The organism is Nonomuraea sp. B208 (assembly GCF_057536035.1).
Window position 1 is genome coordinate 733,310 of sequence record NZ_BAAJOU010000027.1, and the last position, 111,003, is coordinate 844,312.

Genomic DNA, 111,003 nt, shown 5'->3' on the forward strand with positions numbered 1-111,003 from the left:
GCCTGCACCGGCAGGTCAGACAGCGGTGCCGAGGTCGAGGTAGTCGAGGTTGGGCAGTCCGGCGGTCGTGGTCGGGTCCAGCCGGATCGTGTTGGTGCCGGCGTTCAGGGAGACGTTCGCGGGCTTGGTGACCCACGTCGACCAGGCGCCGGTGGACTCGAACGACAACGTGGCCACCGTGGAACCGTTGACCACCAGGTTGGCGGTCCTGGCGGCGCTGCCGCCGTTGGCGAACCGGATGCCGAGCGCGGTCGTGCCCGCTGCCGAGGCGTTCACCGTGAACTGGGCGTAGGCGCCGGTCGCGTTGTCGGCGTTGCAGAAGCCGCTCCCGAAGAAGCCGGCCCAGTTCGCGTCGATCGTGCCCTGGCACACCGCCGGCGCGGTCTCCGCCTCGTGACGCCGGCCCGTCGGCGGCGTGCCCCCGGACGTCCTGACGAGTCCGAGGCCGTCGACAGTAAGGGTTCCGCCGCTGGTCCGGACGGTGACGGTGGCGGGGCCGGAGGCCAGCGGGATACCGGCGAGTTCGCGGCGGGTCCAGCCACTTGACGATGGGATGTCGAGAGTGCGCGTGGCGCCACCGGCGTCGGTGACCGACACTTGGGCGCCGCTGACCGAGCCGGCGGTCTTGGCGTACGCGGACAGCGTGTAGGTGCCGGCCGGCACGGTGATCTGTTGCCGCACGCCAGCCGATCCAGAGCCAAGCTGCAGCGCGAAGCGGCTGCCGTTCGCGCCGGGGCTGATGTTGGTGACGCTCCCGCCGGTGTTGGTCCACCCGGTCAGGGTCGAGACGGTGACGCGGTCCGCCTGAAAATCGGGGTTGAGGATGTAGTTGTTGTTCTGTCCGACCCGCCACTCGCCGGTCGTGGCGTTGAACTGCCACTGGCTGACCGAGTGGAACTGGGGCCGGGCACCGGTCCTGGTCACCGGCATCCACTGGTTGTAGCCGATGCCGTTCCAGGCGAAGTCCGCCCAGCGGTCGCCGGCGAAGATGACCGTGTTCTGCTTGGTTCCCTTGACGGTCACGAAGAAGCCCGTCTGGGTCACGTGGCTGTAGTCCATCTCGGTGCCGGCGAGGGTGTACTCACCGGTGTAGGCGCCCTGGATGTTGCCGGAGGTCGACTCGATGACATGGGTGACCGAGGTGTTCCAGCCGTGCAGGTCCGAAGCGGCGTGGTAGTACTTGCCGTCGAGCTTGAACATGGCGTTGCCTTCACGCCCGGAGGAGTTGGAGCCGATCTGCACCGCGGGCTCGATCCGCAGCGAGTCGGACTCGCGCAGTTTCGCGACGAAGGCACGGGAACGCCCTGACCGGTTCGAGAAGATCAGGTAGTCCTTGCCGTCGTCGTCGGTGAAGACGGTCTGGTCTCCGGTGCCGGTCGTGGGCGAGTTGACGACCTGGTTCTGGTAGTAGGCGTAGTCGAAGGTGTCGGTCGGGGAGTCGCCCTGCAGGAACAGCACCCCGTTGCCGTCCCCGCCGAGCGACGGCAGATACACCTGGGTGACGAGCACGTACTTGCCGGTGTTCTCGTTGTACGACACGCCGAGCCGGCCCACCCAGCCCGCCTGGCCGAGGGTGGCTCCGCCGGCCAGGCTGGTGGCGCGCGTGGCGACGCGGTTCTCGAACTTCCAGTTCACCAGGTCCTTCGAGGAGTACACGGGGATCGAGACGAACGAGACGTCACCGTCGTACTTCCTGGTCGGGTTGGCCCGGTAGAGCTCCGCACCCGAGTAGTGCACGCCGTACCAGTAGTAGGTGTCGCCGAACTTGAAGACGCCTCCGCCCTGCGAATAGATGGGGTTGCCGCTCGTGTCGTTCCAGAAGACATCGTTGGTGATGGTCTGGAACGTCCCCTCCTCGGCGGCGACCAGGTTCCCTGCGGCGGTCACCAGCGCCGTCTTCGCGGCGGCCACCTCCGGCGCGGTCGCCGCCGCGTCGGCGGCGACGCCGTCCGCCTTGGCCAGCGCCTCGGCGAAGGGCGCCCAGGAGGCGCCCGTGTACTTGTCGGCGGCGCGGGTCTTGTAGTCGGCGACCAGCTTCTTCAGTCCACGGACCATGACCAGGCCGTCGGCCTTGCCCGCGGCGTGAGCCGCCCAGGAGCCGGCGGTGTAGTCAGCGGCGGAGTAGTGAGCGTCGGGAGCGGGTTCGGCCGCCGCCGGGGTCACACCGGCGGCCGCCGCCGACATGACCAGCCATGCCGCGGCGACGAGCCCGGTTCTGCGTAAGGTACCGATCATGGTGCTGCCTTTCACGCGTTGACGTCGAGGTGGTCGAGGTTGGGCAGTCCGGCCGCCGTGGTCGGCTCCAGCCGGATCGTGTTGGTGCCGGCGTTCAGGGAGACGTTCGCGGGCTTGGTGACCCACGTCGACCAGGCGCCGGTGGACTCGAACGACAACGTGGCCACCGTGGAACCGTTGACCACCAGGTTGGCGGTCCTGGCGGCGCTGCCGCCGTTGGCGAACCGGATGCCGAGCGCGGTCGTGCCCGCTGCCGGCGCGTTGACCGTGAACTGGGCGTAGGCGCCGGTCGCGTTGTCGGCGTTGCAGAAGCCGCTCCCGAAGAAGCCGGCCCAGTTCGCGTCGATCGTGCCCTGGCACACCGCCGGCGCGGTCTCCGCCTCGTAACGCCGGCCCGTCGGCGGCGTGTCCCCGGGCCGCTCGAAAGCGCCGAGGTCAGGAGCCCGCCCGGCGTACGGCAGGCCGACGTCGACGCCCTTGTCGATCAGGGTGCTGTTCGCGGCGAGCCGGAGGTGCGGCAGCGCGGGCAGGCTGCCGTCGGCCTGGCGGGGCGCGTCCCATCCGGCGGTCGACACGCTCTGGAACTGGGCGTCCGACAGGGTGAGGCCGAGATCCCAGGAGTTGTACGCGGAGCTGGTGCCGGCCATGTTCGACGTCAGCGTCCCGGTGTAGGCGAGGTTGTTGCGCAGGTTGCCCCGGCCGACCGCGGCGCCGCTCGCGTCGATGCCCAGCATGTTGAAGTCGGGGCGATTGCCGTAACCGGTGTTGTTGAAGTAGTCGTTGGCCACCGGATGGTGGTTGGAATAGAAGCCGGCCGCCTTGTTGAGGAAGGCCACCGAGAAGCGGACGGTGTGCTTCACCGCGCCGGCGTCGTATTCGCCGCCGAACCCGCCCATCTTGAAGCCGACGCCGTTTCCGGAAGGCGTCGTGGTCCCCGACAGGTAGCCGTTGCGCCAGGACCACGAGTTCTCGATGGTCACGGGCGAGTAGGTGGAGATGAGGTCGTAGCCGTCATCGGCGTTCCACCACGAACGGCAGCCGCGGAACACGTTCGCGGGGCGGCCGGCCGGCGTGTAGTGGGCGCCGAAACCGTCGGCGTTCTCGCCGGGCCCGTCCGAGCTGTTCGGGTCGTAGTTGTCGTGCGCGTCGGAGTTGAGGACCAGGTTGCCGCCCCCGCCGCTGATGAACAGGCCGGTCCCCATGTGATGATGCGTGTCGATCTGCTCGAAGACGTTGTCGCTGCCGGAGACCCAGATGCCCCAGGACTCGGCGTTCAGGTTGTTGTTCTGCGGCACGCCTCTGGCTTCCAGCCCTTTCAGGTGGATGTGGTTGCCGGTGACGCTGAGTCCCTTGATCCGGCAGTCGTCCGTCATGCGGGAGAAGTCGAAGACCGGTTTCTCCCCCCGGGTAGGCCCAGTAGCGGATCGGGTTGCCTGGGCTGCCGCTCTTGTTGAGAGTGATCGCGTCGACTCTGGCGGTCCGGCTTGAGCAGGTGCTGTTCGCCCTGGTGTAGGTGTAGGTGCCGCCTCGGAGGTAGACGGTGTCTCCGGGCTGGGCGGCGGCCTGCGCGCGAGCGATCGAGGCGAACGGCGCGGCCTGGGTGCCCGCGGCGCCGTCGTTGCCGTTGGGGGCGACGTAGTAGACGGCGCCGGCGGCCGCGTGGGCGGTCGTCGCGACGAGCGCGGTGGGGCACACCACGACGGCCGCGACCAGGGCGGCGTGTGCCGCCGTCCTCCAGGGTTTCATCATGGGACTCCCGCTACGTACTGAGTGATGGCGTCGATGGCGCGCCTGACGACGAATGAATCGATTCACTGGGAGCGCGCGCGAAAGCACTAAGACAGGCGGCAGGGAGGGGGTCGCGCTGTGCGTAAGCGTGACGATCGGGCGGGCTTCGCGAAGGATGCGGAAGCCGGCTTTCGGATCTAGCGAAATCCCAGTTCAGGGAGGGTTCCAGCGTCTTCGGCCGAGCAGGGGCGGCCGACAAGGCGAACGCTGGGCGCCGCGATCGTGAAGGGTAATCGGGCGGCATTCATCGAGGAGCTCCTGGGGGGTCGGGAGGTTAAATCGATATAACGACTGCGAGAGTAAGAGTGTGAACATCGGGCCGTCAAGGCCCGAGTTTCCGTCCGCCGGCCCGACCTCGGAACATCGAGGAACCTTCAGGGCGACGAGCCGGTCACGCCTGAAACTTTCACGCCGACCTGCGCGCGGCGCTGTTCGTGGCACGCAGATAGTAGTACTTTTCTCCTGAGTCGTAGTACTGATCTTGTTGACATCAGTCATGCCTGGCGGCATTCTGCTCGTCAGGTCCCGCATCACTCAGCGGAGCCTGCACCGCGAGCTCGGGCAGCCCATCCAGCGGCGGCAAGGCCCGTCACCCTGACCGTCATGTTCACGAGCGACGAGCTGACGAAGGAGCACATCGCCGACTTCGAGTCCAACAACCCCGGAATCGCCATCAACTTCCCCGAGTACGACGGCACGCGGCTCAACGCGATGCTCACCTCGAATGAGCCACCGGACTTCGTGCGCGGCGCGGCGGCCGGCAGCGCGAGCGGCAACGCGCAGGAGCCGGCCACCGCGCTGGACCCGTACCTGGACAGGCCCAGCGGTACTTCAATCCGCGGCGTGGTCGGCTCGGGCCTGAAGGGCTAGGTCCCAGGTGTCACCTCGATGGTGACGGTGGCCGGCGGCAGCCCGTCGGCCCGTACGGTGACCGTGACCCGCCCGTCCACCCCCGTGGGCCGCAGCACCGCCAGCGCGTGGCCCTCGTACGTCGTGCAGGAGTTCGCCTGGAACGGCTCCTCCGTGGACGGCCGCGCCGTGCCCAGCGCCTGGAGGGTCGCCGGGCCGTCGAGGGTGACGGTCACCGTGCGGTCGCTGACGGGGTTGACCGTGCCGTGCTCGTCGACGAGCCGGATGTCGAGGTGGGCCAGGTCCTGCGCGTCCGTGCTGAGGCCCGGCCGGTCGGGGGTGACGAGCAGCCGCGCGGGCGCGCCCGCGGTGACCAGGCGGCAGCGGCCGGTCTCGGTCTCGTCCTGGTAGGCGACGGCCTCCAGCGTGCCCGGCTCGTACGGCACCTCGGCCGCCGCCAGGAACGCCTTGTCCACACCGACCGGCGCCTTCGCCACCGTGACGCCGTCGAGCAGCAGCTCGATCTCGTCGGCGTCCGCGTACACCTCGACGGTGACGGGCGTGCCGGCCGGGACGTCCCAGGTCCAGCTCGCGACGGAGTCGCTCCAGGCCCAGCCCTTGGGCCGGAAGGGGTGCTCGCGGTGCTCGGGGCGCTGCACGGCCAGGTAGGGGTCGCGGCGCAGACCGTAGACCGTCTCGCGGTAGTAGGAGACCGGGCGGCGGCGGCCGGTGATGTCCAGGTCGCCGGTGGAGGCGGTGAGCCACGGGTACGGAGCGCCGAAAGCGACCGGATCGTCCGGGTACGTCGGCCGGCCGATCCCGCTCTCGCCCAGATAGTCCCAGCCCGTCCAGGTGAAGTCGCCGATGACGTGGCCGTGCTCGGTGACGAGCTTCCAGTACTGGTCGATCTGCGTGGGGAAGGTCTCCGTGCCGACCATGACCCGGTTGGGGTGGGTCTCGTGGTCGGCGAGATAGCGGGAGTCGCCGTAGTTGAGCCCGACGACATCCAGTACGGCGGCCGATTCGGCGATGCGCTCGCCGACCTCCGGCAGCGCCGCGAGCGCGCCCATGCCGTCCAGCAGATCGTTGAACCCACCGTTTTCGGCGGGCGCCGCCTGGGCCATGAGCGCCGGGATCAGGTCCATGATCGCGAGCATGCCGTTGAGCGCGTTGGTGACCAGGCGGGTCGGGTCCTGGGCGCGGATGCGCTCGGCGAGCAGGCGTCCCCAGCGGGCGCCGTGCGGGGTGCCGATCTCCAGGATCTCGTTGCCGATGGAGTAGAAGATCACGCTCGGGTGGTTGAAGTCCTTGGCGACCAGGGCGTCCACGTCCCGCTCCCACCACTGCGGGAAGCGGCGCGCGTAGTCGTCGTCGGTCTTCGACACCGTCCACATGTCGAACGTCTCGTCCATGACCAGCATGCCGAGCCGGTCGCAGGCCGCCAGCATGGCCGTGCTGAGCGGGTTGTGCGCGGAGCGGATGGCGTTGAACCCGGCGTCCTTGAGCAGCTGGACGCGCCGCTCCTCGGCGCGGGCGATGGCGGCCGCGCCGAGCGGGCCGTTGTCGTGGTGCACGCACGCACCGCGCAGCTTGACGGTCTCGCCGTTGATCCGCAGGCCGTGAACCGGGTCCACCGTCACGCTGCGGACGCCGAACGTCGTGCTCGCCTCGTCCACCTGCCCGCCCGCGTCCGTCAGCCGGACGGTCGCCGTGTACAGGTTGGGCGCGTCCACGCTCCACAGCGCGGGCCGGTGAAGGTAGGCACGCTGCCGCACCGTCGCCCGCTCCCCGGCCAGCACGGTCAGCGGGACGCGGTCTTCGGCCACGACCGCGCCGCCGCCGTCGCGCACCTGCAGCAGGACGTCGACGGTACGGGTGCCGGTGCCCTCGTTGATCACCTCGGTGGCGACCGCGGCGACGGCCAGGTCGTCGTCGATCTGCGGGGTGGTCACACGCAGCCCGGCCGGGGTGACGTGCAGCAGGTCACCGATCAGCAGGTGCACCGGGCGGTGGATGCCGCCGCCGCTGTACCAGCGCGAGTCCTTGTGCGCCTGCGCCTCGACGCGGACGGTGTTGGTCGCGCCGTAGCGCAGGTACGGGTCGGCCGCGACGTGGAACGTGGCATAGCCGTTGGCCCACTGACCCGCGAAGACGTCGTTGACGTAGACCATCGCGTCCCGGTACACGCCTTCGAACTCGAACGTCACCCGCTTGCCCGCCCACTCGGCCGGCACCTCGAAGTCCTTGTCGTAGCGCCAGGCTCCGGGCCGGTGGTAGCCGGTGTGCGAGCCGTCCGAGCCCTCGGCGGAGCGGCCAGCGGCGAGCATGGCGTCGTGCGGCAGCGTGACCTCTGTCGTCGCGGCGGCCGGCATGAACTGCTCGAAAAGGGACGTCCGGCCGCTGACGCGCCAGCCGTCGTTGAAGGGTTCGCGGATCACAGGCTTGCTCCTTCGGCAAATTCACGCGTGTGAATCACGCGCGTGAACGCGAGCGTAGGGTGTGGCCCGCCGCTCCGTCTACCATCGGATCCGAGCACGCCCCGCAGACCGACCACCCCGGAAGAGACGACAGGAGTGCCCGTGCCGATGAGGGTCAGCAGCGAGGACGTCGCGCAGCGGGCGGGAGTGTCCCGCTCGACGGTCAGCTACATCCTCAACGGACACGGCGACCGGTTCAGCGAGGCCACCCGCGACGCCGTCGAACGCGCCGTCGCCGAGCTCGGCTACCGCCCCCACTCGGCGGGCCGCGCGCTCGCCCGCGGACAGAGCGACCTCGTGCTCCTCGTGCTCCCCATCGCCCCGAACAGCCAGTTCAGCCAGGTCGCCGACCAGCTCACCGAGGCGCTGGCCGAGCACGGCCTGTCGCTGCTCATGTGCTCGTCCACCGCTTCTCCGCGCTCCTTCGCCGCGATGATCGACGCCGCCCGCCCCCGGGTGGTCATCGCGCTGTCCGAGCTGCCCGAGGCCAAGCGCACCGTCCTGCGCGCGGCCGGCGTCCGCACCCTCGACATCGCCCACGCGATCTCCCAGCGCGGCGGGCTGAGCTGGCGAGCCGGACGACTCCAGGCCGACCATCTCATGCAGCGCGGCTACCGGCGCCTCGCCTACGCCCGCCTCGCGGAGGCCCGCGACGACGTGCTGCTACGCGCCCGCGAACAGGGCGTACGCGAGGCATGCGAAGCCGCCGGCCTGGACGAGCCCCAGGTCATCACCGTGGCTCTCCGCGCCGACGCCGACCTGGACGCCATCGCAGCCCTCCCCAACGGCACCGGCCTGGCCTGCTACAACGACGACACCGCCGCGGCGGCGCTGGCCGCCGCCCGCGTCATCGGCCGGGCCGTGCCGCGGGAGCTGGGCGTGGTCGGCGTGGACGACACCCCGGTGGCCACGCAGACCAGCCCCCGCCTGACCACCATCAGCTTCGGCCCGCCCACCTCCTGGGACCACCTGACCCAGCTCCTCCTCGACCCGTCCCCGCCCGCGGACACCAGCCTCGGCGACCTCGGCGAATGCCACCTCGTCCAGGGCGACTCGACCTGAAGATCCGCCTGCCCGGTCGAGCATGGGGGAAGGGCAGTACGCTTCATTACCGGTCACCGTCGGAAAGGACAAAAGGGATGCCGCATGCGGCGAGGCCCACGGTCACGCTGCACGACGTGGCCGCGGCCGCCGGAGTGTCGATCTCCACGGCGTCGCGGGTCCTGAGCGGCAGTGCGCGGAAGGTCGCCCCCGACTACGAGGCCCGCGTCCTGGCCGCCGCGGCGGCCCTGCGCTACACGGTGGACGCCTCCGCCCGGGCGATGCGCCGGGCCAGCGACTCGATCGCGCTCGTGGCCGACGACCTCACGACGCCGTCCATGGGCATGGTGGTCTCCGCCATGGAGCGTGAGGCGCGCTCGGCCGGGGCGTTCGTCACCGTGTCGGCCACGATGGGCGTCGCGGAGCGGCAGGCCGAGACGGTCCGCGTGCTGCGCTCGTTGCGCCCGCGCGCGCTCGTGGTCACCTCCAACCGCTTCCTGGCGGCCGAGGCCGAGGTCCGGCTGTCGAGGGAGCTGCGGGCGTACGAGCGGGAGGGCGGGCGCGTCGTCATCGTCGGCGAGACGGACATGGAATTCGACTCGATCGGCTTCGACAATTTCCGGGTCGGGCAGATCATGGGCGCCTTTGTCGCGGAAATCGGGCACCGCCGGGTGGCGATTTTCGCCGGTGTCAGGAATCTGCGCAACCTGGCCGACCGCACCGCCGGATTCGTGGCGGGACTGCGCGCCGGAGGCGTCGAAGAACGCGATATCCGGCTCGTTCCGTGCGAGGTCAGCCGCCGTGGCGGCGTCGATGCCGCGCGCCGGCTGGCCGATTCGGGAATGGCCGGCGTGGGGGCGGTTCTCGCCGTCAACGACATCGTCGCCATCGGCGCGCTCAGGGCATTTCACGCCGCCGGTGTGGGGGTGCCGGGCGACGTTTCCGTGACGGGGGTCGACGACATACCGCTCGCCTATGACGTGACACCGCGGCTGACGACGGTGGCGCTGCCGCTGGCGGAGGTCGGGGCGGAGGCGATCCGCGTCGTGCTGGGCGAGGGCGGCACGGGCCGCCGGATGAGCGTCGAAGGCCGCCTGATCGTCCGCGACAGCACCCGCCCCGCCACGGCACCGACGACCCCCGCCTGATCGCGCCGCGCCACCAGCCATCCCCGCCGCAGCGCCGCGCCACCAGCCACCCCCGCCTCCACCCGCCGCGGACCTCCGCCACTCCCCCGCGACCCCGCGTCCGCGCGTCGCCTCTCGCGCCCTTGACTCTCGGTAACCGCCACCGAAAAGCGTCCCGCAGCCCTGGAAACGCGCCCCGGCCAGGCCCGCGAGCCCCCGTCCCCCGTCTCGGCCGCGTCCGTGCTGGTCAGATCCCCGCCGCCCGGACCACACAGTTCGCCGGTTGCTCAAGCAACACTCTTGACGCTCACGTTACGTCCGTGCAAACTGCGGAATACGTTTTCCCAAGGCGGTCCCGATCCCGTCCTTGGTGACAGGAGGTCACGGATGATCGCGTCGAGGAGGCCCGCTTGAGCGCTCTCGGCGAGTTGCGGCGGATGCGCAAGGGCAGCGGCGGAACTCTCGGCGGCAAGAAGGAGAACAAGGCCGCCTTCGTGTTCCTGGCCCCCTGGTTCGCCGGTCTGCTGCTCATCACGGCGGGCCCGATCGCGGCCTCGTTCGCGCTCGGCTTCACCGACTACAACCTGATCCAGCCGCCGGAGTTCACCGGCCTGGACAACTTCACCCGCATGCTGAGCGACACCCGGCTGCACCACGCGCTCGGTGTGACACTGGTCTACGTCATCGTCTCCGTCCCGCTCCAGCTCGCCTGCGCCCTCGGCCTGGCGCTGCTGCTCGACCGGGGGCTGCGCGGCCTGGCCTTCTACCGCTCGGCGTTCTACCTGCCGTCCCTGCTCGGCTCCAGCGTGGCCATCGCGGTGCTGTGGAAGCAGATCTTCGGCGCCGAGGGCCTGGTCAACCAGGTGCTCGCGGTGGTCGGCATCGAGGGGCGGGGCTGGATCTCCGACCCCGACACGGCCCTGTCGACGCTGATCGTCCTGAACGTGTGGACGTTCGGCGCCCCGATGGTGATCTTCCTGGCCGGTCTGCGGCAGATCCCGGCCATGTACTACGAGGCCGCCGCCACCGACGGCGCCGGCAGGTGGACGCAGTTCAGGAGGATCACGATCCCGCTGCTGTCACCGATCGTCTTCTTCAACCTGGTGCTGCAGATCATCCACGCCTTCCAGTCGTTCACCCAGGCGTTCGTGGTCTCGGGCGGCAGCGGCGGGCCGTCGGACTCGACCTTGTTCTACACGCTCTACCTGTACCAGCGCGGGTTCGGCAACTTCGACATGGGCTACGCCTCGGCGCTCGCCTGGCTGCTCCTGCTGATCATCGCCGGGTTCACCGCGGTCAACTTCTGGGCCGCCCGATTCTGGGTCGTTTACGATGACTAACCTTCGCAAGGCGGCCAAGCACGCCGCCCTCATCCTCCTGGCCCTGGTCATGCTCTACCCGGTGCTGTGGATGGTGGTCAGCTCCCTGCGGCCCAACAGCGAGATCTTCCGCCGCCCCGGCCTGATCCTCGACAGCCTGCAGGTCCAGAACTACGGCGAGGGCTGGAACGCCCTGGCCTCCCCCTTCGGCCACTACCTGCTCAACTCGGCCATCCTCGTGCTGGCCTGCATCGTCGGCAACCTGGTGTCCTGCTCGATGGCCGCGTACGCGTTCGCCCGGCTGGACTTCACCGGCAAGCGCCTGTGGTTCGCCGTCATGCTCGGCACGATCATGCTGCCGATCCACGTGATCATCGTGCCGCAGTACATCCTGTTCTCCCAGCTCGACTGGGTGAACACGTTCCTGCCCCTGGTGGTCCCGAAGTTCCTGGCCACGGACGCGTTCTTCGTCTTCCTCATGGTGCAGTTCATCCGCGGCCTGCCGCGCGAGCTGGACGAGGCGGCCAGGATCGACGGCTGCGGCCACGCCCGGATCTTCGTCCGCATCATCCTGCCCCTGATGCTGCCGGCGCTGGCCACCACGGTGATCTTCACCTTCATCTGGACCTGGAACGACTTCTTCAGCCAGCTCATCTACCTGACCGACCCGGAGATGTACACGGTCCCGGTCGCGCTGCGCTCGTTCGTGGACGCCACCGTGTCCACCTCGTGGGGATCCATGTTCGCCATGAGCGTGGTGTCCCTGGCCCCGGTCTTCCTCGCCTTCCTCGTCGGCCAGCGGTACCTCATCCGGGGCATCGCCACCACCGGCGGCAAGTGACCCCCCACCGAACAGGAACCACCATGAAGAGAATCGCCCTTGCCGCCGCGGCGGCACTCCTGCTCAGCGCCTGCGGCAGCGGCGGCGGCGGCAACGCGAGCCAGGAGCTGTCCAAGGACCCGGTGACCCTCCGCTTCACCTGGTGGGGCGCCGACGAACGGCACAAGCGCACCCAGCAGGTCATCGACGCCTTCCAGAAGAAGCACCCGAACATCACGGTCAAGGGCGAGTTCAAGGACTGGAACGGCTACTGGGAGAGCCTCGCGACGACCGTCGCCGCGAACGACGCCCCTGACGTCATCCAGATGGACGAGCTCTACCTCGCCTCGTACGCCGAGCGCGGCGCGCTGCTCGACCTCGGCACCGCCTCCCAGCACCTCAAGACCGCCGACTTCGACAAGAGCGCCCTGGACACGGGCGTGGTGGAGGGCAAGCAGTACGGGCTGCCCGTCGGCCTGAGCACGTACGCGATCGTCGCCAACACCACCCTGCTCGACCAGCTCAAGGTGAAGCTGCCCGACGACACCACCTGGACCTGGGACGACCTGAAGAAGACCGCCGAAGAGCTGTCCAAGGCCGGTGGCGGCAAGGTCACCGGCATGCAGTCCTTCGGCTTCGACGCGGGCAGCATGAACATCTGGGTCCGCCAGCAGGGGGCGGCGCTGTTCGACCAGGCGGGCAAGGTCGCCGTGCCGGAGAACGTGCTGGCCGGCTACTGGAGCTTCATCAAGGACCTGAGCAAGGGCGGCGCGGCCCCGTCGCCGTCGGTGACGATCGAGCGGGCCGGCGGCTCGCTCGACCAGTCGGGCACCGCCACCAACGCCTCGGCCTTCGCCACCTGGTGGAACACCCAGCTCACCTCGCTCACGGCGGCCAGCGGCCAGCAGTTGAAGCTGCTCAGGCTGCCCGGCGAGTCGCAGGCGTCCGCCCCGGGCGCGTACTTCAAGCCGTCGATGTTCTGGTCGGTCTCCTCACGCAGCAAGCATCCGGCGGAGGCGGCGCTGTTCGTGGACTTCCTGGCCAACAGCCAGGAGGCGGCCGACATCCTGCTGACCGACCGGGGCGTCCCGGCCAACACGAAGATCCGCGCCGCCATCGCCCCGAAGCTCAACGAGACGGACAAGGCGGCGGCCGAGTACCTCGACACCGTCAAGGTCGGCACGGCCCCCCGCGTGACCCCGAACGGCGCCAGCTCCATCGAGGCGATCATCAAGCGGCACACCGAGGAGGTCCTGTTCGACCGGGAGACGCCGGAACAGGCGGCCAAGGCGTTCATCGCCGAGCTCCAGGCCGAGATCGACGGCGCCTGACCTCCTCCACCAGCGAAGGAACACATGTCTGAACGCAACTACCGGGCCGCGATCATCGGCACCGGAGCGATCGCCCACGCCCACGCCCAGGCGATCCAGGAGACGAAGGGCCGCGTCAGCCTCGTGGCCGTGGCCGACGTGGACGCCGGGCGGGCGGCCGAGTTCGCCGCCACGTACGGCGGAGCCGCCCGCGCCTACGGAAGCGCGGAGGAGCTGCTGCGCGCGGAGGAGCTCGACCTCGCGCACCTGTGCACGCCGCCGCAGACGCACGCGCCGCTGGCCCACGCGTGCCTGGAGGCCGGGGTGACGGCGCTGATCGAGAAGCCGCCGACGCTGTCGCTGGCCGAGTTCGACGCGCTCGCCGAGGCCGAGCGGCGGACCGGGGCGCGCGTCGCGACCGTGCTGCAGCACCGCTTCGGCCCCGGAGCCGTACGGCTGCGCCGCCTGGCGGACGCGGGCGACCTCGGCCGCCCGTTGCTGGCCACCTGCGTCACGCAGTGGTACCGCGACGAGGCCTACTACGCGGTGCCGTGGCGCGGCACGTGGGAGTCCGAGGGCGGCGGCCCGACGATGGGCCACGGCATCCACCAGTTCGACCTGCTGCTGTCGGTGCTCGGCCCGTGGCGCGAGATCACGGCGATGGCCGCCCGGCAGGCCCGCGCGGTGGACACCGAGGACGTGTCGATGGCGCTGGTGACGTTCGAGAACGGCGCGCTCGCCACGGTCGTGAACTCGGTCGTCTCCCCCCGGCAGACCTCCGGGCTGCGCTTCGACTACGAGCACGCCACGGTCGAGGTCGAGCACCTGTACGGCTACACCGACGACGACTGGACCGTCACCCCCGCGCCGGGCCACGAGGACGTCCAGGCCCTGTGGGACAAGGACCGCTCGGAGGAGGCCAGCGGGCACGCGGGCTGGCTGGCCGCCGTCCTCGACGCGCTCGACCAGGACCGGCCGCCGCCCGTCGGCACCGCCGACACCCGCCGGACGATGGAGTTCATCGCCGCCCTGTACGCCTCCGCCTTCACCGGCGAGCGCGTCCGCAGCGGCCAGATCACCGCCGACAGCCCGTTCGCCCGGCGCATGGACGGCACGGGCGCCCCCTGGAGGAACGCATGACCCTGCACGCCGTCCACACGATCGGGCGGTCCGTCGCCGTCAGCGCGGGAGACGTGGAGCTGTTCACCTACGTCTACCGCCCGGACACGCCGGTGCTGGAGTCGCCCAAGCCGTACGTGCACCCGATCCGCACCCTCGGCGGCGCGCTCGTGTCGCTGTTCCGGCCGCACGACCACGTCTGGCACAAGGGCATCGCCTGGTCGCTGCCGCACGTGGGCGAGCACAACTTCTGGGGCGGGCCGACGTACGTCGAGGGCGAGTACGTCCAGCTCGCCAACAACGGCAGCGCCACCCACCGCGAGATGACCACGCTGGAGGCCGACGGCGACCGGTTCGTCATCGGGCACACCCTCGGCTGGACCTCCCAGGAGGGCGCGCCCGTCATCGAGGAGCGGCGCGCGCTGAGCGCCACGGTCGTGGACGCGTTCACCTGGGCGCTGGTCCTCGAGACGACGATGACCAACGTGTCGGGCGCCACGCTCGACTTCGGCTCGCCGACCACCAAGGGCCGCGAGAACGCCGGCTACGGCGGCCTGTTCTGGCGCGGCCCCCGCTCGTTCACCGACGGCGTCGTCCAGTCGCCGGACGGGGCGGGTGGCGACGAGCTGCGGGGCACACGAGCCGAGTGGTTCGGCTTCCGCGGCCGGCACGACGAGAGCGGCGACCACTCGACGATCGTCATCGTGGACGACCAGGCCAACCCGCGTCATCCGCCGCAGTGGTTCGCCCGCACCGAGGACTTCGCCTGCCTCAATCCGGCCCCGTTCTTCAGCGAGGAGCTGGCGCTGCCGGACGGCGAGAGCGTCTCCTTCCGGTACGCGGTCGTGATCGCCGACGGCGACCGGGGCGAGGAGGGCAGCGCGCTGCTGGCCGAGCAGGGCCGCAAGGCGCTGCGCTGACCCCGCCGGAAGGCGCCCCCGAACCGAGCTGACCTCCCGCCGGCGCGCCCGCGCCCACCCCCTGATGAGGAGCACGGCCATGCCCCCTGCCCGATCGATCCTGCTGCGCCTGCTGACGGCGGCCCTGACGGCCACCGCCCTGGCGCCCCCGGCCGCGGCGGCGGCCACGACCCACGCCGCCGCGGCCGGCACCACCTACTACGTCGACGCGACCGGCGGCGACGACACCGCCTCCGGGCTCGACGAGACGCACGCCTGGAAGTCGCTCGCCAAGGTCAACGCCACCACCTTCCAGCCCGGCGACCGCATCCTGCTGCGCGCCGGGCAGCGGTGGACCGGCCAGCAGCTCTGGCCCAAGGGCTCCGGCGCGAGCGGCGCCCCGATCACCGTCGACCGCTACGGCGAGGGCGCCAAGCCGCGCATCGACGCCGCGGGCCAGGTCGGCGACGCCGTACGGCTGTTCAACCAGGAGTTCTGGACCATCCGCAACCTGGAGGTCAGCAACGAGGTTCCGGCCACCGGCACGCCCGGCGAAAACCTGCGTGACCTGCGCGGCATCCACGTCTCCGGCGACAACGGCCAGACCCTCGACGGCTTCGTCATCGACGGCGTGGCCGTGCACGACGTCACCGGCCAGGTCAACTGGATCGGCGGCAGCGTGGCGAACAACGCGCCCGGCATCCGCTTCCAGACCGGCTGGGACGGCTCGAAGAAGACCGGCGGCATCGTCTTCGACACGACGGTGCCCGACATCGGCGCACCGCCGGACCGCGCGACCGTGCTCAACGACGTGCTGATCCAGAACTCCACGATCGCCGACACATCGTTCGCCGGCATCGTCTTCAAGCAGTACACCGGCGACGGCCGCAACGACGCCGGCGAGATCGTCGCCGAGCCCACCGGCTGGGGCACCCGGGAGAACCGGGACGACCCGAAGTTCACCCCGCACACGAACATCGTCATCAGGAACAACCACATCACCCAGGCCGGCACCGCGTACGGGTGCAACGGCATGTACCTGACCAACATCCGCGGCGCCCTCGTCGAGAGCAACGTCGTCTACCGCACCGGCACCTCCGGCATGGAGACGTACTACGCCGACGACGTGACGTTCCAGTTCAACGAGGTGTACGAGACCCAGCAGAAGGCCGGCGGCGCCGACTCCAACGGCATCGACCCGGACAAGGGCACCACCCGGCAGGTCGTCCAGTACAACTACCTGCACGGCAACGGCGACGGCGTGCTGCTGTGCCAGTTCGGCTTCGGCGACGCCGTGGTCAGGAACAACGTCATCGCGGGCAACACCCGCTACCAGATCTACCTGCACTCCGACCGGGCCGCCACCGCGAAGATCTACAACAACACCATCTACAACGACCGGTCGGGCTACCTCATCTACGGGTACGGCAGCTACCTGGAGGCCCGCTACGACATCACCGGCAACCTGCTCCACTCGACCAGGGCGGGCGCGGTGCTGACGACCAGCCCGACCATCTCCTACAGCCACAACCTCTACGGCGGCGCGGCGCTCACGGTGCCGCCCGGCGACCGGAACGCCGTGGTCACGGCCGACCCGCGCTTCGTCAAGGCCCCGCTCGACGGCCCCTACGGCACCCCGGAGACCGGTCCCGCCCTGGAGACCGCGTACGGCCTGCGCGTCGCCTCCGGCTCGTACGCGATCGACGCGAGCACGGAGATCGCCGGGAACGGCGGCCGTGACTACGCCGGGGCGACCCTCTACAACGGCGCCCCCGACATCGGCGCCTTCGAGTACACCACCCCCGACGGCGCCGCCGGCGAGGCCGTCACCGGCACCGTCCGCACCCCGGCGGGAGCCCCCGTCACGGGCGCGACCGTGACCGCCGCCGGGGCCACGTCCGTCACCGGCGCCGACGGCCGGTTCGCGATCGGGAACGTGCCCTTCGCCGACGGCGTCGAGGTCACCGCGACCAGGAACGGCTACGCCACCGCCACGGCCACGGTGAACGTCCGGCGGGGCAACGTGACCGTCGTCACCCTCACCATGGCCTCGACCAGCACGGTCGGCACGATCACCGGCCGCGTGCTGGACCAGGCCGCCGAGCCGCTGCCCGGCGCCGCCGTCACCGTACGCGACGGCGACCAGACGCTCGCCACCGCCACCAGCGGCCCCGACGGCGCCTTCACCGCTGCGAACGTGCCGATCGGCGAGGGCTACACGCTGCGCGCCACCGCCGACGGCTTCGTGACGAGGACCACGCCGGCCCCGAAGGTCGAGGCGGCCGCCACGGCCGCCGCCGGCTCGCTGCTCCTCGTCCGCCCCGCACCCACCTACGTGGCCGTCCATGACTTCGACCGGCTCCCCACCGGCCCGCTCACCAGCGGCGACGGCCTGACGGTCAGCGCCGCGGGGGGCAGCGCCGAGATCGTCGAGGTGGCGGGCGACCGGAGCGTCCGGCTCACCCGCACGACCAACAGCGGCGTCACCAGCCTCACCCGCGACGTCGCGCTCAAGGGCATCGTGACCGTCGAGACGAACGTCAGGAGCGAGCGTCCCTACTCCTCCGGCAACCACTGGTGGTCGGTCCCCTACATCAAGGACGCGCGCGGCCAGAACGCGGTCAGCCTCGCCTTCACCAAGGACACGATCGTCGCCTACGCCGGCGCGACCACGAAGACCGTGGGCGCGTACGAGCCGGGCCGCTGGTATCACGTCGCCGCCGTCATGGACACCGTCAACCAGCGCTTCGACCTGCTGATCGACGGCCGCAAGGTGCTCGAAGGGGCCGCCTTCAGAAACGCCGCGGACGCCGTCGCGAAGCTCGAGTACAGCGCCACCAGCACCAACTACGGCAGCATCGACCTCGACGACATCCGCGTCGCGCAGGGCGTCGGGCTGGCCCGCGACGACGCCGGCCTGCTCAGCTTGAGCACCGACCAGGGCACGCCCGCCGACGGGGTGCTGGAGGTGCCGGCCCGCGTGTCGAAGGTGACGGTGACCGCCGTGGCGCGCAGCCCGTTCGCCAGGTCGGTGGCCATCGACGGCGAGCGCGCGGACGGGGCCCGGGCCATCCGCGAGATCACGCTCGGCGACACGGGCGCCGAGGTCGCCGTCGTGGTCACCGCCGAGGACGGCACCGAGGGCTCCCACACCCTGCGGATCAGGCGCGGCCCGCTCGCCCAGGACACCACCCTGTCCGCCCTCGTCCCCGGCGCGGGCACGCTCGACCCCGCCTTCGATCCCGACGTCCGCGCGTACACGCTGACCGTCCCGCACGACCGGATCACGTTCACGCCCACCGCGCTCAACCCGAAGGCGGCCGTCACCGTCCAGGGCGGGCCCGTCGCGAGCGGCACCGCCTCACCGGCGATCCCGCTCCCGGTCGGCGACACCGAGGTCACCGTCAAGGTGGTCTCCGAGGACGGCACCGCGGACGCCACCTACCTCGTCAAGGTCACCCGCCCGGAGCCCGAGCCGCCCCAGGACGGCGCCGTCAAGCCCCCGGCCCGCGGCACGCTCTCGGCCACCGGCGCCGACCTGCGGCGCGGCGCCTACGACGTGACCATGAACCTCTGGTACGGCGTCAACGCCAGCGTCCTCGTCCTGTACGAGAACGGCAAGGAGATCGCCAGGCGTGACCTGACCCCGCGCACCCCCGCCGCCCAGCAGGCCACGGTCCCCGTCGGCGGCCGGGTGAACGGCACCTACGTCTACACCGGCGAGCTGATCAACCAGGCCGGCCGCACCGCCACCACCTCCGTCACGGTGAAGGTGACCGAGGCGAACCCGGGCACGCCGGTGCTCAGCAGCGACAACTGGGACCGCGACGGCGACTACACGATCCGGATGAACATGTGGTGGGGCACCAACGCCACCACGTACCGGCTCTACGAGGACGGCGTCCTGGTCGACACCCAGCGGCTCACCGCCGCGACCCCGGCCGCCCAGACCGCCGCGACCGTGCTCGAAGGCCGCCCGGCGGGCGAGCACACCTACGTCGCCGAGCTGGCGAACGCGGCCGGCGTGACCAGGAGCCGGCCGTTGACGGTGATGACAAAATGACCGCCATGACTGACGGGTCCGCAGCCCCCTTCTCCCCCCCGACTCTGCACGACGTCGCCAGAGAGGCGGGAGTGTCGGTCGCCACCGCCTCGCGCGCGCTCAACGGCAGCTCGCGCAACGTCAGGTCGGAGAACGTCTCCCGCGTCCGGGCGGCGGCGGCCAAGCTCAACTACGAGCCGCACCTGTCGGCGCAGGCCATCGCCAAGGGCTCGACCAGGACCGTCGCGCTGGTGGTGCGCGACGTGGCCGACCCCTACTTCTCCGCCATCGCCGCCGGGGTCGTCCAGGCGGCGGAGGCGGCCGGGCTGATCGTCACCATGGCGGTGGCCGACGGCTCGCCGGAGCGGGAGCTGGAGATTGTCAGGACGCTCCGGGGGCAGCGGCCCAGGGTGATCATCGTGACCGGCAGCCGCATCGAGGGCACCGGGCTGCGGGAGACGCTCGTCGAGGAACTGGCCGAATACCGCACGGCCGGCGGCCGGGTGGTGCTGATCAGCCAGCGGGACCTGCCGTTCGCCACGGTGACCGTGGACAACAGGGGCGGGGCCGCCGCGCTGGCCCGCGCGCTGCTCGGCGTGGGATACCGGCGGTTCGCGGTGTTCCACGCGGCGCCGGAGATCCGCACCTCGCGGGAGCGGCACGAGGGCTTCCTGGCGGAGCTGGCCGCGGCGGGGGCGCCGGAGCCGCTCGCCGTCGAGACCGGCTTCACCCGCACGGGCGGCTACGAAGCGGCCCGGCGGCTGGTGGAGCGGGGGTTCGAGGACGTCGAGGCGGTGTTCGCGGTCAACGACGTGATGGCGATCGGCGCGATGACGGCCCTCCGCGACGCCGGGGTGCTGCCCGGGAGGGACCTCGGGGTGGCGGGCTTCGACGACATCGACTCGGCCAGCGACGTCCGGCCGGCGCTCACCTCGGTGACGGTCCCGTTACGGGAGGCGGGGCTGAGCGCGATGCGCCTGGCCCTGTCCGACAACGGGTCCGGCGACGGGTCCGGGGAAGCTGACGTGCGGCTGCCCGCCGAGGTCGTCCTCCGGGAGAGCACACCTCCTCGCCGCCCCGGCTAGCGGCCGGACTGCTCGCCGTGCACCTGCCTGGCCAGCTCGACGTCCGCGATCGAGCGTTCGACGAGCGCTCGCATCGCGGTCTCGGCCGCCTTGGGCCGCTGCCTGCGTACGGCGAGCAGCACCTCGGCGTGCTTGTCGGCGGACTCGCCGGTGAGCGCCGTGTGCACGAACTGGTCGCGCAGCCGCAGCCCGGCCTCGATGGCGGTGGTCATCTGCGCCATCAGCTCGTTGTGCGCCGCCCGGAGCAGCGCGTGATGGAAGGCCAGGTCGGCCTCCACGTGCTCGCCGACCGGCCGGCCCACGGCCGCCCGCATCCCGGCCAGCGCGTCCTCCAGATCGGCCAGGTCGCGATCGGTGCGGCGCTGCGCCGCCATGCGCGCCACGGCCGGCTCGACGGTCAGCCGCACCTCGCCCAGCTCGTCGAGAAAGCGTTCGTCCACGCGGTCCGCGAAACGCCAGCGCAGCACGTCGGCGTCGAGCAGCGCCCACTGCTGCCGCGGCGCGACGAAGGTGCCCCGCCGGGGCCTGGCCCCCACCAGGCCCTTGGCGGCCAGCACCCGCAGCGCCTCGCGCACGGCGGTCCTGCTCACCGCGAAGCGGTCCTGCAGCGCCGGCACGTCGAGGTCGGCGTCAGGGCCGATGTCGCCGTTGACGATGGCCGCGCCCAGACTGCTGACCACCCGGTCGTGCGCGCCGGCTCTCCCGATCTCCGTCATGGCGGAATCATGCCATCTGCCCCTGGCGTGGTCGTCGCCCCGCTCTACCTCCTCGCCGGCATCGGCTGGTTCAGGTCCTCCACCGGCGTGTAGGGCTCGTGCAGCCCGAAGGCGGCCGGCCCGAAGACCTCCAGCGCCTCCGGGGTACGCATGATCGGCGGGGTCGAGATGGCGAAGACGGTCAGCCGCTGGCCGTAGCTGAGCGCCTCGGTGGTGACGGGCGTTCCGGTCTCGCTGTTCAGCGTGCAGATGAGGTCGGGCACGATGGCCAGGACGCGCCCGCCGCGGCGGGCCACGAGGTGCTCGTTCTGGAAGACGATCTCCAGGGTGTCCCCGTCGTCGGCCGCGTCGGCCAGCGTGACGCGGCCGCGGGCGAACCCGTCGACGGTTCTGCGGTCGACGTCGACCACCTTGCCGGCGAACAGCACCCGGCTGTGGGTGTAGATGGTGTCGGCGAGGGTGGCGCTGAGTGCGGCGAACGGGTCGGCGTGCTCCTGGCGGGCGCGCCGGAGCGTGGCCCCCAGGCGCCGGGCGAGGGTGAGGGTGCCGGGGATGGCGGTGCGCCGTACGGTCGCCGCGTCCATCGGATAGTCGCAGATGTAGGCGGCGCCGCCCATCTGGATGGTCAGCGCACGGGCCAGGTGCTCCATCCGCCGGTTGTCGACCGCCTCGACGATGCCGACGTCGCCGTGATCGGAGGCGATCGACATCGGGCTGCCCGGCACACCGTAGACGGCGAACGTCTCCATCTGCAGCTCAGGGAAGGCGCGGCCCATGCCGTCGGCATCGACGACGGGCAGATCGGCCTGGGCGGCCAGCAGCAACGGCATCATGCTGTTGAGCCCGCCGCACTCGATCGGCATGGTGGCGGCGGCGGAGCGGCCGAGATGTCGTTCGAGGGCACGCAGGGCGGCGAGGTTGCCGTCGCCGGACGGCAGCTTCTCCACGAAGACCGTGGGCGCCCCCATCATCGCCGACGGCAGCACCAGGGCGTCGTCAGGCAGCTCGTCGACGCCGATGACGTGGATGCGCCGGCCGGCGCGAAGCTGCCGTTCCACCAGCATGCGCCCGATGTAGGGGTCCCCGCCGCCTCCGGTGCCCAGCAGGGCCGCGCCTTCGGCCAGGTCACGTACGTCTTCGAGCGTCAGGTCGTCACCCATGGCCGGTCCTCCTCAGGGGTACGTGAGCGGCTGAGGTCGAGATCACCGATGGCCTTGACCCGGACGCGGACCGCGTTGCCCGGCAGGTACGCCACGTGCACCTCGTCGATGTCCACGACCTGGACGCTGCCGGGGGCGGCGCCCGCGGCGACGGCCCGGTCGATCGCCTCGGCGCGAGCCTGGTCGAGCACGTCCTCCCGGCTGAGCGCGGCGGTGATCGCGAACAGCCGGTCCACCTCGCCGCCGATCTGCCCGATGGCGGCGCCGATGGCGTTGGCCACGGCGTGATGCTCGGGCCGGTGCACCGAGGGGATGCCCGGCAGGTCCGGCGGCATGAGGACGCTGCCGCCGCCGACGACCACGACCGGCAGCGGAGCGGACGACACGCGCATGCGTTCGACCAGGTCGGCCACGCGGGTGGCCATCCAGTCGATGCCCTGCCGGACCAGGTCGCGGTCCAGGTGGTCCACCAGCGCGCGATCGCCGATGTCGGCCAGGCCGGCCGCGACCGCCAGGTCCGTCGCGGTCAGGACGCCTCCCCCGAAGACCTTCGCCTGCTCGGTCAGCCGGTAACCGACCGAGTCCGGGCCGACCTCCAGCGCGGGGCCGGTGACGACCCGGCTCCCGCCGCCGAGGCCGATGGACAGCACGTCCGGCATGCGGAAGTTCGTCCGCACCCCGCCGATGTCGACCTCGCCGGTGGCCGCCCGCGGATAGCCGTTGGTCAGCACTCCCACGTCGGTGGTGGTGCCGCCGATGTCCACGACCGCGCAGTCGCTCAGCCCGGACAGATAGGCCGCGCCGCGCATGCTGTTGGTGGGGCCGGAGGCGAACGTGCGCACCGGATAGCGGCGCGTGTACTCGGCGTCCATGAGCGTGCCGTCGTTCTGCGACAGGAACAGCGGCGCCGTCACCCCGACGGCCTCGAGCGCGCCGGCGAACGCGTCCACGATCTGGTCGGCCAGCCGGCGGAGGCAGGCGTTGACGATGGTGGCGTTCTCCCGCTCCAGGAGACCGACCCGGCCGATCTGGTGCGACAGGCTGATGTGCAGGTGCGGCAGCTCGGCCAGCAGGATGGCGGCGGCCTGTTCCTCCAGGTCGGTGGCCACCGGTGAGAACACCGAGGAGACGGCCACCGTGTCGATGCCGCGCGCGTGCAGCTCGGCGGCGGCGCGTTTGAGTTCGTCGGGTCTGAGCGGGGAGATGAGCCTGCCGTCGAACTCGTGGCCGCCGTGACACAGGTGCACGGACGGGCTGATCGCGGACAGCAGGCGGTGCGGCCAGTCCACCATGGGAGGCAGGGCCGCGGTGGCGGGCAGGGCGAGCCGGACGACGCCGGTCGGCGCGAGGTGCCGGCCCGTGACCAGGGCGTTGGTGAAATGCGTGGTGCCGATCATGACCGCGGAGACCTGGTCCCTGCCGATGCGGCCGGCGGCCAGCAACTCACGCAGAGCGGTGACGATCCCCGTGGTGACGTCCGGGGTCGTCACCGTCTTGATCTCGGCCCGGACGGTGGTCTGGTCCATGATGACGGCATCGGTGTGGGTGCCTCCCACGTCGATCCCTATGCGCACCCGTACTCCTTCGTTCAGGACTGCGTCCACAGGCGGGCCTTGCCCGCCGCCACGTACACGAGCGCGGCGATGACCAGCGCGTTGAGCGCGGGGATGCCCCACGCCAGGTAGTGCCCCGCGAAGGCGGCGATCACCCAGGCGACGAGTCCGGCGGGCACCCAGTTCGGCGCCTCGTCGGGCAGGCCGCCGCTGCGCCGCGACGACGTCAACTCCTCCCGCCACCGCCGCACCACGTAGTATTCGGCGATCATGATCCCGGCGATCGGCGGGACGGCGACACCGAGCAGCACCAGGAAGTCCACGAGGTGGTCGGCGATGCCGAGGGCGGCCAGCGCCGTGCCGATCACCCCGAGGCCGACGGTGACGGCCGCCCGCCCGAGCCGCACGCCGAAGATGCTGTGCAGGGCGTTGGTGACCCCCAAGGAAGCCGCGTACAGGTTCCAGTCGTTGGTCTTCAGGGTGGCGGTGAGCAGCACGACGGTGCCGACGACGCCGGAGGTGGTGGTGATGATCGCCACCACGTCACCGGTGCGCAGCGCGTGCGCGAGCAGGACGCCGATGAGGGCCAGCAGGTACTCGCCGAGCGTGATCCCGATGACGGTCTGCTTGACCACGTCGGCCGCGCTGCGGTTGAAGCGGCACATGTCCGGGCTGATGACCGCGCCCACGATGAAGCCACCCGCGACCAGCGTGGCGCCCTGCGCCAGGCTCAACGGCGTGCCGGGCGGCGCGGACGCCACCAGGTCGGCCACGTCGTGCTTGCCGAGCTCGACGACGACGGCCCAGCCGGCCAGCGCCAGGAAGGCCGGCACGGTGATCCAGGCCGTCCAGGCCATCCCGGCGAACCCGACCACCACGATCGCCGTGATCACCAGCCCTCCGACGATGGCCCACGCCCAGACGGGCGGCCCGCCGAGCAACGCGGCGAGCCCCTGAGCGAGGACCGCCGACTGCACGCCGAACCAGCCCAGCAGGCAGACCGCGACCACGATCCCGACCAGCCCCGACCCGTGCCGCCCGAACCCGGCCCACCGGGCCAGCACCGTGGTGGACATGCCTTCCCGCATGCCGGCGATGCCGACCGCGACGGCCACCAACTCCAGGATCACCGCGCCGAGGGTGATGGCCACGACGGCGTTCCAGAACGTCATGCCCATGCCCAGCGTGGCCCCGAGGAGGAACTGGCTCAGCGCCGACAGCAACCCGAAGCGCTGAATCGCGACCGTGGGCCATGCGTAGCGGGCGGAGGGCGGAACTCGTTCCAAGGCGTAGTCGTCGCGTGCGGGAGTGTCGCCGGGTAAGGCCGGCACCGAGGTGGAACGCATGAAGCCCCTTCTGGCCGAAGCGGTCTTTTCATGCGAACGCTACGTCGGCGTAAGTGATCACGGGAAGAGGCGGGACGCCCCTATTCCAGCGGTACGGCGCATCCCAGAGTGCGACCTGACTTTCGACGGGGACGACGGTTGACGATCGGCAGATGATCTCCCAGCTCGCTCTCGGCAGGCTCGCTCCCATGAACACGTTCTTCCCCGGACGGTGGATCAGCGGTGCGACGCTCGTGCTGGGGCCGTTGATCATGTGCGCCGGATACCTGCTGCGTCACCTGGGCACAATCACCGCCCTCACCCCTCAGCAGCACGCGTGGGCGGAGGCACAGCCCTTCGCCGCCTACGGCCAACTCCTCGCGTACACCTCAGCGCCCGCCCTGCTCACCCTCGCCTATGCGGTCTTCGCGCTGGGGGCGGTGCTGCTCTTCCCCGCTTTCGTCGCCCTGGCTCAGCGGATCGGCGGCGGCCTCGCCTGGTGGGGCGCCACGCTGCTGGCCGCCGGGCTCTTCTCCCGCCTGTACTTCGCCGGCGCCGACCAGACCGCCTTCCAGCTCACCGAGGTGATCGGGTTGGACCAGGCGACGAACGCGATCATGAAGGAGTACGTCGACATCTCCTACGGGCCGTGGCGGGTGCCGGTCTGGGCCTCGGTCGGCCAGTACGCGGGCTCGCTCCTCCTGGCCGTCGCCGCCTGGCGATCGGGCGTCTTCGGCACCGCCCGCGCCGCGATGCTGCTGCTGGCCGGGGGCACCTGGGTGGGCGTGCTGAAGGGCGCCTCCATCCCTGACGTCCTGGTCACCGGCCTGCTCTGCGTGGCCCTGGTCCCGCTGGGCGCGCAGGTGCTGCGTAACCGGCTGCCTGCCCCAGCCAGCCGTCCGAAGATGCTCAGCTGGTAACCGCTGCGCTGATCGTGATGGCTTCAGGATGCGCGGGCCGGCGCTACGCGCAGGTCTTCTTCTCCGGGGCGCAGAACTTGACCTCCGGGTAGCTCGCCGACGGCTGGTCGAGCAAGGGCTGCGGCTTCTTGCGCAGGTGCTGGTCGAAGAAGGCCGCGACGTACCTGCGGGTGATGGCCATGGCGCGGGCGCCGGGGATGTCGGCGCCGTCCTCGATGCCGAACTGGTCGACCAGCACACCGAGGTCGGTGAAGGACGTGTGCGCGGCCCCGTCCACCAGCAGCCAGCGCTTCCAGCCGTGCAGCCCCGCCCAGACGCTCTCCCAGTTGGCGGCGGTCCCGGGCTTCCCAGGCGTGTACGTGGCGGGCTTGCCCAGCAGAAGGAACGGCCGCGACAGCCCGCCCTCGGGAAGCGGGGCCTCGACCGTGCCGTCCACGTCGATGCCGGCACGCAACCGGCGGTCGGCGGCCATGGCCGACAGCGTGCTCGCGCCGCCGGCGGACTGACCGGACATGCCGATCCTGGAGGTGTCGATCAGCCGCGCGTACTTCCACTTCGGGCGCGTGCCGGTCAGCTCGTCCAGCACGAAGGAGACGTCAGCGGCCCGGCCCTTCTCCAGCTTCACCCATTCGGCCGGGCCCTTCTTCATCTCGCACGTGACGCAGGTCGTGACCCGCCCGTCGGGGAAGGTCTGGGCGACGTTCTCGTAGGTGTGGTCGATGGCGGCCACCACGTATCCCCGGCTTGCCAGGTCCTCGGCCAGGGCCGTGAGCTCGGACCTGGGCTTGCTGTGCCCGGGAGAGAGCACGACGAGGGGCAGGCTGTGCGGGCGTCCCGCGGGGCGGGCGTCGGTGAAGGCGTGGGTGCGCACCTTGCTCAGGATGTCGGCCGGGACGCTGGTGATGTCCCCGTCCTTGAGCAGCAGCTCGGACTCCTTGGGCGTCATGTACCGGGCGCGGTGGCGGCCCGGCGCCTCGGCCGGATACCACAGCGAGACCATGAGCTCGCGAGCCTTCACGCTGGGGACCCAGGGGTCGGGGCGCGAGGCGTCCTTGAGGTGCAGGGATGTGGTGCCGACCGGCCGCGCGCCGGTGGGCGCGGGCAGATACGGCTCAGCGGAGGCGGAGGCGGACGCGGAAGCGGCGGCGACGGGCGCGAGGCCGGACACGGCCATCACGGCGACGAGCCCGGCGACGGCGGCCCGCCGGCCTCGCCGCCAGGTTGTCAGCAGTGCAAAGGGCTTCGTCCGCGTTCGGTCGTCGATCATCTGACTCATGCCGAGCGACTATACCTTGAGAGTATACGCCCGGTGTATAAAGTCATGGCAGGAAGGAGACTCGCCCGGCAGCGGGTTCGGCGGCCGACGGCGGCAGGGGCGCGGAGCCGGTGGCCACCGGACCCGCGACCGGCCGCACGACGCGGCGGGCGCGTCGTCCGGTCCGCCGGCGTCGTTCGCCGCTCATCAGGGCAGGCGGGCGTGTTCGGCCCGGGCGGCGGCGATCCGCTCACGCGCGAGCGTACGGGCCCGCTCGGTGTCGTCGCCGGTGAGCCGGGCGAGGATCGTCGCGAGCGGCCTGATCTGGCCCCAGCCGCCCCAGTGACCCTCGGGGATCTCGGTGGGGAACACCCAGATCCGGCTGGCGTCACGCGGCCAGGCGCCGTTCTCCGCGTCGAGGATCGCCTCGGTGACCTCGGCGATGACGCTCGCACGCTTCTGCTCGTCGAGCTGGCCCTCGGGGACGGACGGGACGACCTTGTAGCGAGGTGCGTCCGCGGGTTCGCCGCCGACGTAGACGCCGGCCGGTCGGTGCAGCCAGAGCCAGGAGACGGAACGGCTCACCGGGTCGGCGGGGTCGAATCCCTCGTTGCGGACGAGGATCTCGGTGATGCGCTTCAGCAGGGCCGCCTCGGCGTCGGGCTGGAGCGCGCCGTCGGGAATGTACACGTCGAGCATGGGCATGGTCGATCTCCTCCATGAGTTTAATTCTTCAACTCAGGCCCCGGAGTCTAGGACGGCTAAGTACAACTTGTAAACCCAGGTGGGTACACTCATCCCATGGAGACGCGGCGAATCGACCCGGTGAACTGCTCGGTGGCGCGCGCCCTCTCGGTGGTGGGGGAGCGCTGGTCGCTGCTGATCGTCCGTGAAGCGCTGGACGGCGCGCGCCGGTTCGGAGAGTTCCACTCCCGCCTCGGGATCGCCAGAAATCTCCTGGCCACTCGGCTCGAGACCTTGGTGACCGCGGGAGTGATGCGCCGCGTGCCCTATCAGGAGCCCGGGGATCGGCAGCGCTTCGCCTACGAGCTCACCGAGCAGGGCCGGGCGTTGCGGCCCACGCTCGTGGCGCTCCTGGAATGGGGCGACACGTATCTCGCCGACCCGCAGGGCCCGTCGGTCATCGTCCGGCACCGGCCCGTCGACGATGCGAGCTCCTGCGACGAGCCGGTCAAGGTCGTCCTGGAGTGCGCTGCGGGGCACAGCCACCTCGCCCCGGACGACATCTGCCGCACACCCGGGCCGGGCGCGCGCTTCGTGGAAAGCTCCTGAGAAGCAGTGGGACCAGGTGACCGGAGTCGCTTCCGGACCGTACGCCTGCACAGACATCCGACGGACGGTTCGGCCGGCCCGGCGGCGGTGGTCAGACCGGCGTCTCGCGGAAGCGGAAACGCACGATGCGGGTGGAGCGCTTCATGCCCGGCAGCAGGTTCATGACCCGGTACAAGCGCCGGACACCGGCCGGGGCCTTGGCCATCAGGAGCGGCGCGTCGTTCATCGGCGCCTCGTTGACGTACTCCAGCCGCGGATGCCACGCGGCCAGCGCCGCCGGTACGTCGAAGCCGCAGTGGAACCGGGCGTCGTACATGCGCAGCGTGGGATCCCACCTCGAGGTGCGCCACGCCCAGACCGCCACCGTGTCGAACTGGATCTGACCCGAGGGAAAGGCATCGACGACGCTCGTCAGCAACCGCCGGACGTCCTCCTCGGTCAGGTACGGCACCAGCCCCTCGGCGATCATCAGCGCCGGCCGGCCGCGAGGGACGCGCTCCAGCCAGGTCAGGTCGGTGACGTCGGCCGCGATCAGCGTGTGGTGGTGGTCGCGCGGCGGAAGGAGCCGCCGGCGCAGGTCGATGACGGTGGGGTAGTCCAGGTCGTACCAGTCGACGGTGGGGGGCGGGTCGATGCGGTAGGGGCGGGCGTCAAGGCCGCAGCCCAGGTGCAGGACCACCGCGTCGGGGTGCTCGGCGAGGAAGCCGCGGGCCCAGTCGTCATGGGCCCGGGCGCGGACCACGGCGACCAGGCCCAGCTGGCTGGTGCCGAATCTGCGCTGGTCGTAGGCGGGGTCGAGGAGGCGCATCACCCGCTCGGCGTAGGTGTCGCCGAGGATCGGGTCCGGGAGCCGGTTGTCCAGCGCTTTGGCCTTGAGGACGGGAGTGAGGGTCTTCTGCACCCCGAGGAGTCCGGTGTCCGTCACGACAACGACGCTACTCCTATTTCACGAAATTCGTGAACTATCCGAAATGCTCTAGACTCTGGCGTCATGACGGCGGAGGACGGAACTGTGGTGACGCGAGCCGGCGAGGACGCCATCGCGGACTTCCGGGAACGGTTCGCGCAGATCCTGGTCGAGTCCGGCATGCCGCGGATGGCGGCACGCGTGTACGCCGCGCTGCTGGTCACCGACTCCGGCAAGCTGACCGCCGCCGAGCTGGCCGAGCGGCTGGGCGTCGGCGCGCCGGCCATCTCGGGGGCGGTCAAGTACCTGGTGCAGGTACGGCTGGTCGAACGCGGCCGCGCACCCGGCAGCCGGCACGACTTCTGCCGCATCCACGAGCACACCTGGAGCCACTACATCAGCCGATCCGTGCCGGTGCTGGTCCACGTACAGACCGGCGCGGAGGAAGGCGTCACGCTCCTGGGCCACGACTCCCCCGCCGGGCGGCGGCTTGAGGAGACTGGGCGGTTCTTCGCGTTCATGCGCGAGGAGATCGAGCGATCGATGGCCAAATGGCGTCGCCTCCAGGCGGCCGACCCCGAGGACGACTGAACCGCCGCGCCCAAGCCGCCGCCGGCAGTTGAGCGTTGACCTCTTTCGCTTGTAGCAGGCAGCGCCCCGACCCGGCGCTCGCATCGGCGCGGTGGACAGCCCGGACCTCTCAGCAGTAGCTCAGCGCGATCGAGCCTCGATCAGGTCATGGATCTGCTGGGTCACGGGATCGTGCGGGTGAGCCGCGTGGGACATGTGCAGCCAGCCGTCGGCGTCGATCCTGAAGACATCGTCGCGGATGGACGGATCGGCACCGCGCTCCAGAAGCAGGCGGATCACCTCGACATTCCCGGGCGGGGTCGCCCAGTGCAGGGCGGTCCGCCCGAGGTAGGGCGCGACGTCGGGATCGACGCCGCGGTCGAGGAACCAGCGCACGACCTCGATCCGGCCGTGCTGGCAGGCGTGCACGAACGCCTCCCCCACGATCTCGTCCGGATCGTCGGTCGGCGGCAACCGGGTGAGGAAACCGCCTCCGGCGGCGTCGGCGAGATCGGGGCGCGCCGATGCCGCGCCCGGCCGGAGCCCGCCGTCCGCGTCGAAACAGGACTGCACGAGATCCAGCCGCCCGCAGGCGGCGTACGTCCACAGCGCCCGCGGGACGATCCCATGCCCGGCGAGCAAGTCGACGAGCTCCGTGCCGCCAGAGAGAACGGCGTTCTCCAGCGGGGTGCTGCCCCAGATGCGGGCGCCGGGATCGGCTCCGGCTTCAAGCAGCAGGCGTACGTACTCGACCCGATCGGCGCGGACAGCCTGGATGAGCGGGGCGTCCAGGCCGGTGGCCTTGCCCAGCAGAACCTCCACGGCGGCACGCGGCACGCCGAGCTCCTTCTTGAGTCGGGCACCGGGGATCGTCTCGGGACCCGCCAGCATCTCCAGCAAGGTGTCGGCCTGCTCGGCGGTCAGACCGGCCAGCCGATCGGTGTCGCCGGCCAGCAGGGCTTCGGCCTCGCGGTGCAGCCGCCGCCGCTCCTCCTGGCGTTCGTCGAGGTCACGCCGGGATTTCTCGGTGAACGCCACAAGTTCCCGCCACGTCGGGAAGCCGGACTCCCGCGCGATGATCAGCCGCGCGTCCCGGAGCCCGACGGTGGCGGCGGAGGTCGCGATGGCGTGCCGGGGCACGTAGGCCCGCAACCGTCGCAGCGCGCCGGGATCGTCGCGGCGCAGCTCGGCGAGGAGACGGTCGGCCATCGAGACGTAGGCGCCCGGCCTGATCCCCATGAGGCGGGAGACCGGCCGCTCCTCGGTCGTGCTGCGTCCTTCGACGTGAGCGCGGAACTCGGCCCAGGCCCGGAATCCGTGTTCCTGGGCGAGCACGAACTGGGCGTCGCTGAGCAGGAACCGCTCGCCGGCCCGGCCACCCAGCACCTCGGCGACCCGGGCTGCGGCTGCCGCGTCGCCCGCCGCGTATGCGCGATGCAGGTGCTTGGCCTGCTTGCGGTAGTACTCCAGGTTCGGATGAGCCGGCAGTTCGAAATGGCGGGCGGACATCGCAACCTCCTTCGTCGCCGAGGTCCGCTCGCCCGGCCGGAAAGAGGCTGTTCTTGTCCGGTGCGTCGATGTGCTGCTCGAGGTGGGAAAATCCCTGCCCGCGGACCGGCAGCGCCCTCGCACGCTCCCTCCAGCCTAATGATCGGCGCTTTTCCTGGTCCAGGGAGTCGAGGCGGGCTGTACGCCCGCAACACGCGAACTCTCAGTCCGATGCGAGGGCGACGTCGAGAATGGACCGGCTGCAATTCGGGGTCGGAGCGTTGGAGCAGAAGGAGTTGACGGAGAAGTCGCTGAAGTTCGCGCTGGGCTCGATGGGAATGACGCGCCCCACGGGGTTGGGAGTCACGCTGACCTTGAGCTGGCTGCCCGGGGACATCCACCACAGGATCGAACTCCGCACCCAGACGTAGGCCGTTTGCGCTGCGGTGACGCCTACGCGGACCTCGAAATCACCCCGGTATCCGTTGCATGCGTCCGGCCGTGACCAGGATCCCAGATGGAAGTCCTGGACCTCGCCCGGCCGCAGCGAAGTCTGGACGGGAACCTCGGCGCATTGGCCCTGGACGGTCACCTGGGGCACTTCGTAGGTGCAGGCTTTCACGATCCGCGCCATCGCCTCTACCCGCGCTCGTCACGTCGGCCCTCGTCGAGCACCCCCACCCGTACCGGATCTTCGACATCGCGCTCGACGGCCAGCCCGGCGGCCGGGGAACGCGCGGTCTCCGAGCGGCACAACGTGGGCGACGCCCGCCGGTGTCCGGCCGATCCTGGTCCGCACCGGCGACGGGCGGGCCGACGCTCCCGCCTGCCCCGTCGTCGATGATCTGGTAGCCGCAGCGGTCGAGGTGGTCGGTGACTGCCGGCCAAGGAACCCGCCGCAGAGATCATGATCGAGCTCCTTGCCCACGTCCGGCGCCGAACCTCTGCGAGCACCCGGGCGCTGCCCGAAATGCGCCTCGACCTCCTTGTGCAGAGCCATTCGGCCGCCGTCCGTCCTACCAGCGGCCGGGGCAGGGCCCGCGGATGTCCGGGCCCTGCCCTGCCTCTCAGTCTTCGCCGTTGTAGGCGCGCAGCTCTCGGCGCGCCTGGTGACGGCTACGGCGACGTTCTTCGCGTCGGATGTGAAACCACTCCCGTCCGCCACTGAGGCTGCCGCAATCGAACAGGTAGTGGTCAGTGGCGCCCCAGTAGCAGCCGCTTCGTCCGTGGCGGTTCATGAACGCGCTGTCGACGGTGATCTCGTCCGGCAGCGTGCACGGCCCGAACCGGTGATCGTGCACGGGTCGGCAGTTCACCATCGGCGCTTCAGCCATTCCCACCCACCAGGGCCGGGTCTTGTCGGTCTTGCTCATACGGTCACCTTTCGGCTCCGTGACGCCCCGGGCTGGGGCTGTCACAAGACCGGATGCACCGTGATCACCTCCAACTTCGCGCACGATGAATCGTGACCAGAGCCTATCGCGCCGGACTTGTCCCACCCTGTTCGAGACGACCGGCGTCCGGGTCCCGTTCCGCGCGGTGGCGCGCTGGGAGCCGTTGATGTCAGGTGCCGCTGAAGTGCGTGTCAGCGAACCCTGGCCGGCTCGGCCGTGCGGCGGAGGGCCGTCGAACGGATCACGGTCACGGTCAGGGCCAGGGTGAGCGCGGCGAGATGGCCAGCAGGGCCAGGCCGAGGCTGTAGGAGCCGAGCCGGCCATAGAGGAAGCCCATCACCAAGGGCGGGAGGAAACCGCCGAGGCCGCCGGCCAGGACCGTGACGAGTCCATCGCCACCGCCGTCGGGATGAGCGGCGGTCAGATCGAGGGCATGCACCGGCTGCTCGCCCTCGCCCCCTACGACGAGCGCTACGCCATCCCCAAGGCGCACGCCGAGCAGGGGGCGCAGCTGGAGGAGCTGGCCACCGGGTGCAGCCTCGACTACGAAGGCGGCCCCGGCATGAACGGCCCGTTCGGCGAGGCTTCCGGTCGTCCGGCGCCGGTGGCCGTGGAGAGCTTTCACGCGCTCAAGGAACGGCAGGCGGGCGAGGACGTGAACAACGCCGATGAACTACGCGGCCGGGTCAATCTCCTCAACTGGGACGGCAGGGGCACACCTGACGGCCTGTTCCCCAGGAGGAAGAAATGAGCCACAGTGATCCGCGCACCGCCCACATGGTGGCCGCGGTGCTGCTCGGCTACCCCGACGAACGCCTCTACCAGGGGATGAGCGTGCTGGCCGAGGCGGTGGCCGAGCTGCCCGCGGGCCAGGTGCGCGAGCGTCTGTCAGCCTTCCTCCGGCACGTGGCGGACACCGACCCGGAAGAGCTGGCCGCCCACTACGTGGCCACCTTCGACCTGAAGCGGCGCTGCTGCCTCTACCTCACCTACTACGCCCACGGCGACACCCGCAAGCGGGGCGCGGCGCTGCTGCGCTTCAAGCACGCGCTGCACGCGGCCGGTCTCGAACTCGCCGACGGCGAGCTGCCCGACCATCTGGCCGTGGTGTGCGAGATGTCGGCGCGCGGCGCCGTGCGCGCGGCCGGCCGGCTGCTGACTGGGCACCGCGCCGGCATCGAGGTGCTGCGCGCGGCCCTGGAGGAGGAAGGCTCTCCGTACGCGGACGTGGTCGCGGCCGTACTGGTCACCCTGCCGCCGGCCGGTCCTCGCGAGCAGGAGGCCATGCTGCGGCTGGCGGCCCAGGGCCCGCCCGCCGAAGCCGTCGGTCTGGAACCGTACGCGATCATGGAGGCGGGCCGATGAGCACGCTGCTGTGGGTGGTGGCGCCGTACGTGGCGCTCACTTCGTTCGTGCTCGGGCACATCTGGCGCTACCGCTACGACAAGTTCGGCTGGACCACCCGCTCGTCCCAGATGTACGAGTCGCATCGGCGCCCGCAACAGCGTGATCGGCGACGTCGAGGGCAACCTCGTCCAGGCCCGATCGCTCCTTGGCAGTGTTCTGTCCAAAGGTCGCAAGCTATGGCCACTCGACTAGTAGGTGACCGGCGTTGAGCGGGGGCGCCTCGGCTGAAGATCTTCGGGTGAGCCGGCCGTGAGCGCCGCGCCCGCGTCCGCGGTGAGGTGGCCGGTGCGCGCATGCCGCGTGACGTGCTCCTCGACCTGAGTGCGCCTGCACAGCCCGTTGATGGTCTTAGCCCTGGTTCGTCGTCGGAGCTGGTGGCCGCGGCGACGTAGTCCCCGTTTCTGCGAGCTGATGAGGTGTTCTCGGCCGACCAGCGCCGCTGCCGATGGATCATCACATTCCCCGCCGAATTGTCGTAGAGATGATCAACAATGGCCTGCCATGGGATGGATCAAGATCGCGACGGGCCACGAGCTCACCGTCGAGGGGACGCGGCGGCCGGTGCTCGCCTGCCGGACGACCGCCGGCCGCGTGCTGGCCAAGGTGCCCGCCAACGTCAGGAAGGATCCGGCCGCGGTACGGCTCGCCGCCCTCCGCGACCGGCTCGGCGAGCACGCGCGGGCCGTGCACGACCGGGTCGAGTCCTGGATGGTGCGGTCGCTGCCCGTCCCGGCCGAGGTGTTCGCGGCCGTCTGGGACGACCCGGTGTGGCGCGAGACGCTCACCGACCTCGTCATCGCCCCGATCGTGGACGACGTGCCCGACCTCGGCCGCTGCGCGCTCCTGCGCGAGGGCGCCTGGACGGGCGCGGACACCTTCGCGATCCCGCACCCGCTGCTGCTCGGCGACGAGCTGCTCAGCTGGAAGGGACGGTACCTCACGCAGGTCGTCGAGCAGGTACGCCGCCAGGTGTGGACCCGTCCCGCGAGCATGGACCGCACGTTCGGCGTGGTCGAGATCCCCTGGGCCCACTACGACAGCGGCGCCGCCCTCGAGCGCCGCGTGCACGAGCTGGGCGGACGCGTCACGGGCGACAGGGCGCGCTTCACCGTGCACGCGCCCGAGCCGCTCGGCGTCGAGATCGACCTGTACTGGAGCGGGCCGATGAGTCCCGCCTCCGTGGAGGGGATGAGATTCACCGCGGGCGGCCGCGAGATCGGCGACATCGCCTGGTCCGAGGGCGTACGCATGCTCATGGCCCTGTACGCGGACCGCACCGTGGACGAGACGGAGCCGGAGACGGACGCGGCCGACGCCTACTCCCACTACTGCGACACCCACCAGGGCGAGCCCGGCACCGTGGCGCCCTCCGGCGTCACCCGCCCGGCACGCGCGGTGCTGCTGCGCGCCGGAGCGGTGCTGCCGGGCCCGCCCACCGGCCCCGACGAGGACACGTGCCTCGCCGTCCGCTACGAGCACCTCGTCCTGGACGAGCCGGTCGTCGAACTCGTCCAGCACGAGGCCGTCGACGGGGACAAGGCCGATAAGTCGCGGTATGACCTGGACCCGGTCGCGGAGACCGGCGTCGGGACCGTGCACGCGGGCCCGCTCGGCTTCCTCGCCTCCGCCCTGCACCGCCATCCGGCGCACCGCGCCCGCATCCTGGCCGCGCACACCGACCTGCGGGCCGCACGCGACCTGGCCGCCCGCAAGCCCGGCCTCGCGCGCACCGCGCTCACCCGTGCCGGCGACGACCTGGAGACGCACGCGCCCGCCCTGCTGCCGCCGTTCTACGAGGAGTGCGCGTCGATCCTGGCCGCCGTGGGCAGCGTCCGCCTCGCCGCCGCCTTCTTCGAGACGGCCCGCGCCGCCGAGGAGGCGCACGCGCTGCCGGTCGACGAGGCCGCGCTCGTCACGGCGTACCTGATGGCGGGGGCGGACGTCGCCGGATCGGCCACGCTCAAGAAGCACGGCAAGCGGCTCGCGGCCCGCCATTCCGCCCCCGCCGCCTACGACTGGCACCGCCGCCTGCTCACCGCGTGGTGCGAGGAGGTCCCGGACGGCGCGGACGGCGCGCTGGCCCTGGCCGAAGGCTGGGCGGCGCTGGCGAAGGCCGCCGGGCGCACGCTCGGCGGGCCGGGCGACGAACGCGCCGTCCGCGCCCTGCTGGGCAGCGGCTGCATGAAGTCGGCGCCGCGGTCCCTCTGGACGTTCGTCCTTCCACTGCTCGGCCCCATGGTGCGGGCGGACGCGGGCATCGCACGCGCGCTCCTCGGCACCCTGCCGCTGCCCGCCAAGGACACCCCCAAGGCGAAGGGCGCGGCGGTGTCGCTCCTCCTCGCCAACCTCGCCGGCGCGGGCCTGACCGCCCCGTTCACCACCTGCCCCGGCCTGACGGGGGCGGCGGTGAAGGACTGGGTGGGCCGCTTTCTGAAGCTGTACGCGGGGCTCGCGCTCCCCGTCGCCGGCCTCGGCGACCTCCTGCACGACGCCGGCAGGCGGCTGCGCGCGGAGGGCCTCACCTGCGACGACCACGAGGCAGTGCTGGGAGCGGACGAGGACGAGGTCAACCGCTGGGAGGAGACCGCCGCCGACCTCCCGCTCCTCGACCTGCTCCTGGACCGCGGCGTCCCGCTCGGGCGGCCCCGGCTGCTGCACACGTTCAAGCTGTACGACCGGCTCGCCTCCGGAACCGGCACCGACCTGGCCGCCGTCGCCGCCGACCCGGACTGGGCCCCGCTGCTGCGCGACGCGATCGTGGGCAACGTGACCAACCCGCTCAACGTCACCGAGCCCGCCGTCCCGAAGCAGACCGCCCTTGAGACCGTACGGGCCCTGACCACGACACCGGGAACGGCACGGATCGTCGCCGCCATCCTGGCCGAACATGCCGAACGGGTCCCCGGCCAAGCGCTGCCCGACGCGCACGCCGCCCTGTGCGACGCCGAACGGTTCACCCTCGCCGGCGTCCCCGGCCCCCTCCTGGACAGCGTCCGGACGATCGCGACCGGGACGGACCCGGCCCGCGCCCTCGCCGCCACGCTGAGCGGCGGCGTCCTCGACGAGCTGGAGCTGCCCGCCTTCGTCCCCGGCCACGCCAACACCATCACCGACTACCTGGAAGAGAGCGGCGCCGACCTGCTCCTCATCCAGTCGGGCCGGCTCTGGGAGCACCAGTTCCGCGCCTGCGTCGTCACACCGGACAGAGCCGGCCCGCCGCACGGCTTCGGCACCTACGAGCACGTCTCCAGCAGATCCCACGAACGGACCGAGGCACGCGACCTCTACGACCGCTGCCTGATCGCCGCGAACGGCCGGGTGACCGTGCTGGACCACGACGGCCCGCACTGCCCGCACGACAGCGCGCACCCCGCCGCGCGCCCCGTCGTGCCGGCCGACGGCGAACGGGTCGCCTTCCCCGGCGGCGCCGAGGCGACCGTGTGGCGCGGCCAGGGCCGGATCATCGAGCTGCGGGACCCGGCCGGGCGGACCATCGGCCGCTATGTCCGCGGCTGGGGCCGGGTGCCCGAGCACGACGGCGCCGCGAACATCGGCGTGGTCGCGCACCACCGCTACGCGGCCGGGACCCGCCTGGTCGCGCCGCCCGGCTGGTGGTCCGCGATGCGGCCACGCGACCCCGAAGGATCGAAAGCGCTGCGCGCGGTCGACGAGAAGAAGGCGCAGGCCCTGATCGACGTCGTGGACGCCCGGCTCGCCGCCGAGCTCATGCGGGTGCTGGACCCCGAGAGCACCTACCAGGAGAAGGACGCGGTCCGCGATGAACTGGCGGGACGGCTCCGCCCGCTCCTGCCGGAGATCACCGACGAGTCGCTCCTGAGGGGCGTCACGCTCCTGGTGTGGACGGCCGTCGAATGCCGCGAGCGCGCGTTCGCCCTGCTGGAACGCCTGGAGCTGGCCCCGCCGCCCCACCTGCGCCCCGCGCCCGCCGCCGCGGCGCCCGCCGTTCGCGCCGAGAAGGCGCCCGAGCCGGACGATCCGGGCCCCGAGTCCGCGTACGAGAGGATCGCCCACTTCGCCCGCTCCGCCGTCGACATCCCGTACGACAAGAAGGTCGCGATGTTCCACGCCCCCGCCGTCAACGGGATCGAGAACACGCTGGGCCGCCTCGGCGCCGCCGTCCTGGAGGCGGCCTGGGGCGACGGCGACGGGCGCGCGCGGCTTCAGGAACTGGCCGCCGTCCCCGAACTCCTCCGCACCGACGGCACCTGGCACGTCGCCCGGCTGCGCCCGGACTTCGCCCTCGGGGAGATCCGCTCGGGCTACGGCCCCATCGCGGCCGCCGCCGTCGCCGACCACGAGCTGGTGGATCACGTGTGCATCGTCACGGCGCTCCTCCACACCCCACAGGGCCCCGACCCGCTCCTGTTCACCCGCAACCGCGTCGTCGAGTTGCGGACCTGCCGTGGCTGGGGCGACCCGGACCGGCTCAGGCGGGCGCTGGGCCTGATCGCCGACAACGGCCCGCCGCCCGTGGACCGGGAGACGACCGTGCGGGCGTTCGGCGAGGCCGCCGGCCTGTCACCGGCCCAGTGCCTCATCCTGCTGTCCACCTCGGCCCGCACGCTCTCCTGGCCGGACGGCTGGGCGCGCGGCCGCGTCGCCGCCTTCCGCGCGGGCGATGCCGCCCGCGCCCGCGACCTCGGCCTCACCGAGACCGACCTGCGCATCGCCGCCCTCTCCCTGGAGGCGCTCACCACCGCCGACGAGGCCGTCGAACTCGTCGAGCTGCTCATGCCCGACGACCCCGCCGACCTCTGGCGTACGGGCCCCGACCTGGACCGGGCGGTCGCGTACTGGACGGAACGCCATCCGAGGCTCACCCCGCTCACCGCCAAGCAGTGGGTCACCCTCGCCTCCGGCGCCGAGGACGCCCTGCAGGCGCTGATCGCCCTGCTCGGCGACCGCCCGTCCGCACCGCCGCTCGGCCACCTCGCCCGCGCCGCGAAGCTCCTGGCCGACCGCCTGCCCACGGACCACCCCGCCCGTACGACCGCCGCCACCCGCCTGCGTGACCTGCACCACCACGTCAACGACCCGGACACCACCCTGCCCATCGTCACCGGGGTCACCTCGGTCACCGCCCTGGAACGAGCCGCCGGAGCGACCGCGGTGCACCTCCCGGAGAGCAGGCTCGCCATCGGCGACGCACTCACGCTGGAACCCGCCGGAGACGGCTACCGCGTCCACCTCCGTCCGGCCCGCTGGCCCGATCTGGACGCGCTGGCCCCGGCCCTCCGCCGTGGCGGCGCCACCGATGCCACCCTGGTCATGGAGGACCTACGTTTCCTCCGTTCTGTGGCCCGGAGGTAAGCACGTCCGGCTTTGGCAGTGTTCCGCGCCATCGGTCATGGACCGTCCCATGCTCGCCTGGCGATCGGGATGCCGTGTTCTCCGAGCCGAACAAGGCGGTGCAGGAGACGACGAGAAGAGCGCCCACCTCCCGGCTGAACGACCGGATGGTGAGTTGCCGGCGTTCGCCGACGTGGAAGGTGGCAGGAGAGGAGGTCAGGGTGTGGTGGAGGTGGCCGGAGTCGGTGACGGCGGAGAGGCCGTCCAGGGCGGTGACGGTGACGGTGTCCCGGCCACGGAGATCGACCGAGTGGCGGCCTACGCCAGACGCTGGGCAGGCTTGTGCTCAACCTGCTAACCGGCGTTCCCTTATGCTCGGGCAGTTGCTGATCGACCTGGCCGGCGATCGTCGGAGGTGACCGGGCACAGGATCGCGATCAAGCCGTCGGCGCGCAGCGACACCATGCGTCGCTGGTGTTCGAACTCGACGGCGTCCGCGCCGTCCATGGTCCGCTCCGGCCCCCACTGCAGGAGCGCCGGGCTGTAGGGCTTGGCGGTCGCGGCCAGAGCCCGGATCTGCTCGTCGGTCATGGTCGTGCTCATCGGTGTCTCCCTACTTCTCGATGCGCTCGGCCAGCGAGACGATGATGCCTTCGGGCCCGCGGACGTAGGCCATCCGCCACATGCCCTCGTATGCGCCGATGCCTCCCACCAGGCCGTAGCCGGCGGCTGCGGCGTGGTCGACCGCGGCCTGGAGGTCGTGCACCTCGAAGGCGACGTTGCGCAGGCCCAGCTCGTTGGCCGGCGCGGCGGGCGAACCCGGCAGGTGGTCCGGCCGCGTGAAACTGGAGAGCTCCAGCGTCGTCCCTCCGCCGGGCGGCCGCAGCATGACGATCTCGGTGCGGGCATCGGTCATGCCGATCACCGTGTCCAGGAACTCGCCTTCTACGGCCATCTTCTGATCGGCCTCCAGGCCGAGGCTGACGAAGAACGCCGTCGCGGCGTCGAGGTCGGCGACGGTGATGCCGACGTGGTCGAAACGCCTGATGAATGGCATCGGATTCCTTTCAGGTTCCTTTAGGAGACTCTGAGAAGGTAGCACCCCCAAGTTCCGTAAGGGAACCCCGCTTGCTAGATTGCTGCCATGCAGCGAACGCGGTTCGGGGAGATGGCGTGTTCCATCGCGCGTACCTTGGACGTGATCGGCGAGCCCTGGTCACCGCTGATCCTGCGCGACGTGTGGGCCGGGGTGCGCCGCTTCGACCACATCCAGGCTGACCTAGGGATCTCCCGCAAGGTGCTCACGGAGCGGCTCAACCACCTGGTCGAACAGGGTGTGCTCGAGCGGCTGCCCTACGACGCCCGCCCCCGCTACGAGTACCACCTCACCGCCAAGGGCACCGAGCTCGTCGAGATGCTCATGGTGATGGCGCGGTGGGGCGACCGCTGGCTCGCCGGCGAGGCCGGCCCTCCCGTGCTGTACCGCCACCATGCCTGCGGGCAGATCGGCCACGTCGACCCGCGCTGCAGTCACTGCGGAGAGCCGATGCACGCCGACGACGTCGACCTCCTCCCGGGCCCGGGCTCGGCCTGACGACCACAGGACCTGCGCGGTGTTACCAATAGTCCCAATCGCGCCAGCCGTACCAGCGGCCCGTGAGATGCCGGTAGGTGTCGTTCGCCGTCTCCTCGGGCTCGCCCTTGGAAAGCAGGACGAAGTTCGTGTTGCTGTAGACGGCCCATTCCTCGGCGATCAGGCAAGCGCTGCCAGGGACGTCCTCGGTGTTCTTCTCCAATCCCAAGCACGGAAAGGCATCACATATCCGGTACAACCCCACCCATTGGCAGGAAAAATCGCGATCCGTCTGCCTGGTCACGGTCTGAGCGTAGGCTTCCATGCTCGGTTTCGAGATCGTGAATCGCAGCCAGAAGGGCGCGTCCACGACGAGTGCCCCCACCACGCCTCCGGCGATGATCCAGGGCAGGACCCAACGTACGATCCGGCCGTCGATCGCGCCTCGACTCGCCGCCAAACCGAAGCGGAACAACCAGATCACATACAGAGGAACCCCGAAGAAGAAGGCAACCAGCATCATCTCGATGACGTACCAATGGGGGACGCTGGCCCAGTACAGAATGACGCAGGCCGAGGCGGAGAGCACGGTGAGGTACAGCCATCCGGGAGGCTTGGTGATCACGCGCCACCTTAGCGCTCGTCATAACCATGCGACCAGGCCGCGTTAGGCCGACTTTCAAGGGCTGGAGGGACGCGAACCGGGCTTCGCGAGGCCGGCGTTCAAGGGACTCGTCGCAGAAGAGGGTGCAGTCGGGGTCCGTCGGTTTTCGAGGTCGCCCGCACGGATTCTCACGCTCGGCTGCACTCACTCCTTTCCGAGCGCGACGGGACGTGCGCCGGGGAACGAGCTATGCATCGTCGTTGCCGTCGCGCAGGGAATGGATCATGCTCCGCAGGATCCGGAACGCCTCTGACTGCTCGGCCTCGGACATGCCTGCCAGCATTCTGACCTCGACGGACCGAACTGCTACGGTCGCCTTCTCGAGGCTCCGTCGGCCGCGAGGCGTGAGCCGCGCGGGAAGAGCCTTCCCGACGGGCGCCTCCGCGGGCCTGGTCACGTAGCCGTCTCGTTCCAGGGCCTGGAGCAGCACGTTCATCGTCTGCCGGGTCACGAACGCGCCCCGCGCGAGCTCGGAGTTCGACAAGCCCGGTCGTTGAGCCAGCAGTTCGAGGCAGGAGTAGTGCGTCACGCTCATCCCGAGCGGCCGCAGCACCTCCTCCATGGCTGCACGGAGGGCGCTCGACGCCTCTTTCAGCAGGTAGCCCAGTGACGTCTCCAGATCGACGCCGACACCCTTTTGACTCATGTCAGTATTCTGACATAGATTCATCTGTGTCAGAAAACTGACACGAAGAGAAGGAGCATCATCATGCCCGTCACCGGCCCCGACTTCATCTCGCTCCAAGCGCGCGACCTCCACGCTTCGCAGGCGTTCTACGAGCAGTACCTCGGCCTCGTCCGCTCGCAGGCCGGACCTCCGCACGCCGTCGTCTTCGAGACGAAGCCGATCGCGTTCGCACTCCGCGACATCGTTCCCGGCACCGATCTCGCATCCGCCGCTCAGCCCGGCATCGGTGCCGCGATCTGGCTCCACGCCACAGATGTCCAAGCCATCCACGATGCTCTGGTCGCCGACGGCCACACCATCGTCTCCGCACCGACCGACGGCCCCTTCGGCCGGACATTCACCTTCGCCGACCCCGACGGCTACCAGATCACTCTCCACGATCGCGCCTGACAGGCCGAACGCCACCGGACGATCACCGGCCCCCGAAGACCGAGCTTGTGCCCGAGACCCGAGAACCGGGCGACGTTTGTTCACCCAGGGTGATCACTTTCGGGCTCTGCACGCGTGGGGTTGACTGAGTGTGATGTCGAGGCCGGGCGGTCATGATTCGGCACGCCGAGGGGGTCCAATCCGCCGTTACCGGTGCGGCGGCCGCGGCCCCGTGCTCTCGCGCCGCGGGCTGCGGTGGCCACTGGAGGCGATCGTGGTCCAGCACCTGACCGTGACCCGAATCGCCGAAGGCTTCGCGGTTTCGTGGAACACCGCCGACGACGCGGTCCTGGCCGAGGGCAAGCAGGTCCTGATCAACGACGAGCATCGCTCGACGGCGTCCATGTGATCGGGGTCGACGAGCCGATCCGGGCGAACCGTCTCGTACGAAGCGTGCGATAGATACACCGTGAGACCGTTCCCCTTCCGGCGGCGCGCGGCCCCGGACGTCACCGCCGCAAGCGGCGACGCCGACCTCGTCACCGCCGTCGCCGCCCGCAGCACCACCGCCCTGCGCATCCTCCACCAGCGCCATGCCCCCTGGCTGCGTGCCCGGCTGGCCCGGCGCTGCGCCGACGCGGACGTGGTCGACGACGCGCTGCAGGAGACGTTCCTGGCCGTGTGGCGTTCGGCGGGCCGCTTCCGGGGCGACAACGTGGCCGGTTGGTTGTGGACGATCGCCGTCCGGCGGCTGATCTCCGCCCTTCGGGGGCGCGGTTCGCGCTGGGTCGGCTCCGGCATCGCACCGGACGACAGCTCCCCCGTCGCCTCCGCCGAGGACGTCGTCCTGCTGGGCGTGGAGCACGGCGATCTCGGGGCCGCACTGAACAGGCTCGCCCCCGAGCTGCGCGCCGTCATCGAGGCGACCGTCCTCGACGGCCTCACCACCAAGGAGGCCGCCGGTCTCCTGGGCATTCCGGAAGGAACGGTCAAGACCCGCGCGATGCGGGCCAGGGCCCGGCTGCGCGAGGAACTTTCATGAGCAACTGGCACATCCCCGACGATCTGCGTGAACGCTACCTCGAAGGCAGGCTCGAACCGGCGCCGGCCATGTCCGTGGACGCGCATCTCGCCCGCTGCGCCGCCTGCCGCGCGGCGATCCCGTACGACGAGGACTGGCTCGAAGCGTCCTGGGCGAGGCTGGAGACCGAGCTGATCGCGCCGCGCCTCGGCCTGGCCGAACGCTTCCTGCGGCACCGGGGGATGCCCGACCACCTGGCCAGGCTGCTGACGGCGACGCCGACGCTGAGCCGGGCCTGGCTGGCCGCGGTGGTGGCGGTGCTGGCGTTCGCGGTGCTGGCGGCGCGCGCGCAGGCCGACCTGCTGCCCGCCTTCCTCGTCGTCGCGCCGATGCTGCCGCTGGCGGGCATCGCGCTCGCCTACGGTCCGCGCGTCGATCCCGCCCACGAGCTGGTGGCCGCCACCCCGATGTCCGGGCCGCGGCTGCTGATGACCCGGGCCACGGCGGTGCTGGCGGTGGCGGTCGTGCTGGCCGGGCTCGCCTCGCCGCTGCTGCCCGCGCCGCCCGGGCTGAGCGCCGCCTGGCTGCTGCCCGCGCTGGCCGCCGCCTCGGGTTGCCTGGCCCTGTCGAACCGGCTGCCGGTGCCGATCGCCGCGCTCGCCGTGGGCGGGGTGTGGCTGGCCATCGTCGGCGCGGGCGGCCTCGCCGTCGGCTGGCCCGCCGTCTTCGGCCCCGCCCCGCAGATCGGGTACGGCGCCGCCGCCCTCCTGCTGACGTACCGCTTCCGCAAAGTGAGCACGAGATGATCCAGACCAAGCACCTGACCAAGACCTACGGCGCCAAAAGGGCGCTCGACGGCCTCGACCTGACGCTCGGCCCCGGCGTGACCGGGCTGCTCGGCCCGAACGGCGCCGGCAAGACCACCCTGCTGCGCTGCCTGGCGACCACCCTCGCCCCCGACAGCGGCACCGTACGCGCCTTCGGCCTGGACCCGGCCGACCGCGTCCAGCGGACCGCGCTGCGGCGCAGGCTCGGCTACCTGCCGCAGAACCCCGGCGCCTACCCGCACTTCACCGCCTTCGACCTGGTGGACTACGTGGCGATACTCAAGGAGCTGACCGACCGCGAGCACCGGCACGCCGAGGTGCGCCGGGTGCTGGCCGAGGTGCACCTCACCGACCAGGCCCGGACGAAAGTACGCAAACTGTCGGGCGGCATGCGTCAGCGGCTCGCGCTCGCCCAGGCGCTCCTGGGCGAGCCGGACCTGCTCATCCTCGACGAGCCAACCGTGGGCCTGGACCCGGAGCAGCGGATGGCGTTCCGCGCGCTGGTCTCGCGGCTCGGCGAGAGCCGCGTCGTCGTGCTGTCCACGCACCAGACCGAGGACGTCGCCGCGCTGTGCGAACGGGTGGTCGTCATGCGGGACGGCCGGGCGGTCTTCGACGGCACCCCCGGCGAGCTCGCGGCCGTGGCCGACGGCCGGGTGTGGCTGTCGGACGCGCCGCCCGCCACGTCGGAGCTGTTCTGGCGGACGGCCGACGGCCGCTACCGTACGCTCGGCGAACCCCCACCGGCGGCGGACGCGGTGGCGCCCGGCGTCGAGGACGGCTACCTCATGCTGCTCGGGGAGGCGGCGTGACGCGGCGGCTGTTCCTGTTCGAGACGCGCAGGCTGGTGCGGCACCCGCTCCTGTGGGGCGCGACCGTCCTCGTGCTGGCGCTGCAGACCTTCCTCAGCAGGGACCAGCAGCCCGACCTGACGATGGACCCGGTCAACGCCACCGGGCTGGCCACCTGCCTGGCCGCGGCGGTCCTGATCGTGGCGAGCCTGGCCACCTCCCGCGACGGGCGGCACGGCATGCCGGAAAGCCTCGCCGGGCTGCCCGGCCGGGCCGAGCACCGTACGCGGGCCCTGCTGCTGGCCACCCCGCTGGTCGCGGGGCTCGCGGCGGCGGTGGCCGTGGGCGGCTACCTGGGCATCCGGCTGCTGAGCGGCCCCGCCGGAGGGCGGCTGGACGTGTGGGAGCCGTTGACGGCGGTGGCCGCCGCGGTGCTCGCCGCGACGCTGGGCGTGGCCGTCGGCCGCTGGGCGCGGTGGCTGATCGCGGGGCCGCTGGTGGTGGCCGTGCTCGGCTTCCTCATCTACACGAACCCGCTGAATGGGCAGGCCCGCTGGCTGCTGCCGGTGATGCAGGACCACCGTCCGGACTGGCCCGACCGCCCGTCGGCGGTCCACCTGGCGTACGTGCTCGCCGCCGCCGTTCTCTTCGGCGGGGTCGCGCTGCTCAGGCATCGGCCACGGCCGGCGCCCGCCGTGGCCGTCGTGGTGGGGCTTGCGGTCGCGGTGCCTGCGGGGGCCGTCGCGGCGTCCACCCGGCCACCGGCGCGCTTCCCCACGAGCGTGACGCTGACCGCCGCCCACGTGGACTCCCGCGTACGTGAGCGCTACTTCGGTCCCGACGCCTATCGATGCACGCGGCGCCAAGGGCTCACCTACTGCGCCTTCGCCGGTTACGAGCCGTGGATCCCGCTGTGGGAACAGGCCGTCCAGCCGGTCGTGGCGGCGCTGCCCGCCGGGCTGCGGAACCGGGCGCCCCAGGTGCGGCAGGCGAGCACGACCTGGGACTTCACCGGCGATGCCGGCATGATCCGGCCGCCGATGAGCTGGGGACATCCCGACCAGCGCCGGATGCTGGCCGAGGACGTGGCCTTCCGGGCGACCGGCCTGTACGACTCGGCCACCGAGCACTTCACCTCCTCCCGCCGCGCCGCGCCGTGTGACGTACGCGGCCAGGCCCGCACGGTGGTGGCGCTCTGGCTCATCGGCCAGGTCTCCCCTCCCGAGGCCCGGCGGCAGCTCTACGTCGACCACAACCTGGGACGCCTGTCCGGCCTGGACTGGGGCCCGGCCGAGATCGGTTACGCCAGACGGCTGCTGGCCTCCCCCGGCGCCCGCGCGAAGGTCCAGGCCGGCTGGGACACGCTCGTCGAGCCCACCACCACGATCGACCAGGCCCTGCCGCTGCTCGGGCTGGAACGCGAGTTCAACGCGCCGATGGGAGCCACGCCGTGCCTGTGACACTGCCCGCCCGGCCGCGGATGGCGCTCCTGCTGGTGCGCCCCCTCGCCCGGGCCATCGACTGGGGGCCGCTGGCCGTGGTGTCCGGCTTCACCGCCGGGCTGGTGAGCCTGGTGCAGTACGGGGAGACGCTGCCCGGGGGCGACGCGCTCGTGCTCATGCGCATCTGCGGCACCCTGCTCGGCGCGGCGGCGGCGTTCGGGCTGGTCGACGCGATGTCCGCCGACCTCGGCGCCGCCGCGGTCCCCCGATGGGTACGGCAGGCGCTGCGCTGCCTGCTGCCCGGCGGCGCCGCGGTCGCGATCTGGCTGGCGGCCTTCGCCTACGTCCTCACCCGCCTGCCGGAAGGCGCCCTGTTCCCGGTCGGTGACCTGCTCATCGAGATGGGCGTCTGCCTCGGCATCGCGCTGGCCGCCGCGGCGACCGCCGTACGGCTCGCGCCGGGACGGCAGGCCGCCATGGCGGCGGTCGTGGTCCAGCTGGCGATGGTGCTGGGGACCATCCTGCTGCCGCAGCAGGTCCGGCTCTGGCCGCCGACCTGCGGGTTCGGGTACTGGGACCAGGCGCATCTGTTCTGGCTGGCGATGCTGCCCCTGCCGTACCTCTGGCTGGTCCTCGCGGGGCGCGACCTGCGGCGCTGACACCTCGCGCCACAGCATCGGCCTCGCCGGCCCGCGGTGAGGGCGCCGCACCTTCTGTCGCGGCGCCCTACCCACTCATACGAGGTATTTCCGGCGGTCAGCCGTTCGGGCATCCGGCCATCTTCTTCTTCACGTGCATGGTCATCTCGGGAGTCAGCTTCACCGGGCCCGGCTGCGCCCAGACGAGCACCTGTCCAGGGGCCGACGGCACCGCGTCGGTGACGAACCAGTTGCCCGGCACCTGCCGGGCGCGGTCCGACTGCTTGCCGACCCTGAACTCCTCGATCGAGCCGTCCCGCTCGGCCAGCACCGCCCGTACCTCGTCCACGGTCATGCCGCGGAACGGTACGCAGTGCAGCAGCTCCCCGGTGGCCTCGGCGTCGCCTGCCGATACGTACCGCTCCCCGGGCCGGGCCGGGCGGGCGAACGAGATCTGCGCGCTGCCCTTGAAATCCCCGGGAATGCGGAACGAGGCCGTGCATCGGCCGGACTCGCACTCCACCGACTCCTCTTCGATGCCGGCTCCCTCCGAATTATCCGTGGCCGTGACATGACCGACGATGCTCGGTGAGCCCGGGGCGATCATCAGGCGGATGTCGAGCCCACGGGCCTTGAACTCGGACGCGAAGCGCTCGGGGTCGGCGTAGAGGTCCTTGACGGTGACGATCCAGTCGTCGCCCGAACGCTCAAACGCCAGCGCGGCGGCCGGTGCGACGCCGCCTGGCGCGCCGGTGGGAATGAACGCCACCCCCATGACGGCCACGGCCGCCAGCATCGCGGCGACGGGGATCACCACCGGCCAGCGCACCCTGCGACGTGCCTTGACCGGCGTCGCGACGATCCTGCGGAACAACTCCTGCGCATCCTGCCCGTGTTCCGGCGCGTGGGGCGCCGGGTCAATCGCGGTCACAAGCCGGTCGATCTTGCTCACAGGCTCTCTCCTCTCAGTTCCGCGATCGCCTGGTCTTCTTCGGTCAGCCCCAGCGCCTTGGCCAGCCGCTTGCGTGCGCGGTGCAGCCTGATGCGGGCCGCCGTCGCCGTACAGCCGAGCACTTTGCCGATCTCCGGGCCGGTCAGGCCCTCCCAGCAGGCCAGCGCGAGCACCTCGCGGTCACGGGCGGGAAGGTCGTCGAACGCCTCCCGCACGTGGTCAAGCCCGTCCGGCCCGGACGGCCGCGCGGCGGACGACGCGTCCTTCAGCCGTTCTGCCAGCCCGGCCCTGCGGGACTGGCCGCGCCGCTGGTTGGCCAGGACGCGACGGGCGACGCCGTACAGCCACAGGCGGGCGGCCTCGCCCTCGGGCACGTCGGCGATGCGCCGCCACGCGGTGAGGAACGTCTCGGACATCACGTCCGCCGTGTCCTCGGGCGAGTCCGTACGGCGGGCGGCGTACTGGTGGATGGCCGGGTAGTGCGCGTTGTAGATCGCTTCGAAGCGGTCCCGCGCTCCCGGGGGATGGGTCACAGACGACTCTCCTCGTACCAAAGGTGTCGGACATTGCGATACATGTCCGGCACCTTTTCCGAGTGTTTCACCCGCCGTTCCGAGGGCACCGCTCAAGATCTCACCCGGCACGACGCCGGCAGGATCGCGGCCGAGCCGACCTGGGTCACGGCGAGCGCACTCTGCGGGCGTCAGATCTGGTTCAGGCCGTCGACGTACAGGCTCGAACCGGTGATGAAGCTGCTCTGCGCGGAGGCCAGGAAGACCACGGCGGCGGCGATCTCCTCCGGGCGCCCGAGCCGGCCCAGCGGGACGTGCGCGGCCAGTCGCCGCCGGAAACCGTCGGCCTGCTCCGGGTCGCCGACGAGGCCCGACAGTCCGGGGGTGTCGGTCGGGCCGGGGGTGATGGTGTTGACCCGGATGCCGCGTCCCTTGAGCTCGTTGGCCCAGGTGCGGGCGAACGACCGGGTGGCGGCCTTGGTGGCCGCGTACACGCCGAACGCCTCGTCGCCGGCGTCCACGTTGGTGGAGCCGTTCAGGATCATCGAGGCGCCGTCGTTGAGCAGCGGCAGCGCCTTCTGGACGGTGAACAGCGTGCCGCAGACGTTACGTCACCACCTTGGCGTTCGGCATCGCCGTGCAGGCCGCGAGCGGTGTCGGCCGCGAGGAACTCCAGGAGATGGCCGACGCCGCCCTGCGCAACTGGCCGCTCGTCTGAGATCAAGGCTGCGCGTGCCGGTCCAGGCCGAGCGTGGCGATGAGGTCTTCGTGGAGCTGGAACCAGACGCGATGGCAGGAGTCGACGTCGGTGCGGTCCACCCAGGCGTTGTCCCCGGCCCGGGCGCGCGCCAACGCCGCGGCGAACCGGGCGTCGTAGCCGCGGAACCGGGTCAGCACGCTCCCGAGCCGGTCCGCCAGCGGCGTGAGCGCGCGGGAGACGCAGGCGAGCTCGTGCAGGACCCCCGCGTCCCAGTCGGCGTCGCGATGATCGTTGACGGCGAGCCGGTCACCGGCGGTCGGCCGGAGCTGCCAGTCGGTGCAGGCCTGGAGCAGGAGGGCGTTCAGCGGGAGGAACGCGCGGTAGACGTCCCTGACCTCGTCGGCGCCGCCGACGTCGGCGAGCTCGGCGGCGAGCCTGCGCTCGTTCTCGGCCCGGCCCGGCTCGGTCAGCGACCAGCCGCCGGTGCCGGCGAAGGCGGAGTGCCCGGCCCAGCCGCGCGCCTCGAAGTCGCGCAGCAGCTCCTCGGCCTGGGCCGCGTCGAGCCCGTACCGCTGCGCGACCTCCGGGGTGTCGGCGAAGCCGAGGACGCGTACGGCGTGCAGGACCAGCAGGTCGGGCGCGGAGTCGCGGGTCATGCGCCGGCCTCGCGCGCGGTCAGGCGGGTGTAGTGCTGCTGGCACGCCTGCGGCGAGTTGAACCCCATCGCGTCCGCCATCTGCGCCCACGTCAGCCCACTGCTGCGGGCGATGAACAGCAGGGCGGATTCGAGCCCGTCGACCTCGGCTCGGGCGGCCGGCAGGAGGGCCAGCGCGCTCAGGACGTCCTCCGGGGCCAGGTCGGCGTTGCGCCAGACGGCGAACTGGACGAGGTCGACCGCCGACAGCGGGGCCGGCGCGGGGCGCCACGGACGGGCGTCGAGCGCGTCCGCGCCCAGGCGCAGCAGGCGTCGCCGCGCGTCGTGCTCGCGGCCGGCCTGGGCATGGTCCGCGCGGTCCGCGCGGCCGGCCTGACTGAGGTCCTGCTTGCGTGACATGCCGTTCATGATCCAGAATCAACGGAATGTTGTCAACGTTTCGTTGAAAGGTGGGCGGATGATCGTACCCCTCAGGTCGGCAGCCGCCGGCACGTGCGGGGGCAAGGCCGGGGCGCTCGGGGCGCTGCTCCGCGCGGGACTGCCGGTCCCCGACGGGTTCGTGGTGCCGTTCGCCGCCTACCGGGCCGCCGTGCGCGACCTGGGCCTCGGGCCGGACGGGCGGCGGGCGATCGAGGCCCTTCCCGTCCCGGCCGCCCTGATCGACGCGCTCGGACAGGCGCTCGGCGAGCTCGGCGATCCGCCCGTCGCGGTGCGATCGTCCGCCGCGCACGAGGACACCGGCCGGACGTCGGCGGCCGGTCAGCACGACAGCTTTCTCGCCGTACGCGGAGCCGGTGCGGTCGCGGACGCCGTACGCGCCTGCTGGGCCTCGCTGTTCACCCCGCGCGCCGTCGACTACCACCAGGGGGCCGGCGACCTCGCCATGGCCGTCCTCGTGCAGCGCCACCTGGACGCGGAGGCGTCCGGCGTCATGTTCACCCCCGCCGGCCCGAACGACCCGGTCCGCATCGAGGCGTCCTGGGGGCTCGGCCCCACCGTCGTCGGCGGCACCGTCACCCCTGACGCCTACCGCGTCGCCGGGGACGGGACGGTCACCCGCGCGCTCGCGCACAAACACACCCGCCTCGACCGGCGGGGCGACCGGCTCGTCACGTCCGACGTGCCCGCCGACGCCCGTGACGAGCCGTCGATCGACGACGCGACCGCCGCGCTGCTCGCCGAGCTGGGCAAGCAGATCGCCGCCCTACGCGGCGGGCCGCAGGACGTCGAATGGGCGATCGCCGACGGACGCCCCTGGATCCTGCAGGCACGGCCGGTCACCGCCGCACCTCCCGCGTGGCCCACCCACCACCCCCCGGCCACCTTGACCGGAACACCCGGCAGCCACGGGATCGCCACCGGCACCGCGCGGATCATCCGCGGCCCCCGCGACTTCGCCCGCGCGCGGCCCGGCGACATCATCGTCTGCCCTTTCACCGACCCCGCCTGGACGCCGCTGCTGCGCATCGCGGCCGGCGTCGTCACCGAGACCGGAGGCGTACTCTCCCACGCCGCTATCGTGGCCCGCGAGCACGGCATCCCCGCCGTCCTCGGCATCCCCCAAGCGACGAGCAGACTGCACGACGACAGCACCATCACCATCGACGGCACCACCGGCACCGTCACGGACCGGAAGGAGACGGGAAGCGGGCCCACCTGGGCGCCGCGCCCCACCCGCCCATGACCACGCGACACCTCTACCTGGCCCGCCATGGCGCGGCCGACACCTTCGGCAACCTCACCGACCTCGGCCGCCGGCAGGCGGGACTGCTGGGCGAACGGCTCGCCGGCCTGCCGATCGACGCCGTGTGGCACTCCCCGCTGCCGCGCGCCGCCGCCAGCGCGCACGAACTCGCCCGCCACCTGCCGGACGCGCCCGTCGCCGAGGCCGCCGAACTCATCGACCACGTGCCCTACGTCCCCCCGGCGGCCGAGATGCCCCCGGCACGGGCCGGCTTCTTCGACGGCTACGACGAGGCCGAGGCGGCCACGGGCCACAAGCTCGCCGAGGCCCTGCTGGCCCGCTTCGCCAAGGCCCCCGACATGACCGACACCCACGAGGTCCTGGTGACGCACGCCTTCCAGATCGCGTGGCTGGTGCGGCACGCCCTGGACGCGCCGCCGTCACGCTGGCTCGGCCTGAACAGTGCGAACGCCGCGCTGACGGTCATCCACTACCGCCCCGGCCTGCCGCCGACGCTGGTGGTGTTCAACGACATGGGCCACCTGCCCGCCGAGCTGCGCTGGACCGGGTTCCCCGACGGCATCCGGCCATGAGGTGACGGTCTCCAGCAGCTCCCGCACCCGGCCGAGGCAGGCGGCGGCGTACGCGCCGTCAACCTCTCCGCAGTCCGGCACGGTCCCCTTGTAGGCTGCGCACCTCTGCCGCCAAGGGCGGCGCCCTCGTGACCGCCCACCGACGACCGGAGTGACCGCTTTGTATGAGATCCCGCAACTGCTGGCCGAGTACGACCGCGCCCGCGCCTACACCGACGAGCTCTGGCGCGACCTGACCGCCGAGGAGCTGCACTGGCGACCCGAGCAGAACTTCAGCCCCATCGGCTGGCACCTCGGCCACCAGGCCCACGTCGCCCACTTCATGGTCCGCAACCTCACCGCGGCCGAACCGAGCCCCGCCCCCGACCTGGACGGCCTCATGGACTCCGCCAACCCGGAAGCGGACCGGCTGCCCCTGCCCGACCCCCGGCGGCTGGCCGATTTCCGCGCCACCGTCGGCGAACGGGTCCACGCCCGCATGAACGCCATCGGCGCCGGCGACGTCGGCGCCCCCGCCCAGCTCAAGATCGTCGCACAGACGCTGCTCATGGCCATCATCAACCACGAGTACCAGCACGACCGCTGGATCGGCGAGGTACGCAACCGCGACCTCGGCCACACCCTGCCCGACGACCCCACCTCCGATCTCATCACCACCGTCGACGGCTACCTCGTCGTGTGCGGATGGAGCATCTGAGGGGGTTGCCTGCCTTCGTCATCCTGCCCGTTGCGGGCAGAACGCCACGCGCAATTGAGTGATGCCCCAGGACGAACTTGTCCGCCTCCTTCGGGTCGTCAGGAACGATGGAGTCAGCATCGAGGTCAGGGAGGTCTCGCTCCGGCACACTGGCGGTGCGCAGCTCGCGGGGGCCAGCACGAGGTCCAGCGGCAGCTCGCCTTCCCCGCCGACATCGGGCACGGCCGGAGCGGTACGCATCGGCACATGGACCAACGACCGCGGCGCGAAACGACCTCCGTATCGAAGGTCGTAGCCGCCGATCCGGGCGACGAAATCCGCTCGCTCGCCCCGCCCGGAGCCCACTACTGTCACGCGGATGAGCAACCCTCACCTGCCTGTGCTGTGGCTGTCGGGCCCCACGGGTGTCGGGAAGTCCTCGGTCGGCTGGGAGGTGTTCACGCAGCTGAGCCGTGGCGGTGTCAAAGCGGCGTTCGTCGACGCCGACCAGATCGGCCTGTGCCACCCCTTGCCGGAGGGCGTGACGCATCGCCTCCGAGCGCGGAACCTGGCCGCGATGTGGCCGCACTTCCAACAGGAAGGCATGCGGTGTCTCGTCCTCGCGGGCTTTGTTCACGCCCCTGAGGAGGTTCGTGAGTACACGGCCCTTCTGCCCGAGGCCGCGTTCACGTTGTGCCGGCTGCGCGTCGACAGCGCCGAACTCAAGGAACGCTTTCTGGGGCGAGGCTGGCGTCCCGAACTGGTGGAGGCGGCGGTCGCCGAGGCAGACGCCCTGGACCGGAGCGACTATGCCGACGTGTGCGTGGACACCGGCGGCCTCGGGGTGTCCGAGGCGGCGCGACTGGTCCGCGAGCGGGCCGGAGGATGGCCGGCCGCCCTCCCCGCCCCGGCATCCCCCGGAGACCTGCGGCACCACCCGCCCGTATCCCAGGCGGACGCCGCGCCCACACCCGTGCTGTGGCTGCGCGGCGCGACGGCGGTCGGCAAGTCCGCGGTCGGTTACGAGATCTTCTCGCAGGTCTTCCGGACCGGCCTGCGTGCCGCCTACGTGGATGTGAAGCAGATCGCTGCGCTGGCTCCTGTCGCGGACGACGACACGGACAACCGCCGCCTCAAGGCGCACAACCTCGCCGCCGTCTGGGCCGGCTATCGCGCGGTGGGCGCTCAATGCCTGATCGTCTCCGGCGAAGCCGACTCCGACGACACCGTCCAGGCCTGTGCCGAGTCGCTACCAGGAACGGCCCTGACCGTGTGCCGCCTGGATGCCGGTCCAGTGACACTGGCTGACCGCATCGCACGGCGTGCCCAGGGAGGCGGACCCTCCATACCGGGCGACGAGCTGAGAGGGCTGGGCCCGGACGCCCTGCAACGTGCCGCCGAACGCGCGTCCCGCGAGGCCGAGGCGCTTGCGCGGGCGGGGGCAGGTGATCTGCGCATCGGCACCGATGGCCGGTCGGTGCAGGAGGTGGCCGCGGACGTACGGGCTCGCGCCGGCAACTGGCCGACAGGCGCCCAGGCCGAGACGTGATCAGGATCGCAGGTGTAGACCAAGCGGAAGGTGTCGGTGCGGAGCTCGCATTGGCATGTCCCGGTCGCGTCAAAGATGGACGACCTTCGGGCGGGCATCCTCACGGCCGTAGGCGAGAATGCGCCGCAACGCGCTCCGGAACTCCTCGATCGCTTCGTCGTCCGCCTCGATGGTCGCTTCGATCTCGGGGTCGGACAGGCCCAGCGCTTCGAGATCGTGCGGGTCCAGGACGATGCGCAGCACGTTGCCGTGCAGGGCGAGCTCGTTGACGGCGCCGTACGCGGTGCCTTGGTTTGCGGTGACCACGCAGTGGGTGTCCCAGCCCAGGGTGATGTCCTGCTCGCCGGGCTCGTACAGGGCGCACTGGAAGTCGAACATCAGGCCGTCGCCGTCCTCGGTCTCGGCGATACCGGCTGACAGGCAATCGTCGGCTCCATCCTGGACTCCGACCGCTCGGGCGATGAACCTGATCGTCATATCGCGGGAGGGTAGCGGCATGCCGTACCGGCGGTCCCCGCTGGAAGGAAAGAAGAGCTGTCATGAGAAAGATCGTTGCTGAGCGCTCCGACGGGATAGAGGTGAGGAGTTTCCACGGGTTCGCGGATGTCGAGGCGGCGAAGGATCTCCGTCCCGGTCAGCGGAGCATCTGGGACCTCAGCGGGCCTGGCCGTGGCCGGCGGGTCGCGGTCGGACCCAATGCGCTCATCGTGGATGTCGCTCCGGACGTCGGCGTGTTCGTACGCAACGAGAGCTGGGACGGCCCGCCCGACCCATATGCGGTATGGGAGCTGGTGTGGGACGGCCCGCTCTTCCTCGCTTCGGGGCGGGTCTGCGCCGTGAAGGAGGATCAGGGCGAGAAGGATTATCATCCGGCCTTCGACCTTGGACGTGAGATGACGCAGTGGAGCGCCCGCCTGCTCTCCAAGTTCGTCGACAACGACCGCGAGCCCCTCTTCCCCCGCGACATCTACCAGGTCACCCTTCTCACGCTGCAACTCTGGCCGTGAACCGCGCGAGGTCATCGCTCGCATCGCGCGACCACGCTCGTGCAGGCTGCTCCCGAGGGCAGGCGCTATCTGCGTTTTATGATGATGCGTTGCGGGCCGTTGACGTTGTTCCCGCTGCCTCCGGACAGGTTGTTGGACTTGTAGGAGTCGACCACGTTCGAGAAGTTTCCGCTGTCGATCGATTTGCCCTTGCTCCAGTAATTGCCGAACTTTCGCGAGTTTCCCTTGTTCTTGGGATGGCCCGCCTTCGCGGAAACATGGGCCGCCTCGTGAGTCGACGATTCGGCGGGCAGGGCCGGGGTCGTCGCGGCGAAGAACGTCAGGCCGAAAACGGCGATGGCCAGGCCGGTCATGTTCACGTGCTCTCTCATTCCACCCGCCCGGTCACCGCAGGGTCTGGGATCCGTTGGCGTTGTTGCCGCTGTCGGTGGCGTTGTTGCTGTTCGTGGAGCCGTTCACGTTCGAGAAATTGCCGCTGTTGATGGGATCTCCTTCGCTATGGTAATTCCCGCTGTTGGTGGAGTTGCCGCTGTTTTCTGCCCCGTTGACGCATTTCGTGGGAGAGTTGGACGAAGGAGAGTTGTAGTTGACCAGCCGGTTGCCGCAGAAGACCGCCGGAACCATCGACAAGATGGTGCCCAGGTCCGCGCCCACCAGGCGCGCCAGCGGGGAGGGCTCTTGGGGCGCCGGTCGTGCCGCCGCGTCGCTGACCGCGGTGAGGGTCATGCTGGACCCGGTTATTGTCACGACCGCGGCAAGCCGAATCAGGATTTTCTTCATAGGCCCCATGTCCGCCTCCGATGCTCAGTGACAGGTCGGTTCACGATCGCCGCCGAGCGTATAGCTCACGATGGAGCGTGGCCAATGATCCGGCGCCGTGTCGGCTTTCTCAGTGAGCCTTTTTTATCCTGGGTAACGGCCCTCTTCGACGCGCGCCTTCAAGGTCGCGACGGGTACGAGCGGCGGTCACATCGTGAACGGCGCCCGCAAGCGCGGGTGAGGAAGGTCGGCTGTGTCAGCAGTAGTGCTGTGCTCTGGCGGTGAACTCGGCGGCGGAGAGCTGGACATCGACCCCGTCCGGGTGATGTTCGGCGTGGTTCTGAACGAGGATGCTTCCGGCCGTTATCTTCTCTTTGGTGTCGTTCGTGAAGGTGACGTCGGCCATTCTCGCGTGGGTCGTGGCGTTGTAGGCGCCGGCGACGTACTTCTGGCCAGGCCGGAAGTTCAGGTCGCCCTTGAGCAGGGACCATCCCGGCGGGATTCTCTCCAGGTCCAGGGAGGCCGTGGTCCCGGACAGTTTCGGCGCTTTGAGGTCGGCTTGGTCCTCAAGGTCGCCGTTGACTTTGCGATAGATGATCACGCCGTCCGGAGGCTGCCCGCACCATGCCGCCACCACCGCCATTCGTCCTTCGGCGTTGACGGTGATCCCGGTGACGCCTCCAGCGGCTGGGCTCGTGGGGACGCAGCCGGTGGCCGTGGCGAGGGCGAGGAGGCCGAGGATCTTCCGGACCGGATGCCTGTACGCCTGCGTTCTCACTGATCGCATCATCTTTCGGATAGTGACACCTGGATATCTCGGATTGAGATGCGCTGGGTCACAGGCTGGCCGATGGTGATCGGGATGTCAGCACGACGAGCAGGCCCGCCGTGATCAGCCCGCCGGCGTGCAGGCAGAGCGTCGGGACGATGCCGAGGCGTTCGCCGAGCACGCCCGCCGACACCATCCCGAGCAGCGACGTGGTGGCCTGGGCGCTGCCGAGGAGCCCGAAGACCGCGCCCAGCCGGTCCTCGCCGGTGGCCGTCTGGGCGAAGGTGGTGAGTCCCGCCATCGCGGCCGCGGCCGGTAGCCCGGCCAGGGCGATCAGCGCGATGGCCAGCCACAGCTCACGCGTCAGGAGCGGGTAGGTGAACAGCGCCAGGTCGGCCAGGCCGAAGACGACCGTTCCCCATCCGAACAGCGCGCGCGGCGTGGCGTACCCCGGGCGGGCGGCGACCGCCAGGCCGCCGGCGATCCCGCCGACCGCCTGCGCCGACAGGAACAGCCCGTACGCGTCTCCTTCCCCGCCCAGCACATCTGCCACGAACGGCGCCGCGAGCGTCGCGAAGATGCCCTCGCCCAGCCCTGTGATCACCATGTACGTCACCAGCAGGCGCACGCCGGGGTCGCTCCTGGCCAGCCGCAGCCCGGCGACCCACTGCCCGCCCATGGTCGTCGCAGCCGTGGCGCGTCGGGCGGGCGTACGCAGGCGGGCCAGCAGGAGTGCGGAGATCAGGAAACCGGCCACGCCGATCCAGACGACGGCGGCCAGCCCGCCCGCACCGACCGCGACCCCGCCCGCCAGCGCTCCCAGCAGTCTGGCGGCCTGGCCGCTCTGCCCCTGCAACGCGTTCGCCCTGACGAGCTGCGAGGCGGCCACGATCTGCGGCACGAGGGCCTTCTGCGCGGGGAACAGGACCGTGCTGATCACGCCCGTCCACAGGGCGACGGCGTAGACGATCCACACCTGTCCCGGTTCGCGTACCGCAAGGAGAGGCAGCAGCCCCAGGCCGAGCAGCACGTCCGTGATCACCAGCAGCCTGCGGCGGTCCCAGCGGTCGGCGAGCACGCCCGCCAGTGAGCCGAGCAGGACGTCCGGCAGGCGGCCCGCCAGCAGCATGGTGGCGCTGGACAGGGTGGACCCGGTGAGGACGTAGACGTGGTACGCCAGGCCGGCGCCGATGACCCAGTCGCCGGTCTGCGAGATCAGCCCGGCCGTGAGCAGCCGCCGGTAGTCGCGGTTCTTCCCTAACAGGCCGCCGATCCCGGTCGGCGCCTCCCCTGCCGGTTCCTCTCCCGGCAGGGTGGCGTCCCTGGCGTCAGTCACCGGTGCCGGTGGCCGGGAGCGGGACCAGGAGGGTGGTCAGCAGGACGGGCCGGGCCCCCTCCGGCCGCTCGGACGGGTCGGCGATCCGCGCCATCAGCGGCTCGAGCAGCCGGTTGAACCCGGCGTCGAACGAGGCCAGTTCGTCGGGTGTGACGTAGAGGTAGGAGCTGCCGATCCCGCCGGCCGTCCGCCATTCGTCCGGCTCGTCCGTACGGCGCTCCTGCCACTCGGCCAGCCGGGACAGCGCCCGTTCGGCGATGACCCGTTCCAGCAGGCCGCGGGCGGCGGATGCCTCGGGGGTCGATGCGGTGTCGGACCACTCCTGGGTCAGCGACGTCGCCTTCCACGGCCGCTCGCGTTCGTCGCGCGCCTCGGCCTGCTCCACGAAGCCGTACTTGGCGAGTTGCCGCAGGTGGTAGGAGGCCAGGGCCTGGCTGATGCCGACCTCGCGGGCGGCGTCCGCGGCGGTCGTGGCGCCGGCCCGCATCAGCAGCTCGTGCAGGGCCAGGCGGACGGGGTGGGCGAAGGCCCGCATGGCGGCCGGGTCGTCGAGCACCCGCCGTGACCGCTTCCTCCAGGATTCCAAAGACATGCTTGGAATCCTGGGTCGGCCGGGTTCCAATGTCAAGGAAACCTTTGGAATATGGTGCACGAGACGATCGGTACGAAGCCGCGTACATCCCGGCGCCGACACCCGCCACAACCCACGCGGTACGGACGCCGTACCGGAACGGCACCCCAGGCGGACGACAGGCCGCCGGCCCCGCGCCTACCGTCGGGCGCGACCGAAACCCCGTGAGGCGGAGGACCCTGTCCGATGAGATCCAAGACCCTCGGCCTGTCGCCGATCGCCGTCCTGGCCCTGGCCGCGCTCGGCGTGCCCAGGGCGATCGCGCATGACCTGGGCCTGGTCGGCCCGGTGGTCAACGCCCTGCTGGTGTTCCTGCCGATCGCCGTCTGGCTGGTCGTCGTGCTGCGGAGGCGTGTCCCGAACCCGTTCCTGACCCTGCTGGCGATCGGCGTCGCCTATGGTGTCCTGCTCGGCGTCACCCACCAGGTGCTGTGGTCGGCGTCCTTCGGCGATGATCCGCCCACTCTCGGCGGCAACCTGGCGGGCGCTCTGTCGCCGGCGATGGAGGCCGTGCTGCTGCGCACCTTCGCCTTCGGCAGCAGTGTGCTGACCGGCGCGGGGGTCGGCGTGGTTGCCGGCGTCGTCGGCTGGGTCGGGGCGCGGCTGCTCCCTGCACCGCGACGCTGACGCCCGGCCGCGCGAGGCCGGCGTCAGCTCATGGACGGACGATGGCTCGTTCGAGCAGATCCTGAAGGGTGCGCTGCTGCTCGGCGGTGAGGCCGGCCAGCGGTGAGTCCTGGACGAGGAGTTCGAGGAGCCGTTCGCGGAGGGCGGTGCCCTCCGGGGTGAGGACGAGTTGCTTGGCGCGACGGTCGGTGGGGTGCGGGCGGCGCTCGATCAGGCCCTGCCTTTCGAGCTTGTCGACGATGAAGGTGGCGTTGGAGGGCTCGCAGCTCATGCGTTCGGCGAGCTCCCGCATGGTCATCGGGCCGGTCAGCTCCCGCAGCGCGGTCGCCTGGGCCGAGGTGAGGCCCAGGGTGACCGCGCGTTCGCGTACGTGGACGGCGATCTGCTGGGCCAGTCCGTTCACCAGGCCGCACAGCTCCCGCTCGGCGACGGCCTGCGGTTCCGAGGACGGCGGGGACGGCGGGGACGTGGTCATGTGCCCCATCCTAGCAAGTACATCAAGCCAGAATCTTTCAAGCTTGACCATTTCAAGCTTGAAGCTTATGGTGGCCTGGCCGACGACCCGACCCCCCAAGAAGGGAACGCGACCATGTCGAACTCCGCGGTTCACCAGGACGAGCGGCTGCGGCGGCCGGCGAGGATCCGCTCGCTGTGGCTGGGCGACACGAAGGTGTCCTTCGTGCCGGACGGGGCCATCCAGGGGAGACCGCGCAGCTGGCTGCCGGACACCACCGACGAGACCTGGGCCGCCCACCCGCAGTACCTGGACGCCTCCGGCCACCTCGTGGCGAGCATCGGCGGACTCCTGGTGGAGAACGGCGACCGCGCCCTGCTGATCGACGCCGGGTGGGGCCCGGTGTCGCTGCCCGCCGAACCGGGAAGCCCGAACGGCGCCGTTCACGGTGGCGCGCTGCTCGACAGTCTGGCCGAGCTGGGCCGCAGGCCGGAGGAGATCGAGGCGGTGGCCTTCACCCACCTGCACATCGACCATCTCGGCTGGGCCTGGCACCCCGCCCCCGGCGGTGACCAGCCGGCGTTCACCCGGGCCGAGTATGTGGTGGCCGAACCGGAATGGGCCCGACGCGACCTGCTCGCGCAGGGCGTCACCGAGGAGGAGGCCACCGCGCTGGCGCCGCGCGTGCGTACGGTGGCGGACGGCCAGGAGATCTTCCCCGGCGTGAAGGCCCAGATCACCGGCGGCCACACGGCCGGGCACACCCAGTACGTCATCACCGGCGGCGGAACCCGGCTGATCGCCTTCGGCGACGCCCTCCATTCACCGATCCAGGTGGACCACCCCGAATGGTCCTGCCTCTACGACCACGACCCTGCCCGGTCCGCCGGGCATCGTCGCCAGCTCGTCGCCGAGCTGGAAGAGCCCGGCACGATCGGCTTCGGCATCCACTTCGCCGATGCGGTCTTCGGGCAGGTCCGCCGGGACGGCGCCAGCCCCGCCTGGCGCCCCCTGGACGTCTGATCCATGCCGACGACCATCACCCGCGGCCTGCCCACCCGCTCGCCCGTACGGCACTGGCCGGGAATCGCCGTGACCGCGCTGACCGCGACCGTGGCGGGGACGCCCGGCTTCACCGTCGGGGCGCTGGCCCCGGCGATCGGAGCGGACCTGCACCTCTCCCGCAGCGCCGTCGGGCTGGCCATGAGCCTCTTCTACGCCGCCACCGCCTTCGGCTCGCCCGTCGCCAAACGGGTGGCGGCGCGGTTGCCTGTCCCCACGGTCCTCGCCGTCGCGGCGCTGGTCGCGTCGGCGGTCATGCTGGTGGCGTCGCGGGCGACCGGGCCGGGGCTGCTGACGGCGGCACTGCTGGTGGGCGGGCTGAGCAACGCGCTCGTCCAGCCGGTGGCGAGCCGGCTGATCGCGGCGCGCGTCCCGGAACGCCGGCGTTCGCTGGCCGCGGGCATGGTCGGCGCGGCGCTGGGGGCGGCCGCCCTCGTCCCCGGCCTGCTCGTCGCCCTGGTCCTCCCGGCGTACGGCTGGCGGACCGCCCTGCTCGTCGCGGGTGTCGCCGCGCTCGTCCCGGTCGCGCTCGTCCCGCTGGCCCGGGCACCCGGCGGTCCGCCGCCCGTCAGGCCGAAGGAGGCCGGGGACGAGCGACGGACGGTCGGGCGGGTCCTGGTGCTCTGGGCGCTGGCCGCCGCGCTCTCCGCGACCGGCAACAACGCGGTGGCCACGTACTTCGTCGAACTGGGCACCCACTCCGGGCTGGGCACCACCGTCACGGGCAACCTGTTGTCGCTCAGCGCCCTGTTCGCCATCGCCGTACGGATCATCGCCGGGGCGCTCACCGACCGGGCTCCTCACCGCAACGCGGCGGTGATCGTCACGATGATGCTCACCGGCGGGCTCGGGCTGGCACTGATCGCGATCGGGACGGCGACGACGTTCGTCCTCGGTGCGATCCTGGCCTTCTCCGCGGGCTGGGGCTGGACCGGGCTCCTGCTCGCCACCACGCTGCGCCTGGTGCCCGGCCGGACCGAGGACGCCGGGCACACCGTGCAGATCGGCGTGTACGCGGGCGCCACCATCGCACCGTTCGCCTTCGGCGCCCTCTCCAGCGCCCTCGGATTCCCGGCCACCGCCCTGCTCGCCGCCGGGGCCGCCGTCGCCGCGGCGGCGACGATGACCGCCGGGGCGCTGCTGCTGCGGCGGGCGGGATGACGGGCGCGGACCTCACCGGGGAAGCTCGTCCGTCCACTCCGTGGTCAGCTTGATGTAGCGGTTCGACCCCATCGACCCACCCGTGACGGTGGGGAGATAACTGGTGCGGATCACCTGGGACGTCTCGGGATCGACGACCAGCCTGCTCTCATGACTCCCGCTCTGGATCAGCAGCTCCTCGCCGCCTTCGACCGCGCCCAGCCGCCGCACGCCCGGCAGCTCGGCGAGCGCGCGGAAGGCCGCCGATCGCACCTCGGCGGGCGCGGGGAGCTCCGCGATCAGCGAGGCCAGCGGCAGCAGGGCGAGGTCGCGCTCGCCGGCGGGATCGCCCTTCTGCATCGCGGTGACCTTCTGCCGCAGCGCCTCGGGGTCGGTCGGCAACGCCTCGAGATCCTCCACGGAGACCTCGGTGCCGCTGTCGGCGAATCCGAGCCAGAACGTGCCCGAGGGCTCCTTCACCACGCCGGGCCCGTCGCCCGCCTTGCCTCGGCTCCATCGCTGCCCGTCGCGCGTGGTCCAGCTCTCCCCCCAGAAGTGCCGGCCGTCCACGCTCTCCCGTCGGATGTGCCAGTAGGTCCCGGAACCCTGTCGGGTGCGCTCCGCGCTGGCGGCGGCCACGAGCAGGATGTTCCTGGCGGAGGTCAGGGGCAGGACGTCGCCGGCGGAGGCCGGTGGCTTGACGGGCGTGGCGGCCTGACCGCTGACGATCACGACGGCCGCGGCCGCGGCCGCGGCGGCCGCCGCCGCGATCGTCAGAGGTCGCCGGGAACGCCGAGGAGCCCCCGTACGGGCCATCACGGCCAGCAGCTGTCCCCGCGCGCCGGTCAGGGTGTCCAGGTCCGTTTCCGCTACCTCCGAGCGCAGCTGCCTGATCAGCTCAAGGTCGTTCATGGTCTTCTTCTCTCGTCTCGACGGGGTTGGCGCCGCCCAGAGCGTGCGCGACCTTGCGGCGGGCGCGGGACAGGCGCGACCGGACCGTGCCGATGGGCACCCGCAACGCCTGGGCCGTCTCCTCGTACGTCAGATCGCCCCAGGCGATCAGCAGCAGCACGTCCCGCTCGCCGCGGCCGAGTTTCGCCAGCGCGGCGGCCAGGCGCTGCCGGGTGGCCGATGCGGACACCCGGGCGGCCACGCGCTCGTCGAACGCCGCGACCACGGGGTCCTCGCCCGTGCGGGCCATGGCCCGGTAGCCGCGCACTTCGGCCCGGCGGTGCAGGCCGATGACGTTCGTGATGATGCCGTACAGCCAGGGCAACGCCTCCGCGCAGCCCAAGTCGTAGCGGTGGCGCGTCTCGAAAGCCCTGGTGAACGCCTCGGCCACCACGTCCTCGGCGTGGTCGGGCCCGAGGCGCCGCGCGGCGTAGCGGTGCAGGGCGGTGGCGTGCCGGTCGAAGAGCGCCGCGAAGCGCTCCGGGGTGCGCAGCGACGCTTCGATGATGGCGGAGTCGTCCTGACGATCCGCCAACCCGGCCTGGCCGCGTACCGACGGGCGGTGGTCGGGGGGATCCGTCAAGACGAGCTCCCGTTCTGAGGTGGTTGTCACGACCGTCTTTATCCGTAGGGCGCTTTGAGGTTCCCGCAGAGGCGGGGCCGGTGAGGATGATCGAACCAGCGGTCGCGCCGGGGCCGGTGAGGGCGACGAAGGCTGTGGCCGCACCTGTCGCGCCGGGGCCGGCCGCCTGCTCGCGCCCCCGCCCGGCGTCCCGTCACCGGCTGCGACGACGGCGGTGGCGGCGAACCCGGGGACGGTGAGGACGGTGGCCGGCCCGGAGGGCCGCCGCCTGCCCCGGTGGGCAGGGAGAACATCCAGGCGAGGGTCGTCCCGTAGACGGCCATCGACACCGCGAGCTTGAGCAGCTTGAGCCAGACGGGCGCGCCGGACGGCATCCGGTCGGCGAACACGAGCCCGGCCGCCGAGACGACCAGCAGGAGCAGCATCGAGGCGACCATCAGCATCAACGGTCGCTGCCACTGGGACGCCCGGCGCAACGCGGCGCGAACGAGAGACATGGGACCTCCCGGGAACGACCAGACCCACCGTCCAGGCTCCAGGTCACCGGGTGTCACCGCATTGCCGTACACCCCCTTGTCGGCAGTGAGGCCCGCCCTACCCCTGACGCCTTCTGGCGCCGTCGGTGATCCATCCGCGTGCGCCGGACGAATCACGGTCACCTCTCCAACGGAAGGGACTTCGATGGTCCAGCCACACTGGTTACGCAAGACCCTGACCGCGGGCCTGCTCCTGGCCGTGGCCGCGGGCGTCCTGACGCCCGGATCCTCCGCCGCCGCCGCGACGGCCGCCCCGCCGCCGTACGCGACCGATCTGCCCGACCTCGGCACTCCCGCCGTCGCCTACGACCGTACCTCCCAGCCCACGGCGACCGGCGTCGCCGCCCGCGGCGCCGACGGCTCGCTGCTGTACAGCGCCCGCTCCGGCTCCTCCTTCGGGCCCTTCCAGTCGCTCGGCGGGGTGATCGTCGGCGACCCGTCGGTGGTGGTGACCACCGCGGGCACCCACTTCTTCGTACGGGGCACCGACGACCAGGTGTACACCAACACGATCACCCCCTCCGGCGTCGTCACCGGCTACGCGCACGTGCCCGGCCTGACCGTCACCGGCGACGTCGAGGCGCTGGTCCCCAACCTCGCGCCCGCGGGCAGCCTGCGGATCTTCGCCCGCGGCACCGACGGCGCCGTCTGGACCAACCAGCTCACCGGCGGCGCCTGGAGCGGCTGGAGCAGCCTCGGCGGCTTCGCCACCAGCGACATCACCGCCACCCGTACCTTCGCCTTCCCGAACGACACCGTCCGGGTGTTCGTCCGCGGCGCCGACCACCGCGTCTACGTGAGCAGGGTGGCCGCCGGCGGCGTCACCCCCTTCGAGCCGCTCGCGGACCTGCGGGTCACCAGCAACATCGCCGTGGCGGAGGACGCGATCTTCGGCGGCGGCTCCATCGCCGCCCGCGGCGCGGACAACGCCGTCTGGGTGCTCAACCTGTTCACCCTGCCCTACACCTGGAGGTCCCTCGGCGGCAGCGCCACGAGCGACGTCGCCCTGAGCTACCAGGCGAACGTCACCGCCCTCTACGTCCGGGGCACCGACAACGCCATGTACGTCAACAAGACGACCGCTTCCGAGGCGGCCTACCGCGGCTTCGAGCGCATCGACGGAACCGTCACCGGCAACCCGGCGGCGTTCGGCACCGGTCCCAGCGTCCCGGGCACCGGCTTCCTGCTGGCCCGCCTCGGCAGCGGCGCCCTCGGCCTGAACCTGGAGCCCAATCCCGCCGTCCTGCCGCCGCACAAGTTCGGCGGCTACAGCCCGATCCCGGGCCCGGCCGTCGGCTGAACCACGATCGCCCGCGCCTCTCGCGAGGCGCGGGCGACCCTCCCGGCTCCGGGACCGGTCAGTCGCCGGCGGTCCAGTTCCAGCTGGCGATCGTGGTGCGCATCAGGCGCGCGGCGGTGGACAGGTGGCTGTCGGCGCCCCAGTACAGGGTGACGGTGCGGCGGCAGTCGGGGCTGTCGACGGAGATCCAGGCGGCGGTGGCTCGCGTGGCGCTGCGGAGAGCGAAGGCGGGGACGAGGCCGATGCCGAGTCCCGCGCTGATGAGCTCCGCGATGGCGGCGGGCTCGTCGCTCTCGCAGACGATCTCCGGTGTGAGTCCCCTCGCGGCGAAGAGCCGATCGAGGAGCCGGCGTTGCCAGTGCCCCTTGCGGGCGGTGATGAAGGGCTGGCCGGCGAGTTCGTCGACGCTCACGGAGGTACGGCGCGCCAGTGGATGGTCAAGTGGCGTGGCCACCCCCACCGCCTCGTCGAACAGCTTCACCGACGCCAGGCCTTCGGCGTGGATCGGCTGGGAGGCGGTGCACAGGTCGACGTCCTGCGCCCGCAGGTGGCGGGCCATGTCCTCGGCCGGTGACCAGTGGAGCTCGATCTCGATGGAGGGATGGGCCCGTTTGTAGGCCGCCAGCGGGCCGGTGAGGGTGAGGAAGGTCTCCGACGCCAGCCTCACGGTCCCCAGGCCCTCGCTGGTGGCCTCGGCGACGGCGCGCCGGCCGGCCTCCAGCTCGCCGAGGGAACGTTCGACGTGGTCGCGGAAGAGCTTGCCCGCCTCGTTCCGCACCATCCCGCGCACGCTCGCCACCGATCTGCCGGCCTGGCGACGGACGGACGCCGTCCGCGTGCGCGACTTCTCCTTCCGCGCCGGGCAACTGCACGACGGCCACGGCTGGCTGATCGGCGGGCTCCCGTTCGATCCCGCCCGCTCCGACGTCACCACCCGCCTCGGCGACGTCGAGGTGTGGCGGCTGATCGCCGACGTCCACCATCCCGTCCACCTGCACCTGGTCGGCTTCCAGGTGCTCTCGCGCAGCGGCCGCCCCCCGCTGCCGCACGACGCCGGCCTCAAGGACACCGTCGCCTTGCCGACCCGGCGAAGCAGTGGAGATCATCACCCGCTTCGACGGCTACCGCGGCCGCTACCTCTTCCACTGCCACAACGCCGAACACGAGGACATGGCCATGATGGCCAACCTCGAGATCATCTAGGGCATCGCCCGTCGAGGGCTTGGACGCGGTCCGCGGGACGGCTGGAAAACATGACACAAGGCGTCGGGTTTCGGAGCGATCATCGGTTCACCGGCGGTGCCGGTCCTGGTCCGCAGCAGGGTCTGCCCGCCCATGCTCTGCTGTCGCGCGAGAAGATGGAGGAAGGTTGACTGCGTTCGTACAGGACGTCGCAGGTGTGCGGTGCGAGACCATCGAGGTGGTGGGGGCTCGTACCAACAACCTGCGGGACGTGTCGGTGAGCATTCCCAAGGGGTGCCTCATCGCCTTCACCGGAGTGAGCGGCAGCGGCAAGACCTCGCTGGCCATCGACACCCTGCACCATGAGGCCCAGCTGCGCTATCTGGAGGGGCTTTCGCCGTTCGTGCGGCAGTACATCACGCAGCGCAACCGGCCGAAGGTCGACCGCATCCTGGGACTCGGCGCGACGCTCGCGGTCGACCAACGCCGTCTGAACCGCAACCCCCGGTCCACGGTGGCGACGATCACCGGCATCGACGGGCATCTGGGGCTGTTGTACTCGCGCCTTCCGGGCGTCGGCGCGGACCCGGCGGCGCAGGGCGGGAACGGGCACCTGACGACCGCTCACTTCGACCGCAACACGCCGGAAGGGAGCTGTGCCGACTGCCACGGCGTGGGCGGGCGCTGGCAGGCGCAGGAGGACCTGGTCATCACCCATCCGGAGCTGCCGCTCTTCGAGGGGGCCTCGCCCTGGTACGCGAAGTGGCGTTCGGGGGAGCACGCGTTCGTGCCGGCGCTGGCCGAGAAGCGGGGTGTGGATCTCGGCCTGCCGTGGCGGTCCCTGCCGGAGGAGTTCCGTCACTGTGTCCTGTACGGCACCGGCGAGGAGAAGGTCGAGGCGACCGTCGACATGACGAGCAAGAAAGAGACGGTCTCGGTGACCTACACCTCGAGCCAGCCGCTGCGGGGCGCGCTCGCCGAGGTGGAGCGGGTGTTCACGAACGCCCAGACCTCCAGCGCCAAGCAGCGCTACCTGCCGTACATGCGCAAGCAGCCGTGCGGCGCCTGCGGCGGCAGCGGCTACGACCAGGTGGCCCGGTCCGTGCGGCTCGGCGGGCTGACCTATCCCGACCTGCTCGAGGTGGAGGTACGGGAGGTGCGGAGCTGGGCGGAGCGGGTGGCCGGGGACCTGGGCGCCCGGCAGCGCGAGGTGGGTGAGCCGCTGCTGCAGGACCTGGGCCGCAGGCTCGGGATACTCGACCGGCTCGGCCTGGCCCATCTCCAGCTGTCCCGGAGCGCCGCGACGTTGTCCGGAGGCGAGTTGCAGCGGACCCGGCTCGCCGCGCAGCTCAGCACCGAGCTGAGCGGTCTCATCTTCGTCCTGGACGAGCCGGGGACGGGGCTGCATCCGGCGGACAAGGCGCATCTGCTCGACATCGCCCTGGAGCTGCGCAAGGCCGGCAACACGGTGCTCCTGGTCGAGCACGACCCCGAACTGATCGCCCGGGCCGACTGGGTGATCGACATGGGGCCCGGCGCGGGCCGCCTCGGCGGTGAGGTCCTGGTGTCGGGGCCTCCCGCGGCCGCGGCCGCCCATCCGACGTCGCTGACCGGACGCTATCTCGCCGGTGAGGGGCCGCGGCTGCGCCGGACCCGCCGTCCGGCAGGGGATGACATCGGCTGGGTGGAGCTGCACGGCCTGCGCGCGCACAACATGACCGCGAACCTGGTGCGTTTCCCCGCCGGTCGGCTCACCTGCCTGACGGGGGTGAGCGGCAGCGGCAAGAGCAGTCTGCTCGGCGCGCTCGCGGCGAGCGTGGAGGCCGCGCTGAACGGGACGAGGACGGACACGGTGCGGCAGGTGACCGGCCTGGAGGGGTTCGACTGGGTCGCCGTCGTCGATCAGGAACCGCTCGGGCGCACGCCGCGGTCCAACCCGGCCACGTACAGCAAGGCGTTCGACATCGTCCGCCGGCTGTTCGCCGCGACCGACGTGGCGCGCGAACGCGGGGTCAACGCCTCCTGGTTCAGCTTCAACACGGCGGGTGGCGGCCGCTGCGAAACCTGCACCGGTTATGGCCGCAAGCTGGTTGACATGCACTTCCTGCCCGATGTGTGGGTGGTCTGCGACGCGTGCGAGGGCCGGCGTTACAAGCCGGAGGCTTTGGAAATCAGGCATCGGGGATTGGCCATCGATCAGGTGCTGGAGCTGACCGTCGCCGAGGCCGTGGAGCGGTTCTCCGAGCCCCGGCAACTCGCGGAGATCCTGGGAGCCTTGAACCAGGTCGGGCTCGGCTATCTCCAGCTCGGTCAGAGCGCCACCGAGTTGTCCGGCGGCGAGGCGCAGCGGCTGAAACTGGCGTCCGCCATCCAGCGCGGCGCCGCAGGCCGCAAGGCCGGCCTCGTCGTCCTCGACGAACCCGTCTCGGGCCTGCACCCGTCGGACGTCCAGCGTGTGGTGGACGCGCTCGACGTGCTGCTCGACTCGGGCAACACCGTCGTCGTGGCCGAACATGACATCCCCGTCGCCGCGTCCGCGGACTGGGTGATCGACCTGGGGCCGGGAGCCGGTCCGGACGGGGGCACGGTGATCGCGGAGGGAACCCCGGACGCCGTCGCGACCGCGGACACCCCGACCGCTCGTTTCCTCCGCCGGTACGCGGCGGGCCTGCCGCTCCTGGAAGTTCGAGAAGGTGCGCGCTGCTGATGCCCTCTCACAGAGGCGAGCATGGGTGAGTCAGAGCCCCGCCTCCCGCGCCGACACCGCCTGTCATGCCGCTGACCGAGGGTTCGGTCGTTCGCAGCAGGAGCGCCAGGGCCCAGTCCTGGTCGTTGGCCAGGGGGTCCGGACGATGGGCCGGGCGGCCGTCCACGCAGCTCGGCATCACGAAGGCGCAGGTCGTACGGCCGTCCGGGGTGAAGTCGACGAGGTTGGCCGCGAAGATCGCGTCCGCGGTCCGCCGGCTCTCCTCGGTCTGCAGCTGTGCGGGGAGCCGGCGGAGGGCCACCGCGGTCAGGACGCTCCAGTAGTGCGGGAAGACGTCGCCCCACTGCCGGTCGATGCCGAACCAGTAGCCGTCCCAATGCCGGATGCCGATGTCACGCAGCCGCACGTGCGGCTGCGGCCCGCCGAAGGCCCGCAGCCACCTCACCGCGGGACGCAGTGCGGCGACGAAGCGCTCGTCGGGCCGCAGGGCGTACGCGGTCGCGAACAGGCTCACCAGCGGCGCGACCATCGACTGTTCGTACGTGACCTCGTGCGCCGGCAGGTCGGTGCCGAGGTCCACGAAGCGGTCGGCGTGGTCGATCAGGGCCTCGCGCAGCGAGCCCGCCCGCTCCGGGTGGCCCTGGGCCTCCAGTGCGTCGGCGACCCCGGCGACGGCCTCGGGGTGCCCGATCAGGAGTTGGCCGGCCGCGCCCAACGCGTAACCGGATTCCAGGAGGGACGCGGCGAGGTCCAGGTCGGCGCCGTCGCCGTAGAGATGGAACTGGTCGAGGAAGAAGTGCGCGAGCCACGGCGTGTTGTAGAGCCGCAACGGCTCGGCGCCGGGTCGGCTGCCGCGACGGACGGAGCCGTCCGGCTGGACGAGTCGTTCCCGGGCGAAGCGCGCGAACCCCCGCAGCGCGTCGTCGATCGCCTGCCGGTCGCCCCAGCCGCGCCGTCGCGCCTGTTGCAGCAGCACGGCCATCCCGGTCCGCTCGGCGCCGTCGGTCCAGTCGGGCCAGCCGTTCTCCGTCTGCCGTAACCCGGTGCGGGTGTCCACGGGGACGAACGCGTACCGCTCGGGATCCGGCCGTTCGACCGGCCGGTGTTCGTGGAGGATGCGTTCGACCCGTGCCTCGGTGAGGAGCCGGACCGGAGCCAGGAAGGCGACCGCCGTACGGCTCGTGCGCCCGTCGCGCTCCAGGTCGAGGTGCTGGACGCCGTGGCGGCTCCCCATGACGGCGCTCTCCCCGGACAGGAGCGTCGTTCCGGCGGCGAGCTCGACCTCCACCTCCGAGCCGAGCGGCGCGGTCAGCGAGGGCAGCCGCGCCGGGGCGTCCGTGGCGACGAGGAACGCCGCGCGGCTGTCGTACCAGCCGAGCTCCCACGACAGCGTGTGGCTCTCCCCCGCGGCCAGCGTCAGGACCGGCTGCCCGCCGAAAGCGTCGGGGTTGCGGGCATGATCGGTCGGGTGGACGAGGAGGTGCCCTCGGGCGTTCGACGAGGTGCGCCGGTTGCGGGACTCGACCGAGTACGCCCACAGGCTCCCCTCCCGCACGATCACCCCGAGCAGCGGCGCCGCCCCGGACATCGGCTCGGCCAGGATCCATGACCACGCGCCGCCGGTGAAGACGTGCGCGTGGCAACCGCGGGCCAACGCCGACCGCGCCCCGTCGTAGACGTCGCGTACCGGCACGTTCACGGCCAGCCCCGTGATCTCGACGGCGCGGTCGCCGGTGTTCGTCCACCGATAGGTCTCCACCCAGTGGTCGCCGTCGGTGCGGCGGTCGATGGTCAGCTCCAGGCCAGCTCGCGGCCGATGCCACGCGGTCACGCCGCCGGCGCGCCAGTCCACCGCGTTCGCGGTCTGCCATCGGCCGGACCCCTCCGGCGTGATGACGAAGCCAGAGCCCCAGGAGTGATCAGGACCATGCCATTCCTCCAGTGTCTCGCTGAGGAGGTAGACCCGGCCGGGGTCCCGGGGATGCAGGAACGCCGTCGGCGCTCCGTCGGGGCCCAGCTCGACGCCGCCCCCGCCGAACATGAACGTCTTCGTCATTCCGACCTCACGCGATGTAGGGAAGTTGCGCCGGCTCGACCTGTCCGAGCAGCGGCACACCGTTGACGAACCTGCCGACCTCGGCCACCGCGAACTCGCCGAGCCTGCGCATCTCACGCCCCTGCGCACCGGCCAGGTGCGGAGTGACGAGGACGTTCGGCAGGGCGAAGAGCGGATGCCCCGGTGGCAGCGGTTCGGGGTCGGTCACGTCGAGGATGGCGGAGATCCGGCCCGTGGCGCACGCCGCGGTCAGCGCCTCGGTGTCGATCAACGAGCCGCGGGCGGTGTTGACGACGACGGCGCCGTCCGGCAGCAGGGCGAGCCTGCGGGCGTCGAGCATGTGGCGGGTCTCGGGCAGGGCGGGGGCGTGCACGGTGACGAGGTCGCCGCGGCGGCAGAGCTCGTCCAGGCTCACCGGCTCGACGCCGAGGGCCGCGGCTTCGGCCGTGCTCACGTGGGGGTCGTACAGCAGCGTCTCCACGTCGAAGGCCCGCAGACGCCGCAGCACCAGCCGGCCGATCCGGGAGGCGCCGATCACGCCCACCGTGCAGTCGTGCAGGCCGGTGCCGTCGCCGGAGAGCCAGTCCCTGGGGCCGTCCTCGCGGGCGGCGGCGTAGCGCCGGGCGCGGGTGAAGGCGCGCTTGGCGCCCAGGACGAGCATGGCGAGTGTGTAGTCGGCCACCGGGACGGCGTTGGCGTCGGCCGCCGAGGACACGACGATGCCCCTGTCGTACACGGCGGGAGCGACGCGGGCCTTGACGGTGCCGGCGGCGTGGACGACGGCCCGCAGCCGGGGCGCGGCCGCCAGCACCGCCTCGTCGACGCGCGGGCCTCCCCAGCCGGTGAGCAGGATGTTCGCCTCCGCCAACGCGGCGGCGGCCTCCGGTCCCTCGAACGAGGTGAAGGTGGTCGCCGGGTCGATGTCGGCCAGTTGCCGTAACCGGGTGAGCAGATCGGCCGGGAAGACGTCGCCGAACGCCCAGGGGGCGATGGCGAAGACCGCGACGGGTCGCCGTAGCACGGATCAGCTCCTATGAGACGTGGGACATCCATGTAAACGCTTCCTCAGTTCGAGGTAACTGTACGAGATCACCTCCCCCATCACAACGCTCTCTGTCCAGGAAGACTCCCTGGAACCGCTATTGACGGTCCTATGTAACCGCTTTATGTTGATGAACATTCTGTTTCGAGCTGGGCACGCGAGAGAGGCGTAGCACGTGAGCATGACGCGGGTCCGCAGCGACACCGGCGCGGCCAGCCCGCCCACCGAGAGGACAGGGACGGCGCACAACCGCTTGCGCCGCATCCGCGCCGACCGCGTGCTGCTGCTCATCGCGGTGCCGGGCCTGGTGTACTTCCTGGTCTTCCACTACGGCGCGATGTTCGGCAACGTGCTGGCGTTCATGGACTACGTCCCGTTCCTCGGGATCTCGGGCAGCGAGTGGGTGGGCCTGGCGCACTTCGAGCGCATGCTCACCGACCCCGGGTTCTGGAACGCGGTGCGCAACACCCTGACGATCGCCGTCCTGCAACTGGTGTTCTTCTTCCCTGCCCCGCTGGCGCTGGCCCTGCTGCTGCACAGCATCGTCGGCGACACGGTCAGGAAGTTCGTGCAGAGCGTGGTCTACCTGCCGCACTTCCTGTCGTGGGTGATCGTGCTGGCGCTGTTCCAGCAGATGCTCGGCGGCGCGGGCGTGGTCAACGGCTGGCTGTCCGACCTGGGCGCGGGCAGCATCTCGATCATCGGGAACCCGGACGCGTACGGGCCGCTGGTGGTCGCCCAGCTCGTCTGGAAGGAGTGCGGCTGGGCCACCATCATCTTCCTGGCCGCGCTGTCGCAGGTCGACGAGCAGCAGTACGAGGCCGCCGCCATCGACGGCGCGAGCTGGGGCCGCCGCCTGTGGCACGTCACCCTGCCCGCCATCCGCCCGGTCATCGTGCTGCTGCTGGTGCTGCGCCTGGGCGAGTTCCTGTCGATCGGGTTCGAGCAGTTCTTCCTGCAACGCCAGTCGGTCGGCCCGGAGACCGGCGAGGTGCTGGAGACGTTCGTCTACTTCACCGCCTTCGCGGGCGGCGACTTCGGCTACGCCGCCGCCGTCGGCCTGTTCAAGGGCGTGATCGGCGTCGTCCTCATCCACACCGCCAACAAAGTGGCGCACCGGCTCGGCGAGCAGGGGGTTTACAAGGCATGAGCACCACCACGCAAGCGCCCGCCTGGATGGGCCGCCCCACCGTCGCCATCCGCGCGCTGAAGGCGGTCGCGCTGAGCGTCGTCGTGCTGCTGGTGCTCTTCCCGCTGTGGACGGTGCTGGCCACCAGCCTGGCGAGCCCGCAGAACGTCATCGACAACGGCGGCTGGGTGATCTGGCCGACCGAGTTCTCCTTCGACGCCTACGGCGACATCCTGGCCGGCGGCATCATCACCCGCGCCCTGGTCATCAGCACCGGCATCACGCTGGTCGGCACGGCTCTGAGCCTGGCCTGCACCATCGCGCTGGCGTACACGCTGAGCCGGCCGAAGGTCTACGGAGGCAAGCCGATGCTGCTGCTGGTGCTGTTCACGTTCCTGTTCCCGCCCGGCATGGTGCCGCTGTTCCTGGTCGTGCAGAGCGCCGGCCTGGTGGACAACTACGCGGCGCTGATCCTGCCGTTCCTGATCAACGTGTTCAACCTGGTCGTGATGCGCGGCTTCTTCCAGTCGATCCCGCAGGAGCTGATCGACGCCGCCCGCATGGACGGCGCCGGCGAGCTGGCGATCCTGCGCAAGGTCGTGCTGCCGCTGTCCAAGGCGGTCATCGCGGTGATCGGCCTGTTCTACGCGGTCTCGTACTGGAACCGCTTCTTCGAGGCGATCATCTACTTCAACGACCAGAGCAAATGGCCGATCGGCACCGTGCTGCGCCAGTACGTCACCGGCGGCGCCTCCCTGTCCGAGACGGCGGGCGAGATGGCCACGGCCTCGCCGCAGTCGGTCCAGATGGCCGTCGTCATCCTGGCCACCCTGCCGATCGTGTGCGTGTACCCGTTCCTGCAGCGCTACTTCGCCAAGGGCGTGCTCACGGGCGCGCTCAAGGCCTGACCCCCCGAAGGAACCTCGTCATGGACAACATCATGAACCGTCGCGGCCTGCTCAGGATGGCCGGCGCGGGAGCCCTCGGCCTGGCCGCCGCACCCCTGCTGTCCGCCTGTGGCGGCAGTGGCGGCGGCTCGGGCACCGGCGGCGTCTCCAACGCGGGCAAGCAGCTGGCGCCGTGGCCGACCTACGTGCCCTTCGCCGGGCCGAAGCCGGACGCGCCCGGCGACGACACCGGCGTGCAGCCGCTCTACCTGACGTACCCGGAGACGCTGACGCAGTCGGTCGACGACACCGTCGGCGACGGCTCGAAGGTGACCGCGCTGGTCGTGACGTACGGCCCGCCGCCCGCGCCCGTCGCCCAGAACCGGTACTGGCAGGCGATCAACAAGGCGCTCAACGTCGACCTGCAGGTGACCGTCATCCCCGACCCCGAGTACGGCCAGAAGATGACCACCCTGATGGCCTCGGGCAGCGACCTGCCGGACATCATCATGTTCACCAACCTGGCGCTGCCGCACTCCCTGGAGTTCATCCAGGCCCGGTGCGCCGATCTGTCGGAGTTCGTCGCGGGTGACGCCGTCAGGCAGTACCCGAACCTGGCCAACATCCCCACCTACGCCTGGAAGGGCATGGGACGGATCAACGGCAAGATCTACGGCATCCCGCTGGAGCGACCCATGCCGGCCAACAGCCTGTTCGTCAACCGCACGGCCATGAACGAGGCCGGCATCCCCAAGGACTGGACCGCCGAGCAGTACCTGGACGCGATGAAGGAGCTCAGCGGCGAGCGCAAGTGGGGGCTCGGCTGGTACAAGACGCTCTTCACCGGTCTGGGGTGCATCACCTACCACGCCGGCGCGCTCGGCGCGCCCAACATCTGGGCGGTCTCGGGCGGCCAGTTCACCTCGACGATCACCACCCCGCAGTTCGAGCAGGCCATCGACGTCATGCGCAAGCTGGTGGAGGCCGAGTCGGTGCATCCCGACAGCCTGACCGTCAGCTCCACCGACATGCAGAGCTACTTCTACAACGGCACGGTCGCCTCCTCCCAGGACGGCTTCGGGTCGTTGTCGCCGACCACCCTCACCAAGATCAACGGCAGGTACGAGCTCGACCTGGGCCGCCCGTACAGCCCGGCGGCCACGCCCTGGCAGAGCGCCGGCATGTTCGGCTACGTCACCCTCAAGAAGGCCCCCGCCGACCGGATCAAACTGCTGCTGCGCATCAGCGACTACCTCAGCGCCCCGTTCGGCACCAAGGAGTACGAGCTGGCCAACTACGGCGTCGAGGGCGTGCACTTCACCAAGGAGGACGGCGGCATCAAGACCACCGACCTCTACCAGACCGAGAACAACAACACCCTCCCCTTCCGCTACATCGGCGCCGCGCCGTCGGTCCTCTACCTCCCCGGCCACCCGGAGACGGCCAAGGCCACCTACGAGTGGCAGCAGGCGACGCTGCCGAAGAGCGTCCCCAATCCCGGTCAGGGGCTGCGTTCGGCCACCCAGGTGAGCAAGGGCGCCCAGCTGAACCAGATCCTCGGGGACGGCATCGCGGCCATCGCCTTCGGCCGCAAACCGCTGTCGGCCTGGAAGGACGTCGTCGCCCAGTGGAAGCAGACCGGCGGCGACCAGATGGCCAGGGAGTTGGCCGAGGAGTACGCGGCGAACCAGTGACGCCCGCCCGACGGCCGGGTGCAACCGCTTCCACCCGGCACCCGGAGAGGTACGATTTGACACCTCCGCAGGGGAGCGAAACGATCGATGCAACCGGTTTACCAGCCATAGACCTGACAGGTGAGGGTGCATGTCCCGGCGCGCGACATCCGAGGGTGAGGACCGGCGGGCGGTGACGATCCGCGACGTGGCCGCCCACGCCGGCGTGTCCGTCGCCACGGTCTCCCGCATCCTGTCCGGCTCCTACCCCAGCGCCCCCGCCACCCGCAGCAAGGTCATGAAGGCGGTCCGCGAGCTCGACTACGTCGCCAACGCCAACGCCCGCGGCCTGGCCGGGGCCCGCAGCCGCAGCGTCGCCATCATCGTCACCTCCGTCGTGTCACCCCACTACGCGCACGTCGCCCAGGGCGTCCAGACCCAGGCCGCCCTCGAAGGCAAGCTCTGCATCGTCGGCACCACCGGCGGCGACCCCGAGCGCGAGCTCGCCACGGTCCAGCTCATGCGGCAGGAACAGGCCGAATGCGTGATCCTCGTCGGCAACGTCGTCAACAACGACGCCTACCGCGAGCGCATGGCCGACTACGCCCGCGCCCTGGCCGCCGCCGGCTCCCAGCTCGTCCTGTGCGGCCGCCCCACGCTGGGCCCCGACGTGCCCGCCCTCGTCGTCGAGTACGACAACACCGGCGGCGCCTACGCCATCACCAGCCACCTGCTCTCGGCCGGCCATCGGCGCATCCTGTTCCTCGGCCGCCGGGAGGGCTACACCACGCCCGACAGCCGCGTCGCCGGCTACCGCCGGGCCCTGGCCGACTTCCACGTCGCCCACGACCCCGGTCTGGAGATCGACGGCACCATGGAGCGCAGCGAGGGCTACCGCATGATCCGGGAGCGCCTCGCGGCGGGACCGGCCGACTTCACCGCCGTGTTCGCCGGCAACGACCTCCTCGCGGCCGGCGCCCGGCAGGCGCTGCGCGAGCACGGGCTGCGGGTGCCCGACGACATCTCCATGGTCGGCTTCGACGACCTGCCCACCGCCGCCGACATCGACCTCACCACCGTCCACGTGCCCCACGAGGAGCTCGGCCGCACGGCCGTCCGCATGGCGCTGGAACGCGGGTCGGGCGAGGCCGGCACGGGCCACGTCATGCTCGGCACGCACATCGTCGTGCGCGACTCGGTCCGCACGCTGAAGCCCGCGCCACCGCGGGAGTGACTCCCGGCGCCGTTCAGGCGGTCACCCTCGCACGCACGAGATTGTGGTCCGACAGGCCGTCCGCGTTCTCGACGGCCGCGTCGCCGGCCTCGCCTCCGCGTACGACCACGTGGTCGATGAACGGCGACTTCGCGCCCTCCGTGCGCGGCCGGGTCGGCAGCGCGTCCGGCGGGAGGTCCGCGACGGTGAACGCGGGGCCGAGGCCGGCGAGCACGGCGGCCCGGTCGGTGTTGAAGTCACCGAGCAGGACGACCGGCTCCGGCGAGGCGGCGGCCAGCTCCGAAAGGCGTTCCAGCTGACGCGCGCTCCGTTCACCGGAGCTCACGTGGACGGCGATCACGAGAATCCCGGCGGTCCGGACGGCGAGCAGGCCCTTGCCCGGATCCTCCTCGAAGGGTTCGGCGGCGACCTGGCGGGCCGGTCCGTCCACCGCCAGCACGAGGTGTTCCCGCGGATCGTCGAGGGGGGAGGCGCCGTTGCGCGGTGCCGGGACACGCGGATAGGTCAGGGCGTGAACCGTCCGGCCGGGCAGGGCACGACGCAGGGCGGCCAGCTGGTCCCCGCTGACCTCCTGCAAGGCGATGACCTGCTCGGCGCGGCCGGCGAGCCGTGCCGAGACGGCGGCGATCCGCTCCGGCTCGTCCGGCCAGCGCGCCGGGATGTCCGCACCCCAGTTCTCCGCGTGGATGCGGTGCAGAACGTTCCAGGTCATCACGGTGATCATGAGTCGTCATCCTACTGAGGCACGGAGTCGAGATCCGCCGGGGGCCGCCGGCACCGGTTCCGGCGGACCGCGGCACGATCACCTCAGATGTGCTCCCCGACCAGGGCGAGGCACTGGAAGACGGCCAGGCCGTACTGCGCGCTGGCGTTCGTCGACAGATTCGCCTCGTCCACGGGGTTCAGCACGGCGGACCCCTCGACCCGCCGCGAGGCGAACGGGTGGTTGTCGGGGTAGCCGGCGTGGCCGGTGCGCAGCTCCTGCCAGGCACGCTTGGCGAGGGCCTGGTCGTTCAGCTGCACGGCCGCGTACGCGGTGGCCCGCGAGTAGGCCTGCCGGAGGTTGAGGTTGCCCCAGTCGGCGCCGGTGGCCTCCTTCTGCTCGGCCTTGGTCGCGTTGTAGAGGCGGCAGAACTCCACCCACTTCGCCTTCACGGCCTGGTCGTCGATCAGGCCGATCAGCTCGGTCATGACCTCGATGAGCCCGAAGACGGAGCTGAGGCTGCCGATGCTCACCGACTTCTCCGTCATCGGGGCGAAGCGGCCGTCGGCCAGGTTGTACGTGACGTCCCCGCCCTGCACCCAGCCGTTGGGCAGCGCCGCGATCGTGGTGGCGCCGTTGACCAGCTTGGTGCGGGCGATCGGGTCGCCGCCCCGCTCCCACTCCGTCAGCCACGCCATCGCCAGGGAGCCCCAGTCGGTGGTGGTTCCGACGCCGAGCGCCTTGGGGTCCGGGTCGAACGGCCGGCCGCCCAGTTTGCGTACGGGGTCGAGCACGAGGAAGCTGCGGTCGGAGTCGATCAGGTCGTGCAGCACGTCGCCGATCCGCTCGTCGGCCGTGAGGAAGTAGTAGAAGCGCTTGTAACCGGCGTTGCTGATGCGCACCTGCTTGGCGCTGTCGCCCCAGTGCATGACGCCGTGCCGGGTGCCCAGGCCGCGCCATTTGCCGAGGTGGTACATGTCCACCTCGCTGGTGTGGCGGGTCATCGCCTCGGCGAAGCGGAACGCCTGCGCGTCCCCGGTGCGCAGGTAGTGGTACCAGAGCCACAGGTCGGTGGACAGCTCGGAGTTGTCCCAGGCGTAGCCGCCGACGTCGTAGCTCCACACGTGCCGGTCGCCGTCGTAGCTGTGCATGATGTCGCCGTAGTCCCAGAAGCCGTACCAGGAGCGCTGGTCCACCTGCTCGCGGTGGTACTTGTGCACCAGGTCGAGCCTGTCCTCCAGCGCCGCCTTGGCCGGGACCGACCGGTCCACCGGTGACCAGGAGCCGAACACGCCGGCCGCGTGGTTGTGCTGAGGCGGGCTGATCAGCAGGGGCGGGGTGGCGTTGGCGTCGGCGAGCCGGGCGAAGCGCTCGCTCGCCGGGGTGGCCTCCAGCGCCCAGAACGTCAGCTCGGTGGTGCGCGCGACACCGTACGGGGTGCCGAAGCCGGGCTCGTAGTCCTCGTAAGTGATCTCCAAGGCGTCGAGCTGCTCCGGGTAGGTGTCCTGGCCCATGCCGTCGTGGTAGAACCGCAGGTCCATCGCGCCCGCCCGGGGCGACCACATCCACACGGTGGCCTGCGCCTCGTCGGAGGCGGCGCCGGTGATCTCCAGCTCGGTCGGGCAGAGCTGCCAGAAGTTCCGCATGCCGAACGCCAGCCCGCCGGTCGGCCCGCCGACGTAGGCGAGCCCGGCGGCCCGGCGCCCGCCGTCCACGCGCACCCACGAGTGGCCTTCCTTGGTGCGCTTGTGGATCTCGAAGCCGTGCGCGTTGAGCTGGCTCAGCCGGTGGTCGCCCCAGGCCGGGATCCAGTGCAGGCGCGTGGTGACGCGTTGGTCCCAGGTGGCCGGGTCGGGGGTGGCCTTGCCCTGGTACTGGGCCTGCCGGACGGCCTGGCCGGGGTCGCGGCGCAGGCCGGTGACGCCGCGTACGGCCTCGGCCAGCACGCCGTCGCCCTCGCCCGCGAAGCGCACGTGCCGGTCGTGCAGCTCGCCCCGCATCGGCACGGCGAAGCGCACGCCCAGGCCGTTGACGAAGTCCTTGCCCTCGTCGCCGTCGTAGACGAAGGTGTGCACCACGCGGATCGCGTCGGAGCCCGCGTACAGGTAGAACCGCACCGTGAACGGCAGCCACTCGCGCCGCCCCTTCTTGTGCCTGCCCTCCACCTTGACCACCGCCCGGACGGGGCCGCTCTGCTCGACCTTCACCGACGAGACGTGGCCGGTGAACGACTCGGTCTTGCCGGCCTCCTCGGGCTTGTCCTGGCGGGAGGCGATGAGGCGGCCGTCCTTGGCGACGACGGTCGCGCCCCGCGTGATCGACTTGACGAGGTGCTCGCCCGAGCGCCCGAACACCACGGTGATCACCCCGGTGTCCACGGTGACCTGGCCGCCGGCGGTCCTGACGACCACCGGCTTCGCGGGCTGCGCGGCCGTTCCCGCGGCGAGCCGGTACGTCCGCGCGCGCGGCTCGGCCCCGCTCACCGCGTGCGCGGTCCACTTCACCGAGCCGTCCGGCCAGAAGCCGATCGGCCACGACTGCACCGGCACCTGGGCGCCCGCCTCGGTGGTGAGGGTGAACTGCTGCTCGGGCGCGAACGCGCCGCGCGGCCACGGCACGCCCCACGTCGTACCGCCGGTCACCTCGGCGGGGGCCCCGCCTTCGAGCCAGGTCAGGGTGATCGGGTCATGCCCCTTCAGATCCACGGGCGCGGCCGTCGGGGTGGCCTGTGCCGCAGCAGGACTGGCACCGCGGAAGGCCAGCGCCGCCGCGGCGCCCGCCGCCGTGGTGGCCAGCATGGACCGCCGGCTGATTTCAACCACGAGAATCGAACTCCTTCCGTACGACAGGGGATCAGTAGCTGATGTTCGGCCGGGGCGGCGTGGTCATGCCGTTGCCGAGGTAGTAGTCGACGTGGTGGTCCTGCAGGTAGCCCTTGACGGTCAGGTCGTTGCGGTAGGCCGGGTTGTGGGCGAGCGTGTAGAGCCGGGTGGCGGTCGGCCTGTCGGTGGTGAAGACGAGCAGCTCGTCGTACTCGGGAGTGGTCATCACCACCTCCTCGCGCCAGTCGCCGAGGATGTCGCCGATCAGCGCGGGATACTGCGTGCCGTTGTTGGTCGCGCCGAAGTTCCAGGTGGTCACCTGCCGTGACACGCCCCCCGTCGCGGGGTCCCACTTCTCGATCCGGCCGTCGTTGAACAGCTCCGTGGTCAGGTCGCCGTCCCAGAGCACGCTCAGATGCGGCCAGGGGCCGGTGGCCTGGGTGAGCGTGTTGGTGCGGGCGTTGTAGACGCCGGAGAACGACCAGACCTCCATGCCCAGGTGGCGCGGGTCGATGTCGGCGGCCATGCCGCGTCCGACGTCGCCGACGCCGGCCTCGACGTGCTGCCAGAGCATGTTGCCGTTCTTGGCGCCGTAGTAGTACTCGCGCAGGCCGCTCGGGTTGTCCTGCTGCACGCCGTACCCCTCCAGGCCGGCCCGGCGGGGGTCCATGTCGGCGACGTGCCAGCGGTCGCCGTGCACGACCCCCTCGTCGGCCAGGCTGTAGCGCAGGGTGCCGTCGCCGTTGAGCGCGAACCCGATCTCGGCGATCTCGTCATCGCCGTCCTGGTCCAGGTCGATGATGCGGGTGTTGTGCCCGTCGGGGGCGGCCTGCGAGCCGCGCAGCCACTTCCACTGCCTGCTCAGCGTGCCGCCGGAGAGCTTCCACGCGGTGTACATGAGGTTGAAGCCGCCGTTGCCGACCCGGTTCTTCATGTACGCGACCAGGCTCGGCGTCACACCGTCCAGGTAGCCGACGCCGAGGCGGGCCCCCATCGGGCCGTCGGCGAGGTAGTCGGTCGGCACGGGGGCGCTCGCCCGCAGCGCGCCGGTCCGGCCGTCGAGGATGGCGATGGCCTGGTGGGTGTCGCTCGGCAGGCCGGTGTACGTCGTGCCGTTGCCGAAGACCACGCCGTTGGCGATGCGTACCGCCACCTCCGCCCGGCCGTCGCTGTCGAGGTCGTGGACCGTGACGCCGTCCCAGTGGCCCACGTCGACGGTGGACGAGCCGGGCTCGATGTTGTCCTGGTCGGTGCTGTTCGGCCCCAGATTCACCGACCAGAGGAAGGCGCCGTCGTTGCGGTAGGCCTCGATCGTCTGGGGTGAGGTCTGACGATCGAGCACGTAGTCGTACTCCCCGTCGCCGTTGAGGTCGCCCACCCAGACGAACTTCACCGGCCCGCCCGCGCGCAGGGGGACGCGGACGACGGGTTCGGTGGCGTGGCCGGCGCTCAGCGTGAAGGCGGCGCTCGGCGCCTGCTCGGCGCCGTCGACCACCGGCCGGACGCGGTAGCTGTTGGCCTTGGTGAGGTCGGCCGTGGAGTCGGTGTAGTTGGTGCCGCCGGTCAGGACGGAGGAGTTGAGCTTGACGTACGAGCCGCCGGCGGTGGACCGGTAGACGTTGAAGCCGATCCCGTCAGGGTCCAGCCCCAGCAGCCGCCAGGTCACCAGCACGTTCGTGCTGCTGGAACGCACGGCCACGACGCCGCGCCCCAGGTTCTCCATCGGACGTGCGGCCGCTTGGTGCGTGAGGGCCGCGGCGTCCGCGGGCGCGGTCAGCGCCGTACAGGCGAGCAGAACGACGACAGCTCGATGTCGGCGTAAGGCATGCATGAACGTCTCCTTGTCACGAGGGGGGAGCCGGTCACCGATCCGGCCGGGAGCAGAGGAGATGATGCGGCTCGTCGAAACTCTTACGAGTTGAACCGTTTACGTGGATGTCATCGGACCATAGGCAGGAACGCCAGTCAAGCCTCACCCTGACGCGGCCCTGCGCATCCCGCCCGCGCGACGTCGCCGAGCAGCCCTGAACAGGGCTTCAACGCAGAATAGGAGACAGGAAGCAGCACGCCATCCTGCCGCGCACCACCCCCGAATCCACGCCACCTGCTTGCACATCCCCCGAGAAACCGTTTAAATCCGGGTGTCCACCACGAGCCCCGCGACTTGTTCGCAAGCCACTGGAAAGCGCTTACCCAAGGAGCCCAGTGAGACAACGCCGCCCCCTGCTCGCCGTCGCCGCCCTGCTCACCCCGTTACTCATCGGCTCCCCCGCCCTGGCCGACGGACCTCCCCCACTGCCGTACGAGGACCTGGCGTCCCACTGCACCGGCACGTCACCCATCGTCTGCACGTTCGACGTCCCCACCGGCAACTACGACGTGACGGTCGTGCTCGGCGACGCCCAGGTCGCCGCACAGACCTCCGTGCACGCCGAGGCCCGACGCTCGATGGTGCCGCTCACCGCCACGGAACCGGGCGCGTTCGCTCGCCGCAGCTTCACCGTCAACGTCCGCGAGCCCGAGGGCGAGCCCACCGGCCCGCTCGGCACGCCCGGCCTGACCCTGACCTTCGACGGCCCCGCCCCGCACGTCGCCAGGATCAAGGTGGCCCCCGCCCGCCGCGTCCGCCAGCTCTTCATCGCCGGCGACTCCACCGCCTGCGACCAGAGCAGCCACCCCTACTACGGCTGGGGACAGGCGCTGCCCTCCTTCCTCGGCCGGGGCCTCTCCGTCGTCAACCACGCCGACAGCGGCGAGAGCAGCGTCACCTTCCGCGACGGCGAGGCGTTCTTCCCCGCGATGAAGCCCCGCATCCAGCGCGGCGACCTCGTCCTCATCCAGTTCGGCCACAACGACAAGACCACCACCGCCGAGGACTTCCGCGCCAACCTCTCGGCCATGGTCGCCGGCGTACGCGAGCAGGGCGGCCGGCCCGTGCTGGTCACCTCCGTCGTGCGCCGCCGCTTCCAGGGCACCCAGCTCAACGACCTCGGCCTCATCATCCACGGCGACGTGAACCTGCCCGCCGAGACCCGAGCGGTCGCCGCCGCCGAGAACGTCCCGCTCATCGACCTCACCGCCCGCACCGAGCAACTCGTCGAGTCCCTCGGCCCCGAGGGCTCCAAGCCGATCTACCTCACCGACGTCAACGGCGACAACACCCACCTGTCCGAGTACGGCGCCCACCAGTACGCGGCACTCGCCGTCGAGGAGCTGCGCGCAGCCCACCTCATCCACCCGTGACCGGGGCGGGACGGCGCGAATGTCAGCCGGTTTCCCTGGACCATCGAACCGAGGAAGGGGACGAGCAACCCGGGGCGCGCCGTCCTCTACCTCGATCCGCTGCCGACCGGCTCGATCCGGACCGTGAGACGCCGGCCCGCGCGGGAAAGGTCGTCCAGACCGGCCTCGACGACGCCGAGCCGGACCAGCCCCGGATCGGGCACCGTCTGGCCGAGGTCGTCGTAGTAGACGGCGATCATCCCGCTCACGGGCCAGAAGTAGATGCCACCCGCGGCGGGATCGTGAACCGGCGTACCGCCTCCCCCGGCCGTGAGCGGTCGCGGCAGCGGCCCCGCCTTCGCCTGCCCCCACGCGTCCGCCAGTTGCACGGTCAACGGGAGCATCGCGGTGAGCTGCCGCGACACCATCGTGTCGGTCAACCTCGCGGCGACGACGTGATCGCCGAACCGCAGCACCACGGGCACCCCCGACCCGGCGCCCGCCACGCGGGGCGACGACACCGGCAGCGTCCTCGTCCCGGCACCCAGCGGGCCTGCCGGCGCCGAGCACCCCGCCAGGAGGCCGGCCAGCAGACAGGCCGCCAGGCGGCGGATCCCAGCGGCGGCGGCCGCGATCACAACCTCGCTCATGGCAGCCAGCACACCCGCACCAGCCCGGGCGAGGAAGTCTCGGCTGATGGGTGTACTCCCAGTACATCCCACGTGCCGCAGAGCCTGACGTACCGTTGCGGCATGGACAACCGGTCCGAAGTGCGGGCATTCCTCACCTCGCGCCGCGCCAAGATCACCCCCGGTCAGGCGGGCCTGCCCGTAGCCGGGCGACGACGCGTTCCCGGCCTCCGGCGCAGCGAGGTCGCCGCCCTGGCCGGGATGAGCGTGGAGTACTACGCCAAGCTCGAACGCGGCCACCTGGCCGGAGTCTCGGCCGGCGTCCTCGACGCGCTCGCCCGCGCCCTGCACCTGGACGACGCCGAACGCGCCCACCTGCTGCGCCTCGCGCACGAGGCCGACGGCAGCAACGCCATCCTGCGCCGGCGCCGGCTCAAGCAGCCGACCGCACGGCCCACCCTCCAGTGGATGCTCGACGCCATCGCCACCGCCCCGGCGATCATCGGCAACCACCGCTCCGACCTGCTGGCCGCCAACCACCTGGGCCGGGCCCTGTACAGCGATCTGTACAGCGATCTGTACGCCGACCCGACCCGGCCGCCGAACTTCGCCCGCTTCACCTTCCTCGACAGCGCGGCACGCCGCTTCTTCCCCGACTGGGACCTGGCCGCCGACATGACCGTGGCCAACCTGCGCACCGCCGCCGGCCAGGACCCGCACGACAAGGGCCTGCACGACCTGGTCGGGGAGCTGTCCACCCGCAGCGACGACTTCCGCCGCCGATGGGCGGCCCACAACGTCCGCACCCACGGCACCGGCGTCAAGCACTTCCGCCACCACCTCGTCGGCGACCTCACCCTCACCTACGAGAGCATGGACCTGCGCGCCGAGCCGGCCTGTCCATGACGATCTACACCGCCGAACCCGGCTCCCCGTCCGAGGACGCGCTACGCCTGCTCGCCTCCTGGTCCGCCACCCAAGAACACCCCGAGCGCCCCCAGGACACGGGCCACCCTCGGATGGGACGCCCCTGACGCGACCGTCGCCGTGGATCGTCACGACGTGAGCCGATTGCCCGATTCATGACGATGTCATGGTGAGCTGATGATCACGTCTCTGGTTCGTACCGCGCCTGACCAGCAGTGTTGTCTCCAGTCGATCCGAAGGAGACATCATGATTGCCCCGCGCTGGAGAACCTGGCACGGCCCGCTCGTCATCTGCGCCGTGGCGATGGCGGTGCTCATGTCGGTGAGCGCCGTCGGCCTGGCGGTCGACGGGCGGACCGTCATGGGCGAGGGGGTGTGGCTCAAGCCGTTCAAGTTCGCCGCCTCCTTCAGCCTGTACGCGCTCACGCTCGCCTGGATGATCAGCCAGGTGGAGCGGTGGCGGCGGACCCTGTGGTGGCTGGGCACGGTGATCGTGGCGCTGTTCGTGCTGCCGGAGATCTCGGCGATCACCTTCCAGGCGGTACGCGGGGTGCGCAGCCACTTCAACTTCGCCACCACGCTTGACAAGTCGGTGTTCATGGTGATGGGAGGGGCCGCCTACCTGGGCTGGGCACTGACGCTGGCGCTGGGGATCTTCCTGGTCATGCAGCGCCGGGTGGACCGGGCGATGGCGTGGGCGATCCCGCTGGGGGTGGCGATCTCGCTGGCGGGCATGTCGGTCGGCTACCTGATGACCGCGCCGACCCCGGAGCAGGCGCAGGCGCTGGCCGGCGGCGCCGAGCTGATCACGATCGGCGCGCACACGGTCGGCGCGCTCGACGGCGGCCCGGGGATGCCGCTGCTCGGCTGGGCGACGGGGGGCGGCGACCTGCGGGTGGCCCACTTCGTCGGACTGCACGCACTGCAGGTGCTGCCGCTGATCGCGCTGTGGGTGCGCCGGGTCCCGCTGGTGCTCGTGGCCGCGTTCGGGTACGCCGGTCTCACCGGGCTGCTGGTCTGGCAGGCGCAGCGCGGCCAGGCACTCATCCACCCCGACGCGACGACCCTGCTCGCCGCCGGTGCTCTCCTGGCGGTGGTGGCGGCGGCGACGGCGGTCCTGCGCCGCTCCCCGGTCCGCTCCGAAACCCCCGGACAGAACACCTTCGCCGAGCCGACGCAACGACGGCGCGAGCCCGCCGGGCAACACTGACAAGCCAGTGATGGGGCCTCCGGCCAGCCTCCTGAGAAGCCACAGGCACCCGCTTCACCGTCTCGACGAGCCAGCCACCCTCACCCCGTGCCCGCCGACGCAGGACGCAGAACCTCGCTCCCCCGCTCAGGCAGGGCACGCACCCCTGCTTCCCCTCTGAGGCAGGATGCGGAACCCTACTGCTCCCCACTGACTGATGAACTCGGTCCCGGAGCATCGGATCCCGTTCATCCCGGTCCGCGTCCCCGGTGGCAACCGCAGCGTGCCGCGATGCCCAGCAAGGTGGACGTACTTCGACCACCGTCATGGACCCGTCCCAGTCGATCGGCCGGTCCGCAGAGGCGCGGCGGCTGCGGCTGATCGCCGACGACCTGGTGGCGCTGCTGGAGACGCAGGCGCCGCGGCTGAGCGCGAATGACAGGGAGCGGGCGGAGCTGTACGGGCGCACCGCCGTCGGCCTGCTCCGCTACCACGACGGGATGGCCGAGGCGTCCCCGGACCGGATCGGCAGGCTGTCGGCCCTGCGGGACGCGATGATGGCCGCCAACCTGCGGGCCGTCGCCGAGCACGGCCCGGCCCTGGTCTTCGCCTCCAACCTGCACCTCCAGCGGAACATGAGCCTCATGTCGCTCGGTGACCATCGGCTGGAGTGGTGGAGCGCATCGTCCGGTTCACTCGTCCGGCAGGGCGAGCGTGCGGGCCGCGTGGCCGGCCCACGCCGTCAGGAACGTCTCCCGGTCCAGGTCGCCCGGCGTGTGGCCGATGAGAATGCGCAGCAGCGGGAAGTAGGTCAGCGACGAGATGAGCACGGCGGCCGTGGCCTCCGGATCGGCCGCCTCGGCCACGCCCGCCGCCCGCTGGGCCTCGATCCAGACGGTGCACTCGCGGTAGAGAGTGGCCAGCACGCCCTGCCACATCGGCTCGAAGATCTCCGGGAACGCGGTGAACTCGCGCAGCATGATGCGCACCAGGTCCCGGTCGCCGTCGATCACGTTCCACACTGCCTCGGCCATCAGGCGCAGCGCCTGGCGGGGGTCGTCAGGGACGTGCTCCACCACCTGCGCCCTCCGGCGCGCCATGGTGTCCAGGTTGCGCCGCACGGCCGCCTCCAGCAGGGCCTTCTTGGAGGGAAAGTGCTTGTAGAGCGCTCCCGAGCCGCCGGCCAGGCCGCAGGCGCGCTGGATGTCGGTCACCGAGGTCGCGTCGTAGCCGTCCCGCGCGAACAGCCGGATGGCCTCGTCCAGGATGCGTTCCCGGGTCACGCCCGGGGTCGTTCTCGCCATAGTGAGAGAGTACTCTCTTTCCATGGTTCAAGTGATCGTGGAAGAGACCATCCGCTGCACGCCACAGGAATACCTGGACTTCGTGATGGACGCCGAGCGCTACGCGGAGATCGACGACAAGATCGGCCCGATCGACTGGGTGCGTCGCGTCGGCCACATCGTGGAGTTCAGGTTCCGCCCCCGACTGCCGGGCATCCCGGGCCCCGCGCCCAAGCTCGTCTCCCAGATGCGCCTGACCCCCGGGCGGCGCGTCGACGTCCGCTACGCGCCCCTGCCCCGCAACCGGCTCAACCACCTGCTGTCCCGCTTCAGCGCCTCCTTCGAGGCGGAGGCCGTCGCGGACGGCGTCTCCCGGGTGCGGCGCACGATCTCCATCGACTTCGCCCCGTTCCTGCGCTGGCTGCTGGAGCCGGCCCTGCGCCGCCGGCTGCCCGCCGACATCCGCAACGAGGTGCGGGGGTCCAAGCGGCGGTTAGAGAGCGAGGAGGCCGGACCGCCGCCGGCCTGAGCCCTCCGGTGGCGGTCAGGCCGGCCGCGTCACCCGCCCGGCGCGGCGGGAGGAACTGCTGGGCACCGCGCCGGCCGTCCTCACCGAGGAGCCCGACGCGGACGGGCCTGCTGCGGCTGAAGGTCACCTTCCAGGGCGCGCGGCACGCCGTCTGGGCGTTGTGGCAGCTCGGCACGGACGGGGAGGCCCCGTCCCCGGAGTGGCTGCGCGCCTCCCTGCGCGACCGCGCCGCCGCGCTCGCCACCCGCTAGGGGGCGCCGGCCGCGGAGCAGGCGTCCGCGGAGCAGGCGGCCTCAGCGCCGCCGTCCCCGGCGCCGGCCGCGGCGCGCCCTGCTCAGGCGGATCACCGGTGATCCGCGCTGAACAGGGCTGCCGTCGTGCTCAGGAGCAGGTCGGCTCGCCGCTCTGCGCGGGGACGTTCACCCCGCTCCAGGCCGCCTTGACGACGTTGAACTCGACACAACCGGTGGGGAACAGCGTCCTGGCCGCCCGCAGCGTGGCCACGCGGGCCTTGGCATGCGTCCACGGCGCCGTCTTCATGTTCAGGCCGGTCATGAAGATCTGCCCGGCCTTGCGGACGCCGACGCCGGTGATGGCCGCGCCGCCGTCGCACCGGCTGCTGGCCGGCTTCCCGCTCGGGTTGGTGCCCTCGGCCAGCAGGTAGAACCAGTGGTTCTGCGGCCCGGCCCCCGCGTGCACCTCGGTGCTCGGGATGGAGGAGCTGTAGCAGTTGGGGTGGCCCAGCGCCGACGGGTTGTACATGTTCCTGATCGCGCCGCGGCCCACCAGGTTGACCTCCTCGCCGACCAGGTAGTCGGGCGGGTCGAGGGTGCTGGGCTCGTTGACGTACGCCTCGGTCAGCGCGCCGAAGATGTCGCCCGTGGACTCGTTCAGCCCGCCGGACTCGTTGCCGCTGCCGCCGCTGCCGCCGGAGAACTGGAAGATGCCGTGGCCGAACTCGTGCCCGACGACGTCCATCGAGGTGGCCTGCTGGGTGCCGGCGGAGTTACGGCCGAAGGAGGCGTACGAGCCGTTCCAGAAGGCGTTGGCCTGGTTCAGCCCGACCCTGGCGGGGTAGCCGCGGCCCGAGCCGTTGATGCCGTTGCGGCCGAGCCAGTCGCGCAGCATGTTCCACTCGCGCTGCTCGGCGAAGAGCGCGTCGACGCAGGCCGTCTCCAGGTTGGTGCCGCTGCCGTTGCCCCAGTTGTCGGTCGACTTGGTGTAGACCGAGCCGTTCTGTCCGCCGCACTGGACGCCGGTGCGCGTGGGGTCGCGCATCACGTACGCGGGGGAGGTGTCGATGGTGACCGTGCCGTTGTAGTAGCTGTCGCCGGTGCCGTCGACCACCTGGTCCCACTGGTCGATGACCTGGCCGTCACGCGCGTCCACGTACACGTGCACGATGCTGGAGCGGTCGTCGTTGGCGGCGACGACCTCCCACGCCAGGCGCGGGGTGGGCGTGGTGGCGTGCACCACGAGAGCGGGGGTGCCGATCGAGGTGGCCTTGGGCGCCGCGGCGCGGGCCGTGTCCGCCGCCGCCTGCGCGGCGATCTGCGGCTTGGTGTCCAGGGAGATCGTGGCCTGCTGGCCGGTGTCGATGGCGCTGACCGACTTACCGGACTTGTCGGTCGTCACGACCACCTCGCCGCCGAAGACGGGCAGTCCGGCGTAGGTGCGCGCGTACGTGAGGTGCTGGATGCCGTTGACGCCGGCGATGGCCGACGACAGGGAGAAGGTGTCCTGGTCGGTGGCTCGGAGCTGCGTCCGGTCGGCGGCGATGACGCTCTGCGCGCTCGCCACCGCGGCGCTGCGCTCCGCGGGTGAGGGCGGGTCGGCCGCCTGGGCGTTCGCGCTGGTGAGGCCCGACGGTACGGTGATGGCCAGGGCTAACGCGAGGACGGTGGCAGTGCCCAACCTGAGCTTGGGGTTCACGCTCGTTGCTCCTCAGGGGGGTGGAGTGGACGAGCCCCAGCCGGCTGGGGTGCCCTCAGACTGGCATCGCACGCGACCCGGGTGATACCTCCCAATCTGCCCATAACGCTGTGGTATGGAAGGCCGCCACCTCCATCCGCGGCGACCCGGAGTACGCCGGCGTGGCCGCCGGGGAGCTGAACAGCGCCCGGCAGGTGCGCGGGGCGGTCGGTGTCGCCCCGCGGACGTCGTGCACCGGGCAGGCGTCAGGGCGGGGACATGGCGTGTGCCCCATGTGCCCAGGACACCGGGCGGCCGAAGCTTCAGGTGTTCGAAGAGCCGGAAGCGCCGGCTCGAAAGCCCCGAGAAAGGGAATCGCTCATGAAGCGCATGCTCGCCGCCGCAGGGTTCGTGTTCGTTCTGGCCGGCTTCGCCCAGGCCGCCGCCGCGGAGACCACCACGGCCCACCAGCAGGGCGCCGTCGCCACGGCCGCGGCGCCCGCCGACCTGCCGGTGCACCGGGGCAAGTTCTGGTTCCACAGCGACTGCATCACGGCCGGTCAGCAGGGAGTCGACCGCGGGCACTGGTCGCAGTACCAGTGCGCGGAAGGCTGGATGTGGAACCTGTGGACCGACCGCTGACGGGCCGGATGACGGCGGCCGGATGACGGGGGCGGGCTCGGGAGGTCATGCCTCCTCCGGTCATCCCGAGCCCAGCCCGGCGTCCCGCGCCCGTACGATGGCCGCCGCCCGATCGGGCACCCGCAGCTTGGCGAAGATCGAGCCGACATGGTTGCGCACGGTCTTGTCCGTGACGAACAGCCGCTGGGCGATCTGCCGGTAGCCGAGCCCCTGGGCCAGCAGGTCGAGGATCTCGCGTTCCCGGGCGGTCAGGGTCGGAAAGGCCTCCTTGGCGGGGGCCGCGGTGAAGGCGGCGAACAGCCGGGTCAGCCGTTCGGCCATGTGCGGGCTGAACACCGCTCCGCCCCGGCAGACCGTACGCAGGGCCAGCAGGATCTCCTCACGTACCGCGCCCTTGAGGAGATAGCCGCGGGCCCCGGCGCGGATCGCCGCCAGCAGGTTGTCGTCGTCCTCGGACATCGTCATGACCAGGACCCGGATGCCGGGGTGGGCGCGCAGCAGGTCGCGCGTGGCCTCGATGCCCGACTGCCCCGGCAGGTTGAGGTCCATGACGACGAGGTCGGGGGCGGTGCGGGCGGCCTCGGCCAGGGCCTCCTCGCCGGTGGCCGCCTGCGCCACCACCTCGAACTCGGCGTCCAGGCCGACCGCGGCGGCCAGCCCCTCCCTGAACAGGGGGTGGTCGTCGACCAGCAGCACCCGCCAGACGCGTGGCCCGGTCTCACTCATGGGGGTCTCCGAGGGTGGTGGGAAGGGTGGCGGTCACGGTGGTGCCGCCGGGGGCGGTGTCGATCGTGGCCGCGCCGCCGATCTCCTCGGCGCGTTCGGCGATCGACGACAGGCCGGTGCCGGGCAGGGCGCCGGCGTCGAAGCCCGTGCCGTCGTCGGTGACGGTGACCGTGAGCGCGCCGGGGCGCGCGGTGAACGTCACCTCGACCCCGCGCGCACCGGCGTGGCGTACGGCGTTGGTGACGGCCTCGGCGGTGATGCGGTACGCGGCGGTCTCCACCGCCGGGGGCAGGGCGGGCAGCGGGGTGGCCGGGTCGGTCACCGTGACGCGTACGGCGTCGGTGGTGAGGCGGTGCGCCAGGATCCGGGTCGCGTCGAGCAGCCCCCGGTCGACCAGGGTGGCGGGGGTCAGCCCGGCCGTGATCCTGCGCACCTCGGCCAGCGCCTCGCCCAGGACCTCGACGGCCTCGCGCAGGTGGGCGTCGGCGGCGGACGGCAGGCCGCACGCCTGCGCGACGCCCAGCCGGAGCCGGACCGCGGCGAGTTGGGGGCCGAGGCCGTCATGGATCTCGCGGCGCAGCCGCCTGCGTTCCTCCTCGCGGGCCAGCACCAGGCGTTCGCGGGCGGCCCGCGCGTCCTCGGCCAGCCGCAGCGCGGCCAGCGCCGGGCTGGCCTGGTCGGCCAGCAGTGACAGGAGCTCGGTGTCGCGTTCGGCGGGCGTGCTCGCGCCGTCGCGGGCCACCTCCAGGCGGCCCACCACCTGCCCGTGGTGGCGCAGCGGGAAGACCTGCCCCGGCCCGCTCACCGGCGAGCCGGCGGCGGCCAGCACCCGCTGGCCCGCCCGGGTCTCGACGCCGATCCGCGCCCCGGACAGGCCCAGGTCCTCCACGACGCTGCGGCAGATCTGCTCGGGCACCGAACCGGGGTGCGGGGCCTGCTGGAGGCGTACCGCCAGCGCGCGTACGGCCTCGTGCGGGCGGGCGCGCGGGCCGTAGAAGGCCCGCTCGATCGCCAGGACGGCGTGCCGTACGACCGGCCGGGCGGTCCAGCCCGCCACCAGCGCGCAGCAGGCCGCGATCACGGTCGCCGCGGTGCGCGTGGCGGGGAAGGCCGCCCACGCCCCGGTAGCGGCGCACGTCGCGGCGATGACCAGCACGGCCAGCACGAACGCGCGGGCCATGCGATGGCTGGTGACCCGCTCCAGCCGCCACATGCCGCCCCGGGAGGCGGCCAGGCAGATCATGGCCCCCCACAGCGCGACACCGGCCGCCCGCGCCACCACCGTCCAGGTCTCTCCCCACAGGTCGGACAGCAGCAGGCACACGTAGAGCGGGTACGCCGTCGCGATCAGCCCCCGGACCCCGCGCCCCTCACCGGCGGGCGCCCGCCACGCGCCGCGCGCCAGATCGGCCGTCATCGCCACGGTCACGGCCAGGGTCACCCAGTCGAGGAGGGCGTGGCTGTCGTGCAGCAGGTCAGCGGCCCACTCCCCCGCCGCCGTCTCCAGCCACGGACTGGCGAACCCGGGCAGGCCCGGGGTGCCGAGGGTCCAGATCACCGCGTACTGGACGCTTGCGGCGGCCGCCACCAGCACCACCGCCCGCCGCCAGCGGCGCGAGGCCGAGCCGGGCAGCAGGCACAGCGGGAACAGCAGCACGGTCAACGGCTGGCAGACGGCCCCGGCCGCGCCCAGCAGGAGCGCGGCGGCCGCCACGGGAGCCGCCGGGCCGCGCAGGTGCGCGAGCACGTCGGACACGGCCGGCAGCACGATCCACGCTCCCCCGGCGGCCAGCACGAGCCGGCCCCTGCGGAAGGCGTACCGGTCGGCCAGCAGCAGCACGGCGACCACGCACACCGGCAGCCCCACCACCAGCCGGGTCACCTCGGCGGTCACCCGGGCCGGGCCGGGCGGCGACGGCCCGGCCCGCCCCCAGTCGGGGAGCGTCACCGCGAACCTCGCCACCAGGACGGCCAGCAACAGCGCCGAGGCCATCCCGGCCAGGTGCGCGCCGCGGGTGTGCCACCGGGGGGCGGTGGCGAGCTCCGGCGTCAGTCCACCCAAAGGTCCCACGTGCCGAGCTGGATGCGGATGGTCTTCACGCAGGTGGGGTTGGTCCAGTGCCGCTTCCGCACACCCTCGCGGCCGGCCGCCTGGCATCCGGACTCGGAGTGGTAGGAGGCGATGTAGCGCTTGGCGTCGGGCCCGTCGTCGTCGGCGGCCGCGGCCCCGGCGGGAGCCAGCGCGGCGCCGGCGATGGCCAGGCAGGTGAGCAGTACGGAAGAGATGCGCATGGGGAGCTCCAGAGCAGGGATGGTCGCGAACTGTATCCGCTCAGTTGCTCATCGTAGCGGAGCGGTCTCCTGCCGACGCAAAGGCTTTCCTCCTTCAGCCGGCCGGCGAGCATGGTGGACGTCGGGCATGCTGCAGCGGCGGCGCGAGGCGCCCCGGCTCCACTGGCCTCGCGTACGGGTCTCGATCTCGCGCTCGGTCAGGGTCGAGGCGACAGGGGCGTGCAGGGTTTCAGGGACCGTACAGGGGTGATGCCCGATGGGCGGTGACAGACCCGTTCCGGCACGCTGATGATCACGGGGTCCTCCTCGACGGAGTGACCAGGACATATGGGAAAGGCACCACCGAGGTGGCGGCGCTCGGCCAGGTCGGCGCCGGGTTCGCGCGCGACGGTTTCACGGCCGTGGTGGGCCCGTCGGGATCGGGGAAGAGCACGCTGCCGCAGTGCGCGTCGGGGCTGGACCGGCCGGATCCGGGCGCGGCTCGCATCGCCGGGCAGGACATCACCCGCTTGGGCGCGAAGGGCCTGGCGGTGCTGCGCCGCGACCGGATCGGTGTCATCTTCCAGGCGGTCAACCTGGTGCCGTCGCTGACCACCTGGCAGAACGTGATCCTGCCCAGCAGACTGGCCCGGCGGCGGCCCGGCCCGTCACGGGTGCGGGAGTTGCTGCACCGGGCCGGGCGGGAGGGGCATCGCCCGGCGCAGTTGTCCGGTGGCCGGCAGCAGCGGGTGGCGATCGCCCGTGCCCTGTCCGGCAGGCCGGAGGCGCTGTGGGGCTTTGCCGCTTCGTTCGCGGCGGTGCTCCTGGCCGTGATGTCGGGGGGCGGCAGCGGTCTGATGGTCGCCGGCGCCGGGAGCCGCAGCACTCCGACGTGGAGCGTTCAAGTGATCTCACTGGTGGGGGCGGAGGTGAACCGTGGCCTCCGCCAAGGGCGCGGCCAGGGTGGCGCGATCGCGGTGAACCTCAAGGGGTACGGGCCGCTCTGGCGGCCTGCTCGATCTTCGCGCAGTAGGCTGCGCGGGCTTCCTCGTCGATCTGCTCCTCGTATTCGGCGCGCAATCCGGTCCGGCCATCGAGGCCCTCGCGCAGGATGTCGGCGTGCCCGGCATGGCGGGTGGACTCGCAGAGGACATGAACCATGATGGCGAACAGGTTCGTGTGCCAGGCCGGCGTCGACTCCGGCCACCACGGCACGCGGCCGGGGGCGTCGAGGGGAAGCTCGTTGATCGTCGCGTCCGAGTGTTCCCACGTGCGCCGGTAGAACCCGATGATCTGATCGCGGGTCTCGCCCTCGGTCGCCCACAGATCGCTGCCGTCGGAGTCCTGCCACCGGGGCAGCGGTTCGGGGGAAGGGCGGCCGAAGACCTCGCCCAAGTACCTGGCCTCGCAGATGGCCATGTGTTTGACCAGGCCGAGGAGGTTGGTCCCGGTCGCTGTCAAAGGGCGGCGGACGTCGTATTCGGACAAGCCGTCGAGTTTCCAGAGCAGCGCCTTGCGGTCCCGCCGCAGTCTCTCGTGCAAGTTGTCCTTCGCGAAGTCGTCGATCATGGATCCGATTCTGTCAGGCTGCGACGGTGGCCTCAGGTCGTGAGCCGCCTGGCGTCGGCTCCGCCGGCTGTCGCTCACAGCCACGCTGCTTGCCGAGTCCTCGCAGCGATCTCGCAGACTGCTCGCCGCACTCGTGCTGACCCCGGCACCCAGGCCACGGTCCGGAGCTGCCACTACCAGCGCAGATCCGGACGTGATCGCGAGTGTCACTGGAGTACTAGCCTGTCCGGCAGGGCGGCTGCTTGGCGGGGGCCGGGCCCCGGCGAGTTGAGGGAGACGATGTCGGCGACGCGACTGCTGGTCCTTGGCGTGGTGCGGCTGCACGGTCAGGCACACGGTTATCTGGTGAGCTCCGAACTGGAGTCGTGGGAGGCCGGGCAATGGGCTGGCCTCAGGTCGGGCTCGATCTACCACGCGCTGCGCCAACTGGCGAAGGAAGGTCTGCTGGACACCAGCGAGGTGTACGAATGGCCGGGCCGCGTCGATTACGCCATCAACGAGAAGGGCGAGGAGACGTTCCTCAGGCTGCTCAGAAGCGCCCTGAGGGTCCCCGATCGGCGTCCGGAGCTGCTCAACGCGGCCCTCGTGCTGCTTCCCGCGCTGCCCGTGGCGGAGGTGATCGAGCTGCTCAAGGAGCGGGTGGAAGCCCTGGACGGCGAGCGGGAGCAGCTCGTGGCCACGGCCCGGGAGGGAAGGCGACCAAGGAGCGTCGCAGAGCTGTTCGACCTGCGTGCGGCACAGGCGGCGGGTGAGGCGGCGTGGGTCCGTGACCTGATCGGGCGGCTGGAACGCGGCGAGGAGCCAGCCTGAACGGCTTGACGGTGAGGAAGCTGATAAGCCATAGTTCGATACCCAAATTTGGGTAGCCAAATTTGGGTATCTTCTGAAGGAGTTCTATGCGCAGCACGACAGCGGCGAACGCCTCCCCCGCCTGCCGACGCGAGTGGGCCGACCGCCGCGTGGACGGGACGGCGCGATGAGCCAGGAGCCCATCGACAGCCCCACCGGGTGGGTGGCCAGGCACATCAAGAGCTACACCGAGTCCGGCGGCCAGCGCGGTCACCTCTTCCACGGGGCGCCCACGCTGCTGATCACCACGATCGGCCGCCGCTCGGGACTGCCCCGGCGTACCGCCCTCACCTACGGCCGCGACGGCGACCGCTACCTCGTGGTCGCCTCCAACGGCGGTGCCGACGGCCATCCGCTCTGGTTGCACAATCTGCTCGCCCAGCCACAGGTCAGCGTGCAGGTCGGGGCCGAGGTGTTCGACGCGGTGGCCCGCCCGGCGGCCGAGGACGAACGGCTTCGCCTGTGGGAGACGATGACCGGGGTATGGCCGCACTACGCCGCCTACCAGCGCAAGACGTCGAGACAGATCCCGATCGTGATCATTGAGCGGGTGGCGACGCCGGACCCCGGCTGACGTCGCGGCGGCGTTCTGTCATGGGACGGTGCTCCCGGCCGGTCAGGAGCCCGGTCCCGCACGGCGCGGCGGGTGCCGGCCGTGCGGGTCGAGGCTCTCCAGGCCGGCAGCCGTGGACGCCTGGTCTCCGCGCTGCCCGCGGGGCTCGGCCGCGCCTTCCTCCGCCCCATGACCAAGAGCGGACGCCTGTGCAACTCCATGTCGGTCGACGACCACCCGGTCGCGCCGATCGGCGACGCTAGTTCGGATTTTGAGTCGCTTCAGTCGCTGTCCGCGCCATCGCCGGCGGCAGGACCGGCGACGCGGCCCGCCGGTAGTCGCCGGGAGTGAGGCCGTACTCCCGTTTGAACGCCAGGTGGAACCCGACCTCGGAGCGGTAGCCGACGCGCCGCGCGACGGCGTGGTGCGGCAGCGCGGTCCCGGCGAGGAGCCGGGCGGCCTCCTGCAGCCGCCGCGCCGTCAGGTGCCGCATCGGCGCCACGCCGACCAGCTCGCGGAACGCCGCCGCGAACGCCGAGCGCGACATCCCGGCCTCGGCGGCGAGCCGGTCCAGCGTCCACGGCTCGGCGAACCTGCGGTGCACCGCCAGCAGCGCGAGCCCCACGGACGGATGGCGCAGCGCCCGCAGGATCGGCTCGCCGTCCGCCAGAGCGCCCAGCGCCGCCCGCAGCGCCAGGACGAAGGCCAGCTCGAAGGCGCGCAGCGCCACCAGCGTCTGGCCCGGCGCGCTCTGGTCCCACTCCCGCGCCAGGCCGTCCAGCGTGCCCACGAGCAGCGGCTGCCGCCGTAGCGCGGCCCGCTCCAGCACGAGCACCGGCGGCAACGCCCGGTACAGGGGCGCGGCCGCGGCGGGGTCGTAGTGCAGGCCGCCGCACAACATCGTGGTCGCCGCGCCGGGCCCGTCGATGCGCACCGTGCGCACCCCGCCCGGCGGCCGGGCGGGCAGCAGGCTCGCCAGCGGCACGGTGGCGCGGCCGGGGGCGTCGGCGAGCCGGTGGGCGGTGCCGTGCGGGAACACCACGAGGTCGCCGGCCGCCAGCCGGACCGGGGCGTGGCCGGGCAGCTCGACCGTGCACGTTCCCGCCTGCACGTAGTGGAGCAGGGCGCAGTCCTCCGCCTCTCCGGCCACGCCCCAGGGCGAGTGGGCCGTCCAGCGGCTGTGGAAGACGCCCTCCAGCCGCAGCGGGGCGAGGAGTTCGCTCAGCAGGTCGTCGTCTTCCACGGACGTTCCTTAAAGGCTTGAGGACTTTCCTTTATGGATCGTACGCGTCGTGGCTGGGAGGTTGAGGACATGACGGTTCTGGTGTTCGGCGCGGGTGGCGCCCAGGGCGGGGCGGTGGCCCGGCGGCTGGTGGAGGAGGGGCTGGCGGTGCGGGGCGTGTCCCGTACCGGGGCGGTCCCGGAGGGAGTGGAGCCCGTCAGGGCCGACCTGGGGGATCGCGGGCGGCTGCGGGAGGCGTTCGCCGGGGTCACGCACGTGTCGATGGCGCTGCCGCTGGAGTACGACCCCGACCGGGTGGCGGCGTACACGCGCAACGTGCTGGCGGAGGCGGCGGCCGCCGGGGTGGCGCGGCTGGTGTTCAACCCGGGCAACCGGCTGCCGCGAGCCGGCACCGGCGCGGCGGCGTTCGACACGCGGCGGGCCGCGGCACGGGCGGTGCTGGACTCGCCCGTGCCGGCGGTGGTGCTCTGCCCGCCGATCTACCTGGAGAACCTGGCGGCGCCCTGGGTGCGGCAAGGGCTGACCGGCGAGGGCGTCCTGCGCTATCCCCTGCCGGCGAGCGTGCCGGTGGCCTGGCTCAGCCACGCCGACCTGGCCGCCGCCACGCTGGCCGCGCTCACCGGCGACGACCTGGTGGGCGCCACGCTGGATCTCGGCGGGGAGCCGGTGACCGGACCGGAGCTGGCGGCCGCGTTCGGGGCACGGTACGAGGCAATGGACGTGGACGCGTTCGTGGCGGGCGCGGCCGCGGCGCTCGGGCCCGACGTGGCCGAGGGGGTGGCCGCGACGTACCGGTGGGTCGCCGGGCCGGGACGGGAGCTGTACGCCGCTCCGTCCGGGGGCGCGAAGCGGCTCGGCATCGAGGTGACCTCGCCGGCCGACTGGGCGGCCGGCCAGGCGTGGAGGTGGCAGCGGTGACGGGGACGGACCGGGACCTCACGGACGCGGTGCGCGCCGAGGTCGTACGGCATCACCAGGTGATCGAGCAGTGGCTGGCCGGGAGGGCGCCGCGGGCGGCCTTCGACCGGTTCTCCGCCGCGCACGCGCCCGGTTTCACGATGGTGGCCCCGGACGGGCGGCTGCTGTCGCGCGGCGACGTGCTCGCCGAGGTGGAGGCGGCCTACGGGGGCCGGCCGGACGCCGGGATCGAGATCAGGGCCGTCGCCGTGGTGACCACGGCTCCCGGCCTGGTCGTGGCCCGCTACGAGGAGTGGCAGGACGACGAGGGGCGGCTGGCCACCGTCGTTCTTCAGGACGGCTGGCGATGGCTGCATCTGCACGAAACCTGGTGCGAAAGCAGCGGGCCCGGTCCTGACGGTCAGGCGCTCGCGGCGGCCCGCCAGCGGGCCAGGATCCTCAGGTCGTCGGCGTCGCCGTGCCAGGCGGCCTCTTCGGGCATCGCGTACGGCAGCCAGATCTCGTAGTCGGGGGCGTCGGGCGGGATGTCGCGGGTCCCGTCGACACGGGTGCCGTCGGCCAGCACGGTCGACTCGGGGATGCGCAGGACGCCGCCGGCCAGCATGACAGCGGTCATGAGCTGCGCCCCTTCCGTCTCATCGGTCACCTGTCCTTCCCAGAATAGCGCGCCTGACTCTCCGGGGAAGGAGACAATTCCGCTCAGCCGATCCCGTACCGGCCAGAGAACCATAAGTAGGCGTGCCGGGCCGCGTCCTCGTCGCCGAACAGATCGATCAGCCGTCTCGCCCGGCGTACCAGGACGCAGGCGAAGGCCTCGGCGTAGAGCTCGGCGGCGTCCTGCCGGTAGGGCGGCGCCAGGTGCGGCGCGCGCAGCGCGTGCAGCCGCGACCAGAACACGCCGCGCGACGGCATGCCGTCCAGGTGGTCCGTGGCGTGCCCCAGCTCGTGCCCCGCGACGCTGACCGACGGGGACGGCACGCTGCCGACGCCGACCCGCCGCCGTACGGGGTCGTAGACGCCCGCGCTGCGCTCCCAGTCCCCTTGCTGCACCGGCAGCGGGACGCCGCGCAGCGCCTCGAACCCCGGCAGATCCGGCACGGCCCCGGGCCCCACCACGATGCCGCCGTCCAGGTGCGCGGCCAGGCGGGTGCCCAGGGCCCGCGGCACCGCGGACAGCGTCATGATGGCCAGCAGCACCTCGGCGGGCGGGAACGCGCCGGCCTCCCACGCCCGGGTCAGCCGATCCTCGAGCGCTCCCACGTGCAGCCAGCCCGGCCGTCCCCTGCTCTGGCTGGCCACTCGTCCCCCGCGTCGATGATCACGACGACTCTATCGGCAGCGGTGGCGCCGCGCATCCGCGGCCGCGACGCCGGGCGGCGGCGAAAACTCGTACGGAAGGGCCGGCGGCGACCGGGCAATCAGTAGTGTCCGACATCCCCGGCGAGAGAGACCGATGCATGACCACGTTCCTCGACGGAGCGGTCGCCGATCCCGAGCGATTCTCCGCCCTCTTCGATGCCCATTACGAGGAGATCCGCGGCTACATCAGCCGCCGCCTCGACCTCGACATCGCCGAGGACCTCGCCGCCGAGACCTTCCTGATCGCCTTCCGCGGGCGTGACGGCTTCGACGCCGCCAAAGGCGGCGTCAGACCTTGGCTGTACGGCATCGCCACGAAACTCATCGGCCGGCACCGGCGTGCCGAGCTGCGGCGATACCGGGCGCTGGCCAGGTCGGGGCCGCCTCCCGACGAGGACGGCCATGACCAGCGGGTGGTGGATCGGGTCGCGGCGCGGGTGACCGTACAGCAGCTCTCGGCCGCGCTGGCCGGGCTGTCGCGGGGTGAGCGCGACGTGGTGCTGCTCGTCGCCTACGGCGAGTTGACCTACGACGAGGTCGCGGCGGCGCTCGGCATCGCCTACGGCACCGTCGCCTCCCGGCTCAGCCGGGCCAGAACGAAGCTTCGTGACACGTTGGGAGTTGAGGTGTGATGAGGGAATTCCAGCTCATCGACGAGGTGATGCCGCAGGCGCCGCCCGCCGACCACGCCACGCTGACGGCCGCCCGCGCCCGGATGCTGGGCGCCGCCCGGCGGCGGCACCGGCCGGTCTGGCCCAAGGTGGTGCTCGCGACCGTGGCCGTCAGCGCGGTGATGGCCGGAGGCTACGTGGCGATGCCGCTCCTGGACCGGGCGGGCGTCCAGACGGCCGCGTCGCCGGAGGCGGACGCGGACGCGGTGCTCGCCGCGGCGGCCGACCGGCTGGCCGCCCGGCCTCCGGGCACCGGGGCGTGGTGGCGGCGGGACATGGTGCAGGTGAAGCGGGTGAAGACCGCGACCTACACCGTCGAGCAACGGGTCAGCGACGTGCTGTGGGCGAGCAGGAAACACGGGTATCGCACCCAGCGCGGGCCCATCTCGGCTGAACCGCTCACGCCCGCCGACGAGCAGGCATGGAAGGACGCCGGCTCGCCCGACCTGTGCGACGGCTGCACGTTGGGAAAGACGTACTTCACCCCGCTGAGGCTGACGTCCAAGCCCGTGTCGGAACTGCCCACAGCACCCGAGGCGCTCAAGGCCGAGATGCTGCGGGCCAACGACAAGGAGGCCCCGGAGGCGTGGCTGTGGGGGGCGAGCAAATGGCTGCTCCTCGACGTCGAGAGCACCTCTGCCACCAGGGCCGCGCTCTACCGGGTGCTCGCCGGCCTGCCGGGCGTACGGGTCGAGAACGACGTCACCGACCTCGACGGCCGGACCGGGGTCGCGCTGATCTACGGCGAGGCGCCCGCCCGTCAGCGGATCATCGTCGATCGGGACAGCGGAAACCTGCTCGCCGTGGAGGATGTCGAGGGGGAGGCGGCGTACGTGATCAAGCGCCTGGGCTGGACCGACGACCCGGCGCCGAAGGAGTCGACGTTCTCATGACCTGCTGAGCGCTCGGCCGCGTAGCGGGGACGCTCTCGCGGCACGGCGTTCAGCCGGGCCAGCGCGGTGACCGGCCCAGGATGGCGACGATCTGGTCCAGGCGGGACTCTCCCTCCCAGGCGAGCGCCGGCGCGAAGGCCGTTCCGGGAGCGCGGCGGGTCTCGCCGTCAGGAACGGCCCGGGCCACGTCCAGGGCGACCTCCAGCAGGTCCGGCGGGAACTCGACGTCAAGGCCCAGCGCCTTGGCGAGGTCCCACGAGTGGACGACGTAGTCGATGAAGTGAAAGCCGACGGCCTGCCTGCCGGGGAAGGCGAACCCGGTGGCGATCTCGGGCAGGGGGAAGCTCCGCTCCAGCACGCCGTCGGCGGCGAAGGCCGCCAGGACACGGTCGGCCGCGTCGCGGTAGCTCGCCACGACGTCGTCGCCCAGAGAGCGCAACCGCCACTGGGCGATGTCCCCGTCGCCCCTGGCCGCCGCGGCGAACCCGTGATGCTGGGTCGCCATGTGCGCGAGCAGGCCGTACACGGTCCAGCCGAGGCAGGGCGTCGGCCGGGACAGGTCCGCGGGCCGCACGCGGGAGGCCAGCTCGACGCTGGCCCGCACGGCCTGCGCGTCGAGGGCGACGATGTCGACCTTCTCATTAGTAAGCACCTGCATATAATCTACGGCTGCTTATCATCTGTCAACGGTAATATGACCGCGTGACGAGTCGCCGCGACCTGGCCGCGATGCTGCAGCCCCTCCTGCAGTCGCTCATCGCGGCCGAGCTCCCGGTGCTGGCGAAGCACGACCTGTCCATGTGGGGCTACATCGTGCTCGGCGCCCTGGACGACAGCGCCGTCCGCACCCAGGCCGCCCTGGCCGAGACGATCGGCGCCGACAAGACCCGCATCATCACCACCCTCGACAAACTGCAGGCGGACGGGCTCATCACCCGCGATCCGGACCCGCGCGACCGCCGCGCCCGCATCCTCGCGATCACCGACGAGGGCCGCGCGAGGCGCCGGGCGGTACGCGCCGAGATCCAGGCCAACGAGGAACGCCTGCTCGCCCGCCTGCCCGAGGCCGACCGGCAGGGCTTCCTGCGCGCCCTGCAGACGCTCTCCCTGCTGCCCCGCGCCGAGATCGTCGGCGGACCCGTTGCCGAGGAGCGGGTGGAGTCGCCCTAGCTGGTGATGGCACACCTATCGCGCTCTTGCGGGTGCGTTACACACCTCCAGGTGCTTACTTCCTTTCGGAGAGCAGGTTTCCGTAGGGTCGTCGTCGAATCCTGAAAGTGGGACGACGAGGAGGCTTCATGCGTGCAGTTGTCATCCGTACGTTCGGCGACCCGGAGGTTCTCCAGATCGCCGACGTGCCGATGCCGGTCGCGGGAGAGGGACAGGTCCGGATCCGGGTCGAGGCCGCGACGGTCAACCCGGTCGATCTGGCGACACGGTCCGGCGCGCTCACCGAGGCGGGCCTGCTGCCGGCGCGGGACGTGATCGGCATCGGATGGGACGTCGCCGGAACCGTCGAGGAGACGGGCCCAGGGGTGACCGGCCTCCGGCGCGGTGACCGGGTGATCGGCCTGTCCGACCGGCTGGACGTCCCGCTCGGCGCTCAGGCCGAACACGTCGTCCTCGACGCGGACGCGGTCGCCGCCGCGCCGGCGGGCGTCTCATCCGTACAAGCCGCCACACTGCCACTGAACGGCCTCACCGCCGCGCAGGCGCTCGACGGGCTCGACCTGGATCACGGGCAGACGCTGCTGGTGACCGGGGCGGCCGGCGCCGTCGGCGGCTTCGCGGTCCAGCTGGCCGTAGCGCACGGGCTCCGGGTGATCGCGGTCGCCGGTGCCGATGATGAACCGCTCGTCCGCAGGCTGGGGGCCGAGCTGTTCGTGCCGCGTACGGCGCGGCTGGGCGAGGCGGTCCGTCGTCTCGTCCCGGGCGGTGCGCACGCGGCCCTGGACGCCGCCGTGGCCGGGGTGGCCGCCCTCGACGCGGTCCGGTCGGGGGGAGCGTTCGCCGCGCTGGTGGCGGGAGGGGCGCCGCTTCCGCTGCGCGGCATCCGGGTCTTCAATCACTGGATCCGCGCCGACGGCGCCCTCCTCTCCAGGCTCGCCGCCCTGGTCGAAGCGGGTTCCCTCACCCTGCGCGTGGCTGAGAGTATGCCGCTCGACCAGGTCGCCGCCGCCCACCGGCGCCTCGCCGGAGGCGGTCTCCGTGGCCGCCTCGTCCTCACTCCTTGAAGCAGGCGGCGCGGGCGCGCCCGCTCCGGTCAGGCGGGCTCCGCCTGCCAGATCCTGCTGTGCAGGTCGGCGCCGCGGATGACCTGGACGCGCCATGGGGTCAGCCGCAGGACGTGCAGCCGGGGATCCTCGGGGCTGCTCCAGAAGTTGCCCAGCTCGTACCCCGCTCCGGGCGGGCTGCCCTCGCGGTAGAGGTTCCACACCCGGCGCACGACCGCCGGGTCGCTCACCCATTCGGCCACGGTGTCCAGGCTCACGGCGTTCTGGCGGGGGCTCCAGTAGGAGAACGTGGTGTGCGGGTTGCGGGCCAGGTGTGCCGTCTTCACCGGGGTCCGGTAGGTGGCCAGCCAGCCGAGAGGGCGGCCGTCGACCACTTCCCAGATCGGTATCAGGACGCGCGCCCGCGGGCGTCCCTTGGCGTCCACCGTGGTCATGGTGGCGTACACGATGTCGCCGATGTAGGCGGCGAACTGCTTCTCGATCTCGTCGAACGACGTCACCTTGTCTGCCATGAGGCACTCCGATCGGGGGTCAGGCCGAGGCCGGGACGGATTCGACGGTGGCCGGCGAGTCTCCGGCACGACGGCGGGTCCCGAAGGCGGTGATCACGGCGGCGGTGATCGCGGCCACGACCGGGACGACGAGGGCGAGCTGGAGGGAATCGAGCCTCGCCGCCCGCGTGGTGGCCTCGCCGAGCGCCGCGACGCTCACGGCCGTCACCGCCGACAGACCGAGCGCCGTGCCGAACTGCAGGGCGGTGTAGAGCAGGCCGCTCGCCAGGCCGTGCTCGTGCTCCTCGACGCCCTCTGTCGCCGCCATCGTCAGCGGGCCGTAGGCCAGGGAGAACGCGACGCCGAGCAGGAGCATGGTCGGCAGCATGGCCGCGTAGGTCCAGTCCATCCCGATCGGCAGGAAGAGCGCGTAGCCCAGGGCGGCGGCCACCAGCCCGCCGAGCAGCACGCGTACGTTGCCGAACCGGTTGACCAGCCGCGGGGTGAGCGTCGGCGCGAGGATCGTGTCCATGCCGATCACCAGCATGGCCAGGCCGGTCTGCAGGCTGCTCCAGCCGCGGACCTCCTGCAGGTAGAGGGTGGCCACGAACTGGAAGCCGGCGAACGAAGCGAGAAAGAGCAGCGCTCCCAGGTTGGCCCGTACCAGCGGGCCCGAGCGCAGGATGCCCAGCCGCACCAGGGGGTTGGCCGTACGCCGTTCGATCAGTACGAACAGCGCCAGCAGGGCGAAGCCACCGGCGAACACTCCGAGCGTGACCGCCGGGTCGTCGCCGGGGCGCTCCAGCCGGACCACCCCGTAGACCAGCAGCAACATCGCGCCGGTGATGCTGAGGGCACCGGCCAGGTCGAAGCCGCCCTGCCCGCGCTCGGGCGTCGCGCTCTCCTTGAGCAGGACCAGCGCCGCGAGGAGGATCACCGCCGCCAGGATGACCGGCGCGAAGAACACCCACCGCCATCCGATCGCGGTCAGCAGCCCGCCGATGACCAGGCCGAGGGAGAAGCCGCCGGCGGCTGTGCCTGCGTACACGCCGAGCGCCTGCGTCCGCTGGGGCCCTTCGGGGTAGTTGACGGTGATCAGCGAGAGCCCGGCGGGGGCCATGAACGCGGCCGCCACCCCGGTCACGAACCGGGCGACCAGCAGCATCCATCCTTCGGTCGCGAAACCCCCCAGGCCGGAGAAGACCAGGAACACGGTCAGCCAGAACAAGAACATCCTGCGGCGGCCCAGCAGGTCGGCCGCCCGGCCGCCGAGCAGCATGAATCCGCCGTAGCCGAGCACGTAGGCGCTGACCACGCCGCTGAGCGTGCCGGTCGACAGGCCGAGGTCGGCCCGGATCGCCGGCAGCGCGACGTTCAGCATCGCCACGTCGATCCCCTCCAGGAAGACGGCCCCGGCGAGGACGAAGAGCACGCCCCAGGCGCGCGCGTCCATACGGCCGCTCGGTGTGGATCTCGATGTGGATATGGACATGATGCGCCCCTTATGAGTTCTGGGAGTAAGGCATCCGGCAGACGCCTGCGGCACGGACCGGCCATGGTTCCCGGAAGGCCTGCCGGTTCCTTCTTGTAACCAGCAGAATCGTCGAGCATCATCAGATGTCATGGAAGATGGCACTTCTAAGTCCCTCGGTTACTGCGGTGATACCGACGGCGACTACGACGTTCTCCAGTGGGACACGCGCGAGGACTGCGAGGTCCGGCAGATTCTCGACCGCGTCGCGGACAAATGGTCGCTGTTGGTCATCGCCCTGCTCGACCAGCGCTCCCTGCGCTTCTCCGAGCTGCGCCGCAGGATCGACGGCGTCAGCCAGCGCATGCTCACCCGCACGCTGCGGCACTTGGAGCGCGACGGGCTGGTGAGCAGGACCGTGCACCCGACCGTCCCGCCGCGTGTCGACTACGAGCTGACCGCGCTGGGCACGACGTTGCACGCCACCATCCGCGCGCTGGTCACCTGGACGGAGACCCACCAGAACGAGATCGCCGCCGCGCGCACCGCCTACGACGCCCGCGTGCTGGCCGAGCAGTCGGCGGCCGAGGCGCAGGCCGCCGAACGGGACGAGATCGCCCGCAACGTTCTGTCGGGCAGCCGTTGACAGCTCGGTGCGTCGTGAGAGCGACTCGAGCGACCGGCCGCGCCGATTCGGCCAAGAGCTACGGAGGGTGAGTCGAGGAGGGCAGGTATACGCGCTGCCCTCGGTCGCTGCCGTCGGGGAGGGAGAGGTTCGCTCGGCTGAGACGCTCGTCGGTCACTGCGCGCTGCTGCTGCTCAGGGGCCTTTCCGGAACACTCCAGCGACCGAAGCGACTGAAGGTTGCGCTCTGTGACACAGATCGACGCGGAACGAAGTACAGGCCATGAATCCCCTCCCCCCGGTCGCTTCAGTCGCTCGCCGACTCGACCGGGCGTCCTGAGCAGCGCGAACGCCAGCGACTCAGGGTGCCTGCGTGCCGGCTCCGTCCGTCGCTCCGACTCTGTGTCCGAAGCTCACCGCGCGGGACGTCGCCGCCAGGCCGGAGGCGGCAGGACGTGCGGGTGACGATGGCGAGCGTTCCAAAGCGGACTGACCGCGCGAATGAGGACTTCACCTGCGCCGGACCGACGGCAGCGGTGCTCATCGACGGCGCCGGCATCCCCGGCGCCGAATCGATCTGCCGGCACGGCGTGGCCTGGTACGCCAGTCGCCTGGGAAGCAGCCTCCTCGGCCTTCTGTCACTCGTGCAGGACCGCGGCCTTCCGGCGCTGCTCGCCGAGGCCATCGAGCAGGTGACCGACGGTCACCGTGACACCTGCGACGTGGCGGACCCCATCAGCCCGTCGGCGACCGTAGCCGTCCTGCGCCTGTCCGACGGCCTCCTCGAGTACCTGGTGCTCGGTGACTCGGTCCTCGTGCTCGACCGAGCGGATGATGATCCGTTCGTCGTGTCCGACCCCCGTGAGGTGATCATCAGCCGGTCGTACCAGCCCGCGATCGAGGCCGCCGCCAAGGGCGGTGACGAGTACCACCGGCTCCTGCGGGACCTGCGCTCCCACCGCAACCAGCCGGGCGGCTTCTGGCTGGCCAAGGACGACCCGCGGGCGGCGGACGAGGCGATCACCGGAAGCCGCCCGATCTCCGGGCTGATCGGCGCCGCTCTGCTCAGCAACGGAGCCAGCCGCATCGTGGACCGGTTCCAGCTCGCCGACTGGCCACAGGTCATGGCCATGCTGGCGTCGAGCGGACCCGCCGAGATCATCCGTCGTGTCCGGCAGGCGGAAGCGCGCCGCGCGGTGGCGGCGGACGATGCGACGATCACCTACTGCACGGACCTGGACGAGGTCTGAACGCGTCCCCATGAAGGATTTCCGCCTGGCGCGGCAATGACGGGTGAACCCCTACGCCAGGAAGGCCCGCATGAACGAGTCCGAGATCTTCGCCCCACTGTCCAGGAACAGCCGCCCCGCGCCCCCGGGACGGCGGGCGAGGGGTTGACGGGCGTCCGGGCAAGAGCCGGAGATCGTCTGGACCGCGATGTCGTTCGCCTCCCCGTTGTTCCTGTGGTTCTTCATGCCGGCCACACTGCTGGCCCTCTGGGCGCTGCCGCGCCGCTGCCGCAACGCGGTCGTCGCGGCGGCCAGCCTGGTCTTCTACGCCTGGGGCGCCGGGCCGCACACCCTGCTGCTGCTGTCGGCCATCGTCGTCAACTACGGGGCCGGCCTGGCGCTGGACTCGGCGCGGCTGCGGGATCGGCCCCGGGCCCGCCGCAAGGTGCTCCTGGCGGCCGTCGGGTGGAATGTCGCGATGCTCGCGGTGTGGAAGTACGCCGGTTTCGCCACTGAGCAGCTCGACGCCCTGACGGACGCGCTGGGTCTGGGCCACAGCCCGATCGTGACCCTGGCGCTGCCGATCGGGATCTCGTTCTTCACCTTCCACCACCTGTCGTACGTGGTGGACGTCTACCGCGGCAGCACGCCGGCCCAGCGAAGCCCCGTCCGGTTCATCACCTACATCGCGATGTTTCCGCAGCTCGTAGCGGGACCGATCGTCCGCTACCACGAGATCGCCGAGCAACTGGGCGACACCCGCAGGGACCGCCTCGGCGACCTGGCCGCCGGCTTTCCCCGCTTCGCCCTGGGCCTGGCCAAGAAGGTGATCGTCGCCGACTCGCTCGCCGCCGTCGCGGACGCCGCGTTCGCGCAGGCCGGCAGGCCGGTCAACACGCCGACGGCGTGGCTGGGGGCGGCGGCCTTCGCCCTGCAGATCTACTTCGACTTCTCCGGCTACTCCGACATGGCCGTCGGTCTGGGCCTGATGTTCGGGTTCCGGCTGCCGGAGAACTTCGACCGGCCGTACTCGGCGTATTCCGTCACCGACTTCTGGCGGCGCTGGCACATGTCGCTGTCGCGCTGGTTCCGTGACTACGTCTACATCCCGCTCGGCGGCAACCGGGGCGGCGCGCCGAGGACCTACCGCAACCTGCTGATCATCTTCGTGCTCTGCGGCTTCTGGCACGGCGCCGACTGGACCTTCCTGGTGTGGGGCCTCTACCACGGCGCCCTGCTGGTGGCCGAACGGCTGCTCGGCTGGGACCGTCCGCCGGGCACCGTCTGGGCCCTGGCGCTGCGCCGCGCCGCGACCCTCCTGCTGGTCGTCGTCGGATGGGTGTTCTTCCGCGCGAAGAGCATGAGCGAGGCGTGGAGCATGCTGCGGGCGATGTTCACCTGGCGGCCGGGCGAGCTCGACGAGTTCGTCGCCTGGGCCGCCAACGGCCAGCGGACGGCCGTCTTCGCGCTGGCGCTGGCCGTGGTGGCGCTGCCGGCCTCGCGGGCGCTCGGCCCGCTCATCGAGACGGGCCGCGGGCCGGTGGTGCGGGTGGCGCGCGCCGCGGTGACGTGGGTGGCCGCCCCTTACGCGGCGATGCTGGTCGCCGCCGGCACGTTCAGCCCGTTCCTGTACTACCAGTTCTGATGAGGACACCGATGACCCTCGTACGGACCGGATCGGCGCGACGGGCGATGACGACGCTCGCGGCCGCGCTGTTCTTCTGCGGGCCCGCGCTCGCCTTCGCGTCGGGCGCGCGGGCGGTGGAGATCGAGAACCGCAGGCTGCCGGAGCTCCCGGCCCTGTCGCGCGGCTGGAGCGTCATACCGGACGTGGAGGCCTGGGCGTCGGCTCACCTGCCGTTGCGGCAGTACGCCGTCCGCGCCAACGCCACCCTGTCGGAGCTGCTGTTCGACGAGGCGCCGTCGTACCACACGGGGGGCGCCCCCGGCTATCCCCGGGTGATCGAGGGGCGGGACGGCTGGCTCTACTTCGGTGACGACGTGACCGAGGCGTGCCGGCCGCGCTGGTCGATCGCCGAGACCCTGGAGCGGGTACGCCGCCTGGCCGAGATCGTACGGAGATCGGGAAGGCGCTTCCTGTTCACCGTGGCTCCCGACAAGACCACGGTCAGCCCGGACCGGTTGCCGGACCGCTTCCCCGGTCAGGCCTGCCTCCGCGAGCGCAAGCAGGAGTTCTGGACCGCGCTCCGGGCCGCCGGCCTGCCCGGCTTCGTCGA

Annotated in this window: 109 protein-coding genes and 6 pseudogenes (1 of these 115 running past the window's edge); 61 read left to right on the forward strand and 54 right to left on the reverse strand. The window is 71.6% G+C overall.

Features of this window, described 5'->3' with window-relative positions; all coding sequences use genetic code 11:
- Window positions 1-15 precede the first annotated feature (15 nt).
- The 3 genes and pseudogenes from AC27IY_RS35085 to AC27IY_RS35095 form a co-directional block, all read right to left on the reverse strand.
- Entirely contained in the window at window positions 16-2,235 is a 2,220-nt protein-coding gene (locus tag AC27IY_RS35085) for a family 43 glycosylhydrolase (protein ID WP_487180611.1), read from the reverse strand.
- Window positions 2,236-2,246: 11 nt separating this feature from the next.
- Entirely contained in the window at window positions 2,247-2,969 is a 723-nt protein-coding gene (locus AC27IY_RS35090) for a carbohydrate-binding protein (protein WP_487180794.1), read from the reverse strand.
- A 54-nt stretch (window positions 2,970-3,023) separates the two neighbouring features.
- Window positions 3,024-3,984, reverse strand: a pseudogene (locus AC27IY_RS35095) (right-handed parallel beta-helix repeat-containing protein); the annotation flags it as partial.
- 642 nt (window positions 3,985-4,626) lie between these two features.
- On the opposite strand from AC27IY_RS35095, the gene AC27IY_RS35100 reads away from it, so the two are divergent.
- Window positions 4,627-4,893, forward strand: a complete 267-nt coding sequence (locus tag AC27IY_RS35100) for a hypothetical protein (RefSeq protein WP_423476093.1) — start codon at window positions 4,627-4,629, stop codon at window positions 4,891-4,893.
- Here AC27IY_RS35100 and AC27IY_RS35105 read toward each other — a convergent pair.
- The gene (locus AC27IY_RS35105) at window positions 4,890-7,310 is read right to left on the reverse strand and encodes a glycoside hydrolase family 2 TIM barrel-domain containing protein (RefSeq protein ID WP_487180612.1); all 2,421 of its coding nucleotides are present in this window, start codon (window positions 7,308-7,310) and stop codon (window positions 4,890-4,892) included. The genes AC27IY_RS35100 and AC27IY_RS35105 overlap by 4 nt on opposite strands.
- Before the next feature lie 147 nt (window positions 7,311-7,457).
- Here AC27IY_RS35105 and AC27IY_RS35110 point away from each other — a divergent pair, with 147 nt between their 5' ends.
- The 9 genes from AC27IY_RS35110 (at window position 7,458) to AC27IY_RS35150 (ending at window position 20,111) form a co-directional block, all read left to right on the forward strand.
- Window positions 7,458-8,411 (forward strand): LacI family DNA-binding transcriptional regulator, encoded by a 954-nt coding sequence (locus tag AC27IY_RS35110; protein ID WP_487180795.1) that lies wholly within the window; start codon window positions 7,458-7,460, stop codon window positions 8,409-8,411.
- A 116-nt stretch (window positions 8,412-8,527) separates the two neighbouring features.
- A complete protein-coding gene (locus tag AC27IY_RS35115; RefSeq protein WP_487180613.1) occupies window positions 8,528-9,538 on the forward strand; it encodes a LacI family DNA-binding transcriptional regulator in 1,011 nt (336 codons plus the stop codon).
- Window positions 9,539-9,954: 416 nt separating this feature from the next.
- On the forward strand, window positions 9,955-10,857 hold the full coding sequence (locus AC27IY_RS35120) for a carbohydrate ABC transporter permease (RefSeq protein ID WP_487180796.1): 903 nt from the start codon (window positions 9,955-9,957) through the stop codon (window positions 10,855-10,857).
- On the forward strand, window positions 10,850-11,677 hold the full coding sequence (locus tag AC27IY_RS35125) for a carbohydrate ABC transporter permease (RefSeq protein WP_423449600.1): 828 nt from the start codon (window positions 10,850-10,852) through the stop codon (window positions 11,675-11,677). The genes AC27IY_RS35120 and AC27IY_RS35125 overlap by 8 nt, the downstream gene beginning before the upstream one ends.
- A 23-nt stretch (window positions 11,678-11,700) precedes the next feature.
- Window positions 11,701-12,987, forward strand: coding sequence for an ABC transporter substrate-binding protein (locus tag AC27IY_RS35130; RefSeq protein WP_344207625.1), 1,287 nt, complete (start codon window positions 11,701-11,703; stop codon window positions 12,985-12,987).
- A gap of 24 nt (window positions 12,988-13,011) precedes the next feature.
- Window positions 13,012-14,106 (forward strand): Gfo/Idh/MocA family protein, encoded by a 1,095-nt coding sequence (locus AC27IY_RS35135; RefSeq protein WP_423476089.1) that lies wholly within the window; start codon window positions 13,012-13,014, stop codon window positions 14,104-14,106.
- Entirely contained in the window at window positions 14,103-15,005 is a 903-nt protein-coding gene (locus AC27IY_RS35140) for a DUF6807 domain-containing protein (protein WP_423476088.1), read from the forward strand. Before AC27IY_RS35135 ends, AC27IY_RS35140 begins: the two co-directional genes overlap by 4 nt.
- Window positions 15,006-15,084: 79 nt before the next feature.
- The gene (locus AC27IY_RS35145) at window positions 15,085-19,047 is read left to right on the forward strand and encodes a carboxypeptidase regulatory-like domain-containing protein (protein ID WP_487180614.1); all 3,963 of its coding nucleotides are present in this window, start codon (window positions 15,085-15,087) and stop codon (window positions 19,045-19,047) included.
- A gap of 5 nt (window positions 19,048-19,052) precedes the next feature.
- On the forward strand, window positions 19,053-20,111 hold the full coding sequence (locus AC27IY_RS35150; protein WP_487180615.1) for a LacI family DNA-binding transcriptional regulator: 1,059 nt from the start codon (window positions 19,053-19,055) through the stop codon (window positions 20,109-20,111).
- On the opposite strand, the gene AC27IY_RS35155 is transcribed toward AC27IY_RS35150, so the two are convergent.
- From AC27IY_RS35155 to AC27IY_RS35170, 4 genes are read right to left on the reverse strand one after another with little or no spacing between them, the layout of a single operon-like run.
- The gene (locus AC27IY_RS35155; RefSeq protein ID WP_487180616.1) at window positions 20,108-20,827 is read right to left on the reverse strand and encodes a FadR/GntR family transcriptional regulator; all 720 of its coding nucleotides are present in this window, start codon (window positions 20,825-20,827) and stop codon (window positions 20,108-20,110) included. The two genes, AC27IY_RS35150 and AC27IY_RS35155, sit on opposite strands and share 4 nt — an antisense overlap.
- A 44-nt stretch (window positions 20,828-20,871) precedes the next feature.
- Entirely contained in the window at window positions 20,872-21,987 is a 1,116-nt protein-coding gene (locus AC27IY_RS35160) for an S-methyl thiohydantoin desulfurase family protein (protein ID WP_487180617.1), read from the reverse strand.
- Entirely contained in the window at window positions 21,972-23,561 is a 1,590-nt protein-coding gene (locus AC27IY_RS35165) for a hydantoinase/oxoprolinase N-terminal domain-containing protein (RefSeq protein WP_487180618.1), read from the reverse strand. Before AC27IY_RS35165 ends, AC27IY_RS35160 begins: the two co-directional genes overlap by 16 nt.
- Window positions 23,562-23,575: 14 nt before the next feature.
- Window positions 23,576-24,886: a purine-cytosine permease family protein gene (locus tag AC27IY_RS35170; protein ID WP_487180619.1), complete on the reverse strand. Its 1,311-nt coding sequence runs from the start codon at window positions 24,884-24,886 to the stop codon at window positions 23,576-23,578.
- A 152-nt stretch (window positions 24,887-25,038) separates the two neighbouring features.
- Here AC27IY_RS35170 and AC27IY_RS35175 point away from each other — a divergent pair, with 152 nt between their 5' ends.
- Complete coding sequence (locus AC27IY_RS35175; RefSeq protein WP_487180620.1) at window positions 25,039-25,785, forward strand: hypothetical protein; 747 nt, start codon at window positions 25,039-25,041, stop codon at window positions 25,783-25,785.
- A gap of 43 nt (window positions 25,786-25,828) precedes the next feature.
- Here AC27IY_RS35175 and AC27IY_RS35180 read toward each other — a convergent pair whose 3' ends face one another.
- Entirely contained in the window at window positions 25,829-27,061 is a 1,233-nt protein-coding gene (locus AC27IY_RS35180) for an alpha/beta hydrolase family protein (RefSeq protein WP_487180621.1), read from the reverse strand.
- A gap of 186 nt (window positions 27,062-27,247) precedes the next feature.
- Window positions 27,248-27,745, reverse strand: a complete 498-nt coding sequence (locus tag AC27IY_RS35185; RefSeq protein WP_487180622.1) for a tautomerase family protein — start codon at window positions 27,743-27,745, stop codon at window positions 27,248-27,250.
- A 96-nt stretch (window positions 27,746-27,841) separates the two neighbouring features.
- Between AC27IY_RS35185 and AC27IY_RS35190 the strand changes: the two genes are divergently transcribed.
- Complete coding sequence (locus AC27IY_RS35190) at window positions 27,842-28,333, forward strand: winged helix-turn-helix transcriptional regulator (RefSeq protein WP_487180623.1); 492 nt, start codon at window positions 27,842-27,844, stop codon at window positions 28,331-28,333.
- Between the two features lie 91 nt (window positions 28,334-28,424).
- Here the strand turns inward: AC27IY_RS35190 and AC27IY_RS35195 are convergent, their stop codons facing one another.
- A complete protein-coding gene (locus tag AC27IY_RS35195) occupies window positions 28,425-29,258 on the reverse strand; it encodes a class I SAM-dependent methyltransferase (RefSeq protein WP_487180624.1) in 834 nt (277 codons plus the stop codon).
- Between the two features lie 66 nt (window positions 29,259-29,324).
- Between AC27IY_RS35195 and AC27IY_RS35200 the strand changes: the two genes are divergently transcribed.
- A complete protein-coding gene (locus AC27IY_RS35200; protein WP_487180625.1) occupies window positions 29,325-29,831 on the forward strand; it encodes a GbsR/MarR family transcriptional regulator in 507 nt (168 codons plus the stop codon).
- A 120-nt stretch (window positions 29,832-29,951) separates the two neighbouring features.
- On the opposite strand, the gene AC27IY_RS35205 is transcribed toward AC27IY_RS35200, so the two are convergent.
- The 4 genes from AC27IY_RS35205 to AC27IY_RS35220 all read right to left on the reverse strand — a co-directional run bounded on the left by AC27IY_RS35205 (window position 29,952) and on the right by AC27IY_RS35220 (window position 33,131).
- Window positions 29,952-31,319: an ankyrin repeat domain-containing protein gene (locus AC27IY_RS35205; protein WP_487180626.1), complete on the reverse strand. Its 1,368-nt coding sequence runs from the start codon at window positions 31,317-31,319 to the stop codon at window positions 29,952-29,954.
- A 202-nt stretch (window positions 31,320-31,521) separates the two neighbouring features.
- Entirely contained in the window at window positions 31,522-31,932 is a 411-nt protein-coding gene (locus AC27IY_RS35210; RefSeq protein ID WP_487180627.1) for a hypothetical protein, read from the reverse strand.
- A gap of 433 nt (window positions 31,933-32,365) precedes the next feature.
- On the reverse strand, window positions 32,366-32,671 hold the full coding sequence (locus AC27IY_RS35215; RefSeq protein ID WP_423449626.1) for a hypothetical protein: 306 nt from the start codon (window positions 32,669-32,671) through the stop codon (window positions 32,366-32,368).
- Window positions 32,672-32,945: 274 nt separating this feature from the next.
- The gene (locus tag AC27IY_RS35220; RefSeq protein ID WP_423449628.1) at window positions 32,946-33,131 is read right to left on the reverse strand and encodes a hypothetical protein; all 186 of its coding nucleotides are present in this window, start codon (window positions 33,129-33,131) and stop codon (window positions 32,946-32,948) included.
- Between AC27IY_RS35220 and narY the strand changes: the two are divergent.
- From narY to AC27IY_RS35240, 4 genes and pseudogenes are all read left to right on the forward strand, one after another.
- Window positions 33,063-33,443, forward strand: a pseudogene (gene narY / locus AC27IY_RS35225) (nitrate reductase subunit beta); the annotation flags it as partial. The gene AC27IY_RS35220 and the pseudogene narY overlap by 69 nt on opposite strands.
- Complete coding sequence (gene narJ / locus AC27IY_RS35230; protein ID WP_423476074.1) at window positions 33,440-34,057, forward strand: nitrate reductase molybdenum cofactor assembly chaperone; 618 nt, start codon at window positions 33,440-33,442, stop codon at window positions 34,055-34,057. The pseudogene narY and the gene narJ, both read left to right, overlap by 4 nt.
- A pseudogene (locus AC27IY_RS35235) lies at window positions 34,054-34,179 on the forward strand (respiratory nitrate reductase subunit gamma); the annotation flags it as partial. The gene narJ and the pseudogene AC27IY_RS35235, both read left to right, overlap by 4 nt.
- A 421-nt stretch (window positions 34,180-34,600) precedes the next feature.
- Complete coding sequence (locus AC27IY_RS35240) at window positions 34,601-39,430, forward strand: DUF4132 domain-containing protein (RefSeq protein ID WP_487180628.1); 4,830 nt, start codon at window positions 34,601-34,603, stop codon at window positions 39,428-39,430.
- A 348-nt stretch (window positions 39,431-39,778) separates the two neighbouring features.
- On the opposite strand, the gene AC27IY_RS35245 is transcribed toward AC27IY_RS35240, so the two are convergent.
- Both AC27IY_RS35245 and AC27IY_RS35250 read right to left on the reverse strand, forming a co-directional pair.
- Complete coding sequence (locus AC27IY_RS35245; RefSeq protein ID WP_423449633.1) at window positions 39,779-40,012, reverse strand: hypothetical protein; 234 nt, start codon at window positions 40,010-40,012, stop codon at window positions 39,779-39,781.
- A 10-nt stretch (window positions 40,013-40,022) separates the two neighbouring features.
- Window positions 40,023-40,466, reverse strand: a complete 444-nt coding sequence (locus tag AC27IY_RS35250; RefSeq protein WP_435408785.1) for a VOC family protein — start codon at window positions 40,464-40,466, stop codon at window positions 40,023-40,025.
- 87 nt (window positions 40,467-40,553) lie between these two features.
- On the opposite strand from AC27IY_RS35250, the gene AC27IY_RS35255 reads away from it, so the two are divergent.
- Window positions 40,554-41,003: a winged helix-turn-helix transcriptional regulator gene (locus AC27IY_RS35255; protein ID WP_344207643.1), complete on the forward strand. Its 450-nt coding sequence runs from the start codon at window positions 40,554-40,556 to the stop codon at window positions 41,001-41,003.
- A gap of 22 nt (window positions 41,004-41,025) precedes the next feature.
- Here the strand turns inward: AC27IY_RS35255 and AC27IY_RS35260 are convergent, their stop codons facing one another.
- Both AC27IY_RS35260 and AC27IY_RS35265 read right to left on the reverse strand, forming a co-directional pair.
- A complete protein-coding gene (locus tag AC27IY_RS35260) occupies window positions 41,026-41,607 on the reverse strand; it encodes a hypothetical protein (RefSeq protein WP_487180629.1) in 582 nt (193 codons plus the stop codon).
- 226 nt (window positions 41,608-41,833) lie between these two features.
- A complete protein-coding gene (locus AC27IY_RS35265) occupies window positions 41,834-42,292 on the reverse strand; it encodes a MarR family winged helix-turn-helix transcriptional regulator (protein ID WP_364448002.1) in 459 nt (152 codons plus the stop codon).
- A 63-nt stretch (window positions 42,293-42,355) separates the two neighbouring features.
- Here AC27IY_RS35265 and AC27IY_RS35270 point away from each other — a divergent pair, with 63 nt between their 5' ends.
- From AC27IY_RS35270 to AC27IY_RS35300, 7 genes and pseudogenes are all read left to right on the forward strand, one after another.
- The gene (locus tag AC27IY_RS35270) at window positions 42,356-42,724 is read left to right on the forward strand and encodes a VOC family protein (protein ID WP_487180630.1); all 369 of its coding nucleotides are present in this window, start codon (window positions 42,356-42,358) and stop codon (window positions 42,722-42,724) included.
- 178 nt (window positions 42,725-42,902) lie between these two features.
- A pseudogene (locus AC27IY_RS35275) lies at window positions 42,903-43,132 on the forward strand (ISL3 family transposase); the annotation flags it as partial.
- 40 nt (window positions 43,133-43,172) lie between these two features.
- Window positions 43,173-43,745: an RNA polymerase sigma factor gene (locus AC27IY_RS35280; RefSeq protein WP_487180631.1), complete on the forward strand. Its 573-nt coding sequence runs from the start codon at window positions 43,173-43,175 to the stop codon at window positions 43,743-43,745.
- Window positions 43,742-44,530, forward strand: coding sequence for a zf-HC2 domain-containing protein (locus AC27IY_RS35285; RefSeq protein ID WP_487180632.1), 789 nt, complete (start codon window positions 43,742-43,744; stop codon window positions 44,528-44,530). Before AC27IY_RS35280 ends, AC27IY_RS35285 begins: the two co-directional genes overlap by 4 nt.
- The gene (locus AC27IY_RS35290; RefSeq protein WP_487180633.1) at window positions 44,527-45,363 is read left to right on the forward strand and encodes an ABC transporter ATP-binding protein; all 837 of its coding nucleotides are present in this window, start codon (window positions 44,527-44,529) and stop codon (window positions 45,361-45,363) included. Before AC27IY_RS35285 ends, AC27IY_RS35290 begins: the two co-directional genes overlap by 4 nt.
- Window positions 45,360-46,802: a hypothetical protein gene (locus AC27IY_RS35295; RefSeq protein WP_487180634.1), complete on the forward strand. Its 1,443-nt coding sequence runs from the start codon at window positions 45,360-45,362 to the stop codon at window positions 46,800-46,802. The genes AC27IY_RS35290 and AC27IY_RS35295 overlap by 4 nt, the downstream gene beginning before the upstream one ends.
- The gene (locus AC27IY_RS35300) at window positions 46,793-47,443 is read left to right on the forward strand and encodes a hypothetical protein (protein ID WP_487180635.1); all 651 of its coding nucleotides are present in this window, start codon (window positions 46,793-46,795) and stop codon (window positions 47,441-47,443) included. Before AC27IY_RS35295 ends, AC27IY_RS35300 begins: the two co-directional genes overlap by 10 nt.
- 97 nt (window positions 47,444-47,540) lie before the next feature.
- Here the strand turns inward: AC27IY_RS35300 and AC27IY_RS35305 are convergent, their stop codons facing one another.
- The 5 genes from AC27IY_RS35305 to AC27IY_RS35325 form a co-directional block, all read right to left on the reverse strand.
- On the reverse strand, window positions 47,541-48,374 hold the full coding sequence (locus AC27IY_RS35305; RefSeq protein ID WP_487180636.1) for a hypothetical protein: 834 nt from the start codon (window positions 48,372-48,374) through the stop codon (window positions 47,541-47,543).
- Window positions 48,371-48,907, reverse strand: a complete 537-nt coding sequence (locus AC27IY_RS35310) for an RNA polymerase sigma factor (protein ID WP_364448013.1) — start codon at window positions 48,905-48,907, stop codon at window positions 48,371-48,373. Before AC27IY_RS35310 ends, AC27IY_RS35305 begins: the two co-directional genes overlap by 4 nt.
- Window positions 48,908-49,077: 170 nt before the next feature.
- Window positions 49,078-49,479, reverse strand: a complete 402-nt coding sequence (locus AC27IY_RS35315) for an SDR family oxidoreductase (RefSeq protein WP_487180797.1) — start codon at window positions 49,477-49,479, stop codon at window positions 49,078-49,080.
- 127 nt (window positions 49,480-49,606) lie between these two features.
- Entirely contained in the window at window positions 49,607-50,242 is a 636-nt protein-coding gene (locus AC27IY_RS35320) for a transcriptional regulator (protein ID WP_487180637.1), read from the reverse strand.
- Complete coding sequence (locus AC27IY_RS35325) at window positions 50,239-50,640, reverse strand: DNA-binding protein (RefSeq protein ID WP_423449650.1); 402 nt, start codon at window positions 50,638-50,640, stop codon at window positions 50,239-50,241. Before AC27IY_RS35325 ends, AC27IY_RS35320 begins: the two co-directional genes overlap by 4 nt.
- A gap of 58 nt (window positions 50,641-50,698) precedes the next feature.
- Here AC27IY_RS35325 and AC27IY_RS35330 point away from each other — a divergent pair, with 58 nt between their 5' ends.
- From AC27IY_RS35330 to AC27IY_RS35345, 4 genes are all read left to right on the forward strand, one after another.
- Complete coding sequence (locus AC27IY_RS35330; protein ID WP_487180638.1) at window positions 50,699-51,925, forward strand: PEP/pyruvate-binding domain-containing protein; 1,227 nt, start codon at window positions 50,699-50,701, stop codon at window positions 51,923-51,925.
- Complete coding sequence (locus tag AC27IY_RS35335; RefSeq protein ID WP_487180639.1) at window positions 51,922-52,518, forward strand: histidine phosphatase family protein; 597 nt, start codon at window positions 51,922-51,924, stop codon at window positions 52,516-52,518. The genes AC27IY_RS35330 and AC27IY_RS35335 overlap by 4 nt, the downstream gene beginning before the upstream one ends.
- Window positions 52,519-52,669: 151 nt before the next feature.
- Entirely contained in the window at window positions 52,670-53,215 is a 546-nt protein-coding gene (locus AC27IY_RS35340) for a DinB family protein (protein WP_371247957.1), read from the forward strand.
- A gap of 358 nt (window positions 53,216-53,573) precedes the next feature.
- Window positions 53,574-54,743, forward strand: a complete 1,170-nt coding sequence (locus AC27IY_RS35345; RefSeq protein ID WP_487180640.1) for a nucleoside/nucleotide kinase family protein — start codon at window positions 53,574-53,576, stop codon at window positions 54,741-54,743.
- 69 nt (window positions 54,744-54,812) lie between these two features.
- On the opposite strand, the gene AC27IY_RS35350 is transcribed toward AC27IY_RS35345, so the two are convergent.
- Window positions 54,813-55,220 (reverse strand): Imm10 family immunity protein, encoded by a 408-nt coding sequence (locus tag AC27IY_RS35350; RefSeq protein ID WP_487180641.1) that lies wholly within the window; start codon window positions 55,218-55,220, stop codon window positions 54,813-54,815.
- 62 nt (window positions 55,221-55,282) lie between these two features.
- On the opposite strand from AC27IY_RS35350, the gene AC27IY_RS35355 reads away from it, so the two are divergent.
- Entirely contained in the window at window positions 55,283-55,750 is a 468-nt protein-coding gene (locus tag AC27IY_RS35355) for a hypothetical protein (protein WP_487180642.1), read from the forward strand.
- 65 nt (window positions 55,751-55,815) lie between these two features.
- Here AC27IY_RS35355 and AC27IY_RS35360 read toward each other — a convergent pair whose 3' ends face one another.
- From AC27IY_RS35360 to AC27IY_RS35380, 5 genes are all read right to left on the reverse strand, one after another.
- Window positions 55,816-56,109, reverse strand: a complete 294-nt coding sequence (locus tag AC27IY_RS35360) for a hypothetical protein (protein ID WP_487180643.1) — start codon at window positions 56,107-56,109, stop codon at window positions 55,816-55,818.
- A 25-nt stretch (window positions 56,110-56,134) separates the two neighbouring features.
- A complete protein-coding gene (locus tag AC27IY_RS35365; RefSeq protein ID WP_344207658.1) occupies window positions 56,135-56,530 on the reverse strand; it encodes a hypothetical protein in 396 nt (131 codons plus the stop codon).
- Window positions 56,531-56,765: 235 nt separating this feature from the next.
- On the reverse strand, window positions 56,766-57,287 hold the full coding sequence (locus tag AC27IY_RS35370; RefSeq protein WP_487180644.1) for a hypothetical protein: 522 nt from the start codon (window positions 57,285-57,287) through the stop codon (window positions 56,766-56,768).
- 58 nt (window positions 57,288-57,345) lie between these two features.
- Entirely contained in the window at window positions 57,346-58,614 is a 1,269-nt protein-coding gene (locus AC27IY_RS35375; protein WP_487180645.1) for an MFS transporter, read from the reverse strand.
- A complete protein-coding gene (locus AC27IY_RS35380) occupies window positions 58,607-59,206 on the reverse strand; it encodes a helix-turn-helix domain-containing protein (protein ID WP_487180646.1) in 600 nt (199 codons plus the stop codon). Before AC27IY_RS35380 ends, AC27IY_RS35375 begins: the two co-directional genes overlap by 8 nt.
- Window positions 59,207-59,431: 225 nt before the next feature.
- On the opposite strand from AC27IY_RS35380, the gene AC27IY_RS35385 reads away from it, so the two are divergent.
- Window positions 59,432-59,872, forward strand: coding sequence for a hypothetical protein (locus AC27IY_RS35385; protein ID WP_487180647.1), 441 nt, complete (start codon window positions 59,432-59,434; stop codon window positions 59,870-59,872).
- A gap of 28 nt (window positions 59,873-59,900) precedes the next feature.
- Here the strand turns inward: AC27IY_RS35385 and AC27IY_RS35390 are convergent, their stop codons facing one another.
- On the reverse strand, window positions 59,901-60,347 hold the full coding sequence (locus tag AC27IY_RS35390) for a MarR family winged helix-turn-helix transcriptional regulator (RefSeq protein WP_487180648.1): 447 nt from the start codon (window positions 60,345-60,347) through the stop codon (window positions 59,901-59,903).
- Window positions 60,348-60,461: 114 nt separating this feature from the next.
- Between AC27IY_RS35390 and AC27IY_RS35395 the strand changes: the two genes are divergently transcribed.
- Both AC27IY_RS35395 and AC27IY_RS35400 read left to right on the forward strand, forming a co-directional pair.
- Window positions 60,462-61,349, forward strand: coding sequence for an MBL fold metallo-hydrolase (locus AC27IY_RS35395; protein WP_487180649.1), 888 nt, complete (start codon window positions 60,462-60,464; stop codon window positions 61,347-61,349).
- A gap of 3 nt (window positions 61,350-61,352) precedes the next feature.
- Complete coding sequence (locus AC27IY_RS35400) at window positions 61,353-62,549, forward strand: MFS transporter (RefSeq protein WP_487180650.1); 1,197 nt, start codon at window positions 61,353-61,355, stop codon at window positions 62,547-62,549.
- 12 nt (window positions 62,550-62,561) lie between these two features.
- On the opposite strand, the gene AC27IY_RS35405 is transcribed toward AC27IY_RS35400, so the two are convergent.
- From AC27IY_RS35405 to AC27IY_RS35415, 3 genes are read right to left on the reverse strand one after another with little or no spacing between them, the layout of a single operon-like run.
- Entirely contained in the window at window positions 62,562-63,440 is an 879-nt protein-coding gene (locus AC27IY_RS35405) for a CU044_5270 family protein (protein ID WP_487180651.1), read from the reverse strand.
- Window positions 63,427-64,062 carry an RNA polymerase sigma factor gene (locus tag AC27IY_RS35410; protein WP_423449673.1) on the reverse strand — a complete coding sequence of 212 codons (636 nt, stop codon included), beginning with the start codon at window positions 64,060-64,062 and terminating at the stop codon, window positions 63,427-63,429. The genes AC27IY_RS35405 and AC27IY_RS35410 overlap by 14 nt, the downstream gene beginning before the upstream one ends.
- Before the next feature lie 38 nt (window positions 64,063-64,100).
- Entirely contained in the window at window positions 64,101-64,559 is a 459-nt protein-coding gene (locus AC27IY_RS35415) for a hypothetical protein (RefSeq protein WP_487180652.1), read from the reverse strand.
- Window positions 64,560-64,743: 184 nt separating this feature from the next.
- Here AC27IY_RS35415 and AC27IY_RS35420 point away from each other — a divergent pair, with 184 nt between their 5' ends.
- Window positions 64,744-65,898 carry a DUF8189 domain-containing protein gene (locus tag AC27IY_RS35420; RefSeq protein WP_487180653.1) on the forward strand — a complete coding sequence of 385 codons (1,155 nt, stop codon included), beginning with the start codon at window positions 64,744-64,746 and terminating at the stop codon, window positions 65,896-65,898.
- 58 nt (window positions 65,899-65,956) lie between these two features.
- Here the strand turns inward: AC27IY_RS35420 and AC27IY_RS35425 are convergent, their stop codons facing one another.
- The gene (locus tag AC27IY_RS35425; RefSeq protein WP_487180654.1) at window positions 65,957-66,679 is read right to left on the reverse strand and encodes a LysR family transcriptional regulator substrate-binding protein; all 723 of its coding nucleotides are present in this window, start codon (window positions 66,677-66,679) and stop codon (window positions 65,957-65,959) included.
- On the opposite strand from AC27IY_RS35425, the gene AC27IY_RS35430 reads away from it, so the two are divergent.
- Both AC27IY_RS35430 and AC27IY_RS35435 read left to right on the forward strand, forming a co-directional pair.
- On the forward strand, window positions 66,657-67,271 hold the full coding sequence (locus AC27IY_RS35430; protein ID WP_487180656.1) for a multicopper oxidase domain-containing protein: 615 nt from the start codon (window positions 66,657-66,659) through the stop codon (window positions 67,269-67,271). The two genes, AC27IY_RS35425 and AC27IY_RS35430, sit on opposite strands and share 23 nt — an antisense overlap.
- Window positions 67,268-69,787: an excinuclease ABC subunit UvrA gene (locus AC27IY_RS35435; protein WP_487180657.1), complete on the forward strand. Its 2,520-nt coding sequence runs from the start codon at window positions 67,268-67,270 to the stop codon at window positions 69,785-69,787. Before AC27IY_RS35430 ends, AC27IY_RS35435 begins: the two co-directional genes overlap by 4 nt.
- A 7-nt stretch (window positions 69,788-69,794) precedes the next feature.
- On the opposite strand, the gene AC27IY_RS35440 is transcribed toward AC27IY_RS35435, so the two are convergent.
- Together AC27IY_RS35440 and AC27IY_RS35445 are read right to left on the reverse strand one after the other, a co-directional pair.
- Window positions 69,795-71,843, reverse strand: coding sequence for a hypothetical protein (locus tag AC27IY_RS35440; protein WP_487180658.1), 2,049 nt, complete (start codon window positions 71,841-71,843; stop codon window positions 69,795-69,797).
- A gap of 7 nt (window positions 71,844-71,850) precedes the next feature.
- Entirely contained in the window at window positions 71,851-72,864 is a 1,014-nt protein-coding gene (locus tag AC27IY_RS35445; protein ID WP_487180659.1) for a hydroxyacid dehydrogenase, read from the reverse strand.
- 202 nt (window positions 72,865-73,066) lie between these two features.
- Here AC27IY_RS35445 and AC27IY_RS35450 point away from each other — a divergent pair, with 202 nt between their 5' ends.
- The 4 genes from AC27IY_RS35450 (at window position 73,067) to AC27IY_RS35465 (ending at window position 77,808) form a co-directional block, all read left to right on the forward strand.
- Window positions 73,067-74,035, forward strand: a complete 969-nt coding sequence (locus AC27IY_RS35450) for an ABC transporter permease (protein WP_487180798.1) — start codon at window positions 73,067-73,069, stop codon at window positions 74,033-74,035.
- Entirely contained in the window at window positions 74,032-74,922 is an 891-nt protein-coding gene (locus tag AC27IY_RS35455) for a carbohydrate ABC transporter permease (protein WP_487180660.1), read from the forward strand. The genes AC27IY_RS35450 and AC27IY_RS35455 overlap by 4 nt, the downstream gene beginning before the upstream one ends.
- Before the next feature lie 20 nt (window positions 74,923-74,942).
- Window positions 74,943-76,595 (forward strand): extracellular solute-binding protein, encoded by a 1,653-nt coding sequence (locus AC27IY_RS35460; protein ID WP_487180661.1) that lies wholly within the window; start codon window positions 74,943-74,945, stop codon window positions 76,593-76,595.
- Window positions 76,596-76,725: 130 nt separating this feature from the next.
- A complete protein-coding gene (locus AC27IY_RS35465) occupies window positions 76,726-77,808 on the forward strand; it encodes a LacI family DNA-binding transcriptional regulator (RefSeq protein ID WP_423449689.1) in 1,083 nt (360 codons plus the stop codon).
- A 13-nt stretch (window positions 77,809-77,821) separates the two neighbouring features.
- Here the strand turns inward: AC27IY_RS35465 and AC27IY_RS35470 are convergent, their stop codons facing one another.
- The 3 genes from AC27IY_RS35470 to AC27IY_RS35480 form a co-directional block, all read right to left on the reverse strand.
- The gene (locus AC27IY_RS35470) at window positions 77,822-78,532 is read right to left on the reverse strand and encodes an endonuclease/exonuclease/phosphatase family protein (protein ID WP_487180662.1); all 711 of its coding nucleotides are present in this window, start codon (window positions 78,530-78,532) and stop codon (window positions 77,822-77,824) included.
- Between the two features lie 83 nt (window positions 78,533-78,615).
- Entirely contained in the window at window positions 78,616-81,333 is a 2,718-nt protein-coding gene (locus AC27IY_RS35475; protein WP_487180664.1) for an exo-rhamnogalacturonan lyase family protein, read from the reverse strand.
- A gap of 31 nt (window positions 81,334-81,364) precedes the next feature.
- Window positions 81,365-83,164, reverse strand: a complete 1,800-nt coding sequence (locus AC27IY_RS35480; protein ID WP_487180665.1) for a rhamnogalacturonan lyase family protein — start codon at window positions 83,162-83,164, stop codon at window positions 81,365-81,367.
- Between the two features lie 374 nt (window positions 83,165-83,538).
- Between AC27IY_RS35480 and AC27IY_RS35485 the strand changes: the two genes are divergently transcribed.
- The gene (locus tag AC27IY_RS35485) at window positions 83,539-84,576 is read left to right on the forward strand and encodes a rhamnogalacturonan acetylesterase (protein ID WP_487180666.1); all 1,038 of its coding nucleotides are present in this window, start codon (window positions 83,539-83,541) and stop codon (window positions 84,574-84,576) included.
- Window positions 84,577-84,662: 86 nt separating this feature from the next.
- Here the strand turns inward: AC27IY_RS35485 and AC27IY_RS35490 are convergent, their stop codons facing one another.
- A complete protein-coding gene (locus AC27IY_RS35490; protein ID WP_487180667.1) occupies window positions 84,663-85,205 on the reverse strand; it encodes a cyclophilin-like fold protein in 543 nt (180 codons plus the stop codon).
- A gap of 102 nt (window positions 85,206-85,307) precedes the next feature.
- On the opposite strand from AC27IY_RS35490, the gene AC27IY_RS35495 reads away from it, so the two are divergent.
- The 4 genes and pseudogenes from AC27IY_RS35495 to AC27IY_RS35510 all read left to right on the forward strand — a co-directional run.
- Complete coding sequence (locus AC27IY_RS35495; protein WP_487180668.1) at window positions 85,308-86,090, forward strand: helix-turn-helix domain-containing protein; 783 nt, start codon at window positions 85,308-85,310, stop codon at window positions 86,088-86,090.
- Window positions 86,087-86,218 carry a hypothetical protein gene (locus tag AC27IY_RS35500; protein WP_487180669.1) on the forward strand — a complete coding sequence of 44 codons (132 nt, stop codon included), beginning with the start codon at window positions 86,087-86,089 and terminating at the stop codon, window positions 86,216-86,218. Before AC27IY_RS35495 ends, AC27IY_RS35500 begins: the two co-directional genes overlap by 4 nt.
- Before the next feature lie 140 nt (window positions 86,219-86,358).
- Window positions 86,359-87,321, forward strand: a complete 963-nt coding sequence (locus tag AC27IY_RS35505) for a hypothetical protein (RefSeq protein WP_487180670.1) — start codon at window positions 86,359-86,361, stop codon at window positions 87,319-87,321.
- Window positions 87,322-87,626: 305 nt separating this feature from the next.
- A pseudogene (locus tag AC27IY_RS35510) lies at window positions 87,627-87,944 on the forward strand (erythromycin esterase family protein); the annotation flags it as partial.
- Window positions 87,945-87,992: 48 nt separating this feature from the next.
- On the opposite strand, the gene AC27IY_RS35515 reads toward AC27IY_RS35510, so the two are convergent.
- Window positions 87,993-88,604 (reverse strand): TetR/AcrR family transcriptional regulator, encoded by a 612-nt coding sequence (locus tag AC27IY_RS35515; RefSeq protein ID WP_423449701.1) that lies wholly within the window; start codon window positions 88,602-88,604, stop codon window positions 87,993-87,995.
- A gap of 22 nt (window positions 88,605-88,626) precedes the next feature.
- Here AC27IY_RS35515 and AC27IY_RS35520 point away from each other — a divergent pair, with 22 nt between their 5' ends.
- Together AC27IY_RS35520 and AC27IY_RS35525 are read left to right on the forward strand one after the other, a co-directional pair.
- Window positions 88,627-89,112, forward strand: a complete 486-nt coding sequence (locus AC27IY_RS35520; RefSeq protein ID WP_487180671.1) for an SRPBCC family protein — start codon at window positions 88,627-88,629, stop codon at window positions 89,110-89,112.
- Window positions 89,113-89,120: 8 nt separating this feature from the next.
- Window positions 89,121-89,363 carry a WCX domain-containing protein gene (locus AC27IY_RS35525; protein ID WP_487180800.1) on the forward strand — a complete coding sequence of 81 codons (243 nt, stop codon included), beginning with the start codon at window positions 89,121-89,123 and terminating at the stop codon, window positions 89,361-89,363.
- 130 nt (window positions 89,364-89,493) lie between these two features.
- Here AC27IY_RS35525 and AC27IY_RS35530 read toward each other — a convergent pair whose 3' ends face one another.
- Complete coding sequence (locus AC27IY_RS35530) at window positions 89,494-91,044, reverse strand: M4 family metallopeptidase (RefSeq protein ID WP_435408826.1); 1,551 nt, start codon at window positions 91,042-91,044, stop codon at window positions 89,494-89,496.
- A gap of 360 nt (window positions 91,045-91,404) precedes the next feature.
- Between AC27IY_RS35530 and AC27IY_RS35535 the strand changes: the two genes are divergently transcribed.
- Window positions 91,405-91,665, forward strand: a complete 261-nt coding sequence (locus AC27IY_RS35535) for a hypothetical protein (RefSeq protein WP_487180672.1) — start codon at window positions 91,405-91,407, stop codon at window positions 91,663-91,665.
- Between the two features lie 60 nt (window positions 91,666-91,725).
- Here AC27IY_RS35535 and AC27IY_RS35540 read toward each other — a convergent pair whose 3' ends face one another.
- From AC27IY_RS35540 to AC27IY_RS35550, 3 genes are read right to left on the reverse strand one after another with little or no spacing between them, the layout of a single operon-like run.
- On the reverse strand, window positions 91,726-92,391 hold the full coding sequence (locus AC27IY_RS35540) for a response regulator (protein WP_344207687.1): 666 nt from the start codon (window positions 92,389-92,391) through the stop codon (window positions 91,726-91,728).
- Entirely contained in the window at window positions 92,384-94,453 is a 2,070-nt protein-coding gene (locus AC27IY_RS35545; RefSeq protein WP_487180674.1) for a sensor histidine kinase, read from the reverse strand. The genes AC27IY_RS35540 and AC27IY_RS35545 overlap by 8 nt, the downstream gene beginning before the upstream one ends.
- Complete coding sequence (locus AC27IY_RS35550) at window positions 94,441-94,683, reverse strand: hypothetical protein (protein ID WP_344207689.1); 243 nt, start codon at window positions 94,681-94,683, stop codon at window positions 94,441-94,443. The genes AC27IY_RS35545 and AC27IY_RS35550 overlap by 13 nt, the downstream gene beginning before the upstream one ends.
- Window positions 94,684-95,087: 404 nt before the next feature.
- Between AC27IY_RS35550 and AC27IY_RS35555 the strand changes: the two are divergent.
- Window positions 95,088-95,387 (forward strand): annotated as a pseudogene (locus tag AC27IY_RS35555) (ATP-binding cassette domain-containing protein); the annotation flags it as partial.
- Window positions 95,388-95,646: 259 nt separating this feature from the next.
- On the opposite strand, the gene AC27IY_RS35560 reads toward AC27IY_RS35555, so the two are convergent.
- Entirely contained in the window at window positions 95,647-96,231 is a 585-nt protein-coding gene (locus AC27IY_RS35560; RefSeq protein WP_487180675.1) for a DinB family protein, read from the reverse strand.
- 279 nt (window positions 96,232-96,510) lie between these two features.
- Here AC27IY_RS35560 and AC27IY_RS35565 point away from each other — a divergent pair, with 279 nt between their 5' ends.
- Both AC27IY_RS35565 and AC27IY_RS35570 read left to right on the forward strand, forming a co-directional pair.
- On the forward strand, window positions 96,511-97,041 hold the full coding sequence (locus AC27IY_RS35565; RefSeq protein WP_435408828.1) for a PadR family transcriptional regulator: 531 nt from the start codon (window positions 96,511-96,513) through the stop codon (window positions 97,039-97,041).
- Between the two features lie 166 nt (window positions 97,042-97,207).
- A complete protein-coding gene (locus AC27IY_RS35570; RefSeq protein ID WP_487180676.1) occupies window positions 97,208-97,654 on the forward strand; it encodes a nitroreductase family deazaflavin-dependent oxidoreductase in 447 nt (148 codons plus the stop codon).
- Between the two features lie 238 nt (window positions 97,655-97,892).
- On the opposite strand, the gene AC27IY_RS35575 is transcribed toward AC27IY_RS35570, so the two are convergent.
- A complete protein-coding gene (locus AC27IY_RS35575; RefSeq protein ID WP_487180677.1) occupies window positions 97,893-98,876 on the reverse strand; it encodes an AraC family transcriptional regulator in 984 nt (327 codons plus the stop codon).
- Window positions 98,877-98,945: 69 nt separating this feature from the next.
- Between AC27IY_RS35575 and AC27IY_RS35580 the strand changes: the two genes are divergently transcribed.
- Both AC27IY_RS35580 and AC27IY_RS35585 read left to right on the forward strand, forming a co-directional pair.
- Window positions 98,946-99,794 (forward strand): SDR family oxidoreductase, encoded by an 849-nt coding sequence (locus tag AC27IY_RS35580; RefSeq protein ID WP_449957264.1) that lies wholly within the window; start codon window positions 98,946-98,948, stop codon window positions 99,792-99,794.
- Window positions 99,791-100,300, forward strand: coding sequence for a DUF4440 domain-containing protein (locus tag AC27IY_RS35585; RefSeq protein ID WP_423476026.1), 510 nt, complete (start codon window positions 99,791-99,793; stop codon window positions 100,298-100,300). Before AC27IY_RS35580 ends, AC27IY_RS35585 begins: the two co-directional genes overlap by 4 nt.
- Here the strand turns inward: AC27IY_RS35585 and AC27IY_RS35590 are convergent.
- Entirely contained in the window at window positions 100,195-100,440 is a 246-nt protein-coding gene (locus tag AC27IY_RS35590; RefSeq protein ID WP_423476025.1) for a hypothetical protein, read from the reverse strand. The genes AC27IY_RS35585 and AC27IY_RS35590 overlap by 106 nt on opposite strands.
- Before the next feature lie 53 nt (window positions 100,441-100,493).
- A complete protein-coding gene (locus AC27IY_RS35595) occupies window positions 100,494-101,054 on the reverse strand; it encodes a hypothetical protein (protein WP_487180678.1) in 561 nt (186 codons plus the stop codon).
- 197 nt (window positions 101,055-101,251) lie between these two features.
- Between AC27IY_RS35595 and AC27IY_RS35600 the strand changes: the two genes are divergently transcribed.
- Window positions 101,252-101,785 carry an RNA polymerase sigma factor gene (locus tag AC27IY_RS35600; RefSeq protein ID WP_344207700.1) on the forward strand — a complete coding sequence of 178 codons (534 nt, stop codon included), beginning with the start codon at window positions 101,252-101,254 and terminating at the stop codon, window positions 101,783-101,785.
- A complete protein-coding gene (locus AC27IY_RS35605) occupies window positions 101,785-102,717 on the forward strand; it encodes a CU044_5270 family protein (RefSeq protein ID WP_487180679.1) in 933 nt (310 codons plus the stop codon). The genes AC27IY_RS35600 and AC27IY_RS35605 overlap by 1 nt, the downstream gene beginning before the upstream one ends.
- 49 nt (window positions 102,718-102,766) lie before the next feature.
- Here AC27IY_RS35605 and AC27IY_RS35610 read toward each other — a convergent pair whose 3' ends face one another.
- Complete coding sequence (locus tag AC27IY_RS35610; RefSeq protein WP_487180680.1) at window positions 102,767-103,369, reverse strand: TIGR03086 family metal-binding protein; 603 nt, start codon at window positions 103,367-103,369, stop codon at window positions 102,767-102,769.
- Window positions 103,370-103,419: 50 nt separating this feature from the next.
- On the opposite strand from AC27IY_RS35610, the gene AC27IY_RS35615 reads away from it, so the two are divergent.
- Complete coding sequence (locus tag AC27IY_RS35615; protein WP_423476022.1) at window positions 103,420-103,887, forward strand: MarR family winged helix-turn-helix transcriptional regulator; 468 nt, start codon at window positions 103,420-103,422, stop codon at window positions 103,885-103,887.
- Window positions 103,888-104,015: 128 nt separating this feature from the next.
- Entirely contained in the window at window positions 104,016-104,951 is a 936-nt protein-coding gene (locus tag AC27IY_RS35620; RefSeq protein WP_487180681.1) for an NADP-dependent oxidoreductase, read from the forward strand.
- A gap of 29 nt (window positions 104,952-104,980) precedes the next feature.
- Here AC27IY_RS35620 and AC27IY_RS35625 read toward each other — a convergent pair whose 3' ends face one another.
- Together AC27IY_RS35625 and AC27IY_RS35630 are read right to left on the reverse strand one after the other, a co-directional pair.
- A complete protein-coding gene (locus AC27IY_RS35625) occupies window positions 104,981-105,463 on the reverse strand; it encodes a pyridoxamine 5'-phosphate oxidase family protein (protein WP_364448156.1) in 483 nt (160 codons plus the stop codon).
- Window positions 105,464-105,482: 19 nt separating this feature from the next.
- Window positions 105,483-106,895, reverse strand: coding sequence for an MFS transporter (locus AC27IY_RS35630; protein WP_487180683.1), 1,413 nt, complete (start codon window positions 106,893-106,895; stop codon window positions 105,483-105,485).
- A gap of 169 nt (window positions 106,896-107,064) precedes the next feature.
- Between AC27IY_RS35630 and AC27IY_RS35635 the strand changes: the two genes are divergently transcribed.
- Both AC27IY_RS35635 and AC27IY_RS35640 read left to right on the forward strand, forming a co-directional pair.
- Window positions 107,065-107,559, forward strand: a complete 495-nt coding sequence (locus tag AC27IY_RS35635) for a winged helix-turn-helix transcriptional regulator (protein WP_344207707.1) — start codon at window positions 107,065-107,067, stop codon at window positions 107,557-107,559.
- A 433-nt stretch (window positions 107,560-107,992) separates the two neighbouring features.
- The gene (locus AC27IY_RS35640) at window positions 107,993-108,787 is read left to right on the forward strand and encodes an integrase (RefSeq protein WP_487180684.1); all 795 of its coding nucleotides are present in this window, start codon (window positions 107,993-107,995) and stop codon (window positions 108,785-108,787) included.
- A gap of 51 nt (window positions 108,788-108,838) precedes the next feature.
- Here the strand turns inward: AC27IY_RS35640 and AC27IY_RS35645 are convergent, their stop codons facing one another.
- Complete coding sequence (locus tag AC27IY_RS35645) at window positions 108,839-109,012, reverse strand: hypothetical protein (RefSeq protein WP_487180685.1); 174 nt, start codon at window positions 109,010-109,012, stop codon at window positions 108,839-108,841.
- Here AC27IY_RS35645 and AC27IY_RS35650 point away from each other — a divergent pair.
- Both AC27IY_RS35650 and AC27IY_RS35655 read left to right on the forward strand, forming a co-directional pair.
- Entirely contained in the window at window positions 109,011-110,411 is a 1,401-nt protein-coding gene (locus AC27IY_RS35650; protein ID WP_487180686.1) for an MBOAT family O-acyltransferase, read from the forward strand. The two genes, AC27IY_RS35645 and AC27IY_RS35650, sit on opposite strands and share 2 nt — an antisense overlap.
- 11 nt (window positions 110,412-110,422) lie before the next feature.
- On the forward strand, window positions 110,423-111,003 hold the 5' portion of the coding sequence (locus AC27IY_RS35655) for an alginate O-acetyltransferase AlgX-related protein (RefSeq protein WP_487180687.1). The gene runs 577 nt beyond the window's last position; only the first 581 of its 1,158 coding nucleotides appear in the window; it begins with the start codon at window positions 110,423-110,425; its stop codon lies beyond the right edge, outside the window.

Coding starts and splice junctions, on each gene's coding strand:
- AC27IY_RS35085 (WP_487180611.1), bottom strand. CDS start 2,235: ATGATCGGTACCTTACGCAGAACCGGGCTCGTCGCCGCGGCATGGCTG.
- AC27IY_RS35090 (WP_487180794.1), bottom strand. CDS start 2,969: ATGCTGGGCATCGACGCGAGCGGCGCCGCGGTCGGCCGGGGCAACCTG.
- AC27IY_RS35100 (WP_423476093.1), top strand. CDS start 4,627: ATGTTCACGAGCGACGAGCTGACGAAGGAGCACATCGCCGACTTCGAG.
- AC27IY_RS35110 (WP_487180795.1), top strand. CDS start 7,458: ATGAGGGTCAGCAGCGAGGACGTCGCGCAGCGGGCGGGAGTGTCCCGC.
- AC27IY_RS35120 (WP_487180796.1), top strand. CDS start 9,955: ATGCGCAAGGGCAGCGGCGGAACTCTCGGCGGCAAGAAGGAGAACAAG.
- AC27IY_RS35125 (WP_423449600.1), top strand. CDS start 10,850: ATGACTAACCTTCGCAAGGCGGCCAAGCACGCCGCCCTCATCCTCCTG.
- AC27IY_RS35130 (WP_344207625.1), top strand. CDS start 11,701: ATGAAGAGAATCGCCCTTGCCGCCGCGGCGGCACTCCTGCTCAGCGCC.
- AC27IY_RS35135 (WP_423476089.1), top strand. CDS start 13,012: ATGTCTGAACGCAACTACCGGGCCGCGATCATCGGCACCGGAGCGATC.
- AC27IY_RS35140 (WP_423476088.1), top strand. CDS start 14,103: ATGACCCTGCACGCCGTCCACACGATCGGGCGGTCCGTCGCCGTCAGC.
- AC27IY_RS35145 (WP_487180614.1), top strand. CDS start 15,085: ATGCCCCCTGCCCGATCGATCCTGCTGCGCCTGCTGACGGCGGCCCTG.
- AC27IY_RS35150 (WP_487180615.1), top strand. CDS start 19,053: ATGACTGACGGGTCCGCAGCCCCCTTCTCCCCCCCGACTCTGCACGAC.
- AC27IY_RS35155 (WP_487180616.1), bottom strand. CDS start 20,827: ATGACGGAGATCGGGAGAGCCGGCGCGCACGACCGGGTGGTCAGCAGT.
- AC27IY_RS35160 (WP_487180617.1), bottom strand. CDS start 21,987: ATGGGTGACGACCTGACGCTCGAAGACGTACGTGACCTGGCCGAAGGC.
- AC27IY_RS35170 (WP_487180619.1), bottom strand. CDS start 24,886: ATGCGTTCCACCTCGGTGCCGGCCTTACCCGGCGACACTCCCGCACGC.
- AC27IY_RS35175 (WP_487180620.1), top strand. CDS start 25,039: ATGATCTCCCAGCTCGCTCTCGGCAGGCTCGCTCCCATGAACACGTTC.
- AC27IY_RS35180 (WP_487180621.1), bottom strand. CDS start 27,061: ATGAGTCAGATGATCGACGACCGAACGCGGACGAAGCCCTTTGCACTG.
- AC27IY_RS35185 (WP_487180622.1), bottom strand. CDS start 27,745: ATGCCCATGCTCGACGTGTACATTCCCGACGGCGCGCTCCAGCCCGAC.
- AC27IY_RS35190 (WP_487180623.1), top strand. CDS start 27,842: ATGGAGACGCGGCGAATCGACCCGGTGAACTGCTCGGTGGCGCGCGCC.
- AC27IY_RS35200 (WP_487180625.1), top strand. CDS start 29,325: ATGACGGCGGAGGACGGAACTGTGGTGACGCGAGCCGGCGAGGACGCC.
- AC27IY_RS35205 (WP_487180626.1), bottom strand. CDS start 31,319: ATGTCCGCCCGCCATTTCGAACTGCCGGCTCATCCGAACCTGGAGTAC.
- AC27IY_RS35210 (WP_487180627.1), bottom strand. CDS start 31,932: ATGGCGCGGATCGTGAAAGCCTGCACCTACGAAGTGCCCCAGGTGACC.
- AC27IY_RS35215 (WP_423449626.1), bottom strand. CDS start 32,671: ATGAGCAAGACCGACAAGACCCGGCCCTGGTGGGTGGGAATGGCTGAA.
- narJ (WP_423476074.1), top strand. CDS start 33,440: ATGAGCCACAGTGATCCGCGCACCGCCCACATGGTGGCCGCGGTGCTG.
- AC27IY_RS35240 (WP_487180628.1), top strand. CDS start 34,601: ATGGGATGGATCAAGATCGCGACGGGCCACGAGCTCACCGTCGAGGGG.
- AC27IY_RS35245 (WP_423449633.1), bottom strand. CDS start 40,012: ATGAGCACGACCATGACCGACGAGCAGATCCGGGCTCTGGCCGCGACC.
- AC27IY_RS35250 (WP_435408785.1), bottom strand. CDS start 40,466: ATGCCATTCATCAGGCGTTTCGACCACGTCGGCATCACCGTCGCCGAC.
- AC27IY_RS35255 (WP_344207643.1), top strand. CDS start 40,554: ATGCAGCGAACGCGGTTCGGGGAGATGGCGTGTTCCATCGCGCGTACC.
- AC27IY_RS35265 (WP_364448002.1), bottom strand. CDS start 42,292: ATGAGTCAAAAGGGTGTCGGCGTCGATCTGGAGACGTCACTGGGCTAC.
- AC27IY_RS35270 (WP_487180630.1), top strand. CDS start 42,356: ATGCCCGTCACCGGCCCCGACTTCATCTCGCTCCAAGCGCGCGACCTC.
- AC27IY_RS35285 (WP_487180632.1), top strand. CDS start 43,742: ATGAGCAACTGGCACATCCCCGACGATCTGCGTGAACGCTACCTCGAA.
- AC27IY_RS35290 (WP_487180633.1), top strand. CDS start 44,527: ATGATCCAGACCAAGCACCTGACCAAGACCTACGGCGCCAAAAGGGCG.
- AC27IY_RS35320 (WP_487180637.1), bottom strand. CDS start 50,242: ATGACCCGCGACTCCGCGCCCGACCTGCTGGTCCTGCACGCCGTACGC.
- AC27IY_RS35325 (WP_423449650.1), bottom strand. CDS start 50,640: ATGTCACGCAAGCAGGACCTCAGTCAGGCCGGCCGCGCGGACCGCGCG.
- AC27IY_RS35330 (WP_487180638.1), top strand. CDS start 50,699: ATGATCGTACCCCTCAGGTCGGCAGCCGCCGGCACGTGCGGGGGCAAG.
- AC27IY_RS35335 (WP_487180639.1), top strand. CDS start 51,922: ATGACCACGCGACACCTCTACCTGGCCCGCCATGGCGCGGCCGACACC.
- AC27IY_RS35345 (WP_487180640.1), top strand. CDS start 53,574: ATGAGCAACCCTCACCTGCCTGTGCTGTGGCTGTCGGGCCCCACGGGT.
- AC27IY_RS35350 (WP_487180641.1), bottom strand. CDS start 55,220: ATGACGATCAGGTTCATCGCCCGAGCGGTCGGAGTCCAGGATGGAGCC.
- AC27IY_RS35355 (WP_487180642.1), top strand. CDS start 55,283: ATGAGAAAGATCGTTGCTGAGCGCTCCGACGGGATAGAGGTGAGGAGT.
- AC27IY_RS35365 (WP_344207658.1), bottom strand. CDS start 56,530: ATGAAGAAAATCCTGATTCGGCTTGCCGCGGTCGTGACAATAACCGGG.
- AC27IY_RS35380 (WP_487180646.1), bottom strand. CDS start 59,206: ATGTCTTTGGAATCCTGGAGGAAGCGGTCACGGCGGGTGCTCGACGAC.
- AC27IY_RS35385 (WP_487180647.1), top strand. CDS start 59,432: ATGAGATCCAAGACCCTCGGCCTGTCGCCGATCGCCGTCCTGGCCCTG.
- AC27IY_RS35390 (WP_487180648.1), bottom strand. CDS start 60,347: ATGACCACGTCCCCGCCGTCCCCGCCGTCCTCGGAACCGCAGGCCGTC.
- AC27IY_RS35395 (WP_487180649.1), top strand. CDS start 60,462: ATGTCGAACTCCGCGGTTCACCAGGACGAGCGGCTGCGGCGGCCGGCG.
- AC27IY_RS35400 (WP_487180650.1), top strand. CDS start 61,353: ATGCCGACGACCATCACCCGCGGCCTGCCCACCCGCTCGCCCGTACGG.
- AC27IY_RS35405 (WP_487180651.1), bottom strand. CDS start 63,440: ATGAACGACCTTGAGCTGATCAGGCAGCTGCGCTCGGAGGTAGCGGAA.
- AC27IY_RS35415 (WP_487180652.1), bottom strand. CDS start 64,559: ATGTCTCTCGTTCGCGCCGCGTTGCGCCGGGCGTCCCAGTGGCAGCGA.
- AC27IY_RS35420 (WP_487180653.1), top strand. CDS start 64,744: ATGGTCCAGCCACACTGGTTACGCAAGACCCTGACCGCGGGCCTGCTC.
- AC27IY_RS35425 (WP_487180654.1), bottom strand. CDS start 66,679: ATGGTGCGGAACGAGGCGGGCAAGCTCTTCCGCGACCACGTCGAACGT.
- AC27IY_RS35440 (WP_487180658.1), bottom strand. CDS start 71,843: ATGACGAAGACGTTCATGTTCGGCGGGGGCGGCGTCGAGCTGGGCCCC.
- AC27IY_RS35450 (WP_487180798.1), top strand. CDS start 73,067: ATGACGCGGGTCCGCAGCGACACCGGCGCGGCCAGCCCGCCCACCGAG.
- AC27IY_RS35455 (WP_487180660.1), top strand. CDS start 74,032: ATGAGCACCACCACGCAAGCGCCCGCCTGGATGGGCCGCCCCACCGTC.
- AC27IY_RS35460 (WP_487180661.1), top strand. CDS start 74,943: ATGGACAACATCATGAACCGTCGCGGCCTGCTCAGGATGGCCGGCGCG.
- AC27IY_RS35465 (WP_423449689.1), top strand. CDS start 76,726: ATGTCCCGGCGCGCGACATCCGAGGGTGAGGACCGGCGGGCGGTGACG.
- AC27IY_RS35470 (WP_487180662.1), bottom strand. CDS start 78,532: ATGATCACCGTGATGACCTGGAACGTTCTGCACCGCATCCACGCGGAG.
- AC27IY_RS35480 (WP_487180665.1), bottom strand. CDS start 83,164: ATGCATGCCTTACGCCGACATCGAGCTGTCGTCGTTCTGCTCGCCTGT.
- AC27IY_RS35490 (WP_487180667.1), bottom strand. CDS start 85,205: ATGAGCGAGGTTGTGATCGCGGCCGCCGCCGCTGGGATCCGCCGCCTG.
- AC27IY_RS35495 (WP_487180668.1), top strand. CDS start 85,308: ATGGACAACCGGTCCGAAGTGCGGGCATTCCTCACCTCGCGCCGCGCC.
- AC27IY_RS35500 (WP_487180669.1), top strand. CDS start 86,087: ATGACGATCTACACCGCCGAACCCGGCTCCCCGTCCGAGGACGCGCTA.
- AC27IY_RS35505 (WP_487180670.1), top strand. CDS start 86,359: ATGATTGCCCCGCGCTGGAGAACCTGGCACGGCCCGCTCGTCATCTGC.
- AC27IY_RS35515 (WP_423449701.1), bottom strand. CDS start 88,604: ATGGCGAGAACGACCCCGGGCGTGACCCGGGAACGCATCCTGGACGAG.
- AC27IY_RS35520 (WP_487180671.1), top strand. CDS start 88,627: ATGGTTCAAGTGATCGTGGAAGAGACCATCCGCTGCACGCCACAGGAA.
- AC27IY_RS35535 (WP_487180672.1), top strand. CDS start 91,405: ATGAAGCGCATGCTCGCCGCCGCAGGGTTCGTGTTCGTTCTGGCCGGC.
- AC27IY_RS35540 (WP_344207687.1), bottom strand. CDS start 92,391: ATGAGTGAGACCGGGCCACGCGTCTGGCGGGTGCTGCTGGTCGACGAC.
- AC27IY_RS35550 (WP_344207689.1), bottom strand. CDS start 94,683: ATGCGCATCTCTTCCGTACTGCTCACCTGCCTGGCCATCGCCGGCGCC.
- AC27IY_RS35560 (WP_487180675.1), bottom strand. CDS start 96,231: ATGATCGACGACTTCGCGAAGGACAACTTGCACGAGAGACTGCGGCGG.
- AC27IY_RS35565 (WP_435408828.1), top strand. CDS start 96,511: ATGTCGGCGACGCGACTGCTGGTCCTTGGCGTGGTGCGGCTGCACGGT.
- AC27IY_RS35570 (WP_487180676.1), top strand. CDS start 97,208: ATGAGCCAGGAGCCCATCGACAGCCCCACCGGGTGGGTGGCCAGGCAC.
- AC27IY_RS35580 (WP_449957264.1), top strand. CDS start 98,946: ATGACGGTTCTGGTGTTCGGCGCGGGTGGCGCCCAGGGCGGGGCGGTG.
- AC27IY_RS35600 (WP_344207700.1), top strand. CDS start 101,252: ATGACCACGTTCCTCGACGGAGCGGTCGCCGATCCCGAGCGATTCTCC.
- AC27IY_RS35605 (WP_487180679.1), top strand. CDS start 101,785: ATGAGGGAATTCCAGCTCATCGACGAGGTGATGCCGCAGGCGCCGCCC.
- AC27IY_RS35620 (WP_487180681.1), top strand. CDS start 104,016: ATGCGTGCAGTTGTCATCCGTACGTTCGGCGACCCGGAGGTTCTCCAG.
- AC27IY_RS35625 (WP_364448156.1), bottom strand. CDS start 105,463: ATGGCAGACAAGGTGACGTCGTTCGACGAGATCGAGAAGCAGTTCGCC.
- AC27IY_RS35630 (WP_487180683.1), bottom strand. CDS start 106,895: ATGGACGCGCGCGCCTGGGGCGTGCTCTTCGTCCTCGCCGGGGCCGTC.
- AC27IY_RS35635 (WP_344207707.1), top strand. CDS start 107,065: ATGGAAGATGGCACTTCTAAGTCCCTCGGTTACTGCGGTGATACCGAC.
- AC27IY_RS35650 (WP_487180686.1), top strand. CDS start 109,011: ATGCCGGCCACACTGCTGGCCCTCTGGGCGCTGCCGCGCCGCTGCCGC.
- AC27IY_RS35645 (WP_487180685.1), bottom strand. CDS start 109,012: ATGAAGAACCACAGGAACAACGGGGAGGCGAACGACATCGCGGTCCAG.